Below are 112,972 nucleotides of genomic sequence, written 5' to 3'. Positions count from 1 at the left end.
CGAGCCGGTGCGCGATGTCGTGGGCGTCGATCAGCGGCATGTCGCCGTCGACCTCAAGATCGATGCTGACGATCAGCTTGTGGCCGAGATCGTGCACCGTGACGTGATGCACGGCGAGGCCGGAATTGCGTGCGATCACCATGATGCGTTCGCGCACGCTTTCATTGTCGCGCGCCACGGGAATCGCCGTGAAGGTGAGGTCGGCGTCGCCGAACTCCGCGGTGAGCGACTCCTGCGCCTTGCGATTGATCTCGTCGATGCGGTCGATCGGGTAGGTGCGTGGCACCTCGACCAGGGCGTCGATGAAATGCGTCGGGCCCACCATGCGGGCGCGCAGCCGCTCGATGCCGACGACGCCCGGCACGGCGGTGATGACGTCGCGCGCCTTCTGCGACACGCCGTCCGGCGCGCGGTCGAGCAGAGTCTGAATGGTGGAGCGGCCGAGCCGCAGTCCGAGGATCGAGACGATCACCGCAACGCCGATCGCCGCGGCGGCGTCGCCCCAGGCGAAGCCGAAGGCCGACAAGCTGAGGCCGGCGATCACCGCGAACGAGCTGAGTACGTCGGAGCCGAAATGCAGGGCGTCGGCGGCGAGCGCCTGGCTCTTGGTCGCCACCGCGGTCCGGTGCAGCGCCCAGGCGCGCCACAGATTGACGACGATGTCGACGCCGAGAATGGCGAAGGCGAGATACGAGAAGGTCGGCGGCGCCGAGCCTTCGCGCAGCCGGCTGTAGGCTTCGACCAGGATGCCTCCGGCCAGAACATAGAGCAGGGCGATCACGCCGAGTGCCGACAGACTCTCGATCTTGCCGTGGCCGTAGTGATGCGCGTCGTCCGCCGGGCGATCCGAAATCCGCACCACGAACCAAGTGATGATGGTGGCGACCAGATCGATCGAGCTGTGCAGGGCCTCGGAGATCAGCGCCAGCGAACCGATGGCGATGCCGATGGCGAATTTCGCCGCGGCCATGGTGGCACTCGCCACGACGGAGACCGCGGCCACGCGCGATTTGGTGCTGGCGACGTTGTTCATGGCGGGGGATTTAGCAGCCTCGTGCGACGCCGAAAAGGCGCGAGGTCCGTTACCCGGTGGGCAACGGTTAGCTCAAAGCAACTGCGAATTAGTCTCAGTCAAGAAGCGGCGCGAGCGGCCCAAAACCGCTCAGATCGTCACCACGATCTTGCCGAGGTGGCGGTTGGCTTCCATATGGGCGAACGCCGCCCCGATCTCGGCGAACGCAAACACCTTGTCGACCGGGAGCTTCAAGCTGCGCGCTTCGACCGCCGGCCAGATGTCGCCTCGGACCTGACGGAAGATCTCACGGATTTCCTCAATGCTGCGGCTGCGGAAAGTGACGCCGATATAGTCGATCCGCCGGGCCGCGTGCAGATCGAAATTGAACTCGGCGTGGGTGCCGCCGAGCCGGCCGACATTGACGATGCGGCCGAGCACGCGGGTGGCGGCGAGGTTCTGGTTGGCGACCTTGCCGGAGATCTGGTCGATGACGAGGTCGACGCCGGCCCCGCCGGTGGCGGCGAGCACCTGATCGACCCAGCCGTCGCCGGCGGAGTCGATTGCGAGATCAGCGCCGAACTCATGCAACGTGTCGCGCCTGCCCTTGTCGGTCGACGAGCCGATCACCTGGCGGGCGCCCTTGAGCTTGGCGATCTGCATCGCCATCAGCCCGACGCCGGAACTGGCGCCTTGCACCAGCACCGACTGGCCGGAGCGCAGCTTGCCGATCGCCATCACCGCATTGTGCATCGTGGTGAGGGCAACGGGGAGGGTGGCGGCCTCTTCGAAGCTCATGCCGTCCGGGATCGGCAGCAGCCGGCCGTGATCGGCGAGGGCGTATTCGGCGAACGCGCCGGCGGTGGAGCCCATCACCCGGTCGCCAACCTTGCAGCCATAGGCTTCGTCGCCGACCGCTTCGATCTCGCCGGCGAACTCCATGCCGAGCACCGCGCCGACGCCGCCTGCGGCGCCGTGCGCGTGGCCCTTGGTCATGCCGAGGTCGGCGCGGTTGAGCCCGCAGGCGCGGACCCGGATCAGGACTTGTGGACCTTTCGGTGCCGGCTTGTCGACTTCGGTGATGGCGGCGCCGGCGGCGCCGTAGACATAGGCTTTCATCACAAGCTCGTCCTGTTCTCGCGGCGCCGACCCCGGCGCGCGCGTCTTACTCCGCAGCCTGGCGAGCGCCGCCCGAGGCCATGGCTTCGAGCCGGCCGCGGATGATCGCTTCGGCTTCGCGCACGATCCGCGAAACCAGCTCGGCGCAGCTTGGAATATCATGGATCAGGCCCTGAACCATGCCCGCCGACCATACGCCTTCGTCGGTGTCGCCGTTGACATACACCATCTTGCCGCGCGCGCCGGCGACCAGATCCTTGACCTGCTCGAAGGTCGCGCCCTGCTTTTCCAGCTCGATCACCTGCTGGCTGATCGCATTCTTGGCGACCCGCGAGGTGTTGCGCAGGGTGCGGAAGATCAGGTCGGTGGCGCGCTCGTCGTTGGCGACGATCTTTTCCTTCACCGCCTGATGGATCGGGCTCTCCTTGGTGCACATGAAGCGGGTGCCCATGTTGATGCCGTCGGCGCCGAGCGCCAGCGCCGCGACGAGGCCGCGCGCATCGGCAAAGCCGCCCGAGCCGATCATCGGAATCTTGATCTTGTCGGCGGCGGCCGGGATCAGCACCAGGCCGGGGGTGTCGTCCTCACCCGGGTGGCCGGCGCATTCGAAGCCGTCGATCGAGATGCCGTCGACGCCCATCCGCTCCGCCGACAGCGCGTGGCGGACGCTGGTGCATTTGTGCAGCACCTTGACGCCGTTTTTCTTGAACTCGTCGACGTGTTCCTGCGGCTTGTTGCCGGCGGTTTCGACGATCTTGACGCCGCTTTCGATGATGACGCGGCGATACTCGGCATAAGGCGGCGGCTTGATCGCCGGCAGGATGGTGAGATTGACGCCGAACGGCTTGTCGGTCATCTCGCGGCAGCGCGCGATTTCCTTGGCGAGGTCTTCCGGCGTCGGCTGGGTAAGCGCGGTGATCATGCCGAGCGCGCCGGCATTGGCCACGGCGGCGACGAGTTCGGCGCGTCCGACCCATTGCATGCCGCCCTGCACGATCGGATGCTCGACGCCGAAGGCTTCGGTGAAACGGGTCTTGATCATCTGGGTCCCCCTTTGGACATTCCGGCGCCTGACGCGCCTGTTGCTGTTGCTGGCGGCCGGGAGATTGCCGAAGCAAGCGCGAAATGTCCAATGCGTGGGGAGCGGGGGCTCTCATCCAGTCATTCCGGGGCGCTCGCGCCAGCGAGCGAACCCGGAATCTCTGCGTTCAAACAATCTCCAGATTCCGGGTTCGCGCTGCGCGCGCCCCGGAATGACAGCGGGTGTGGCGCGAGAGGGTCAGGCTTTCGCCGCTTGGCGGAATTCGTTGTGCAATTCGCCGATGCCTTCGATCGCGATGGTGACGGCGTTGACCGGTTCCTTCATCACGCCGACGCCGACCGAGGTGCCGCAGCAGATCAGGTCGCCGGGCTGCAGCGTCATGTCGTGTGACAGCAGGCTGACGAGCCTGGCGGGTGCAAAGATCATGTCGGCGACCGGGTAGTTCTGCCGCTCGGCGCCGTTGAGGATGGTGCGGATCGACAGCGCGTCCGGATCGAGACCGGTGGCGATCGCCGGGCCGAACGGACCGAAGCCGTCGAAGCTCTTGGCTCGCGCCCATTGCGGGAAGCTCGGATCGCGATTGAGGATGTCGGCGGCGGTGATGTCGTTGACGCAGGTGTAGCCGAAGATGTGCGACGCGGCGTCGGCTTCGGAAATGTTGCTGGCGCGCTTGCCGATGACGATGCCGAGCTCGCCCTCGTACACCACCTTGCCGTCGTAGGATGCGGGACGATTCACCACGGCGCCGTGCGCCGCGACGCTGGTGGTGGCTTTGAGGAAGTACAGCGGCTCGGGCGGAATCGACTGATTGAGCTTGGCTGCGAGCGCGCGAAAATTGTTCCACAGCCCGATGATCTTGCCGGGCGCGCAGGGGCTGAGCAACTCGACATCGCCGAGCTGCAGCGTCTGCCCGGTCGGCTTGTTGTCACCGAACATCTCGCCGTCGTGCACGGTGATCTCGGACTGCGCGATGGTGCCGAACCCGACCGCGCCCTTGTCGCGAAAACGAACCCATTTGGTCATGGTGGAGTGTTCCTCAACTCGGGAGTCATTCCGGGGCGCGCATGAAATGCGCGAACCCGGAATCTCGATGGACTAGGCGTGCTAACAACCTCTGGATTCCGGGTTCGCTCGCTGGCGCGAGCGCCCCGGAATGACGGGGCGTGGGACGGTGAGCCGTCAGTACAGCCCGGCCACCTTGGCGCGCTGGATGACGAGGCCGAGCACGGCGTCGATCGCGGGCGTCGGGATGTTCGTCATCCGGCCCATCTCCTGCACAACCGTGACCAAGGGATCGATCTCCATCGGCCGGCCGCGTTCGAGATCCTGCAGCATCGAGGTCTTGTGCGCGCCGACCTTGCGGGCGCCTTCGATGCGGCGTTCGACGTCGACGCGGAACTTGACGCCGAAGGTTTCGGCGATCTGCTGCGCCTCCAGCATCATCGCCTTCGACAGCGCCCGGGTCGCCGGATCGGAGGCGATCACGTCGAGCGTGGCGTGGGTCAGCGCGCTGATCGGATTGAAGCAGACGTTGCCCCACAGCTTCAGCCAGATCTCGTCGCGGATGCGGTCGAGGATCGGCGCTTTGAGCCCGGCGGCTTCGAATACTTTCGACAGCTTCTCGACATCGGCGGTGGTCTCGCCCGAAGGCTCACCGATCGGGAATTTGTCGCCATAGACGTGGCGGATCACGCCGGGCGCCTCGAGCTCGGTCGCCGGATAGACGATGCAGCCGATGCCGCGTTCGGGGCCGAGCTCGTTCCACTGCCGCGCGCCGGGGTCGATGCTCTCCAGCGTGCGGCCTTCGAATTCGGGGCCGCCGTGCTTGTGGAAGTACCAATACGGCACGCCGTTGACGGCTGTGACGATGCGGGTGTGCGAGCCGAGCAGCGGCTTCATCGCATCGATCGCGCCGGTGATCGAATGCGCCTTCAGGCAGATCACGATGACGTCCTGCACGCCGAGTTCGGCCGGCTTGTCGGTGGCGTTGGGCTTGATCACCCGCTCTTCGCCTTCGATCAGTAGCTTGAGCCCGTTGTCCTTCATCGCCTGCAAATGCGCGCCGCGCGCCACCAGGCTGACGTCGGCGGCGCCGGACTGGGCGAGCTGAACGCCGAGATAACCGCCGATCGCGCCGGCGCCGTAAATACAGATCTTCATCGGATGTCCTGAACTCATCGCCGATAACAGCCGGCGATCATGGGTTTTGCAGCCGCGCGCGGCGCGGTGCGGTGAATGTTATCGATCAGATCGGGATCGCGTTCAAGCATGCTAATCTCACTCTGCCGCCGCACGGCTCGGACGTGCGCGGCGTGCGGCGAGAAGCCTGCTGAAGCCGTCGTTGATCGGCGACCAGAACAGCGCGATCAGCGCCAGCGCCATGATGCCGCCGACCAGGCCGTTGGAGAAGAAGATCCCGAGCGAGCCCTGAGAGCCGAGTAGCGACTGGCGAAACGCTTCCTCGGCTTTGTCGCCGAGGACGATCGCCAGCACCAGCGGTGCCATCGGGTAACTGCACTTCTTCATCAGATAGCCGATGACGCCGAAACCGAGCATCAGCATCACGTCGAAGGTGGAGTTGTGCACCGAGTAGGCGCCGATCGCGCATAGCACCAGGATCAGCGGCGCCACGATCGAGAACGGAATCCGCAAGATCGCGGCGAACAGCGGCACGCAGGTCAGCACGATCACGAGGCCGACGATGTTGCCGAGATACATCGACGCGATCAGGCCCCAGACGAACTCCTTCTGTTCGACGAACAGCATGGGCCCGGGTTGCAGGCCCCAGATCAGCAGGCCGCCGAGCAGCACCGCGGCGGTCGGCGACCCGGGAACGCCGAGCGACAGCATCGGCAGCAGTGCGGCGGTGCCGGCTGCGTGGGCCGCGGTCTCAGGCGCGATCACTCCCTCGATTTCGCCGTGGCCGAAATTCTTGCCGTTCTTCGACACCCGCTTGGCGATGCCGTAGCTCATGAACGAGGCGGGCGTCGCGCCGGCGGGGGTGATGCCCATCCAGCAACCGATCACGCAGGATCGCAGTGATGTCATCCAATAGCGCGGCAGCTCCAGCCAGGTGTGCAGCACCACGCGGAGATTGATCTTGGCCTTGCCGCCGCGGAAGCTCAGGCCATCCTCCATCGTCAGCAGAATTTCGCCGATACCGAACAGGCCGATCACCGCGATCAGGAAGTCGAAGCCGTTGAGCAGTTCGGTGTAGCCGAAGGTCAGGCGGAGCTGCCCGGTCATCGAGTCCAGTCCGACCGCGGCGAGGGCGAAACCGGCCATCATCGCCGCAACGGTCTTGAACGGCGGCTCCTTCGACAGGCCGACGAAGCTGCAGAAGGCGAGGAAATACACCGCGAATTTCTCCGCGGGACCGAACTGCAGCGCGAACCGCGCCACCAGCGGCGCCACCAGCGTGATCATCACGATCGCGAACAGCGCCCCGACGAACGACGAGGTGAAGGCCGCGGTGAGCGCTTCGCCGGCTTTGCCCTTCTGGGCCATCGGGTAGCCGTCGAAGGTGGTGGCGACCGACCACGGCTCGCCTGGAATGTTGAACAGGATCGAGGTGATCGCGCCGCCGAACAGCGCGCCCCAATAGATGCAGGACAACATGATGATCGCCGAGGTTGGCGGCATGCTGAAGGTGAGCGGCAGCAGGATCGCGACGCCGTTGGCGCCGCCGAGCCCCGGCAGCACCCCGATGACGACGCCGAGCACGATGCCGATCACCATCACCAGGATGTTGAACGGCATCAGCGCGACCGAAAAGCCGTGAAACAGATTGGCGAGCTCTTCCATCCCCGATCAGTCCCCGACCTAGAGCCCGAGCCAGTCTTCGAGCGGACCCTTGGGCAGCGGCACCAGGAACCAGCGCTCGAAGATCAGATAGGTGACGACCGGCGTGCCGATCGCGACCGCCAGCACGGTCAGCCAACGATATTTGCCGAGCCAGCGCATGAACCAGCCGATGAACACCGCACTGGACACGTACAGACCGACGAACGGCATTGCGGCGACGAAGATCGCGCTCGGGATCAGCACGCTCATCACATGGCCGAGCTGACTCCATTCGGCGAACAGATGGTTGTGCCGATCGCGGATCGCGTTGATCAGGTTGATCACGCTCGCCGCGACGATCGCCAGCCCGACATAGAACGGGAAGAAGCCGGCGCGCGGGCCGTCGGCGCCCCAGCCGACACCCGCCTTGATGCTGCCGACCACGACAATGACGCCGAACGCGGCGATCAGTCCGACGACCAGGACCTCGACGGATTTGTGCGAGGGGCCGAGATTCAGGTCAGGCGGGCTGGACATCGGGCCCTCCACCATCATTGCGCGGCACGACCGATGTCGTGCCGTCCTGTTCGGTCATCCCGTTGGCCATGTCAGTTGCCCTGCGCCAGGAAGCCGGCTTCCTTCATCAGGGTCTCGTGGCGTTTCTCCTCGTTCGACACCCATTTGGCGAATTCGTCGCCGGTCATGAAGCTGGTGTTGAAGGCGCCGCTCTTCATGAACTCTTTCCATTCGGGAGTGTCACGCACCTTCCGGAACAGATCGACATAGTAGGCGATCTGATCGGGCTTGGCCTTGGGGCCCATGAAGATGCCGCGCAGCATCACGTATTCGATATCGAGCCCCTGGGATTTACAGGTCGGGACGTCCTTCCACGCTTTGCCGTCGGCGACCGGCTCGGCGTAGTCCATCGGCTTATCGTCGAACACGCACAGCGGCCGCAGCTTGCCGCCGCGCCATTGCGCCACCGCCTCGATCGGATTGTTGACGGTGGAGTCGATGTGATTGCCGACGAGCTGCACCGCGACCTCGCCGCCGCCTTTGTAGGGAATGTAGGTGAGCTTGACGCCGGCAGCCTTCTCCAGCGCCACGGTGATGATCTGGTCTTCCTGCTTCGAGCCGGTGCCTCCCATCTTGATGGAGCCGGGCGGTGCCGCTTTCACCGCGTCGACGTAGTCCTTCGAGGTTTGATACGGCTTGTCGGCGTTGACCCAGAGGACGAATTCGTCGAGCGCGAGCATCGCAACCGGGGTGAGATCCTTCCAGTTGAACGGAATGCCGGTGGCGAGCGGCGTAGTGAACAGGTTCGACAGCGTGATGATGATCTTGTGTGGGTTGTTGCCGGCTGCCTTGACGTCGAGGAAGCCTTCGCCGCCGGCGCCGCCGGACTTGTTCACGACGACGAGCGGCTGTTTCATCAGATTGTACTTGGTCACGATGCCCTGGATGGTGCGCGCCATCTGATCTGCACCGCCGCCGGTCCCCGCAGGAACGATGAATTCGACCGGGCGGGTCGGCTCCCAGGCGGCATTCGCCGGAGCGGCCAGAAAGGCCGTTCCGACCGCCACGGCGCCAAACGCAAGACGAGCTAATCGACGTGTCATGCCGTTTCTCTCCTTGGAATGAACGCCGATCTTACGCGTCGGCTTAATGAACTAATCAGTTGCTATCGAAGCGATGTTCCTTCAACCTGGCGTTGCTTGCAAACAGAATCCGTCGCAAAGCGAGTTTTATATTCGAGACGTGTTGTCCTGGCGTCGCGCGTGCATCAGCGGACCGCAGTTTGCTTCGCGATCCGCTGGTGCGGGCATGCGGCACGAGTCGATTATTCCGCCGCCTGTTTGCGTGGCGGCGTGGTTGCGCCGGAGTCGTGAATCTCGGCGACGTGCGCGTCGCTGTAGCCGAGGACGTCGCGCAGGATTTCGTCGGTGTGCTCGCCGAGCAGCGGCGAGCGCTTCACTTCGGTGGGGGAGTCCGACAGCTTGATCGGATTGCCGACCGACAGATACTTGCCGCGGGCCGGGTGATCGATCTCGACGATGGTGCCGGTGGCGCGTAGCGACTGGTCTTCGGCGAGTTCCTTCATCGACAGGATCGGGCCGCAGGGAATGTCGTCGCCATTGAGGATCTCCATGGCCTCGAACTTGGTCTTGGTCATGGTCCATTGTTCGATCCGGGCGAAGATCTCGTTGAGCCGCGACAGCCGGGCCGGCGGTGTGGCGTAGTCCGGATGCGTCTTCCAGCCGGTCTCGCCGATCACGTCGCAGATCTTCTCCCACACCGGGGCCTGGGTGATGACGTAGATGTAGGCGTTCGGATCCTGCTCCCAGCCCTTGCATTTGAGGATGCGGCCGGGCTGGCCGCCGCCGGAATCGTTGCCGGCGCGCGGCACCGCCTCGCCGAATTCGATGCCTTCGCCGAACTGGCTGTATTCCTTCAGCGGGCCATGGGCGAGACGCTGCTGATCGCGCAGCTTGACGCGGCACAGATTGAGCACGCCGTCCTGCATCGCCGCGGTAACACGCTGGCCGCGGCCGGTGTGGTGGCGCTGATACAGCGCGGTGACGATGCCGAGCGCGAGATGCAGGCCGGTGCCGCTGTCGCCGATCTGCGCACCGGTGACCAGCGGCAGGCCGTCGCGGAAGCCGGTGGTCGAGGCGGCGCCGCCGGTGCACTGCGCGACGTTCTCGTAGACCTTGCAGTCTTCATACGGGCCCGGACCGAAGCCCTTGATCGAGGCGACGATCATCCGCGGGTTGATCTCCTGGATCTTGTCCCAGGTGAAGCCCATCCGGTCGAGCACGCCGGGGCCGAAATTCTCCACCAGCACGTCGCAGGTGCGGATCAGTGCAGTCAGCACCTCCTTGCCCTTCGGGTTCTTGGTGTCGAGCGTGATCGACCGCTTGTTGTGGTTCAGCATGGTGAAATACAGGCTGTCCACTTTCGGAATGTCCTGGAGCTGACCGCGGGTGATGTCGCCGCTGCCGGGGCGCTCCACCTTGATCACGTCGGCGCCGAACCAGGCCAAGAGCTGCGTGCAGGTCGGGCCGGACTGGACGTGGGTGAAGTCGAGAACGCGAACGCCGTCGAGCGCCTTGGTCATGGTCGTGCTCCTGTTGTCTCTTGCGCGCCGAAGCGGCATCTCTCCCGTCGGTGGAGCCGCCGCGGCGATCCGCGACGGACGTCCTTGTTAGTTTGCATCGGCCGGTCGTCGCCGCGTCAGGCGAACAGCTCCTGGCCGTGGGTCTCGACGTAAGCGGCCAGCCGCAGCGTGTGATCGCGCGCCAGCTTTTCGGCGAGTTCGGTGTCGCGTGCCTCCAGCGCTTCGATCATCGCCAGATGCTCGGGCAGGGAGGCGGCGATGCGCTCCTTGCGGCCGATGGTGAGCTGGCGATAGCCGCGGACGTGGATCAGGATGTCGCCCGTCATGTCGACCAGCACCGGCGACTCGCTGAGCGAGATCAGCGCCTGGTGAAACACGATGTTGGCGCGGGAATATTCGTCGATGTGATCCTGCGGCAGCCGATCGGGGCCGAATTCCTTGAACACGTCGCGGAGTGACGCGATATCGCGCTTGCGCGCCACGATGGTGATCAGCCGCGCCGCCATGCTCTCGAGCGCCGCCCAGGCGCGGATCATGTCGACGATCTCGGCCTTGGTCCGGCGCACCACGATGATGCCCCGCCGCGGCACCGCCTTCACCAGCCCTTCCTGTTCGAGCATCGCGATCGCTTCACGGATCGGCGTGCGGCTGACGCCGAGCTTGTCCGATAGCGCGCGCTCGTCGAGCATCACCGGCTCGGGCGTGGTGTAGATGTCCATCTTCAGGATCGCCTGCTTCAACGCCTCGTAGGCCTTGGTCTTGAAGCTGGTCTCCGGCGCGAGCCGCATGATGCCGAGCTCCGGCTCGGCAGGCATTTCGTTCGCAGTGGGGCGGGCGCGTGCGATCATCAGGCCTCTCGGACGGCATCTGAAAGGCCGTCATTGATCTTGCTGTGGCATACCAGATGCCAAACGGTCAAGGCGGCACTCGCGGGTGTTTCCCGTCCGCAACGTGTTCGTGAGACGTTCTGGCATGCCACGAGGGCGGTGACGGCAGAGCATTGCTGGCGGCGGCGACGCCCGCGAAACAGCGTCTTGGGGTCGTGCGCGATCAGGTCGCCGTACTGTGGGTCGGTCACCGCTTCACCGCGGTGTGATCGCTGCACTGCGCAACGCTGTTCGCTTGCGCGGGTTAGGAAGCAGACCTATCGTTGGCCCATTGCGGCATCAGACCAGCAAATCGGGAGGACCTCATGGCCTGGAAGAAACCGGAAATCGTCGAGATCGCGGTCGGCATGGAGATCAACATGTACGCCTGCGCGGCGCGCAAGTAATCGAATCGCAGCTTGTTGTAACGACGGCGAACGGCGCGGCCGGCAGTCTTTGTCGGTCGCCACTCTTTGCAATGTGCCGTCGTTGAAGGCTTTGGCGGAAGGCGGTCGATGCTGCGGGTGATCGTTCTCGGCGCCGCAGCCGGCGGCGGGGTGCCGCAATGGAATTGCGGCTGTCCCGTCTGTCGTGCGGCCTTCGCCGACGCCGGACTCCGCCGCACCCAGGCGTCGGTGGCGGTCAGCGCCGATGGCGCGCACTGGTTCCTGATCAACGCGTCACCCGACCTGCGCCAGCAGATTATTTCGACGCCGCAGCTGCATCCGCGCGCCGGCGCACTCCGCCACAGCCCGATCGCCGGGGTGATCCTGACCAACGGCGAAGTCGATGCTGTCGCCGGCCTGCTTTCGATGCGCGAGGGCTCGCCGTTCACGATCTATGCGCACGCCAAGGTGCTGGCGATCCTGAAGGCCAACAGCATCTTCAACGTGCTGAACGAAAAACTGGTGGCACGGCAGCCGATTGCGGTCGATCAGCCGTTCGCACTTCGGCTGCCTGACGGCGCGCCGTCAGGCCTTGAGGTGCAGGCCTTCGCGGTGCCGGGCAAGGGCGCCTGGTATCTCGAGGGACAAACTCATCCCGGCGGTGCGGACGGCGAGGGCGATACGCTCGGCCTGACCATTACCGAGACAGCGACAGGTAAGACGGTGCATGTGCTGACCGCGTGTGCGCGGGTCACCGACGATCTCAAGGCCCGGCTCGCCGGCGCGCCGCTGCTGCTGTTCGACGGCACGGTGTGGCGCGACGACGAACTGATCGCCGCCGGCCTCGGCACCAAGACCGGACAGGCGATGGGACATATCGCGATGGCGGGTGACGATGGCGCGATCGCCGGGCTGGCGGATCTCGGAGTCGGCCAAAAGCTGTTCGTCCATATCAACAATTCCAACCCGGCGCTGCTGACTCGCTCGGCCGAGCGCGGGCAGATCGAAGCGGCCGGCTGGCAGATCCCGGCGGACGGCACGGAGGTGACGCTGTGAATGCGATGACCGCGTTTTCGCTGAACGGCGCCGCGCCGCTCGCCAATGCCGACGAGCTGGAAGCGGCGCTGCGCCAGATCGGCGCCGCGCGCTATCACAATCTGCATCCGTTTCACCGCCTGCTGCATGGCGGCAAGCTCAACAAAGGCCAAGTGCAGGCCTGGGCGCTGAACCGCTACTACTATCAGAGCTCGATCCCGATCAAGGACGCGGTGGTGATCTCGCGGTTTCGCGACCGCGCCACCCGCGTCGAGTGGCGTCACCGGATCGAGGATCACGATGGCGATCTTGGTAGCGAAGGCGGCATCGAGCGCTGGCTGAAGCTGACCGAAGGGCTGGGTCTGGACAGCGCTTACGTCGAGTCAACGCAAGGCATCCTGCCGGCGACGCGGTTCGCGGTGGATGCCTACGTGCATTTCGTCCGCGACCGCACGCCGCTGGAAGCGATCGCCTCCTCGCTGACCGAATTGTTCGCGCCCAATCTGCACGAGGAGCGGATCTCCGGCATGCTGGCGCATTACGACTTCGTCAATCCCGAGATCATGAGCTACTTCAAGCGCCGGCTGGAGCAGGCGCCGCGCGACGCGAACTTTGCGCTCAGTTACGTCAAGCAGCACGCCACCACGCCGGCCGAGCGCGAAGCGGTGTGCAACGCGCTGATCTTCAAGACCAACGTGCTGTGGGCGCAGCTCGACGCGCTGCATCACGCTTATGTCGATGGCCACATCCCGCCCGGCGCGTTCGTGCCGGAAGGACTTTGACGCGATGGCGCCGCGCCGCATCAGCGTCAGCGAGACGAGCCGTCCGGTGCTGCCACGCCACGCCCGGCTGAAGTTCGACGACACAAGGCAGCGCTGGGTGATCCTGGCGCCGGAGCGGGTGCTGGCGCCGGACGAGATCGCAGTCGAAATCCTGCAGCTCTGCGACGGCGCCCGCGATGTGGCGGCGATCATCGATGCGCTGGCGGCGAAGTACGCCGCGGGCCGCGCCGAGATCGGCCACGACGTGATCGCGATGCTGCAGGATCTTGCCGACAAGGGCTTTCTCACCGAGGCGCGGGAGACCGCGCCTTGACCGAGATCGCCGCCAGCGCTGCGAGGACCGACGGCGTCGACGTGCTGGAGAAGTCCGTCGGCGTCGCCGAGACCTTCGGGATTCCGCTCGCGGTGCTGCTGGAGCTGACGCATCGCTGCCCGCTGCAATGTCCGTATTGCTCCAATCCGCTGGAGCTGGAGCGCGGCGGCGCGGAGCTGTCGACCGACGAGTGGAAGCGGGTGCTCAGCGAGCTTGCGCGCATCGGCGTGCTGCAGGTGCATTTCTCCGGCGGCGAGCCGACCGCGCGCAAGGATCTGGTCGAGCTGGTGCGCCATGCCACCGAGGTCGGGCTCTATAGCAATCTGATCACCTCGGCGGTGCTGCTCAGCCGCGAGCGACTGGCGGCGCTGGCGGATGCTGGGCTCGCGCATGTGCAGATCAGCTTTCAGGGCAGCGAGGCTTCACTGGCTGACCGCGTCGGCGGCTTTGCCGGGGGACACGCCAAGAAGCTCGAGGTCGCGCGCTGGACCCGCGAGCTCGATCTGCCGCTCACCGTCAATGCGGTGATGCACCGGCAGAACCTGCACCTGCTGCCTGACATCATCGAGATGGCGGCGCAGCTCGACGCCGACCGGCTCGAAGTCGCCAATGTGCAGTATTACGGCTGGGCGCTGAAGAACCGCGCCGCCCTGATGCCGACGATCGCGCAGATCGAGGATTGCACCGCGACGGTCGAGGCGGCGCGCGAGCGGCTGAAAGGCCAGCTCGCGATCGACTACGTCATCCCGGATTACTATGCGGCGCGGCCGAAGAAGTGCATGGGCGGCTGGGGCCGGCAATTCTTCAACATGTCGCCGAGCGGCAAAGTGCTGCCGTGCCATGCCGCCGAGACCATCACCGGGCTCGACTTTCCGTCGGTCCGAGGCGGTGCGTCGATCGCCGAGATCTGGCAGAACGCCGAGGCGTTCAATCGTTATCGCGGCACCTCGTGGATGCAGCAGCCATGCGCCAGCTGCGCGTTCAAGGAAATCGATTTCGGCGGCTGCCGCTGTCAGGCCTTCGCGCTCGCCGGCGACGCCGCTGCGACCGACCCCGCCTGCGCGCTGTCGCCGCTGCACGATCGAATCTTCAAGACCGCAGAGGCGGAGGCGGCGACGGGCAGCGATCTTTTCCTGTATCGCAATTTTGCGGGTGGCACGGCCGAGGGCGAGTAGTGCAGCCTATCTTCGTCATTCCGGGGCGCGCGTAGCGCGAGCCCGGAATCCATAGCCACCGGCTTTTGCTTCTTGGCAGAGCTTTGCCGCCTCAGTGCTTCACCGCGAGTCCAGGGGCTATGGATTCCGGACTTGCGCGTACCGCGCAATCCGGAATGACGGAAGACATAGCGCTCAGCTGCCGCGGCGCTCGATCACCACGGTGGCGGTGCGGCCGACCACGAGGCGGACGTCGGGCGGCACCTGGTCGAGCGCGATGCGCACCGGGATGCGCTGCGCCAGCCGCACCCAGTTGAAGGTCGGGTTGACGTTCGGCAGCAGCTTGGCGCCAGCGCTACGGTCGCGATCCTCGATGCCGCCGGCGATGCTCTGGACGTGGCCGTAGAGCGGGCTGCGCTCGCCCATCAGCCGCACCTCGGCACGGTCGCCGACCTTGATCGATGGCAGCTTGGTCTCCTCGAAGTAACCATCGACATGCAGGGTCGCCTGGTCGATCAGCGCCGCGACGCCGCTGCCTGCGTTGACGTAGGCGCCGGGGCGAAGATCGAAATTGGTGATCAGGCCGCCGACCTGGGCGCGGACTTCCGAGCGGTCGAGATTGAGCTTGGCGATATCGCGATCGGCCATCGCCTGGTGCAGCGCGGCTTCGGCCTCGGCCTGGGCCGCGGTGATCTGCTCGCGCTTCTGTTCGGTGACGGCGTCGCTGCTGAGATTGCGATAGCGCGCCAGATCCTTGTTGGCCGCGGCGAGCGCGGCGACGCGGCCTTCGACCGCGGCGTCGGCCTGGCGCAGCGCCAGGGTGAAGCGCTCGCGATCGATCCGGAACAGGATGTCGCCTTTCTTCACCACCTGGTTGTCGACGACCAGCACCTCGGAGACGAGTCCGGAGACGTCCGGCGCCACCGCGACCACGTCGGCGCGAACGCGGCCGTCGCGCGTCCACGGTTCGATCTCGTAGTGAACCCACAGCCGCCAGCCGATGATGGCGGCAACGACGACAGCGGCGGTGGTGATGCCGAGGCGGACGAACTGAAGTGCGGTCTTTCCCATGGCTGGCCCTTTCATTGCGGCCACCCCGAAACCAGACCGAGAGCGACGAACAGGATGACGACGAAGATGGTGAGATTGAACAAGGTGTGATGCCAGACGAGGTGATAGAAGTTGAGCGAGACCAGCAGGCGCGACACCAGGCTGGTGAGGACGAAGGCGGCGGCGGCGCAGATCAGGATGGTCGGCACGAACACGCCGAGGATGTTGAGTTCAGCAGTCATCAGGTGGCCTCCTGAGGGGCGAGGCGCGGCGGCTTCGCGGTCGGAAACAGGCAGCGGCGCAGGCCGACGAGGCCGAGCACGGCGCGCCGCGCGGTGGCGCTCGGTTCGTCACGCAGGGCGGCGAGGGCGCGGTCGAGCGTTCTGAGCAGTCCGGCGGGCGGCGCCGATGAAGCCGACGCGTAGTGCCGCTCCAGTCGGATCAGCAGCACCTCCAGCCGGCGGCGAGCGCCGCGGTGCAGCTCGCGCCTGGCCCGGTGCAGGTCGAGGATGTTGAAGCCGGCACGCAACTCGCGCAGCGCCTCCGGCATGGTGTGGCCGGCGGCGGCGGCGCGCGGCGCCAGCAGCATCATGCGGTCGATCATCAAGCCCGCGACGCTGGCCCGCTGGTTCTCGTTGCTGATATCAGCCGCCTGCGCCAGCGTGGCCCGGTTGGCGTTGATCAGGCGCAGCGCGCTCCATTCGGCGCCGACCGGCCGCAGCACGGCGGTGACCAGCGCGGCAAGGCCGGTGCCGGTGACCACCGCCACCGTCGAGTTCAGGAAGCTCGCGGTATCGAAGGTGTACATCTCCTGCAGCGCGATCAGACTGCCGGTGTTGACGGCGAGCCCGAGGCCGACCGGGTAGGTCGCGGGCGCGCCCATTAGCACGCCGTACAGAATGAATGCGGGCGCCAGCACCAGCGCCAGACTTTCGAAATTGTGTACCGCCGGCAGGATCAGCAGCAGATAGGCCGCCGCCGCAAAAGCGGCCACGATGGTCCATTTGGTCAGACCGACGATCGACGGATACGGATCGTCGCGTGCGGCGAACAGGCTTGTGCCGACCGTCGCCATCATCGCGGCCGTGCCGCCGGCCGGCCAGGCGCAGATGATCCAGAAGCTGCAGCACAGGATCACCGTGAACAGCGTGACGAACGCGGCGAGCAGCGCCATGCCGTGGTCCTGATGCCTGACGACCGCGACGTGCTGTTCGATCGGATAGTGCAACGGCGCATCGAGCGTGGTGGCGTTGCCAGTGGTCGCCGCCGCCAGCGCGATACAGTCGGATTGGATGTTGAGGAGATCGCGAAGCCGCATCAGCAGGCCCAGTTCGACGAGATCGCGCCAGGCGCCGCGATGCGGGCGCTGATCGATCTCGGCCTGAACGTCCGCCAGCAAGGCATCACGGACCGCCGCATCGCCAGGCTCGTCGCCTTCCATCCAGACGCGGGTGCGCTCCACCAGCGCTGCCACCGGCGCCGACGGGCCGCCCAGCGGTTGCAGCTCGTCGAGGCGATCGGCGACCGACGACATCACCGGGAGCAGCAGCAGCATCCGCGGCTGCAATTGCTTGATCCAACGCGTCGCGCTCAGGTCGAGATTGGTGTCGTAGCTGAGGAAGGTGACGAGGTTCTCGATATCGGCGGAGTCGGCGGCAAGCTGCAGACGATGGGTTTCGGCCGCCGGGCTCTTGTCGAGGCTGACGGCGTCACGGACGCTGGCATGGGCGTGTTTGAACCAGGCCTTGACCCGCTGCGCCGCCAGCGGGCCGACCGAGCGCGGAAACACCACGCTGGAGACCACGGCCGCGCAGGTGATGCCGAGCACGATCTCCTCGGTCCGCGCCAGCGCGATGTCGAAGATCTGGTTCGGGGTGTCGACAGTTGGAAAGCCGATCAGCGCGGTGGTGTAGCCCGCCAGCATCGCCACGTAGCTGCGCGGCGAGCGGTCGAGCACCGAGACGTAGATGCACAGCGCCGACCATAGCGCGATGGCGAGCACCAGCAGCGGCGGCGCACCGGCGAGATTGGGTACGATCGCCACCGCGACGCAGGCGCCGATCAGGGTGCCGAGGACGCGGAACACTGCCTTTGACCGCGTTGTGCCGGAGAGCGGATGCGAGGTGATGTAGACGGTTGCCACCGCCCAATACGGCCGCGGCAGATCGAGCCACAGCCCAATCGCCATCGCCAGCATCGCAGCGGCGAAGGTCTTGAACGCAAACAGCCATTGCTGCTCGTCGGGCAGCGACATCGGCGGAAATCCTAGATTCCGAAAGGAGGGCGCGCGGCGCCTTCTCGGGTGAAAAAGGCTGGTATCTGGCGCGACCTTCACATAAATGACCATGGGGTCATTTTATGTCAAGGTGACGACCCGCGAGAATCGTGCCGTGCTTCACCGCTGAGGACGCCGTCATGCCTAAGACGCCTGCAAAAATGCTGACCAGCAATGCGGCGGCCCGTTCCAAGCGGGTCGCGCGCGCGCGTGGGCCGAGCCCTGACAAGACCGCGCAAACCAAAGCGAGCATCGTGCGGGCGGCGCTCGCGGAGTTTCTCGATAAGGGCTTTGCCGATGCCACCATCGCGAGCGTGGCGCAGCGTGCCGGCGTCGCCAAGGGCACGCCGTATCGTTACTTCGCGACCAAGGAGGCGCTGTTCGCCGGCGTGGTGCAACAGGAGCTGGTCGGCGCGCTCGGCGATATCCTGGAGGAACGGCGCGAACGCGACGAAAGCGTGCAGGCGTTCCTGCGCCGGACGCTGCTGATCACGCTCGGCGAAATCGAGCGCAAGGGGCGAGCGGCGATCGCGCGGCTGGTGATCGTCGAGGGCGTGCGGTTTCCCGCATTGGTGGAGATCTATCGCCGCGAGATGTTCGACCCGGTGCTCGACCAGATCAAGCGCTTGGCACCGGTGGCGCGCCGGCGCGGCGAGCTGCCCGACGATCGGTTGATCCGCCACCCGCATTTGCTGATCGCGCCGGTGTGGATGGGCATTCTCAACAACCAGCTGATCGACCGCGACCACCCGATCGACATCGCGGCCCTGTTCGAGGCGCAACTGGAATTGATGTTTTCCGGCGAGGCGCGGCGGTGAGGGATGAATAGCCCTTTGGCCGCTTTCGTCCCGCGAAAGCCAGCCGTCGTGAGTTCGGGCTGGCGGCAGGACAATGGCTCCGTCATTGCGAGGAGCGAAGCGACGAAGCAATCCAGCTCAGTGCATGGAGCCTCTGGATTGCTTCGCGGAGCCTGTCATCGGGCCGGCCAGAGGCCGGACCCGTTGGCTCGCAATGACGTGGAAGCTCTTCTCCCGGATAACTAACTTTCGCTAGATGTCAGGGGTCGCTTCGATCGAGTGATGAACTGCTCTAGAACACCACCACCGAACGGATCGACTTGCCTTCGTGCATCAGATCAAAACCCTTGTTGATCTCGTCGAGCTTCAGCACGTGGGTGATCATCGGGTCGATCTCGATCTTGCCGTTCATGTACCAGTCGACGATCTTCGGCACGTCGGTGCGGCCGCGGGCGCCGCCGAAGGCGCTGCCTTTCCAGACCCGGCCGGTGACGAGCTGGAACGGGCGGGTCGAGATTTCCTTGCCGGCCTCGGCGACGCCGATCACAACCGACACGCCCCAGCCGCGATGGCAGGCTTCGAGCGCCTGCCGCATCACTTGGGTGTTGCCAGTGCAGTCGAAGGTGTAGTCGGCGCCGCCGTCGGTGAGGCCGACGAGATGCTGGACGATGTCGCCGTCGATCTTTTTCGGGTTGACGAAGTGGGTCATGCCGAAGCGGCGGCCCCATTCTTCCTTGTCGTCGTTGATGTCGACGCCGACGATCTTGTCGGCACCGACCATCTTGGCGCCCTGTATCACGTTGAGGCCGATGCCGCCGAGGCCGAACACCACGACGTTGGAGCCGGGCGTGACCTTGGCGGTGTTGACCACCGCGCCGACGCCGGTGGTGACGCCGCAGCCGATGTAGCAGCTCTTGTCGAACGGCGCGTCGTCACGGATCTTGGCGACGGCGATCTCCGGCAGCACGGTGAAGTTGGAGAACGTCGAGCAGCCCATGTAGTGATAGATGGTCTGGCCCTTGTAGCTGAACCGCGAAGTGCCGTCCGGCATCAGGCCCTTGCCCTGGGTGGCGCGGATCGCGGTGCACAGGTTGGTCTTCTGGCTCAGGCAGCTTTTGCACTGCCGGCATTCCGGCGTGTACAGCGGAATGACGTGATCGCCCGGCTTCACCGAGGTGACGCCGGGGCCGACTTCGCGGACGATGCCCGCGCCTTCATGGCCGAGGATCGACGGGAAGATGCCTTCGCTATCGAAACCGTCGAGCGTGTAGGCGTCGGTGTGGCAGATGCCGGTGGCCTTGATCTCGACCAGCACCTCGCCGGCCTTCGGCCCTTCGAGATCCAGCTCGACGATTTCGAGAGGCTTCTTGGCCTCGAACGCGACGGCGGCCCGTGTCTTCATGGCGATTCTCCTGGCATCGGCGACTTGCGATTGCCTCTCGTATCGCAAATCGGCGCGCCGACTTGAACCGTTTTCTAGCCGGTAGGGCGACGGGGCTCACACCGGGGCGGTGCGGCAATCGTCCTCGATCGGCAGGTCGTCGGGCGCGTTGGGATCGCCGGGGGCCGTGGCCCAGGCGAGTTCGACCAGCGTCACGGTCCGGCGGCCCGCGCCGTCGAACTGGCAGACGATCAGGCCCTGTTCTTCGATGTAGGTCAGCAGCCGCCGGGCGCGGCGCAGCGAGTGGGTGCCGTAGGCTCGTGCGATCGCGGCGTCGCCGGGACAGGGCCAGCCTTCCTTGGCGGCGCGCGCGATGATCATGAACACGCCCTGCATATCGTCGGGCAACGTGGAGGCGCGCAGTGTCACGTCCTGCCAGGCGTCGTCCGCGGCCATCTCGGTGGTGAGGCCGGCGCGGGCGTGTGTCAGCATCCGGCGAAATTCGGTCATGTCCGGGATCGCGGTGGCGAGGCCTTCGATCCGGCAGCGCACCACGAATTCCTGATACAGCACGCCGATGGCGCGGAAGCCGGCATCCGGTTCGGCCAGGATCGCGCGCAGGATGCGGTCGAGCCGGTCGCGGCGCTCGGCGATCTGTTCGTCGCTGAGCGGCGGCGCTTCGGGCTCGGGCGTGGTGTCGATCGCGACCGACTTCGCCGCCATCAACTGGCTGAGCAGATCCGGCGCCGGTGAGCGGCGCTGCGGCCGCGTTGCGGTGGTCTCCGGCGGCGGCGCGGCGAGGATCACGGCGCGCGCGTCTTCGAGGCCCGCTTCCGGCAGCGGCATCAGGCGCGGCGTGGAGTTGCGCGGATGCGTTTCGGTCGGGCCGATCCGCAAGCCCAGCGGCCGGCGCGACAGCGCCGGGCCGAGCGCCATGAACTGGCCGCGTTCGAGATCACGAAACGCTTCGGCCTGGCGCCGCTCCATGCCGAGCAGGTCGGCGGCGCGCGCCATGTCGATGTCGAGGAAGGTGCGGCCCATCAGGAAGTTCGAGGCTTCGGCCGCGACGTTCTTGGCGAGCTTGGCGAGGCGCTGCGTGGCGATCACGCCGGCGAGGCCGCGCTTGCGGCCGCGGCACATCAGATTGGTCATCGCGCCGAGCGACAGTTTGCGCGCTTCGTCCGAAACTTCGCCGGCGACGGCGGGCGCGAAAAGCTGGGCTTCGTCAACCACCACCAACATCGGGTACCAATGGTCGCGCGCGGTGTTGAACATGCCGTCGAGATACGCCGCGGCGCGGCGCATCTGGTTCTCGGCATCGAGCCCTTCAAGATTGAGCACCGCCGAGACGCGGTGGATGCGGGCGCGCTCGCCGGCGACCTGCAGGCCGCGCTCGGTGTGGTCTTCGGCATTGATGACGAGATGGCCGAATCGCTCGGCCAGCGTGACGAAGTCGCCTTCCGGATCGATGATCGCCTGCTGCACCCAGGGTGCGCTCTGCTCCAGCAGACGCCGCAGCAGATGCGACTTGCCCGAGCCGGAATTGCCCTGCACCAGCAGCCGCGTCGCCAGCAGTTCCTCGAGATCGAGAGCCGCGGTTGCGCCTGAATTGGTTTGCCCCATTTCGATCGCAACGGTCATGGCTCTGCCCGAGGTCTCCTTTCGCGAGCAGGGGGCTTAACAACCTGGGCGCGCCGCGTCGAGCACCCGCGACGGTTCCAATCGGTGTTATGCACGCAGATCAGCGATGCGGCCGAACCGGCGAATCAGCGCCAGCCGAGCGCCGGCGCGACATGGGTGAGGATGGCCTCGATCACATGGGCGTTGTAATCGACGCCGAGCTGATTGGGGATCGTCAGCAGCAGCGTGTCGGCTTCGGCGATCGCCTCGTCGGCCTTGAGCTGTGCGATCAGCGCGTCGGGCTCGGCCGCGTAAGAGCGACCGAAGATCGCGCGGGTCTGCTCGTCGAGATAGCCGATCTGGTCCTGCTGCCCGCTCTCGCGGCCGAAATAGGCGCGGTCGCGATCGTCGACCAGCGGGAAGATGCTGCGGCTGACCGAGACGCGCGGCGCGCGGGTGTGGCCGGCTTCTTTCCAAGCGTCGCGATAGGCGCGGATCTGCGCCGCCTGCTGGACGTGAAACGGCTCACCGGTCTCGTCGTTCTTCAGCGTCGAACTCTGCAGATTCATGCCGAGCTTGGCGGCCCACACTGCGGTGGCGTTGGAGCCGGCGCCCCACCAGATCCGGTCGCGCAGGCCTTCCGAATACGGCTCGAGCCGCAGCAGTCCCGGAGGATTGGGAAACATCGGCCGCGGGTTGGGCTGCGCAAAACCCTGGCCGCGCAAGAGGTCGAGCAGCACTTCGGCGTGGCGGCGGCCCATGTCGGCGTCGCTCTCGCCCTCGGCCGGCTGATAGCCGAAATAGCGCCAGCCATCGATCACTTGCTCGGGCGAACCGCGGCTGATGCCGAGCTGCAGCCGGCCGCCGGCGATCAGATCGGCGGCGCTGGCGTCCTCGGCCATGTACAGGGGATTCTCGTAGCGCATGTCGATCACGGCGGTGCCGATCTCGATGCGCTTGGTTCTGGCGCCGATCGCGGCGAGCAGCGGGAAGGGCGAGGCGAGTTGCTGGGCGAAATGATGCACGCGGACGTAGGCGCCATCGGCGCCGAGCTGTTCGGCGGCCTGCGCCAGATCGATGGTCTCCAGCAGCGCATCGGCGGCCGAACGCGTGCGGGATTGCGGCGACCAATGGCCGAACGAGAGAAAACCGATCTTCTTCATGGATGACAGCCCTGACGATGAGAAGGCTGTAGATAGTGCCTCCCGCGCCTGAGAAAAGCCTCGCGACGCGCCAGACTGCCGGCGATCAGCACGCGCGTTGCGCGTGATGCGTCAGGCTTTCGCCAGGCCGCGCAGCAACAGATCGACGCTGGCTTCGGTGAAGGCGGCGAAATCGACTTCCTTGCGGGTGCCGAACAGCAGCGACCACAGGCTGAGTAACACTGCCGGACTCATCACGATCTCGGTGAAGCCGGCGGCCGGCGCATCGCGGAATTCACCGGCGGCAACGCCCTGGTCGATGACTTCCCTGAACTGATCGATGATCGGAGCCACGAATTCGTCGTAATGCCGGTCGACCAGATCGGGAAAGCGGCCGCCTTCGGCGATCAGGAAGCGCAGGATTTCGCGCGACTCGCGATTTTCCGCGATGTGACCGTAAGTGAAGGCGATCAGTCCGCGCAGCCGTTCTGTGGCGGAGCCGGGGAGAGTGAGTGCGTAGTCCTTCAGTCCCGGCAGAAACGACTGCGATTTGTGCCGGACCATTTCCTCGAACACCCGCTCCTTGGTGTCGAAATAAAAATAGATCGTGCCCTTGGTCACGCCCGCGCGTGCCGCGACGTCCTCGAGACGGGTGGCCGAATAGCCGTGCACGACAAATTCCTCGAATGCGGCGTCGAGGATTTCCGATGGACGCTCGGCTTTGCGACGGGCGCGTTTGGTGACTGCAGGCGGCATCAGACGAACTCCTGCCGGTACGTTTACTATTGACTTTCGAGTCAGTCAATAATATTGCGGTGCAATGCGTTTGATTGAATGGGCGAATTTTGATGCTCTGGCTAAGACCCGCTGTGCTGCTGATGGTTGCCGCGACTCTGGCCGGATGCGGCGAGGAGGCGAAGCGGGAGCGGCCGCTGACTCTGGTCAAGACCGCGGTGGTTCATGCCCAGCCCCGCAGCACGGTGATCCGGCTGACCGGCGACGTTCAGGCGCGGGTTTCGACCGAATTGTCATTCCGGGTCAGCGGCCGGGTGGTCGAACGGCTGGTGGACGTTGGGGCGCACGTCAAGGCGGGCGATATCCTGGCGCGGCTTGATCCAACCGAACAGCGCGCCGATCTGGTGGGCGCGCAGGCGGCGCTGACGGCCGCCGAAGCCCAGCTTCGTCTCGCCACCGCGACGTACGAACGTCAGAAGACGCTGATGGCGTCGGGCTTCACCACCCGGGTCGCGTTCGATCAGGCGCAGGAAGGATTGCGTGCGGCCGAAGGCTCGGTCGACACGGCCAAGGCGCAGCTCGGCATTGCCAAGGATGCGCTCGGCTACACCGAACTGCGCGCCAGCGCTGCGGGGATCATCACGGCGCGAAACGTCGAAGTCGGCCAGGTCGCGCAGTCGGCGCAGGCGGCCTACACGCTCGCCGAAGACGGCGCGCGCGATGCGGTGTTCGACGTCTATGAAGCGATCTTCCTGGTGCCGGTCGGCAGCGGCACGATCAAGCTGTCGCTGGTTTCTAATCCCGCGGTAACGGCAGTGGCGCGGCCGCGCGAGATTTCTCCGACCGTCGACCCGAAGACCGGCTCGGTCCGGGTCAAGCTGTCGATCGAGAATCCGCCACCAGAGATGACGCTTGGAAGTGCGGTGGTGGGCGAGGGGCATAGCCGTGCCGTCGACAAGATCGTCGTGCCGTGGAGCGCGTTGACGGCCGATCAGAGCGGCGCTGCCGTCTGGCTGGTCGATCCGAAGACCCACGAGGTGTCGCTGAAAAATGTCGCGATCGAAAGCTACGAGACCCACTCGGTCGTGATCGGCGGCGGCCTTGCCGTCGGTGACCGCATCGTGGTCGATGGCGGCAAAATGCTGCGACCCGGCCAGATCGTCGGCGAAGCGGGAGACGCCGCATGAGCGCGCCACGCTTCCTCGCGGTGATCGCCGTCGCGCTGCTCGTCGCCGGCTGCGAAGACAAGTCGGACACCAAACCGGTGGTCCGGCCGGTGCTGTCGATGGTGGTCGCGCCGCTGCAGGCGACCAATCTGTCGGTGGTCGGCACCGTCGAGCCTCAGTTCAAGACCGACTACGGCTTTCGCATGCTCGGCCGGTTGATCGCCCGTCCGGTCAATATCGGCGATCTGGTGGAGAAGGGGCAGACCCTGGCTGCGGTCGATCCGTTCGCGGCAGAACTGGCGGTGCGCTCGGCGCAGGCCGATCTAGCGACCGCGCAGGCCCAATTGGTCAATGCCAGCGGCACCGCCAATCGGCAGCGCGCGCTGATCGAAACCGGCGCGACCACCAAGGCGACGCTGGATTCCGCCGAGCAGGGCGATGCGGCGGCGCAGGCGGCGGTGGTGCGGGCGCAGTCGGCGCTGACCAAGGCACAGGAACAGCTGAGCTACACGAAAATCGAAGCCCAATATGCCGGCGTCGTCACCGCGGTCGGCGCGCAGGTCGGTCAGGTCGTCAATCCCGGCCAGATGGTTGCGACCGTCGCGCGGCCCGACATCCGTGAGGCAGTGATCGACGTTGCCGAGGATCTTGTCGGCATGTTGAAGGCCGGCACGCCGCTGACTGTGGCGTTGCAGATTGATCCGCGGGTGCGGGTCCAAGGCAAGGTGCGCGAGATCGCGCCGCAGGCCGACCAGATGACTCGGGCGCGGCGGGTTCGCATCACGCTGGAGAATCCCCCGGACACGTTCCGGCTCGGTACCACGATCACCACGCTGATCCCGGGCAAGCCGAGCCGCGGCTTCCGCCTGCCGGCGACCGCGATCCTGCACCAGGGCGATCAGGCCAGCGTCTGGGTGGTCGACACCGCCAAGGGATCGGTCAGCAAGCGCGGCGTCCAGGTCGTGCCGAGCGACGACGGCACAGTTCAAGTCACCGATGGGCTCGAGGCCGGCATGAGGATCGTCACCGCGGGAGTCCATCAGCTGCAGGAAGGCCAAATGGTCCGGTTCGAGCGGGAAGTCACGCCGTGAAGTCGTTCAATCTCTCCGACTGGGCACTGCAGCATCGTTCGCTGGTCTGGTACTTCATGATCGCCTTCATGGCGGCCGGACTGTTCTCGTATCTCGACCTCGGGCGCGAGGAAGATCCCGCCTTCACCATCAAGACCATGGTGATCCAGGCGAAGTGGCCCGGCGCGTCGGCCGAAGAGACTACCCGGCAGGTCACCGACCGGATCGAGAAGAAGCTCGAGGAGCTGGAGTCGCTCGACTACACCAAGAGCATCACCACGGCCGGCGAGACGACGGTGTTCGTCAATCTGCGTGACACCACCAAGGCGCGCGACGTGCAGCCCACCTGGGTGCGCGTCCGCAACATGATCAACGACATCAAGGGTGACTTCCCGCAAGGCGTGGTCGGCCCCGCGTTCAACGATCGCTTCGGCGACGTGTTCGGCAACATCTACGCGTTCACCTCCGACGGCCTGACCCAACGCCAGTTGCGCGACAAAGTCGAGGAAGTCCGCGCCAAGGTGCTGCAGGTGCCGAATGTCGGTCGTGTCGACATCGTCGGCGCGCAGGACGAAGTGATCTATCTCGAATTCTCACCGCGCAAAGTCGCGGCGCTCGGCCTCGATCAGCGCAGCATCATGAGTTCGCTGCAGGCGCAGAACGCGATCACGCCATCGGGCGTGCTGCAGGCCGGCCCGGAGCGGATCGCCGTCCGGGTCAGCGGCCAGTTCACCTCGGAAGAGAGCCTCAAGGCGATCAATCTGCGCGTCAACGATCGGTTTTTTCCGCTGACCGACGTCGCCACCGTCCGCCGCGGCTATGTCGATCCACCGACCTCGCTGTTCCGCTTCAACGGCGAGCCGGCGATCGCGCTGACCATCGGCATGAAAGCCGGCGCCAATCTGCTGCAGTTCGGCGAGGCGTTGAAAGAACAAATGAAGCTGATCTCCGCCGATCTGCCGGTGGGCGCCGAAGTGCATCTGGTATCGGATCAGCCGCAGATCGTCGACGAAGCGGTGTCCGGTTTCACCCGGGCGCTGTTCGAGGCGGTGGCGATCGTGCTGGTGATCAGTTTCATCAGTCTCGGCATGCGCGCCGGCCTGGTGGTGGCGATCTCGATTCCGTTGGTGCTGGCGATCACCTTCATGGTGATGTCGTATTCGGGCATCTCGCTGCAGCGGATCTCGCTCGGCGCGCTGATCATCGCGCTCGGCCTGTTGGTCGACGATGCGATGATCGCGGTGGAGATGATGGTGGCGCGGCTGGAGGTCGGCGACTCGCTCTCCAAAGCGGCGACCCATGTTTACACCTCGACGGCGTTCCCGATGCTAACCGGCACGCTGGTGACGGTGGCGGGCTTCATCCCGATCGGCCTCAACAACAGCGCCGCCGGTGAATTCACCTTCACGCTGTTCGTGGTGATCGCGGTGTCGCTGCTGACCTCGTGGATCGTCGCGGTGCTGTTCACGCCGCTGCTCGGCGTCACCATTCTGCCCGACAAGATGAAGAACCATCACGAAACCAAGGGGCGCTTTGCGACGATGTTCAGCCGCATGCTCAGCTTCTGCATGCGGAACCGTTGGCTGACGATCGGGTTGACGCTGCTCGCGTTCGCGCTGTCGATCGTGGGCATGGGCTTCGTGCAGCAACAGTTCTTCCCGAATTCGGACCGCAAGGAGCTGATCGTCGACTGGAATCTGCCCCAGAACAGTTCGATCGCCGAGACCAATGCCCAGATGGCGAGGTTCGAGCGCGAGGCGCTGGCGGGTAGGCCGGGGATCGATCACTGGTCGACCTATGTCGGGCAGGGTGCTCCGCGCTTCGTGCTGTCGTTCGATGTCGAGCCTTCCACCGCGACCTTCGGTCAGATGGTGATCGTGACCAAGAGCCTGGCGGAGCGCGACCGGCTGCGGCCCGAGCTGCAGGCTTACCTCCGCAAGACGTTCCCCGGCACCGACGCGCTGGTGAAGCTGCTCGATATCGGACCGCCGGTGGGGCGGCCGGTTCAATACCGCGTCAGCGGGCCGGACATTGCCAAGGTGCGCGGCTTTGCGCAGCAGCTCGCCGGCGTGGTCGCGGCCAATCCGCATCTCGGCGAAGTGGTGTTCGACTGGATGGAGCCGGCGCGGGTGATCAAGGTCGACGTGCTGCAGGACAAGGCGCGTCAGCTCGGCGTCACGTCCGAAGACATCGCCTCGACGCTCAACGGCATCCTCGACGGGGCGACCATCACCCAGGTTCGCGACGACATTTACCTGATCAACGTGCTCGGTCGCGCCAACGACGCCGAGCGTGGCTCGATCGAGACGCTGCGCAACCTGCAACTGTCGGGCAGCAGCGGCCAGAGCGTGCCGCTCGCCGCGGTCGCGACATTCCACTACGAATTGGAGCAACCGACGATCTGGCGCCGATCGCGGCTGCCGACCGTCTCGGTCAAGGCCAGCGTCGCCGACGAGGTGCAGCCGGCCACGGTGGTCGAGCAGTTGAAACATTCGGTCGGTGAATTCACCGCGAAGTTGCCGGTGGGCTATTCGATCGCCGTTGGCGGTGCGGTCGAGGAGAGCGGCAAGTCACAGGCGCCGATCGTCGCAGTGGTGCCGATCATGCTGTTCGTGATGGCCACGGTGCTGATGATCCAGTTGCAGAGCTTCCAGCGGCTGTTCCTGGTGTTCGCCGTGGCGCCGCTGGCGCTGATCGGTGTGGTCGCGGCGCTGCTGCCGAGCCGCGCGCCGCTCGGCTTCGTTGCCATTCTCGGCGTGCTGGCGCTGATCGGCATTCTGATCCGAAACTCGGTGATCCTGATCGTGCAGATCGAGCAGCTCCGCAGCGAAGGACGGCCACCATGGGACGCGGTGGTCGAGGCGACCGAGCATCGAATGAGGCCGATCATGCTGACAGCGGCGGCGGCCAGCCTGGCGCTGATCCCGATCGCGCGCGAAGTGTTCTGGGGGCCGATGGCTTATGCGATGATGGGTGGCATCATCGTCGGCACGGTGCTCACCCTGTTGTTCCTGCCTGCGCTGTACATCGCATGGTTCCGCATCAAGGCGCCGACACAAGAGGCTTAGAATGGCGAGTTCGAGTCAAACCCCGCCCGACCAGCCGCTGGGCCGCGGCGACCGCGTCCGGATGAGCGCGCTCGGTCGGGAGCGGCATCCACGCTATGGTAACCGTGAAGGCGTAATCGTCGGGCAGGGCTCGCCGAGCAGCTGGCGGGTGAAGTTCGACGATCGCAAGACCGTTCAGGCGATCCATCAGGACTATCTCGAACGTGCCGGGGCGCCGGGACAACGTTTCGACACGGTCGATGTGCAGAGCGGTTCACCGGCCGGCGCGCTGTCGGCTCCTTGAGTTGAGTTCTCGATTTGGCGGGTGCCCTGATGCCTCGTGTGCTGCGTTCCATCCTCGTCCTGTGGGTGTTGGCATCGAGCGGCTTGCTTGCCGGATGTGCCAGCATGCCGCGGATCCCTTACACCGCCGCCGAAGCCGCCCAGGCCAAGGTGCTCGATCGCGATGACTTGCGCCACTACGCCGATGATCCGCCGGCTGCATTCCGCGAAGAGCGACTGGGCAGTGGGCCGCGGAACTATCTGGCGCTGTCGGGCGGCGGCGCAGACGGAGCCTACGGTGCCGGCGTGCTGAACGGCTGGAGCGCGGCCGGCAACCGTCCGTCGTTCTCGATCGTCTCGGGTGTCAGTACCGGCGCGCTGATCGCGCCGTTCGCGTTTCTCGGACCCAGCTACGACGAGACGCTGCGCGAACTCTACACCAGCGGGATCGCTTCGAGCCTGCTCGAAGACCCCAATCCGCTCAACGCAATCTTCGGTTCTGGCCTGTTCGGCAATCAGCGGCTGCGCGAATTGGTGGCGCGCTACATCGACGCGCGGTTCGTCTCGGATGTGGCGGACGAATACGCCAAGGGACGGCTGCTGTTCGTGGTCACCACCAATCTCGATTCGCAGCGCTCGGTGATCTGGAACATGGGCCGGATCGCGTCGTTGCGGACTCCCGCCAGCCTGGAGCTGTTCCGCAACGTCGTGGCTGCCTCGGCCAGCATCCCCGCTGTGTTCCCGCCGATGCTGGTAACCGCAGAGGCGGCCAATGGCGCCAACTTTCAGGAGATGCATGTCGATGGCGGCGTGATGTCGCCGGTGCTGACGTTGCCGGAGGCCTATCTGCTGCGCAGCACCTCCGGAGCCAAAGCGCTGAATCTGCAGCTCTACATTCTGATGAACAACAAGATCGAGCCTGAATTCCAGGTGGTGCGCGACAGAGCCCTGGACATTGCGGCGCGCGCGTCGTCGACGATGATCAAGGCGCAGACCCGATCAATCCTTTACAACACCTACACGGTCGCCAAGCGCAATAAATACGGCTTTCACCTGAGCTATATCGAGAGCGATCGGCCGCCGTCGCCGGCCGGGTTCGATACCGCCTACATGCGGGCGTTGTATCAATATGGTTACGACCGCGCCCGCAGCGGCCATGCCTGGTCGAGCGCGCCACCCTCCGACGATGCACCGCCGACACCGGTCGCGACCCAGACGTCGGTGCGGCGTGTTGCCGGCGCCCGCTGACGCCGCGCTGTCGATCGTAGAACCGGCGCGGGATGGGTGAGGCGACGATGCCTGCAAACCGGTTCGCAACCGCGATGACGGCGGCTGTGTTGTTGCTGTGCCCCGCCACGGCCGCTTGGGCCGATCGCAGCGGCGACACGGCGCCCCCGCCACCGGCCGCGGGCCCGGGCGACGAGCCGACCGGTTCGGTGACGATCGCACCCGGCAGTGGTGCGGATTTGATCCGGTTGGTGGAGAAAAGCCTGCCCGGCACGCGGGTCTATGACCTCAATCTCAGCGACGACGGGGCGGCTCCTTACTTCGAGGTCAAGGCCGAACGCGGCGGGAGCGTGTGGACCGTGATCATCGATGCCGCGACGCGCAAGATCCTGCGCGCGCAGGCCGAGATGCCGATCTCCGAACTCGGCCCCGAGGTCCAGCGCGAGCTCGCCGGTCTGCGGCGGGCCCGAATGCAGCTTTCGGAGGCCGTCGTGATCGCCGAAAAGCTCGGCCGCGGTCGCGCGATCAGCGCCGGGCTGCATCTGAACAACGGCAAGCTGATCTTCGTGGTGGTGGTGGTTTCGAACGGCGAGCTGAAGGAGCTCACCGTCTCGCCGGAGAAGTAGCAATGCGGCCCGGCGTCGTCAGCGGTTGTCGAGATCCTCGACCACCTGAGCGAGCGTCTGCTTCACCTCGGTGCGGTCCGCCGTTCCGGTATCGATGAACAGCCGCATGCCCGGCAGCTCCTTGCGGATCACATCGGTCGATCCTGCCGCCTTCAATCCACGCACCTCGTAGGCCCGCACCGGCTCGGTGAAGCCCTTCACGGTGAGGGCGGGGCGCTCTTCGGCGTCGATCACGTCGTTCACCAGCGACCAGGTGACGTGCGAGATCAGGATCGACCCCGGCTCGCAGTTCTGTTCCAGGCGCGAGGTGAGATTCACCGCGCCGCCGACGATGGTGTAGTCCATCCGGTCCGGGCTGCCGAAATTGCCGACGGTGCAGAAGCCGGTGTTGATGCCGATGCGGACCCGGAACGGGCGCTCGGCGCCGGCGTCGATCCACTCCATCTCCAGCTGCCGCAACTTCTCCTGCATTTCGATCGCCATCATCACGCAGGCGACCGCGTCCTCCTTGACGCCGCGGCTCTCCGGATCGCCGAAGAACGCGAGTACGGCGTCGCCGACATATTTGTCGATGGTGGCGCCGTGCTTGAGCGCGATCTGGGCCATCTCGGCGAGATAGCGGTTCAGCATCGCGGTGAGATCTTCCGACTCCAGCTTGTCGGTGGTCGCGGTGAAGTTGGCGATGTCGGACAGGAAGATCGTCAGCTTCTTGCGCTTGGAGGCGATCTCGGCGTCCTGATGGCCGCTGAAGATCGAGGAGTACACCTGCGGCGACAGATATTTCGACAGCGCCGCCGACAGCCCTTCGAGGCTGCGGTTGCGGGTCTCCAATTCCTCGGTGCGCTGCTTCACCATCGAGTCGAGATATTCCTCGCGCGCCGCCACCTGTCCGGCCATGCCGGTGAACACGCGTGCGAGCTGGCCGAGTTCGTCGCGACGTTCGGTCACCGGCTGCAGCAGCGCCGGATCGAATGTCTGCGACTCCAGCGCGGCCGCGGCGCGGGTGATCTGGCGCAGCGGCGCAGACTGATAGCGCGCTACGCCGATCGACAGCAGAATGCCGAGCGCGGCGATCGCCGACGCCGTCACCGCGGCGATCTCGGCTTGGCTCTGCACCGTGGCCCAGACGCGGTTCATCGGCAGGCGGACCAGCGCGGCACCGACGATCTCTTTCTGGTCGTTGCGCACCGGGGCGATCACGCTGAGGTTCTGGCGGCTCTCGACGTGCCGGGTCTGGCCGTCGGCGATCACCAGCCTCACCGGGCCGAGTTCCTTTGCGTTGGGACCGTCGTGGCTGTCGGCGCCGTAGACACCGGGGCCGACCAGCGCGTCGAGCTTGCGATCGAACACCCACACCGCGTCGATATCGCCGTCGGCCAGCAGGTTCTCGACCGTGCGCGGCAGGCCGATCTTCATCGTCAGCTGCTGCAGGAATTTGGCGCTGCGCCCGACCTGGATGATGCGCGGCTTGTCGATGCCGCCGACGCCAACATATTTGAAATGCTGATTGTCGATGTCGCGTTTGCGGGCGTCCTGATCGACCACCTTCTTCTTGCCGGTGAGCAGATCATGGAACACGTAGGCCTGCGGCTGCATCTGCGGCGAATTGCCGAAGGTGAAATCGACGTCCGGCAGGCTGTGCAGATAGGCGTGGCCTTTCTCGTCGGTGATCCAGATTTCGTCGAGCGTGGTCTGATCGGCAATCGACTTGAGCCGGCGATTGATTTCGTCTGGCGCCATGTTGGCGCGTTCGGCCGCTTCGACGAAATGTCCGAGGAGAACGCCTTCCGCGGTCATCTCTTCGGCGATGATGCCTTCGACCTCGGTCGGGATCGATGCGGCGAGACTGGCACTGCGTGCCAGCAGCCGCGCGACCTTTTCGCCCGAAGCCTCCGCCTCGGTGATGATCGCGCGCCGTGTGGTCCAGGTCAGCAGCGCAGCGGTCACGAGCGTGGCGCCGACCGTCAGCACCGTGACCAGCAGGACCAATCGTGTGGTGAATTTCATGGAAGAACCTGTGCTTGCCGCCGCCCGCGTGGGCGCTGCCGGCAGAGAGGCGCCGCGAAGACTGGGCAGTCGAGCCGAGCGCCGCGACGGGAAACTATCCACGCGGACGGACGGCACTGTCAAATCGCGCGATGGCGCTGCACCCGAGGCGCCGCACGTCATGCGGACGTCGTAGCAAAGCCTGCGGCGCGCGGGCATTGTGGCCCGTCAATCCGCCTGCCGCATTTGAATCGAAGGCGAACGACGCCGCGCGCCGGCCCCTTGACGCCGCCCGCCAATCCGCCGACATACTGAAATATGCAGCTTCATCAGCCACATCGCTTCTCCGTCGCGCCGATGATGGAATGGACCGACAGTCATTGTCGCGTGTTCCATAGGCTGCTGACGAGTCGCGCGTTGCTCTACACCGAGATGGTCACCACCGGAGCGGTGATCCACGGCGACCGGCAGCGGCTGCTTGGCTTCGATGCGAGCGAACATCCGGTGGCGCTGCAGCTCGGCGGCTCCAATCCGGCCGATCTCGCCACGGCGGCGAAGATCGGCGAGGACTTCGGCTACGACGAGATCAACATCAATGTCGGCTGCCCGTCGGATCGCGTGAAGGAGGGCCGGTTCGGCGCCTGCCTGATGGCGGAGCCGGATCTGGTTGCCGAAGGCGTCGCGGCGATGAAGCGCGCGGTCTCCGTCCCCGTGACGGTGAAGTGCCGGATCGGGATCGACGATCAGGATCCGGAAGTCGCGCTCGATGCGCTGGCGCGGGCGGTGGTCGCGGCCGGTGCCGATGCGCTGATCGTGCATGCCCGCAAGGCCTGGCTGAACGGGCTGTCGCCGAAGGAGAACCGCCATATCCCGCCGCTCGATTACGATCGGGTGTATCGGCTGAAGCAGGCGATGCCGCAGGTGCCGATCATCATCAACGGCGGCATCGCCAGCATCGCCGAGGCCAAGCGGCATCTCGACCACGTCGATGGTGTGATGCTCGGCCGCGCCGCCTATCAGGAGCCGTGGCGGCTGCTGGAGGTCGACCCCGAGCTGTACGGTGAGCCGGCGCCGTATCCCTCGATGAAGGACGCGCTCGAAGCGTTGATCCCCTATATCGAACGCCAGCTCGCGCAAGGCCTGCGGCTGCATGCGATCACCCGCCACGTCATCGGTGCGTATCAAGGCGTGCCCGGCGCGCGCGCGTTCCGGCGCTATCTGTCCGAATTCGGCGTCAAGCCGGACGCCGATCCCAGCGTGCTTCTCAAGGCGATGGTGGCGGTGACGGAGCGGACGACGGAAGCGGCTTGAGCTTTAAGTCCCTGACGTCCGCACTATGCGATCGCGCGAAGCCCCTTGGCCCTGACCAGATTGAGCAGCTTCAGCGATGGCCCATCGGGGCGCTTCTCGCCGCGCTCCCACTTGCTCACGGCGTCTTTGCGCACGTTGAGATAACGTGCGAACACCGGTTGCGACACCTGCTCGCGTTCGCGGAGCGCCTTGATTTCCTCAGGGGCCATTGGCTCGACCGGAGTCAGGCAGAGTTCGTCGAACTCGCGCATCGTCGCTTTATCGATGACGTTGGCGCGGGCGAGGCCGGTCGCGGTCTTGTGGACCGTCGCAAGGATGCTGCTCTCACGTTTGCGCGCCGGCTTGGTCATGATCGTCCTGTGACTTCCGATATCTCACCGACGGCCATTGCTGTCTCGAGTGCTCCGACATCAAGCGCGAGCAATACGGTGGCCAGCTTCTTCAGCGCTTCCAGTTCTTTGGGGGAGACATTGGCTTTTTGGTTCTTGGCAAAGCCGTGAACAAAGAAGCTGTGCGCTCCCATCTTGCACACGATGATGGTGCGAAAACCGCTGGACTTGCCGCCACCTTTGCGACCGATCCGCTGCTTGAACACGCCGCCGCCGAGACTGGCATCCCATCGCCCCTGGGCAACATCTACGGCTGCCGCAAGCAAGTCAGCACTATCCAATTTCGCCTTTCGCGCGAATTTGGCGAACTCCTTGGTCTGGTAGACGCTCATGCTGTGAGTGTCTCACTCAATATAGTCCTAAGAGCTACACTTCTCAAGCCGGTTATCTTGTCGGCACGCCGCTGCTGCACGATCGCGGGCGCTCGCTTCCCACGCATTGATGTCGCTCGGTCTGCGGATTGACGCTATTGAAGTGTCGCAGCGACAAAGGATGGCGATGGCTTGTTGGCGAAGGTCGCTACGGATAGCCGTGTAGCCGGAGCTGATCGGCGCGGACTTCCCAGCTTTCCATCCGGTCGAGGAAACTCATTCCGAGCAGATTGGTCTTCATCTGGCCGCGCGGCACCACGAGGGCCGGCACCGAGCGCTCGACCAGCTTGCCGATCGCCAGGCTGTCGAGCGACAGCCGTGCGGCCCGGGTGTGGCCGCCGGCGGTCTCCAGCTCGACATTGAAGGTCAAGAGTTCCAGCGGCAGGCCGGCGGCCTTGGCGGTCTCGTAGGTCAGCACCACCGAGGTCGCGCCGGTGTCGATCACCATCGGCGCCGACACGCCGTTGACCTTGGCTACGACGCGGAACTCGCCGCCGGTGCCGCGCGGGATTTCGACCGTGCGGGCTTTGGCGGCCTCCGCTGCCGCGGTGGCGGCTGCGACGCGCTTCTTCAGCATCGTCGACATCGCGTCACCGGCCGCAGAAATCCGTTTCGGATCGCCATAGGCGACCACCGCACCGGCGGTGCCGAGCAGGACCATGAGCACCAGCAGGATGCGGCTCATGACGCACCTGAAATGGAACGTGCTATGACGGCGTGTCCGTCGTAGAGGCGCGGCGCGGCCGCGGCACTTCCATGCCGGCGTCGGCCATGCGCTGGGGCAGGACGGCCATCACGGCGAGCCGTTCGGAACTGGTCATTCGCGGCCAGCGCGCGATCTCCGGCATGGTGCGGCCGCAGCCGTAGCAGAGGTTGGTCTGCGGATCGATCATGCAGACCGCGATGCAGGGCGTTTCGATGCTCATGTCGGATGGTGGCTGACATTGGTCGCCTCCCGCAAGTCCCGATCTCACAATCCGGTGCCGGCGTTCATGATCGGCTGCCGGCGCACGCGCGCCGCGGTGGCGGTCTCGGCCGTGTCCGGCTGCAGCGGCGGTGCCTCGTCGGCCAGCGGCGCCAGCGCCGACATCACCCGCTCGGGCGGGAAGGTGACGATCACTTCGGTGCCGATCCGCAGCTTCGACTTCAGCGTGAAGGTGCCGCCGTGCATGTCGATCAGGCTCTTGGCGATCGGCAGGCCGAGGCCGGCCCCCTGTTCGGCGGATTTGATCGAATTCGAACCCTGGCCGAACGACGCGAGCACGATCGGGATTTCCTCTTCCGGAATTCCCGAGCCCGTGTCCTTGACGCTGAGATACTGGCCGCCCGACGCGGTCCAGCCGGCCTTGAGCCAGATCTCGCCGCCCTGCGGCGTGAACTTGATGGCGTTCGACAGCAGATTGAGCACCACCTGGCGCACGGCGCGCTCGTCGCCCCAGATCCGCGGCATGCCCTGTTCGAACACTTCGTGGATGGTGATGCCGCGGCTGGTGGCCCGCAGCTTCAGCAGGTGATGGCAATCGCTGACCACATGCACCAGCGAAATCGCCTCTTCGTTCAGCTCGTAGCGGCCGGCCTCGATCCGCGACAGATCGAGGATCTCGTTGATCAGGTTCAGCAGGTGCACGCCGGAATTGTGGATGTCGGCGGAGTAGTCCTTGTAGGCCGGCACCGCGTGGGCGCCGAAGATCTCGCTCTTCATCACTTCCGAGAAGCCGAGAATGGCGTTGAGCGGCGTGCGCAGCTCATGGCTCATCTGCGCCAGAAAGCGCGACTTGGCGACGTTGGCGGCTTCGGCGCGATGCCGGGCCTCGTCGGAGATCGCCTTCGATTGCTCGAGTTCGGCGATCAGCACGTCCTTTTCGGCGCGCGCTTCCAGCGTCGCCAGGGTGGTCGAATGCAGCCGATGCGCGAGCAGCGCGAAGTAGATTTCGGATGCGATCGTCAGCGCTGCCAGCACATATTTTTCGAACGAGCCGCTCAATGCGAAGTTCACTGCGATCGTTGCGGTCACCGGCAGAGTCGCGGCCAGCGCCGCGACCGGCAGGCTCGCGGCCAGCATCGACGACACCGCTACCACCAGCAGCATCAGGAACATCAACAGCGTGCTCGACACCACGCTGAGCCCGGTCGGGTGAATCAGGATGGCGGTCCAGGCCACGCCGTACAGCAGATCGAGCAGAACGAACCGTCGGCGCCAAGTGCGCGTGCGCGGCGCCGAAGCAGCTTCCTTGAGGAAGCGGGTGCAGTTGCGGATGACGACGGCATGGATGCTGAGCATCCCGACGGTCCAGGCGCCCGCCGCCAGCGGATCCATCCACACCCCGAACAGCACGCCGGTGACCACCACCAGCAGCATCACCACATAGGAGGCGGACAGGCGGGTTTCGGCGTATTGGCGGACGAGCTCGTGGTCGAAGGCGGGGCGCGTGCCGCTGGTCGAGGTCAGGCGGTCGCGGGCCTCGCGGACCCGCTGAGCCGCCGCCCGCCGGTTGCGCGCCGGCGCGGCCACCGGTGGTTCAGCCGGAAGCTGGAAAACTTCGGGCTTTTCGGCGGACTCACTCATCAACCAACACAATTGCTGCGCGCGACCGCGCGCGGTTTCCCCAGCCTATATCTGGCCACAAATCCTTAAGAGCAGCCTTAGAGGGAAAATTATTCCGGTTAACAGGTGGCTAACGATCTTGGTGAAGGCTGCGTGAAAACCGCAATCGTCGGCAAATCAGCTCTTCAGCGCTCCAGCCGCGCCAGCAGGCTGGACGTGTCCCAGCGCCGACCGCCCATCTTCTCGACCTCGGCGTAGAAGGTGTCGACCAATGCGGTCACCGGCAGGCTGGCGCCGTTGCGGCGGGCCTCGGAGAGACAGATCGACAGGTCCTTGCGCATCCATTCGACCGCGAAGCCGAAATCGTATTTGCCGTCGTTCATGGTCTTGTGGCGGTTCTCCATCTGCCACGACTGCGCCGCGCCCTTGGAGATGGTGTCGATCACCGCATTGACATCGAGCCCGGCTTTCTTGGCGAAGTGGATGCCCTCCGACAGTCCTTCGACCAGGCCTGCGATGCAGATCTGGTTGACCATCTTGGTGAGCTGGCCGCTGCCGGCGGGGCCCAGCAGCTTGCACATCCGCGCATAGGCGGCGATCACCGGCTCGGCCTTGGCGAAGTCCTCCGGCCGTCCGCCGCACATCACCGTCAGCACGCCGTTCTCGGCACCGGCCTGTCCGCCGGACACCGGCGCGTCGATGAAGTGGAAGCCGGCCTTGCTCGCCGCCGCATCGAGCTCGCGCGCCACCTCGGCCGACGCGGTGGTGTGGTCGACGAAGATCGCACCCTTGCTCATCGCGCCGAACGCGCCGTCGGCACCGGTGGTCACGGCGCGCAGGTCGTCGTCGTTGCCGACGCAGGCCATCACGAAGTCCTGACCCGTCGCCGCCGCCGCCGGGGTCGGCGCGGTGCGGCCGCCGAACTTGTCGGCCCACGCCTGCGCTTTCGCGGCCGTGCGATTGTAGACCGTCACCTCATGGCCTCCTTTCGCCACGAGATGGCCGGCCATCGGAAACCCCATGACGCCGAGACCGAGGAAAGCGACTTTGGCCATGTCTGGACCCTTCAGATTTACGACGTGCGCCGAACTGCGCGTGATCGAGTTGCGGGGAGGGCGGCCCGGTTACAGCCGCGCGAAGGAAGCGCCAGCATACGGGCCGAACCTCGCGGAGCAAGGCCCTGCAGCGGCTCGGCCCGACCGGTCTTGCGGCGCAGCATGGTTCCGCGGATAGATCCGGACTGCGCCGCCGATGGTCATGGGTTCGCACGGCCCTGGAACGATTTCCCGGCTTGAACCGATCGATCGCATGTGATCGGTGGGCGCGAAGCGGCAGGAGATTTCCATTGAGCGTGACCCAGCAACAGATCCTCGACAGCCTCGCCAAGGTGACGACCCCGCGCGGTGTGCCGCTGACCAAGGCCGGTGTGCTGTCGGAGATCGCTGTGACCGACGGCAAGGTGTACTTCTCGATCAATGTCGATGCGGCCGAGGCGCGCGCCTGGGAGAGCGTGCGCAGCGAGGCTGAAGCGGCCGTACGCGGCACGCCGGGCGTTGCGAGCGCGTTGGTGGCGCTGACTGCGGAACGCAAACCCGGCAGCGCACCGGCGCAGCGGCCGGGCGTTGCGCCGGTCTCGGCGCATCGGCCTGCCGGTGCGCCTGGCGCGGGTCTCCCCAAGCAGGCCGAGATCCCGGGCGTGGGTGCGATCATTGCGGTCGCCTCGGGCAAAGGCGGTGTCGGCAAGTCGACCACCGCGCTCAATCTCGCGCTCGGCCTGCAGGCCCTCGGCCTCAAGGTCGGACTGCTCGATGCAGATATCTACGGCCCCTCGGTGCCGAGGCTGACCGGGATCAACGAGAAGCCGCAGCTCGACGACAGCCGGCGGATGATCCCGATTGCCCGGTTCGGCCTGTCGATCATGTCGATCGGCTTCCTGGTCGACGAAGAGGCGCCGATGATCTGGCGTGGCCCGATGGTGATGTCAGCGATCACCCAGATGCTGCGTGACGTCGACTGGGGCAAGCTCGACGTGCTGGTGGTCGACATGCCGCCGGGCACCGGCGATGCGCAACTGACGCTCGCCCAGACCGTGCCTCTGAAGGGGGCGGTGATCGTCTCGACGCCGCAGGATCTGGCACTGATCGATGCCCGTAGGGGGCTGGCGATGTTCACCAAGGTCAATGTCCCGGTGATCGGCATCATCGAGAACATGAGCTACTTCCTCTGTCCGCAATGCGGCACCCGGTCGGATATCTTCGGGCATGGCGGTGCGCGCCATGAGGCCGAGCGACTCGGTGTGCCGTTCCTCGGCGAAATTCCGCTGCACATGGAGATCCGCGCCACCTCGGACGCTGGTCGGCCGGTGGTCGTGAGTGAGCCGAACGGGCCGCACGCAACGATTTATCGCTCGATTGCGGCCAAGGTGCGCGACAGGCTGCAGGCGCTCTCGACGATTTGATGCACTGCGAAGCGACATGCTGACGCGGTGATCGGGCGTGGCCGCAATCCCGCCGAAGCAGTCCGGCAGCGCTGGAATTTCGATCTTCGACTTTGGTTGAATCTCAGTTATCTACTCGGTCGCGACGTTTTCCGCGGGTGACCATCCGTGTTAGAGACGCTTCGCCACCAACGGCTCCGCGGTTCGTCATTTTCGAGTCGGACGCGCATGGAATCCGGAAAAACGCCGGCAACAAGGAGATGCCTTATGAAACGTCGTGACTTTCTGAAAGTGTCAGCTACCGGCGCTGCTGCGACGGCAGCGGTGGCTTCACCGGCGATCGCGCAGTCGGCGCCCGAGGTGAAGTGGCGGTTGACCTCGAGCTTCCCGAAGTCGCTCGACACCATCTATGGCGGCGCGGAATATCTCGCCAAGCAAGTCGCCGAGATGACCGACAACAAATTCCAGATCCAGGTGTTCGCGGCGGGCGAAGTCGTCCCCGGCCTGCAGGCGCTGGACGCCACCTCCAACGGCACCGTCGAGATGTGCCACACCGTGTCGTACTACTATGTCGGCAAGGATCCGACCTTCGCGGTGTTCGCCTCGGTGCCGTTCGGCCTCAATGCCCGTCAGCAGAACTCCTGGCTGTATCAGGGCGGCGGCAACGAGCTCGCCAACGAATTCTACAAGAAGTACGGCGTGATCGGCTTCCCGAGCGGCAACACCGGCACCCAGATGGGCGGCTGGTTCCGTAAGGAGATCAAGACCGTCGCCGACATGAGCGGCCTGAAGATGCGGATCGGCGGCATCGCTGGTCAGGTGCTGCAGAAGGTCGGCGTGGTGCCGCAGCAGATCGCCGGCGGCGACATCTACCCGGCGCTGGAGAAGGGCACCATCGACGCCGCCGAGTGGGTCGGCCCCTACGACGACGAGAAGCTCGGCTTCCAGAAGGTCGCGAAGTACTACTACTATCCGGGCTTCTGGGAAGGTGGCCCGACCGTGCACGCCTTCACCAACCTCGAGAAGTACAACGCGCTGCCGAAGACCTATCAGGCGATCCTCGCCAACGCCGCGGTGAACACCAACACCTGGATGAACGCGCGCTACGACATGCTGAACCCGACCGCGCTGAAGCGTCTGGTGGCGAGCGGCACGCAGCTTCGTCCGTTCTCCAACGAAATCCTCGATGCCTGCCTCAAGGCGACCAACGAGCTGTGGGCCGAGCTTTCCGCGAAGAACCCCGACTTCAAGAAGGCGATCGACGCGATGCAGGCCTATCGCTCGGACGAATATCTGTGGTGGCAGGTCGCCGAGTACACCTACGACAGCTTCATGATCCGCTCGCGCACCCGCGGCTGATCCGGCAAGCATCGCAGCAAACAATCAGCCCGGCCTCCGCGAGGAGGCCGGGTTTTTTGTTGTCTGCTGCTTCGATCAAGACGTCATTGCGAGGAGGCGAAGCCGACGAATCAACCCAGGGGTTGGTGCATCGAGCGCTGGATTGCTTCGCCTTCGGCTCGCAATGACGGAGTGGGCCAGCTCAGAATTTCGGTGGGCCGAAGTCGAGCTGCGGCATCTCGATCTGCGGGATCTCGATCTTGACCTTGGAGGGGTCGACGGTCGAGGCGGCGCCTTTGTAGTGCATCACCATCGCCGGGAAGGTGATCACCAGGGCCACCATGATGAGCTGGATGATCACGAACGGAACCGAGCCCCAATAGATCTGCGCCGTGGTGACCGGTGCCATCTCCTTGCCGCTGATCCGGTCGAGATAGGGCAGCTTCGGCGCCACCGAGCGTAGATAGAACAGCGCGAATCCGAACGGCGGATGCATGAACGAGGTCTGCATGTTGACGCCGAGGATGACGCCGAACCAGATCAGGTCGATTCCGAGTTTCTCCGCCGGTGGGCCGAGCAGCGGGATGACGATGAAGGCGAGTTCGAAGAAGTCGAGGAAGAACGCCAGAACGAACACGAAGATGTTGACGAAGATCAGGAAGCCGAGCTGGCCGCCGGGCAGCGAGACCAGCATCTCCTCGACCCAGCGATGGCCGTCGACGCCGTAGAAGGTCAGCGAAAACACCCGAGCGCCGACCAGGATCATCACCACGAACGCCGTCAGCTTGGCGGTCGATTCAGTGGCTTGGCGGGTGATGTCGAAGGTGAGGCGGCGCTTGGCGAGGGCCAACAGAATAGCGCCGGTCGCGCCCATCGCGCCGCCTTCGGTCGGTGTCGCGACGCCGATGAAGATGGTGCCGAGCACCAGGAAGATCAGGCCGAGCGGCGGCACCATCACGAACACGACCTGCTCGGCGAGCTTGGACAAGAGCTTGAGCCGCAGCAGCCGGTTCAGTACCGCGATCACGAACGACAGCGCCACGGTGACCGACATCGTCAGCACGATGTAGTCGGCGCCCGATTTCACCTCGGTAAAGCCCATCACGAACACGCCGACCGCGGTCGAGGCGACGATCACCAGATACAGCGACATCGTCATCGTGCGGATGATGCCGATGAAGGGGCGAAACAGCACCGCCGTCAGGATCACGAACCAGAAACCCTGCATCACCAGCTTCGACAGGCCGATCTTGTCGAACGCCGGCATGCTCCAGTCGAACAGGCCCCAATGCACGGTCAGCAGATACGCCGTACCGCCGGCTGAAAGGGCGGCCAGCGGCATGATCAGCGGATGCTTGGCGGTCTCCGGCTCGCGCAGGGTCTGCGCTTCCAGCGGCAGACCGGGCGCGGCCTTCGGGGCGAACACCGTCACCAGGAAGATATAGCTGGCGTAAAGCAGCGACAGCACGATGCCGGGAATGAAGGCGCCTTCGTACATGTCGCCGACCGAGCGGCCGAGCTGGTCGGCCATCACGATCAGCACCAGCGACGGCGGGATGATCTGCGCCAACGTGCCGGAGGCGGCGATGATGCCGGTGGCGACGCGGCGGTCGTAGCCGTAGCGCAGCATGATCGGCAGCGAGATCAGGCCCATCGAGATCACCGAGGCGGCGACCACGCCGGTGGTAGCGGCGAGCAGGGCGCCGACGAACACCACCGCATAGGCGATGCCGCCGCGGATCGAGCCGAACAACTGGCCGATCGTCTCGAGCAGATCCTCGGCCATGCCGGATCTCTCCAGCACCAGCCCCATGAAGGTGAAGAACGGAATCGCCAGCAGCGTTTCGTTGTTCATCACGCCGTAGACGCGATCCGGCAGCGCCTGCAGAAAGTCCGGTCGGAATAAGCCGAGCTCGATGCCGAGAAAGGCGAACATCAGGCCGTTGGCGGCGAGCGAAAACGCCACCGGATAGCCCAGCAGCAAAAACACCACCAACGACGCGAACATGATCGGCGCCATGTAGTGGATCAACAGTGCGGTCATGCGGACCGGCCCCCCAATGCAATGACCACGAAGCGGCTTATTTGGTATCGCCGTTGATGTTGATGAGCAGTCGTTCGGCTTCCATCTCGGCCGAACTGTGCCCGCTTTGTGCAGATGCGTTGCTGTCCGGAATGGCCCCGACCATCATGGCGAAGCGCTTGATGATTTCCGAGACGCCCTGAATGATCAGCAGCACGCACATGATCATGATTAGCGACTTGGCCGGCCATTGCGGCAGTCCGCCGGCGCTGAACGACTGTTCGTTCTGCTGCCAGGAGACCAGGAAGAACGGGACCGACCACCACAGCAGAATGATCGCGAACGGCATCAGGAAGAATACGTGGCCGATCATGTCGATCCAGCCGCGGACCTTGAGCGGGAGGTTGTGATTGATGATGTCGATGCGGATGTGTTCGTTGCTGAGCAACGTCCAGGGCGAGCACAGCATGAACACCACGCTGAACAGCACCCACTGCAATTCCAGAAAGGAGTTGGACGACATGTCGAACAGCTTGCGGACGACGGCGTTGGTCGCCGAAATCAGAACCGCCGCCACGATCAACCACGACAACCAGCGGCCGACCACCGTATTGAAGGCGTCGATAATCCTGCTCAGTCCAAGCAATGCTCGCAACGCTCGGTCTCCTCCCGTTTCGCCCGGCCTGCGCGATGACGACACGAAGCGGCTTTTGCAGCCGAGGGCCCGCGAAGCGAGGGCACCAAATCAGCGCATCACCGTTCCGTCAATTGGAAAATAGCAATCAAGAGCGGCGTTCAGCGGAATGATTAGTCAGCGGGAGGGGAGGGCGCTCAGCCGCCGGTGACGCTCATGTGCCGGCTGACGCTCGGGCGGTTGTGACGGCGGTCGATGATGAAGTCGTGCCCCTTCGGCTTGGTGCCGATGGCCCGATCGATCGCAGCGCTGAGCAGGGCGTCGTCTGCGGAGGCGCGTAGTGGCCGCCGCAGGTCGGAGGCGTCCTCGTGGCCGAGGCAGGTATGGATGGTTCCGGTGCAGGTAATCCGCACCCGATTGCAGGATTCGCAGAAATTGTGCGTCAACGGAGTAATGAAGCCAAGCCGCCCGCCCGTCTCCTCGATCCGGACGTAGCGGGCAGGTCCGCCGGTGCTATCCGGCAGGTCGGTCAGCGTGTAGTTGGCGGCAAGTCTGGCTCGGATCAGTGACAGCGGCACGTACTGATCGATCCGGCCTTCGCCAATTTCGCCGAGCGGCATGACTTCGATCAGCGTCAGTCCCATACCAAGGCCATGCGCCCATCGCATCAGCGACGGGATCTCGTCCTCGTTGGTTCCCTTGAGCGCGACGGTATTGATTTTGATCGCAAGGCCTGCGGCGAGGGCGGCATCGATCCCCGCCAGGACCCGGTCGAGCTCGCCCCAGCGCGTGATCCGCCTGAACTCGGCCGGATCGAGCGTATCGAGCGAAACGTTGATGCGGCGGACGCCGCAATCGGCAAGCTCAGCGGCGAAGCGGGCGAGCTGCGAGCCGTTGGTGGTGAGGGTGAGTTCGTCGAGCGCGCCGCTCTTCAGATGCCGGGACAACGACCGCACCAGCGACATCATGTTGCGGCGCACCAGCGGCTCGCCGCCGGTGAGCCGCAGCTTGCGCACGCCCTTGGCGATGAATGCCGAGCACAGCCGGTCGAGTTCTTCGAGAGACAGCAGGTCGGCGCGCGGCAGGAAGGTCATGTCTTCCGCCATGCAATACACGCAGCGGAAGTCACACCGGTCGGTGATCGAGACGCGGAGATAGTCGATCGTCCGTCCGAACGGATCGGTCATCGGCCGGCGGAGCTCAGGCCGATCGAGATCGGTCGACGGAATGATCGCGGCGCTGGTCATACGGCGTGCCCTGTCGCGGTCGCCGCTGCGAGCGGCTCGCCACTATCTAGGCACGATCAGCGCCGCGCACAATCGCGCAGCGTGATGCGTTGCAATATCTCAGCGCGTGCCCGACGGAGCGGGGAACGGCGAGGCTGCTGCCGGGGCCTCGCTCGCAGGCGCTGCGGCGGCCGGCTTCGGCTTCCGCTTGCTGGCGTGACGCGCCCTGCGGGCCGGCTTGGCCGGCTGCAACTCTGCGGTCACCGGGTTCGGCGTCACCGTGGTGGTGCCTTCCGACATGAAGCTGCCGGGCGTGACCACGACCTGAACCGGAATCGTTACCGGCTGGAACTTGTCCATCGTGAAGGTGACGTTGAAGTCCGCCGGCGACACTTTCACCGAGCAGGGGGTCTTACAGCTCTGGCCGGTAGAGGCGACAGCATCCGCACCCGGCGGAACAGAGTCGAGCTGCACCGTAACGTCCGGCGGCGTTGATTTGAATGCGTCGGACATCGACGCGCAACCGCCCAGCGAGAGCCCAGCCAGGGCGATGACAACCAGATGTCGCATAATATCCCATCCGTTCATTGCGGCGAACCGCCACAGTCCCGGGCGGACCATAGGAGCCTGCCGCAAAGCTGGCAACCGCGCCCCCGACAAACTTAAGGGTTAGTTAACGCGACTTGGTAGCGAACCGAATTTCGCCACAATTTCAACGGTATCGCGTTCGGTTCAGCGCCGAGGCAGCAGCCGCCCGACCGCATTCGGCAGGTCGCGCATATGGCCGACCAAAAGGTCGGGCTTGAGCTCGGCAATCGGGACCTCGGTGTAGCCGAACTCCACCCCGATCACCGGCACGCCAGCGCGGCGGGCCACGCCGACATCCGGGCCCGCGTCGCCAACCATCACCGCCGCGGTCAGGTCTCCGCCGGCCTTGGCGACCGTTTCGCGCAGGATCGCGGGGTCGGGCTTGGCCACCCCGAATGTGTCGGCCCCGCAGATCGCGGCGAACCGCGGACTGAGGCCGAGCCGGTCGAGCAGCAGCTTCGACAGCCATTCCAGCTTGTTGGTGCAGACGGCAAACCGGTAGCCGCTCGCCGAAAGCTCGTCGAGGGTCGCTTCCAGCCCCTCGAACGGGCGGGATTCGTCGGCAATGTGGGCGGCGTAATAGTCGATGAAATCGACCGTCAGGCGGTTGACGTCCTCCTGAGCGATGGTGCGGCCGTCGAGTTCGAGGCCGCGTTCGAGGAGGCGTCGTGCGCCTTGTCCGATCATGTTGCGCGCGACGGCCATCGGGACGGCCGGCATGCCCTCGCGGATCAGGATGAAATTCAGGGCGTTGATCAGGTCGGGCGCGGTATCGACCAGTGTGCCGTCCAGATCGAAGACAACGATGGGAGATGTGGTCATGATTGATCGCTAGCGTTCTCCGCGTCTTTCTGCAACCGCTGACAAGGTCCAGGTCACCGGAATCCGTGCTGTTCGCGGCGCGCAAACGCCGCTAGATATGCCTGCGCCGCGCCGGGGATGATTTGCAGGCGGGAAACGGGTGGCCAGGTGATGGACAAGGAAGAGTTGAAGCGCCGCGCTGCGGCCCAGGCTCTGGAGCACGTGCGCGACGGCATGAAGCTCGGGCTCGGGACCGGCTCGACAGCAAAGCATTTCGTTGAATTGTTGGGCGAGCGCGTGCGCGCCGGCCTCAATGTGGTGGGAGTGCCGACATCCGAAGCGACGCGGGCTGATGCCGAGCGCTGCGGTATCAGGCTGACGACGCTCGACGAGATCGACCACCTCGATCTGACCGTCGACGGCGCTGATGAGGTCGATGGGCACCTCGATCTGATTAAAGGCGGTGGCGGCGCTCTGCTCCGGGAGAAGATCGTCGCGGCCGCCTCGGATCGCATGATCGTGATCGCCGACGAATCCAAGCTGGTCGGAGCCCTCGGCCGCTTTCCGCTGCCGATCGAGGTGATCCCGTTCGGCCTCGGCGCGACCCGCCGGGCGCTGCAGAATGCCTTCACCGCCGCCGGCTGTGACGGCGAATTAAAGCTCCGGCCCGGCAAAGACGGCCATGCTTTCGTCACCGATGGTGGCCACTGGATCCTCGACGCCCAGCTCGGGCGCATACCCGATGCTCCTCGTCTGGCCCAGCTGTTGTCCATGATTCCGGGCGTAGTCGAGCATGGGTTGTTTGTCGGGATGGCGAGCACCGTCGTGCTGGCAGGGGCCGACGGAATTCGAACCATCGAACGCGCGTGAGCGCCGATAAGCTGTATCTCAGGAGAATTGGAATGAAATATCTGTCGAAGGCATTGCTGGCCGCCGCTCTGGTGTTCGGCATGGCGATGGTCGGGCACCAGGCTCAGGCGCAGGGTAAGCAGCCGTCGCCGGCCGCGATCGGCTACGCCAAGGAGATCCTGCAGCTCAAGCGCGCCAGCGGCATCTATGCCCAGGCGGTGCCCAACATCATTCAGCGCACCATGGACTCGCTGATGCAGAGCAACCTGAACTATCAGCAGGATCTGAAGGACGTCGCGGTGGTCATCGCCAAGAAGATGGCGGGCCGCGAGAAAGAAATCGGCGACGGCATGGCCAAGATCTACGCCGCCGACTTCACCGAGCAGGAGCTGAAGGACCTCGTGACCTTCTACAAGTCGCCGCTCGGCCAGAAGCTTCTGACCCAGGAGCCGAAGTCGATCGCCGAAAGCATGCAGTTCATGAACCAGTGGGCGCAAAAATTCGCCGAGGAAGTGAACGGCGAATTCCGCGCCGAGATGCGCAAGCGCGGCAAGAACATCTGATCGACCAGAGAGGCGAAATGACCGACTTCGACGCGGACCTGTTTGTCATCGGCGGCGGCTCTGGCGGCGTGAGAGCCGCCCGGATCGCCGCCGGCTACGGCGCCCGCGTCGTCGTCGCCGAGGAGTACCGGTTCGGCGGCACCTGCGTGATCCGCGGCTGCGTGCCGAAGAAGCTGATGGTCTACGCCTCCCAGGTCCATGAGGAAATCCGCGACGCGGCCGGCTTCGGCTGGACGATTCCGACCGCCGAGTTCGACTGGTCGACGCTGATCGCCAACAAGGACAAGGAGATCGCGCGGCTCGAGCAGATCTATGCGAACAACGTCGAAAAGTCCGGCGCCCGCACCATCAAGGCGCGCGCCGAGTTCGAGGACCCGCACACGCTGCTGCTGTCGACGGGCGAAAAGGTCCGCGCCAAGACGATTCTGATCGCGACCGGTGGCGCGCCGAACCACGGCAAGCCGATCCCCGGCATCGAGCATGTGATCTCGTCCAACGAGGTGTTCCACCTCGAACAGCAGCCGAAGCGCATCCTGATCCAGGGTGGCGGCTACATCGCGCTGGAATTCGCCTGCATCTTTGCCGGCCTCGGCTCCGACGTCACGGTGGTGTATCGCGGCGACAACATCCTGCGCGGCTTCGACGAGGACGTGCGCAGCCATGTCCGCACCGAGATGGAGCGGGCGGGCATCAGCATCATCACCGGCTGCACCGTGACCGCGGTGGAGAAGCTCGGCGAGGAATACACCTCGCATCTGTCGAGCGGCTCCAGCATCGCGTCCGACCAGGTGATGTTTGCGATCGGCCGCCACCCGGCGGTCGCCAATCTCGGGCTCGAGAAGGCCGGCGTGGCGATCAATCCGAACAATGGCGGCATCGCCGTCGACGAGCACTGCCGCACCTCGGTGCCGCACATCTATGCGGTCGGCGACGTGACCCATCGCACCAATCTGACCCCGGTGGCGATCCGCGAGGGCCACGCCTTCGCCGACAACGTGTTCGGCGGCAAGCAGATCCAGGTCGACTATTCCTGCGTTCCGACCGCGGTGTTCTCGCAGCCGCAGGTCGGCACCGTCGGGCTGACCGAAGCCCAGGCGCGGTCCCAGTACAATGTGGTCGACGTCTACAAGACCGATTTCCGCCCGATGAAAGGCACGATGTCGGGCAGCCAGTCGCGCGTGCTGATGAAGCTGATCGTCGACGGCACCACCGACCGTCTGCTCGGCTGCCATATCGTCGGCCCGGATGCCGCCGAGCTGGTCCAGGTGGTGGCGGTCGCGATCAAGCTGAAGGCCACCAAGGCCGACTTCGACGGCACTATGGCGTTGCATCCCACCGCTGCCGAAGAACTGGTGACGATGCGCACCCGCTCGGCGCGCTACCAGCGCGAAGCCGCCGAATAGCCGGCAGCGGCGTCCCGGCGGCGCCGTCCACCACCGAAATCGACTTCTCCCGCAAGGGGTTGTAGTCTTGGGCGGATTTCCAACTAGCGGTTGGCAGGCCGGCTGTGTATAACCCGGCCGCCGCGACCCATTTTTAACTGGCGGCTTGTTTCTTCAGGAGTGGCCTATGTCCGAACGCTGGACACCCGATAGCTGGCGCGCCAAGCCGGTGCAGCAGATGCCGCAATATCCCGACGCGAAAGCGCTCGCGGATGTCGAGGCGCAGCTCACGAGCTTTCCGCCGCTGGTGTTTGCGGGCGAGGCACGCAACCTGAAGAAGGCGCTGGCGACCGTCGCGGCCGGCGATGCTTTCCTGCTCCAGGGCGGCGACTGCGCCGAGAGCTTCGCCGAGCACGGCGCCAACAACATCCGCGACCTGTTCCGCGTCTTCCTGCAGATGGCGATCGTGCTGACTTACGCCGGCGCGTCGCCGGTGGTGAAGGTCGGCCGCATCGCCGGCCAGTTCGCCAAGCCGCGCTCCGCTCCGGTCGAGAAGCGCGATGGCGTCGAGCTGCCGAGCTATCGCGGCGACATCATCAACGACGTGGCGTTCACCGAAGAAGCCCGCGTGCCCGATCCGCGCCGGCAGATCGAGGCGTATCGGCAGTCGGCGGCGACGCTGAACCTGCTGCGCGCCTTCGCCAAGGGCGGCTACGCCAGCGTCGAGAACGTGCACAGCTGGATGCTGCAGTCGGTCAGCGATAGTCCGCAGTCGAAGGCCTATGCGGATCTCGCCGACCGCGTCTCCGGCGCGCTCGATTTCATGCGCGCCTGCGGTCTGACCTTCGCGGTCGATTCTTCGCTCGGCACCACCGATTTCTACACCAGCCACGAGGCGCTGCTGCTTGGTTACGAGCAGGCGATGACCCGCGTCGACTCCACCACCGGCGACTGGTACGCGACCAGCGGCCACATGCTGTGGATCGGCGACCGCACCCGTCAGCTCGATCACGCTCATGTCGAGTACTTCCGCGGCATCAAGAATCCGATCGGCTTGAAGTGCGGTCCGTCGCTGAAGACCGACGAACTCTTGAAGCTGATCGACATCCTCAATCCCGACAACGAGCCGGGGCGGCTGACGCTGATCGGCCGGTTCGGCCATGAGAAGATCGGCGAGCACCTGCCAGCGATGGTCCGCGCGGTGAAGCGCGAGGGCCGCACCGTGGTGTGGTCGTGCGATCCGATGCACGGCAACACCATCACGTCGAACTCCGGCTACAAGACCCGGCCGTTCGACCGCATCCTGTCGGAAGTCCGTTCGTTCTTTGCGGTGCATGCTGCGGAGGGGACGCATGCCGGCGGCGTGCATCTGGAGATGACCGGCCAGAACGTCACCGAGTGCCTCGGCGGCGCCCGCGCCATCACCGACGAAGACCTCAACAACCGCTATCACACCGCCTGCGACCCGCGGCTCAATGCCGAACAGTCGATCGACATGGCGTTCCTGATCGCGGATCTGCTCAAGCAGGGACGCGCCGGCAAGGCCAGCCCGCTGCAGGCGGCGGCCGGGCTTTAAGGGCGGCATATCGTTCCCACTTCGTCATGGCCGGGCTCGTCCCGGCCATCCACGTTTCTGAGCATCTAAACTGTGATGCCCGCGACAAGCGCTGGCACGAGCAAACCGGGGCTGCGGATCAGGTGCTGAGGTTCTGGCGGGCGACGATCAATTCCTGGCGCGGGCTGAAATTCGCGATCCGCTCCGAGCAGGCGATCCGCGAGGAACTGGTTGCGCTGGTGCTCGCCGTCCCGGCTGCCTGGCTGATCGGAACCACGGCGGCGCGGCGCGTCGAACTGATCGCGGTGGTCGCGCTGGTGATCGTGGTCGAACTGCTCAATACCGCGATCGAAAAGCTCAGTGACCGGCTCACCACGGACCACGATCCGCAGATCGGCCGGGTCAAGGACATGGGCTCGGCTGCGGTCGGCGTCGCGCTGGGAATCGCCGGTCTGTTCTGGCTGTTCGCGCTGGCCGAGCGGCTCGGGCTGATCTGACGCGGCCCCGATTGCGGAGGCCGCGGGCTGCGGTTACATCTCGGCTATGACCGAAAATCCCGCCCGCCTGACGATCTCGCTCGCCCAGCTCAACCCGACGGTCGGCGACATTGCCGGCAATGCCGACAAGGCCCGCGCCGCCCGCCGGCAGGCCGCCGCCGACGGCGCCGATCTGGTCGTCTATCCGGAATTGTTCATCGCCGGCTATCCGCCGGAAGATCTGGTGCTGAAGCCGGCGTTCCAGTCGGCCTGCCGGGCGGCGATCGAGGAGCTGGCGCGCGAAACCGCCGACGGCGGCCCGGCGATGCTGATCGGCTCGCCCTGGGTCGATGGCGGCAAGCTGTACAATGCCTGCGCGCTGCTCGACGGCGGCCGCATCGCCGCGCTCCGCTACAAGGTCAATCTGCCGAATTACGGCGTGTTCGACGAGAAGCGGGTGTTTTCCCGCGGCCCTGTCGCTGGACCTGTCACGATCCGCGGCATTCGGGTCGGCGTGCCGATCTGCGAGGACACCTGGCTGGAAGAATCCGACGAGTACGAGAACGTCGTCGAGTGTCTGGCCGAGACCGGCGCCGAAATCCTGATCGTGCCGAACGGCTCGCCTTACGCAGGCGGCAAGACCGACCTGCGGATGTCGGTGTCGGTAGCGCGCGTCACCGAGAGCGATCTGCCGCTGGTCTATGTCAATCAGGTCGGCGGCCAGGACGAATTGGTGTTCGATGGCGCGTCATTCGTCCTCAACGCCGACCGCACCCTGGCGGCGCAGTTGCCCGGTTTCGTCGAGAGCATCACCACGCTGAGCTTCGTCAAAGGCGCGGCGGGTTGGCGCTGCGACGGACCGGTGGCACCGGTGCTCGAAGGCGACGAGGCCGACTACGCCGCCTGTGTGCTGGGCTTGCGCGACTATGTCCGCAAGAACGGCTTTCCCGGCGTGCTGCTCGGCATTTCCGGCGGCATCGACTCGGCGCTGTGCGCGGCGATTGCGGTCGATGCGCTTGGCGCCGACAAGGTCCGCGGCGTGATGCTGCCGTTCCGCTACACCGCGCAAGTCTCGCTCGACGACGCCGGCCGTCTCGCGAGCGCGCTCGGCTTCGGTTACGAGGTGCTGCCGATCGCGCAAGCCGTCGAAGGCTTCGAGGCGATCCTGGCGAAGCCGTTCGCCGGCCTCGCGCGCGACATCACCGAGGAGAACCTGCAGGCGCGCACCCGCGGCACGCTCTTGATGGCGATCTCCAACAAGACCGGCGCGATGGTGGTGACCACCGGCAACAAGTCGGAAATGAGCGTCGGCTACGCCACGCTGTATGGCGACATGAACGGCGGCTTCAACCCGATCAAGGACATCTACAAGACCCAGGTATTCCGGCTGTCGTCCTTGCGCAATCGCTGGAAGCCGGACGACGCGCTCGGCCCGGACGGCGAGGTGATCCCCGAAAGCATCATCGTCCGCCCGCCGACCGCGGAGCTGCGCGAAAACCAGACCGACCAGGATTCGCTGCCGCCTTACGACGTGCTCGACGGCATCCTGCAGCGTCTGGTCGAACGCGAGGAGCCGCTGGCCAGCATCGTCGCCGAAGGCTTCGACAAGAACACCGTCGTCCGCATTGACCGCCTCCTGAACATCGCCGAATACAAGCGCCGCCAGGCCGCTCCCGGCGTCAAGGTCACCCGCAAAAACTTCGGCCGAGACCGCCGCTACCCGATCACCAACCGCTTCCGCGACAAAGCCGAAGCGCTGCCCGCGCCCGACGAGTCATTGGTGACGAAGGCAGGGCAGGCGTCGAGCGAGGCGTTCGAGGGGTAGCGGCTCGTCGTTGTTGCGTCCAATTGCAACGGCATTCACGCTAACCAGATCAAACGCGCCTCATCGATCAGATGCAGTTCGGCGAGCGGGCTTGTTCTGCTGAGGACCTCACGAGTAACGGTCAGGTAAGTCCTGATTGCATCCTTTTGCTCAATTGTGAAGCCGCCTTCGAACGCTGTCCACCAAGCACCAGTGGTCTTGCGCTTCATGCCTATCGGTAACAAGCACTCCAGTGGCCAATCGATAAAATCGAGATCCTCCAATCCTCCGATTAGCAGAGACGGCAAGTAGTGCCGGAATGCATCAACAGTAAGGTAATTTCTCGTGATAGAAGCTTGAGCGCCGGTCATTCTCCAGTCAAGCATTTTCACCTTGGTCCAAGGCCGGTCCAAGATTCGGCTGGCGAGTTCTTGCGGAATATCACCTTGCAGAGCGATGCCATCGCGGCAATACTCTTGCGGGAACGGAGCGACAGGAAAAACAACGTGATTTAGCTCTGACAACTCGGTTTCTGTGCCGGTCTTGATCATGACAAAACTGGCCCGGATGTAGCGAAGTTCAATTAGCGACCAGCCCGTTGGGGCGAAGGGTAATCCGAAAATATCGGCTCATTATTCTAATCCGGAGATTCGCTTCGCTCCATCCGGGCCTCAAGTCGTCAAGTCACTTCTCTCCAATCCTCGATCCTCAGCGGATGAGGCACTCGGCCGAACGTCTTGTCCCGCGTCACTAGTGTCGCTTCTGTCGCGACCGCATGTGCGGCGATCATCATGTCGAGCGGGGCGAGGGTGACGCCGTTGGCTTCGCAGGTTGCGCGTAGGTCAGCGTAGGTCTTGGTGACATCGTGATCCCACGGCAGGACGTCGACGCGCAGCAGGAATTCCCGGACCCGATCGGAGAGAGCGGTGGGGTAGCCGCGCTTGGCGAGGCCGTAGAGGAGTTCGGCTTCGGTGATCGACGAGATCACGACGTCCGAGATGGGCAGCGCGACCAGTCGCTCCATGATCTCGCGCTTATCGCCTCTGATGATATGGCTGGCGACGTTGGTATCGAGCATCCAGCCGCTCATTCGGTCCAGCCTTCGAACGGATCGCGATCCTGCGGCGGCTGGCTGCGGTCGGATGGTCCCATGAAGTCGTCAGGGACATCCGCCGACTGGTGAAGCGCGAGCAAGCCGTCCCAGGAGTCCGGTTTCCGCGACAGAATGACGTCGCCGGTCTTCGGATCGCGGCGCACGAACACCTCGCTGCCCTCGAAGCGAAACTCGGCTGGCAGCCGCACGGCCTGACTGCGTCCGGTCGTGAAAATCTTGGCGGTCCGAGACGTCATGGGTGACCTCCATTCTGCGATATCTACCATGATATATACCGTCTCTCGAGTTTCTGAAAGGTTCGACCGCGAAGGTGTTCGAAACAGCGGGCGAAAGCGCGACCTCTATCCGGACGACTGAGAGTTGCACTTGTAGATTCCGATGCGGCCCGGTTTGATGAACTTTCGCGTATGCCGCGTGGTTGCCCCGATCGCCACGCCGTCCGATTCCAGCGAGCCACATATGCCGAACATCGATCCCGCCGCCGTCGCCTCCGATCTGTCGCGGCCAGCCACCCCGGCGGGGTTCGCGCAAGCCGCGATGCTGTCGCTGCGGCCGGTGTTCGGGGCGTCGCGGGCGGTGCTGGCTGATCGGCGGTGTGGGCGGCCGGGCGAGATGCACTTCGTCAACTGGCCGGCGTGGTGCCAGGCGCATTATTGCGCGGAGGTGCGGGCGCGCGATCCGATCCGGGGCTGGCTCGACGGGGAGGCGGCGGACAAGGGTGTCGCGCGGCTGTCGGAACTGCTGCCGGCGGCCCGCCGCGCGGCGCTCCCCGGCGAGCCGTTGCTGGCGGACAGCGGCGCAGGCTTCGTGCTGACCCTGGCGCTGCGCGCGCAGAACCGCATCGTCGGCGCGCTCAGTCTGGTGCGCGAGGCCGGGCGCGGCGATTTCGACGAGCGCGACCGCGGGCTGGCGCTGGCGCTGCTGCCGCTATTGGAGATGGCGTATCACGGCGTCATCGCGCGCGGCGCGGCGACGGTGCCGCTGTTTTCCGGCAACGATCCACTGCATGCGCTCACCCCGCGCGAGCGCGAGGTCGCGGCGCTGGCGGCGGCCGGCCATTCCAACAAATCGATCGCCCGGCTGCTCGTCACCAGCCCGTGGACGATCAAGAACCAGATGCGCGCGGTGTTGCACAAGGCCGGCGTACAAAACCGCACCGAGCTGAGCGCATTGTGGAACGCGCGGTCCGGTGAGCCGCGCTGATCGACGCACGCTACGCAGGTTCGCTCAGATCCGCGCCATCAGCTCCTGGGCGGCCGTCAATCCCGACCAATGCGCCTGGCCGACCGTGCTGTTGGTGAGATAGTCGCCGCAGAACGCCACTCGCGGCAGCGGGCCGAGATCGCGGAAGCGGCGCAGCTTGCCGATGTACCCCTTCGGGCGCTTGCAGATCGCGTCGGGCTGCTGGGAGATGAAGCTGTCGATCACCCGCGTGTCGGCGAGCTGCGGCAGCGCGTCGACGACGTCGGCCCAGGCGATCGTCAGCAGCTCGGCGGTGCCGGCGCCGGCGTGCTGGCGGCAGCCCCAATCCTTCCACTGCGAATGCGCAAACGTGGTGCCGTTGCCCATGTCGGTGAAGCGCAGATTGCCGGTGCGGCGGAAGCCGTCCGCGGCGGGCAGCACGTAGGTGTCGAGCAGATCGCCCTTCGGGCGGTCGAGTAGATAGTAGACGATGTGATGGCCCGCATAGTCGATCGCGTCGAAGAATGCGCGCCGCTCGGCGTCCAGCGCCGGCATCAGCGCCGCCACCTTGTTGCCCGGCACCGCCATCACCACCGCATCGCCGCGGAGCGTTTCGGCGCGGCCTTGGGCGACGACGTCGACCTCGACGCCGCTCGCGTGATGCCGGACCTCTGCGGCGCGGCAGCCGAGCCGGACCTCGACCCTGGGATCGGCGGCGAGGCTGCGGCCGAGCTCGAACGTGATCCGCCCGGCGCCGCGCTCCTTGAAGCTCCAGATCTGGTCGCCAGACCAGGACAGCCGTCCGGCGGTGCTCCACGCCGTCCAGGCGAGCGAGTAGTCGTCCGCGCCGTAGCCGCAGAACATCGCCACGCACGGCTCCAGGAAGTAATCGACGAAGGTCGGCGAGAACTTGCGGAAGTACTCGCAGGCGTTGACGTCGTCGAGCGCCACCGCGGTGGTGATGTCGCGTGGATCGCCGGCCACCGCCACCTGCGCCAGCTTCGGCAGCGTCGCCAGCAGCTTGGCTTTTTCGAGCAGTGGAATCGCCGGATGCTTCGCGGCGCTGATCAGGTCGAAGGCGCCGAACGCCACGGTTCGCTTGCGCTCGACCAGCACGTTCCATTGATGAGCGGCGGTGAGGTCGACCATGCCATCGGGCTGATCGATGCCGAGCTTGCGGGCAAGATCGATCAGATTGGTCTCGGCGCCGAGGAAGGCGAAGGCCCCGGTGACCGCCCAGACGCCGTGCCATTGCACCGAGCGGCAGCGTCCGCCGGCCTCGGCGTCCTGTTCGATGAGAATGATGTCGTGGCCGGCTTCGCGCAGCCGATCCGCCGCGCCCATGCCGGCGATGCCGCCGCCCACCACGATGATCCGCATCTGTCCTCCGAAGCCGCAACGCGATGCGAAAGGCTAGGGGAGGACGGTCGGAGCTGGCTATAGCTCCGATGGGCTATGAGGCGGCGCTGATCGCGGCCTACTGCGCACTCGGCGGGGTCTGGTAGAATTTCGGACCGACGGTGCGGATCTTGCTCGGATCGGTCGCGGGCGCGCCGGGGTCCGGCTGATTGGACGCGGTGGCAGGTGCGGCCTTGCCGCCGTTCTTCGCGGAGGTGCGCTGGGTCGGCGGCGCCGACAGCTTCTTGGCGCTCTCTTCGGTGACGATGATGTCGCCATGCTCGGCGGCGGAGCGATCGTCGACGCCCTTCATGGCGTCGGCCCAGGTCTGGTTCGCCGGCTTGCAGCTGCAGGACGGGTTGAACGACTGGCGATAGCGGAACGCGTTCGGCAGCGAGGTGTAGGGCTGGCCGTTGATCGAGACCGCCTGGTTCATGTCCTGTCCGGGATTGCGATAGGCGTACAGCGACGCCTCCGAGGCCGGGCACAGACTCTTGCAGGTGCGCTCGTCGTCGGCGAACCGGCTCGGCACGGTGGCGAACGAGATCGGGAAGTAATAGCCGTCGCAGCTGCGGACGCAGACAGTGCGGAAGGTGCCACCTTCGGCGTTGCCGTAGTCGCCGCCCGGCATGCCGAATCCCGGCGCCTGGCTGCTGTTGCCGCCGTTGAACAGATTATTCAACAGGCCGCCGCCCTGCTGCTGGGCAGCTGCAGCGTATTGCGGGCCACAATTGTTCTGCGCCAGCGATTGGATCACCGAGCGCCGCTGGTTTTCGCGATCGTTGCCGCCGGGGCCGCCGCTGCGCAGCCGCTCCAGCGACGAATTCATCTGGTCGAGATTGCCGCGCATCTGCTGGATCTGGTTGTTGATCGGGCCGCATTGCGCCGACTGGCCGCTGAACAGCGAGAAGAAGCCGGAGCTTTCGCAGCCCATCCGCTTGGCCTGCATGCTGACGCGGTCGAGCTCGGCCTGCTGGCGGTTGGCGGCGTCCTCGAAGCGGCGGATCTGGTCGGCGCGGCCCGGGTCCATGCCGCCGCGGTCGATCGTGGCGAGCTGCGCTTCCAGCCGCGGGCAGATCGGGTTGACCTGGCCGCCCGGCGCGCCCGCGGGCGGAGCCTGCTGATAGCCCGGGGAGTTGTAGCCCGGCGACGGCGGATAGCCCTGCTGGGCGAGCGCGGCGGAAGACAGCGTCGATGCGGCGAGTGCGACAGCGCCGGCGAACATGCGGAAACGAGTCGCGGAGTCGAACATGTCGGGCATTCAGCAATCCGAACGGGGGATGACGTCGGCGATCCGCCGAATCACCTCGACAAATTCGCACGATCGGGCCGCGGAAAGCTCCCGTTGAGCCCGCGGCGACGCCCGGTTCTTAGCCGCTTCTTTCGGCAGGGTCACGTCGTTTCCGGGGCGTCTCTGTGGCGAACCGCCACCCGGTGGCCGGCCGGTCGGGACGCGGTCAGCGCTGGCAGGTGATGGCGACGTATTCGCTGCAGCCGCCCTGGGCACAGGCCGGATTGCTCGATTTGGGCACCGCGCCGGTGATTTCGTCCGGATCCACCCGCCGGAAGCCCACGGCCTGGGCGAATTCGCGGGACTGGCAATAGGCCGCGGCCGCCGGGGCCCCGCATTTCTCGCTGCGGGCGAGGCACTGGTCGATGCCGTAGCCGTCCGGCTGGTTGGCGATGATGAAGATCCGGCTGTCGGCAAAGGCTGCCGACGCTGCAACCAGCGCCGCGCCGGCAAAGAGGGCAGGAATCAGTTTCATGGCGCACCAAGAACGAGGGGAGAACCCTCATTGGATACCCCTAAAACGGTTAAGAATCGTTAACCATGCGGCGGAACCTGACGCCGAACGGCCGGCCGGTCACGACCAAAATCGGTGTCGGCCGAGCGCTTCGGGCGATCGACGGGCTTGACGACGGGTAGGGCGCTCGCCATGGTGCGGCGATGAACGGTTTCCTCGCCATTTGCATTCGCTGCGAGATTATTAGCTAGCTGACACGCTGGCTGAGGCCGTCTTTTCTCCTATCGAGAGCTCTGGACGCCCGGCCGCAGGGGACGGGTATCCATGGAATTGCGCCTTTACGACACGCTGACGAAACAGAAGCGCACCTTCACGCCGATCGATCCGGCGAACGTGCGGATGTATGTCTGCGGCCCGACGGTCTACGACTTCGCCCATATCGGCAACGCCCGGCCGGTGATCGTGTTCGACGTGCTGTTTCGGCTGCTGCGCCATCTCTACGGCGAGGCGCATGTCAAATACGTCCGCAACATCACCGACGTCGACGACAAGATCAACGACCGCGCCGCGCGCGACTATCCCGGCCTGCCGCTGAACGAGGCGATCCGCAAGGTCACCGAGCAGACCGAGCGGCAATTCCACGACGACGTCGATGCGCTGGGCTGCCTGCGCCCCACCGTGGAGCCGCGCGCCACCGAACACATCGGCGAGATGTGCGCGATCGTCGACAAGCTGGTCGCCGGCGGCTTCGCCTATGTCGAGCAGGACCACGTGCTGTTCTCGCCCGGCGCGATGAACGCCGCCAACGGCGTGCTGCCGCGCTACGGCGCACTTGCTAATCGCTCATTGGATGAAATGATCGCCGGCGCGCGCGTCGATGTCGCGCCCTACAAGCGCGACGTCACCGACTTCGTGCTGTGGAAGCCGTCCAAGCCCGGCGAGCCGTCGTGGCCGTCGCCGGCCGGCATCGCCGCGCCGGGCCGCCCCGGCTGGCACATCGAGTGCTCGGCGATGTCGTGGAAGCACTTAGGTGAGACCTTCGACATCCATGGCGGCGGTATCGATCTCGTGTTCCCCCACCACGAGAATGAAGTCGCGCAAAGCTGCTGCGCCTTCCACACCGAACGGATGGCGCAAACCTGGATGCACAACGGCTTCCTGCAGGTCGAAGGCGAGAAGATGTCGAAGAGCCTCGGCAACTTCATCACCATCCGCGAGCTGCTGGCGACCGATAAGTTCGGCGGCAAATCGTGGGACGGCGCGACGCTGCGGCTGGCGATGCTGAAGACGCATTATCGGCAGCCGATCGACTGGACCGCCGACGCGCTGCACGAAGCGGAGAAGGCGATCTTCGATTGGTCCGACTTCACCAAGGATGCGACGCCCGCGCGGTGCGACGAAGTGATCGCGGCGCTGACCGACGACCTCAACACGCCGAAGATGATCGCCGAGCTGCACGCGCTGCGCCGGTCCGGCAAGGCGGACGAGCTCCGCGGCGCGATGCAGCTGCTGGGGATCAATCCGGTCGTGCGCGCCCCGGTCGATCTCGATGCGACCGCGAAGTCGCTGATCGACGCCCGCGCCGTCGCCCGTGCCAACAAGGACTGGAAAGAGTCCGACCGCATCCGCGACGAACTTGCCGCAATGGGCGTGGTGCTGAAGGACGGCAAGGACGCCGACGGCAAGCCGGTGACGACATGGGAGCTGGCGCGGTGAGTGGTCCGTTCCTCAGCGTCATTCCGGGGCGCCCGCATAGCGGGCGAACCCGGAATCTCGTCGCCACAATCTCGGGATTCCGGGTCTGCGCTGCTGGCGCAGCGCATCCCGGAATGACGAGCGTGACTGCAGTCGCAGCAAGACTATCAACGGAGATCGTGCGATGACCGAGCAGAAGCCGACCGGGCGGCCCGATACGCCGTTTCCGAAGCATTGGCTGTACTACATCGCGATCAAGATTGCGCTGCTGGCCGGCGCCACCGCGCTGGTGCTCAAGCTGTACGGGTTCTGGTGATGAGCACCGCGCAACCCGCTTTGCGGCCGTATCTGCCCGAGGATGCCGCGGTCGCTGCTGCGATCTTTGTGGCGGCGATCGAGCAGCTCACCGCTGACGATTACAGCGAGGAGCAGCAGGAAGCGTGGGCCTCGGCGGCCGACGACGACGCGAAATTCGCCGCGCGGCTATCCGGCCAGCTCACGCTGATCGCAACGCTGCAGGGCGTGCCGGTCGGCTTCGCCTCGCTCAAGGAGCCGGACCACATCGACATGCTGTACGTGCACCCCGACTACGTCGGTCGCGGCGCCGCGGCGACGCTGATCGACGCGCTGGAGAAGCTCGCCGGCGCGCGCGGCGCGCTGATCCTCACCGTCGACGCCAGCGACAACGCCGCCGAATTCTTCGCCAAGCGCGGCTACGTCGCCAAGCAGCGCAACACCGTTTCGATCAATGGCGAATGGCTCGCCAATACCACGATGACAAAGTCGCTGGCGGATGCCGCCGCGCCCGGAGCTTCCTCATGAGCCGCGAACGTCTCTATCTGTACGACACCACGTTGCGTGACGGCGCCCAGACCAACGGCGTCGACTTCACCCTGCATGACAAGAAGCTGATCGCTTCGCTGCTCGACGATCTCGGCATCGACTATGTCGAGGGCGGCTACCCCGGCGCCAATCCGCTCGATACCGAATTCTTCGGAACGGAGCAGAACCTCGAGCGCGCCACCTTCGCGGCGTTCGGCATGACCCGGCGGCCCGGCCGCTCGGCCTCGAACGATCCCGGCATCGCGATGCTGCTGGATGCCAAGGCGGATGCGATCTGCTTCGTCGCCAAGTCGTCGGAGTACCAGGTCCGGGTCGCGCTGGAGACCACCAACGAGGAGAATATCGCCTCGATCCGCGACAGCGTCTCGCTCGCCAAGGAGAAGGGCCGCGAGGTGCTGGTCGATTGCGAGCACTTCTTCGACGGCTACAAGGCCAATCCGGAGTTCGCGCTGCAATGCGCTAAGGCGGCGTATGAGTCCGGCGCGCGCTGGGTGGTGCTGTGCGACACCAATGGCGGCACCATGCCGGACGAAGTCGAGGCGATCGTCGGCGAAGTGGTCAAGCACATCCCCGGCGCGCATGTCGGCATCCATGCCCATAACGACACCGAGCAGGCGGTGGCGAACTCGTTCGCCGCTGTGCGGGCCGGCGCGCGGCAGATCCAGGGCACGCTGAACGGCCTCGGCGAGCGCTGCGGCAACGCCAATCTGTGCTCGATGATCCCGACGCTGAAGCTGAAGAAAGAGTTCGCCGACAAGTTCGAGATCGGCGTCTCCGACGACAAGCTGGCGAGCCTGGTGCAGGTGTCGCGCGCGCTCGATAACATCCTCGACCGCGCCCCCAATCCGCACGCGCCCTATGTCGGCGGCAGCGCCTTCGTCACCAAGACCGGCATCCATGCCTCCGCGGTGCTGAAGGATCCGCAGACCTATGAGCACGTGCCGCCGGAGTCGATCGGCAATCATCGCAAGGTGCTGGTGTCGGATCAGGCCGGCAAATCCAACGTGCTGGCCGAGCTGGCGCGTACCAACATCCAGTTCGACCGCGACGATCCGCGGCTGTCCCGTCTGGTCGAGAAGCTGAAGGAGCGGGAAGCGGCCGGCTACGCCTACGAGTCCGCCAACGCTTCGTTCGATCTGCTCGCGCGCGGCACGCTCGGCACCGTGCCGGAATTTTTCCGGGTCGATAAGTTCGACGTCAATGTCGAGCAGCGCTACAACTCGCATGGCCAGCGCGTGACGGTGGCGATGGCGGTGATCAAGGTCGAGGTCGATGGCGAGACCCTGATCTCGGCCGCGGAAGGCAACGGCCCGGTCAACGCGCTCGACGTCGCGCTGCGCAAGGATCTCGGCAAGTATCAGAAGTACATCGAGGGTCTGAAGCTGGTCGACTACCGTGTTCGTATCCTCAATGGCGGTACCGAGGCCGTGACTCGGGTGCTGATCGAGAGCGAGGACGAGGACGGCCGGCGCTGGACCACGATCGGCGTGTCGCCAAATATCATCGATGCATCGTTCCAGGCGCTGATGGATTCGGTCGTCTACAAGCTGGTGCAGTCAAACGCGCCGGTATAATCCTGCCGAGTCCTTTCCCCGTCATTGCGCGCCGAAGGCGAAGCAATCCAGCTCCGTGCACCGGGCTGGATTGCTTCCTCGCTTCGCTCCTCGCAATGACGAGAGAACAATGCCCTGAGCGCGGTTGTCATCGCCGCGCCGCGCTGACAACATATCCCCCAAACAGGTCGTAGCCCGGCGGATTCACGCCGGCCACAGGGGGAATGCTCGTGCACGGGATCAATGGGGCGCAGTCTGTCGTTCAGACGCTGGTGAATTGCGGCGTCGAGGTGTGTTTCGCCAATCCGGGCACCTCGGAAATGCACTTCGTCGCGGCGCTGGATTCGGTCAGCGGGATGCGGCCGGTGCTGTGCCTGTTCGAAGGCGTGGTCACTGGCGCGGCCGATGGCTACGGCCGGATCGCCGGCAAGCCGGCGGTGAACCTGCTGCATCTCGGGCCCGGTCTCGCCAACGGCCTTGCCAATCTGCACAACGCCCGCCGCGCTGCGACGCCGATCGTCAACATCGTCGGCGACCACGCTGCTTACCACCTGCAATACGACGCGCCGCTGACGTCCGACATCGCCGGCTTCGCCCGGCCGGTATCGACCTGGATCCACGAGTCCAAGAGCGCCGGCGCGGTGGCGAGCGATACGGCGCGCGCGGTGCAGGCGGCCTGTGCGGCGCCGGGCGGCATCGCCACGCTGATCATGCCGGCGGACGTTGCCTGGAATCCGGCCGCGCGCGCGGCGCACAAGCTGCCGGAGATCGGGCCGGCCAAGGTTGCGGCCGAGACCGTCGAGGCGATCGCCAAGCTGCTCTCGAACGGCAAGAAGTCTGCGCTGCTGCTGCGCGGATCGGCGCTGCTCGGCGATGCGCTGAAGGCGGCCGGACGGGTCGCAGCCAAAACCGGGGTCCGGCTGCTGTGCGACACCTTCGCGCCGCAGACCGAACTCGGCGCCGGCCGCGTCCCGCTGGAGCGCATCCCGTATTTCTCGGAACAGATCACCGCGTTCCTCAAAGACGTCGAGCAACTGATCCTGGTCGGCGCCAAGCCGCCGGTGTCGTTCTTTGCTTATCCCGGCAAGCCGAGCTGGGGCGCGCCGGACGGCTGCCTGATCGATTATCTGGCGCAGCCGCACGAAGACGGCGCCCAGGCGGTGACGGACCTCGCCACCGCGCTCGACGCGCCGGTCGAGCCCGCCGTCCGCACTCAGCTGGTGCTGCCCGAGCTGCCGAAGGGCAAGCTCAACTCGCTCGGCGTCGCGCAGGCGATCGCGCATCTGACGCCCGACCACGCGATCTACGCCGAGGAGGCCAACACATCCGGGCTGCCGTTCCAGATGATCCTGCCGAAGGCGCGGCCGCACACCCATCTGCCGCTGACCGGCGGCTCGATCGGGCAGGGGCTGCCGCTGGCCATCGGCGCCGCGATCGCGGCCCCGGATCGCAAGGTGGTGTGTCCGCACGGCGACGGCGGCGCCGCCTACACCATGCAGGCGCTGTGGACGATGGCGCGCGAGCAGCTCGACGTCACCGTGGTGATCTACGCCAATCGCTCCTACGCGATCCTCAACATCGAGCTGCAGCGGGTCGGCGCTGCCGGCGCCGGCGCCAATGCGCTGTCGATGCTCGATCTGCACAATCCGGAGATGAACTGGATGAAGATCGCCGAAGGTCTCGGCGTCGAAGCCAGCCGTGCCACCACCGCCGAGGAATTCTCCGCGCAATATGCCTCGGCGATGAGCCAGCGCGGCCCCCGGCTGATCGAAGCCTTGATCTGAGGGAGCGGCCGATGACCTTGGATATCGTCGGCTCACTCCGCTCCATCGTCGGCGACGGCGGCGTGCTCGAGGCGTCCGAACTGTCAAAGCGCTCCGCCGGCACCTACCGCTTCGATACGCTGAAAGCCGCGGCGCTGGTGCGCCCGACTTCGACCCAGCAGGTCTCCGAGATCCTGCGCTGGTGCCATGCGAATGGCATCCACGTCGTCACCCATGGCGGCCTGACCGGTCTCGTCCACGGTGCCGACGCCGAGCCCAGCGAAGTGATCCTGTCGCTGGAGCGGATGCGCGCGATCGAGGAAATCGATCCGAAGCAGCGTACTGCCGTGGTGCAGGCCGGCGTGCCGCTGCAGGCGCTGCAGGAGGAGGTCGACAAGCACGATCTGGCGTTTCCGCTCGACCTTGGCTCGCGCGGCAGCGCCACGCTCGGCGGCAACGCCGCCACCAACGCCGGCGGCAACCGCGTGATCCGCTACGGCATGACGCGCGACATGATCCTCGGCCTCGAAGTTGTGCTCGCCGACGGCACAGTGCTGTCGTCGCTCAATCATTTAATCAAGAACAACGCCGGCTACGACCTCAAGCAGCTGTTCATCGGTTCGGAAGGCACGCTCGGCGTCATCACGCGGCTGGTGCTGCGGCTGCGAGAAAAGCCGCTCGCCACCAACATGGCGTTCGTCGGGCTCGACGGCTTCGATGCGGTGGCGAAGTTTTTGAAGCACTGCGACCGCGCGCTCGGCGGCACGCTGTCGGCCTTTGAGGTGATGTGGCAGTCGTACTACCGGCTGATCACCACCCCGCCCGCCAAGGGGCGGCCGCCGATCGGACAGGACCACACGTACTACGTGCTAGTCGAAAGCCAGGGCTCGGACCTCGAACTCGACGGCCAGCGCTTCACCGCGGCGATGGAGACGGCGCTGGAATCCGGACTGATCGCGGATGCGGCGATCGCGCAGTCGGAAGAGGATTGTCGCGCGTTCTGGGCGCTGCGCGACGATGTCGGCCAGGTGCTGCAAGGCGGCTTGCCGATCGTGTTCGACGTCTCGCTGCCGATCGCCGCGATGGAAGGCTATGCCGAGACGTTGCGGGAGACGCTGGACAGCGAGATCGGCGAGCACCGGCTGTGGATCTTCGGCCATCTCGGCGACGGCAATCTGCACGTCGTCGTGCAGGTCAAGCCGATGGAGTATCTGGCGCTGCGGCCGAAGGTCGAAGCGCTGGTGTACCGGCCGCTCGCCGCCTGCAACGGCTCGGTCTCGGCCGAACACGGCGTCGGCCTGGAGAAGAAGCCGTATCTCTACGTCAGCCGCAGCGCCAACGAGATCGCGTTGATGCGCACCTTGAAGCTCGCGCTCGACCCCAAGGGCATTCTCAACCCCGGCAAGATCTTCGACCCCGGGCAGACGCTCGGGGCACGATGATGACGAAAGCTCTGTCGGGCCGCGACGCTCAGTAGCGCGCGTCCTTCGGCTTCGGATCCTTCGGCCAATCCTTCACCTTGCCGGGGAAGTCCGGCCGCTCCATGTGGCTGAAATAGGCGGCGACGTCGATCGCTTCCTGGTCGGTCAGCTCGCCCTGGCCGAGCGGGAATTTGTCGTGGCTGGCGATCGGCATGTTGCGCTTGACGAAGGCCGCTGCGGTGTAGGTGCGGGCCATGCCGGCGCCGATGTTGAACGAGCGCGGTCCCCACAGCGGCGGATACACCACGCGGCCGGCGGCATCCTTCAGCCCTTCACCGTCGTTGCCGTGACACACCGCGCAGCGCGCCGCGTAGATCTCCTTGCCGTTGTCGAGGTTCGGCTGCAGCGATCGATCGACCTTGCCGACGCCGCGGCCGGCGACCTTGTCCTCCGGCTTGGTCGAGCCCTGCATCCAGTCGAAATACGCCACCATCGCCTTCATGTCGGGGCCGTCGACCGGCAGCGGCTTGCCGTTCATCGAGCGCTGGAAACAGCCGTTGATGCGGTCTTCCAGCGAGATGACACGGCCGGCACGCGGCGCGTAGCTCGGGAAGAACGCCGCGACGCCGACATAGGGGCTGCCGTCGGCGACGGTGCCGGCATTGAGATGGCACGAGGCACAGTTCAGGTCGTTGCCGACGTTGTTCGGCAGCAGTGTGTGGGTCTCCGCATTCAGCCGCATGCCGCGGACCAGTTGCTCGGCGTTCGGCTGCAACAAAACATCGGCGATCCGCGGCGTCTCGAACCGCGAGGTGTCGATCTTCGGATCGAGCGCGGCGCGGGCTGACGCGATCTGCTCGGTGGTGACGGCGCCGGCGTTGCCGCCCCAATTGGCGCGGACGAAGCTCAGAATGTCGGCGATCTCGCGATCGTTCAGGCGGGCGAACGACGGCATCGTCCATACCCGCGGATGTGCGGTGGTCGCGGTCGTCTGCCAGCCGGTGAGGGTGATGTGCACCAGCGTCGCCGGATCTTGTGCGGCGATCGTCGGGTTGCCGGCGAGCGGCGGAAACACGCCCGGCACGCCGGCACCGTTGCCGCGGTGGCAGTCGGCGCAGAACTGGGTGTAGCCGAGGCCACCGGGGGTGGTGTAGGTCGACGCCGGCACCTCGGCCACCACTGTCGCTGGCGCCGGACGGTCGGTCGGCAGCGCTTTCAGATAGGTGGCGATCGCGATGAGATCCTGATCGGTCATGTGCTGGGTCGAATGCCGGATCACGTCGGTCATGCCGCCGGCCGCGGTGGCGAAGCGGTTCTGACCGGTCTTCAGCATTTCGACCGTGTCGGGCACCGTCCATAATCCGCGCAGGTTCAGCGCGTTCCAGTGTTCGACCTTGGCGCCGACGAGATACTCGGCTCCGTTCGGACCGGCATCGCTCATCGCCTTCTCCTGGAAGGCGATGCCGCGCGGAGTGTGGCAGGCGCCGCAATGGCCGAGGCCCTGCACCAGATAGGCGCCGCGATTCCACACCGCGTCCTGGTTCGGCTCCGGCTTGAACGGCGCCGCATCGAGGAAGGCGACGTTCCAGAACGCCAGTCCGATCCGCATGTTGAACGGGAAGCTCATCTCCGGCGCACGATTGGCCTGCGCTACCGGCGCGAGGCCCTTGGTCAGATACGTCCACAGCGCCGCCATGTCGTCGCCGCTGATCTTGGCGTAAGACGGATACGGCATCGCCGGATACAGATTGTGGCCATCCGCCGCGACGCCCTTGCGCATCGCACGGTCGAACTCGGCGAACGACCAGTTGCCGATGCCGGTCGCGCGATCCGGCGTGATGTTGGTCGACCACAGGCTGCCGAATGGTGTGTCGAGCTTCAGACCGCCGGCCATCGGCGTGCCGCCGGGGGCGGTGTGACAGGCGACGCAGTCACCGGCCTGCGCGATGTACTCGCCGCGCTTGATCAGATCGGGATCGAGTTTGGCATCGACAGCCTTGAGCTTGGCGTCGACGGCGGGCGGCTGGATGATCCACAACGCCGCGCCTCCGATCACGACCAGCGCCGACGCGGCGAGAACAGCGAGGGTTTTGGCGGCGCGGCCGCGGGATTCGGACATGGCAGGCTCGATTCGAGGTTTGTTGCGGTGCGACGCTAAGCGCGCCGCCACGTCGCCTCAACTCGGGCTCACCACTTAGGTCGTAATGGTTTGTCGGACGGGCCGAGGTGTCTCAGCACGAGCAGTCCGGCCTGAGCCGATAGGGTTAGCAGCAGCTCAACGGGGAGATAACGGCCGCGCGGTCACAGGCGCTTGGCAATCTCGGGAGGCATCGCGCGGTCGGGCGAGGGGTCGGCTGCGGCCTGCAGCTTCGGCAGAATCTCCGCCACCTCTTCGGCCTTCAGAATCTCGACGGCGAGCGCGGGGCGGATGAAGGCGGTGGCGCGCATGTGCGACAGCAATTCGAGCAGCGGCTGCCAGAAGCCGTCGATATCGGCGATCAGGATCGGCTTGGTGTGACGGCCGAGCTGCTGCCACGTCATCTGCTCGACGAGTTCTTCCAGTGTGCCGATGCCGCCCGGGAGCGCCACGAAGGCGTCGGAGCGCTCGAACATCAGCCGCTTGCGCTCGTGCATGTCCTCGGTGACGATCAGCTCGGAAACGCGTCCGAGGGCGATCTCCTTGGTGCTGAGAAAACCCGGAATGATCCCGGTCACCGCGCCGCCGTGGTCCAGCACCGCATTCGCGACCGCGCCCATCAGCCCGACCGCACCGCCGCCATACACCAGGCCGATGCCGTTATCGGCGAGTTCCTTGCCGAACGCGGTGGCGGCTTCGAGAAAACGGGGATTGCTGCCCGGTCCGGAGCCGCAATAGACGCAGACGGTCTTGATCTCGCTCATGGTGGCGGATGTGGCACCGCGGGATGACAGCGTCAAGACGGACGCCGCCATGCCCGTGCAACAGCCTGTTATGACGTAAAGAATCGTCGTCGCAGGGTGCACCTTAGAGGTGAAACACTATATGAAGGCGAACGCGGCAAGCGATTTCGATCGCGCGGCCGGATTCGGCCCACGGACTTCCTCAGGCACCTGTTGATGGCTCACCCTCACTCGCATTCGAGCAGCGGCTCTCCCGTCGCGATTCCGGAAGACGCGACCGCGCAGAAGGCCACGCTCGGCGGCACGCTCGTGCATCTGTGGCCGTATATCTGGCCCGGCGACCGGGCCGACCTGAAGATGCGGGTGGTGTGGTCGATCGTGCTGCTGATCGCCGCCAAGGCGGCGACGCTGGTGGTGCCGTTCACGTTCAAATGGGCGACCGACGCGCTGACCGGGGCCGATACCGCGCCGATCGCGCCGTCGAACTGGACGCTGTGGCTGATCGCGTCACCGTTGGCGCTGACTGCGAGCTACGGCCTGATCCGCGCGCTGATGGCTGTGCTGACGCAATGGCGCGACGGCGTGTTCGCCAAGGTGGCGATGCACGCGGTGCGCAAGCTGGCGTATCGCACCTTCGTGCACATGCACGATCTGTCGCTGCGATTTCATCTCGAGCGCAAGACCGGCGGTCTGACCCGGGTGCTGGAGCGCGGCCGGCTCGGCATCGAAGTGATCGTCAGGATGGTGATCCTGCAACTGGTGCCGACGATCATCGAGCTGTCGCTGGTGATGGCGGTGCTGCTGTGGCAGTTCGACTGGCGCTACGTCGCCGCGGTGATGGTCACCGTGGTGTTCTACATGCTGTACACCTACAAGGCGACCGAATGGCGGATCGGCATCCGCCGCCGCATGAACGATTCCGACAGCGACGCCAACCAGAAGGCGATCGACTCGCTGCTGAACTACGAGACGGTGAAGTACTTCGGCGCCGAGGAGCGCGAGGCGCGGCGCTACGACAAGTCGATGCAGCGCTACGAAGAAGCGAGCGTCTCGACCTATACGTCACTGGCGGTTCTCAATGCCGGGCAGGCGGTGATCTTCACCTTCGGCCTGACCGCGACGATGCTGATGTGCGCCTCCGGCGTGCGCAACGGCACCAACACGGTCGGCGATTTCGTGATGATCAATGCGATGATGATTCAGCTGTATCAGCCGCTGAACTTCATGGGCATGGTGTATCGCGAGATCAAGCAGGCGATCATCGACATCGAGAAGATGTTCGCGGTGCTGTCGCGCAAGCCGGAAGTCGAGGATCGTGCCGGCGCCAAGCCGCTGGCGGTGACGGCGGGCACCGTGCGGTTCGAGGACGTGCGGTTCGCCTACGACCCGTCGCGGCCGATCCTCAAGGGCCTCACCTTCGAAGTCCCCGCCGGCAAGACGGTGGCGATCGTCGGCCCGTCGGGCGCCGGAAAATCGACGATCTCGCGGCTGTTGTTCCGGCTGTACGACGTCTCGGGCGGCCGCATCCTGATCGACGGTCAGGACATCCGCACCGTCACCCAGACCTCGCTGCGCGCGGCGATCGGCATGGTGCCGCAGGATACCGTGCTGTTCAACGACACGATCCGCTACAACATCCGCTACGGTCGCTGGGATGCCACCGACACCGAGGTGGAGGAGGCGGCCAGGACCGCGCAGATCGACGCCTTCATCAAGTCTTCTCCGAAGGGCTACGACACCGAGGTCGGCGAGCGCGGCCTGAAGCTGTCCGGCGGCGAGAAGCAACGCGTCGCGATTGCGCGAACGGTTCTCAAAGCGCCGCCGATTCTGGTGCTGGACGAAGCGACCTCCGCGCTCGACAGCCACACCGAGCACGAGATTCAGGGCGCGCTGGAGCGTGTGGCACAGAATCGCACCTCGCTGGTGATCGCGCACCGGCTTTCGACCATCGTCGGGGCTGACGAGATCATCGTGCTCGCGCAGGGCCGGATCGCCGAACGCGGCACCCACGCGCAGTTGCTGGCGGCGGGCGGGCTTTACGCCAGCATGTGGAACAGGCAGCGCGAGGCCGAAGAGGTGCGCGAGCGGCTGGCGCTGATCGGCGAAGAGGAACCTCCGATTCGTCAACAGGAGGGGGCGGATCTTGCTCCGGATGCGTCCATCAGGCAGGCCAAGCCTGACGACGATCTGGCAACTTCGTCGGCGGCGGAGTAATCGTTGTTGCAGCGCCCTATTGTAATAGGCTTTCGAAGTTAGGGGACTCCCGATGTCCATCGTCAATTCCGTTCGCGCCCAGATCCCGCCGATCCATCGCGAGGGCTATCCGTTCGTCGGCGGCTTCGCCCTGGCGACATTGATCCTGTTCTGGATCTGGTCGCCGCTCGGCTGGATCGGCACTGTGCTGACGATCTGGTGTGCCTATTTCTTCCGTAACCCGCCGCGCACCACGCCGGTCCGGGACGGGCTGGTGGTATCACCGGCCGACGGTCGGGTCTCGATGGTGGTCGATATCATTCCGCCGCCGGAGCTGGGCCTCGGCACCAACCCGCTGCCGCGGGTGTCGATCTTCATGAGCGTGTTCAACTGCCATGTGAATCGCAGCCCGGTGGCCGGCAGGGTCGAGCGGATCGTGTATTCGCCGGGCAAGTTCGTGAATGCGGAGCTCGACAAGGCCAGCGAAGACAACGAACGCAATTCGATGGTGCTGTCGACCGAGCACGGCCAGATCGGCGTGATCCAGATCGCCGGCCTGATCGCCCGGCGGATCGTGTCGTTCGTCCGTGAGGGTCAGCCGCTGGTCGCCGGCGAACGGTTCGGCCTGATCCGGTTCGGCTCGCGGCTCGACGTCTATCTGCCCGAGGGCACCAAGCCGCTGGTCGCCGAAGGGCAGACCGCGATTGCCGGCGAGACGGTGCTGGCCGACCTCAAGGGCAACGACACTGGACGGATCTACCGGACCGACTAACATCGGAACCGGCCGGCCCGAAGGTTGCCATGATGGCCGCGTAGGATGGTGGTTCCGAGACGAGAGCGAGACCGATGCCTTTCGATCTGAATTCCCCTGAGACGCCGCGCCGCCGGTTCGGGCCGATCCCGGTGCGTTTGCTGGTGCCGAACGTCATCACGCTGCTGGCGATCTGCGCCGGTCTGACCGCGATCCGGCTGTCGACCGAGGGGCGGATGGAACTGGCGGTCGCGGCGATCGTGTTCGCCGCGGTGCTCGACGGCATCGACGGCCGCGTCGCCCGGATGATCAAGGGCCAGTCCAAATTCGGCGCCGAACTCGACAGTTTGGCCGATTTCGTCAATTTCGGCGTCGCGCCGGGCCTGATCCTGTATTTCTGGCAGCTCCACGATCTCAACAACGTCGGCTGGATCGCCGCGATGGTGTTTGCGATCAGCGGCGGCCTACGGCTGGCGCGGTTCAACGCCACCATGGACGACCCCAATAAACCGGCGTTCGCCGCCAATTTCTTCACCGGCGTGCCGGCCCCGGCCGGCGCGATCACGGTGCTGCTGCCGGTCTATATGAGCTTCCTCGGCGCGCCGACTCCGCCGGCGGTGCTCACCGCGGTCTACACGCTGCTGATCGCGTTTCTGATGGTGTCGCGGCTGCCGGTGTTCTCCGGCAAGACGGTGAAGATGCGGGTGGCGCCGGAAATGGTGCTGCCGCTGTTCGTCTCGGTGGTGTTGTTCATCGCGCTGCTGATCGGCTACCCGTGGCACATCCTGTCGGCCTGCTCGGTGCTGTATCTGCTCAGCCTGCCCGTCGGTTGGCGGTCGTATCGCGACCATCAGCGCAATGCCGCGGCGCAGAAGAGCGCCGGAAGTGCGCCCGGCCAAAAGCCGACGCTGGTCGTGACCGACCCGATTCAGCACGACGACGACCGGCCGGCACGGCTGAACTGAGGCGTTCGTGAGCCGTTCGGCTCGCCGCGGTTCTCATGGCCGCTACTCTCTGGCGGCTTTCGGGGCAGCTATTGGTGCCTCGGCCTCGGAGTTTCACGAGGATTTCCGTGAAAGTGTGAATAGTTTGTTGCCGTGCCGGATGGTTAGCGCGGCGGCAATCACGGCCGCTCCCGATTAACTTTACGCGTCTTTAATGGCGCGCCGCTTACGGTGAGCCCGCGCAGCGCAGAATGTGCCGCGCCGCCGCCAGCGCGGGCTGGCGCGCGAGTGGTTGCGTCGGAGTGAATAATGGACATCATGACGTCAGCCGGCCTGGTCGGCGGCATCGCAGTCATTGCCGTGATGATGCTGATGGGCGGTGACGTCCACATGTTCATCTCCGAACACGCGATGATCATCATCTTCGGCGGCTCGCTGACCGCGACGATGATCCGCTTTCCACTCAACGTGATGCTCCACGGCCTGCCGCTCGGCGCAAAATTCGCCTTCACGATGAGCCGGCTGTCGGCGCGCGATCTGGTCGACGAGCTCGCCAACATCGCCGAGATCGCCCGTAAGTCTGGTCCGGTCGGCCTCGAAAAGGTCGAAGCCGACGATCCGTTCCTCGCCAAGGGCATTCGCTACGTGGCGGACGGTTACGACCTCGAATTCATCCGCGACAATCTCGAGCGTGATCGCGACAACTTCCTGATGCACCTCGACGAAGGCAGCAAGATCTATCGCGCGATCGGCGACTGCGCTCCGGCGTTCGGCATGATCGGCACGCTGATCGGCATGGTGCAGATGTTCTCCAACATGTCGGACCCGTCCAAGCTCGGCCCGTTCATGGCGACGGCGCTGCTGGCGACGCTGTATGGCGCGCTGGTCGCGAACCTGTTCTGTCTGCCGATCGCCGACAAGCTGCACACCAAGAAGATCGACGAAGAGACCAACCGGACCCTGATCATCGACGGCATTCTGATGATCCGCGACTCCAAGAGCCCGACCTTGGTGCGCGAAATGCTGCTGGCCTATCTGCCCGAGAAGCATCGTTCGGAAGAAGACGAAACGGTCCCGGCTTAACCCGACCTCTGTCGATCGCGGGAAGGGACGGCGATGGCCAAGAAGAAGAAAGCCGAAGAGCACGCTGGTGGCCACGGCTGGTTCGTCACTTTCGCCGACCTGATGGGCCTCTTGATGAGCTTCTTCGTGATGCTCGTCGCATTCTCCACGCAGGACAAAGCCAAGCTGATGATCGTCGCCGGTTCGATGCGCGAGGCGTTCGGCGTGCAGAGCGATGCGCGCTATTCCGGCATCATCGAGAGCGACGGTCTGCCCACCCGCGGCAAGGTCAAGAACACCGAGCACGTCAATCCGGAGCTGTCGACCGCCAAGCCGTCGCCCGGCGATGTGACGCGAGACGAGGGCATCAACACCAAAGAGGATCGCGAGTTCGCGATGGCTTCGGCGTCGCTGCGGCAGGCGCTGCAGAACATGCCGGAAATCGCCGAGCTGTCGAAGAACATCATGTTCGAGGAGACCAAGCAGGGCCTCAACCTCGAGATCATGGATCAGGACGGCCGCCCGATGTTCGCTGACGGCTCTAAGGCGCCGTTCGAACGGACGCGCCTGCTGCTGCAGCGTCTCGCGGTGCCACTGCGCGCCACGCCGCTGCGGGTCAGCATCGTCGGCCATACCTCGTCCGGCCTGCTGCCGGAGCGCAGCGACTACAACGGCTGGGATCTGTCGTCGGATCGCGCCAATTCGGTGCGCCAGATCCTGGAACGGGAAGGGCTGCCGAGCTCGCATATTTTCGCGGTGACCGGCAAAGCCGATACCCAGCCGCTGTTTCCCGACGATCCGTCGATTTCCGCCAATCGCCGGGTGACGATCACGCTGATGCGTGAAAGCCCGGCGCTGCCGCCCGGCTTGAAGCCGTAACGGGCGAGCCGTCGCCGGCCGCGGCGCCGCTTGCTGGCGACATCTGCAAACGGCCCGATTTCATCCGCCCCGGCACGTTCGGAACCCATGGCCCGCGGTTGCGTTGGCGACGACATCGCCGCTAGTTTTATCGGTGCCTTGGCGGTCGGGGTGGCCTCTGCGAGCTGAACCTCCATAACAGCGGTCGCGGAGGTTGGATCAAAACCAGGATCGAGCTTTCACCGCAGCCATGGCAATCGCCACCGCGACCAGCGAAGCCCCCGACAAAACCGGTTTCTGGGCCCTCACGCTCGGGGGGATCGGCGTCGTATTCGGCGATATCGGGACTTCGCCGCTGTACGCGTTTCGCGAGGCGGTTGCCGGTGCAGCCGGCAGCGCACCGGCCAGCCGGGTTCTGGTGCTCGGCGTTCTGTCGCTGATCCTGTGGTCGCTGCTGATCGTCGTCACCGCGAAATACGTGCTGCTGCTGCTGCGCGCCGACAACAACGGCGAGGGCGGAACGCTGTCGTTGATGGCGCTCGGCCAGCAGGCGCTCGGCCGCCGCAGCGGGACGCTGCTGGTGCTCGGCGTGATCGGCGCCTCGATGTTCATCGGCGATTCAATGATCACGCCAGCGATCTCGGTGCTGTCGGCTGTCGAAGGTTTCAAGGTCGCGGCTCCCGCGCTCGAGCCCTACGTGGTGCCGCTGACAGTGGTGATCCTGCTGGCGCTGTTCGCAGTACAGAGTCACGGCACCGCAGTCGTCGCCCGCGCCTTCGGGCCGGTGATGCTGGTGTGGTTTTCCGCGCTGGCGGCCCTGGGGGCGATGCACATCATGGACGACCCCACTGTGCTCGCCGCCATCAACCCTTGGTACGCGGCGCAATTCCTCGCCAGCCACGGCACCATCGGGCTGGTGACGCTGGGTGCGGTGTTCCTCGCCGTCACCGGCGGCGAGGCGCTGTACGCCGATCTCGGCCATTTCGGGCGGGGGCCGATCCAGACCGGCTGGCTCGGCTTCGTCCTGCCGGCTCTGTTGCTCAACTATTTCGGCCAAGGCGCTCTGGTGCTGGCCCATCCGGCCGCTCTGGAGAATCCGTTTTACCGGATGGTGCCGGACGCCATGGTGCTGCCGCTGACCCTGCTGGCGACAGCGGCGACGGTGATCGCCAGCCAAGCAGTGATCACCGGGGCGTTCTCGCTGATCAGCCAGGCGGTGCAACTCGGCCTGCTGCCGCGTTTCGAAGTGCGCTACACATCGGAGACCAACGCCGGGCAGATCTATCTGCCGCGCGTCAATACCATGCTGCTGATCGGCGTGTTGGTGCTGGTGCTGGTGTTCCAGACCTCCAGCGGTCTGGCCTCGGCCTACGGCATCGCGGTGTCCACCACCATGGTGGTGGACGGCATCATGGGCTTCGTCGTCATCTGGAAACTGTGGCACTGGAGCCCCGTCGCCGCGGCGCTGTTGATCGTGCCGTTCGTACTGGTCGACGCGATGTTCTTCAGCGCCAATCTGCTGAAACTGCTCGACGGCGCCTGGTTGCCGCTGCTGTTCGGTCTGTCGTTGGCGATATTGATTTGGATCTGGCGGCGCGGCGTGGCCTTGCTCACTATCAAGGCGCGCCGCGCAGAGGTGCCGCTCGACGATCTGATCGCCAGCCTGGAGAAGCATCCGCCGCATATCGTCAAGGGGACGGCGGTGTTCCTGACCGCCGATGCCGAATTCGTGCCGCCGGCGCTGCTGCACAATCTGAAGCACAACAAGGTGCTGCACGAGCACAACGTCGTCCTGACGATCGAGACAGCCCATACGCCGCGCGTCAGCTCGGCGGATCGAATCCGGCTGGAGCCGGTCAGCGACAAGTTCAGCAAGGTCAGGCTGCGCTTCGGCTTCATGGAGAGCCCGAATGTTCCGAAGGCTTTGGTCTTGGCTCGTCAGTTCGGCTGGACGTTCGACATCATGTCGACGTCGTTCTTCGTGTCGCGCCGGTCCCTGAAACCGGCGATCAAGTCGGCGATGCCGAAATGGCAAACCAAACTCTTCATTGCGCTCTCGAAGTCCGCGAATGACGCCACCGACTACTTCCAGATCCCGACCGGGCGGGTGGTGGAGGTCGGCGCCCAGGTCACCATCTGACCGCGGGGAAACCTGAGGGCGGCTTCGACCAAAGCGGCGGTGATTTTCCGCCGCGGTTCGCTTATCCAGCAAAGATGGCCGCCAAGACGCTGCAGAGCTTGATTTTCCTTGCGCTAGGAGCAACCTTGGCGCCGCAATGGTCGAGCGTCGGTCTCGGTTTTGCGCTCATCGATCCGGGCAGTGCGATCGCGGGAGAACTGAGAGTGGTAGGCCAAGTTGAAGATTTGACACCGCAGGACGTCGCCAAGGGCATCGCCGAAGGGCGCTACCTGCTGGTCGACGTTCGTGAGCCGAACGAAGTCGCGGTGGAGGCCTATCCCGACGCCGTGGTGGTTCCGCTGTCGGCCTTCGACCCCAAGGCGATCCCCGATCCGGCCGGCAAGCAGGTCGTGTTCGCCTGCCGCTCCGGCAAGCGCTCGGTGACGGCGTCGCTGGCCGCGCAGGCCGCCGGGCTGGCCTACACCCGGCACCTCGCCGGCGGAATCCTGGGCTGGAAGGCGGCCGGTCTGCCGACCAACCCGGGTCGTTGATCCGAGCGATGACCGCCGTCCGATGAGCAACAAGGTCTTCGCCGATCTGCCCGTCACCGTGTTCGAGGCGATGTCGCAGCTCGCGCGCGACAACGACGCGATCAATCTCGGGCAGGGCTTTCCCGACGATCCGGGGCCGGAAGACATCCGCCGTGCCGCCTCGGATGCGGTGCTGAACGGCTACAACCAGTACCCGTCGATGATGGGGCTGCCCGAGCTGCGCCAGGCGATCTCGACCCACTACGCGCATTGGCATGGGGTCCAGCTCGATCCGATGACCGAAGTGATGGTGACCTCCGGCGCCACGGAAGCGCTGGCGAGCGCCATCCTGTCGGTGGTCGAACCCGGTGACGAAGTCATCGTGTTCCAGCCGGTGTACGATTCCTATCTGCCGATCATCCGGCAGGCCGGCGGCATTCCGCGCCTGGTCCGGCTCGAACCGCCGCATTGGCGGATCACCGAAGAGTCGCTGCGGCGGGTGTTCAGCGCCAAGACCAAGGCGATCGTCTTCAACAACCCGCTCAACCCGGCGGCGGTCGTCTATCCGCGCGAAGATCTCGAGCTGCTGGCGCGGTTCTGCCAGGAGTTCGACGCGGTGGCCATCTGCGACGAGGTGTGGGAGCACGTCACCTTCGACGGCCTCGACCACATCCCGCTGATCGCGATCCCCGGGATGCGCGATCGCACCATCAAGATCGGCTCCGCGGGCAAGATCTTCTCGCTGACCGGTTGGAAGGTCGGTTTCGTGTGCGCCGCGCCGAAGCTGCTGCGTGTCGCCGCCAAGGTGCACCAGTTCCTCGCCTTCACGACCGCGCCGAACCTGCAGGTCGCGGTCGCCTACGGGCTCGGCAAGAGCGATGATTACTTCCTGCAGATGCGCAAGGATCTTGCCCGCAGCCGCGACCGGCTGGCGGAGGGGCTGTCCAGCATCGGCTTTCCGGTGATCCGCTCGCAGGGCACGTATTTCCTCACCGTCGATCTGTCACCGCTCGGGCTCAACGAGACCGACGAGGCGTTCTGCAAGCGGATCGTCACCGACTACAAGGTCGCGGCGATTCCGGTGTCGGCGTTCTACGAGGAAGAGCCGGTCACTTCGGTGGTGCGGTTCTGTTTCGCCAAAAGGGATCAGACGCTCGACACCGCCCTCGAGCGCCTGTCGGATGCAGTTCACGGGCGCTAGGAATTCGATGATGCGTGACACGATGCGGCGGCGACTGCTGACCTTGGGCGCGGGGATCGCTCTGTCGGTGTCGCTCATCCTGCCTGGTTGGGCGCAGGACCGCACCGTCAATTTCTACAACTGGTCGAACTACGTCGCGCCGGGCGTGCTCGAGGATTTCACCCGCGAGACCAGCATCAAGGTGGTGTACGACACCTTTGACGCCAACGAGACGCTGGAGACCAAGCTGCTCGCCGGCAAGTCCGGCTACGATCTCGTGGTGCCGACGGCGTATTTCCTGCAGCGTCAGATCGCCGCCGGCGTATTCCAGAAGCTCGACAAGTCGAAGCTCCCGAATCTGAAGAACGCCTGGGACTTCGTCACCGAGAAGCTGGCGCTGTACGACCCCGGCAACCAGTTCGCCGTGAACTACATGTGGGGCACCACCGGGATCGGCTACAACGTCGCCGCGGTGAGGCGGATTCTCGGCGAAGGCGCCGTGATCGACAGTTGGGAGATGATCTTCAAGCCGGAGAATCTGGCGAAGTTCAAGGAATGCGGCGTCCACATGCTGGATTCCGCCGACGACATCCTGCCGGCGGCGCTGACCTATCTCGGCCGCGATCCGAATTCGACCAACAAGGACGACCTGGAAAAGGCCGCCGAGGTGGTCGGCAAGGTGCAGCCGTCGGTGCGCAAATTCCACTCGTCCGAGTATCTGAACGCGCTGGCGACCGGCGAGATTTGCCTGGTGGTGGCGTGGTCGGGCGACATCAAGCAGGCGCAGTCGCGCGCCGCCGAAGCCCATAACGGCGTCGAGATCGGCTATGTGATCCCGAAGGAAGGGGCGCAGATGTTCTTCGACAATCTGGCGATCCCGGCCGACGCCAAGAACGTCGCCGAAGCGCACGAACTGATCAACTTCCTGTATCGGCCGGACATTGCCGCACGCAATTCCGACTTCCTGTCCTATGCCAACGGCAACAAAGCCAGCCGGGAGTTCATCAACCCGCGGGTGCTGAACGACAAGGCGGTCTATCCGGACGATGCGACGCTGGCGCGATTGTTCGTGATCACCGCGCGCGATCCGGCGACACAGCGCATCATCAACCGGTTGTGGACGCGGGTGAAGACGGGGCGCTGAGGCGGCCCCGCCGGATCAGAGGTTTGCGACCTTGCGTACCGGTTCGGCGTCGCCGGCCAGTTCGAAATCCCTGAGGTCGATCGTTCCGGGGAGTGCGTGGTCCGACCGTTTGTCGCCGACGCCGCGCATCGGGATCGGGCTGACCGGGGCGCGGTCGTGCCGCTCGATATCGCCGCGCAGCAGTCGCCACGCCCAACCGGCGGTTCGCCGATAGGTCTGGGCGAGGCCGATCATGCCGTAGATCTGCGCGCCGGCATCGACGATATGGGCGCGGAATTTCAGCCAGGCCCGCCGCCGCATCCGCTTGGCGGGCGAGAAATGCGCGACCTCGTGGGCGGGGCGGGTTTCGGCGCTGGAGAACACGTCGGCGGACTTCGAGACCACCAGCGCGCTGAGAAAGCGAACCGGGTTGAAGAAGTAGGTGTAGGCGATCAGCAGATTGAGCTGCTTCAGCCAGGGCCGCGGGTGCTTCGATGCGACCACGTAGTTGCCGTCCATGATGTGCGGCTCGACGGTGACGTCGCCGGCGCGGCTGAACGCCATGCCGGACTGGAACACGTTCTCGTACCACTTCGAACCGGGGGCGGGCGTCAGCATCATCACCTGGGTGGTGATCGAGCCGGATTGCCGCAGCAGTCTGATCTGATTGATCAGGCCGTAGTTGGATTTCCACGTCACCAGCGGCTGGCTGTCGTGGTGCATCATCATCGGCATCGGCAGGATGTTGTTCTCGCGCAGCAGCCGGAAGGCGAGTTGGGTCTTGTCCTTGTCCTGCGCCTTCTTCACCAGCGTGGCGGTCATGTCCTCGACGCCCAGCCACACCGCTGCGAAGCCTGCGTCACGGATCAGCGGCAGGTGATCACGCATCCCGACGGTGTCGTGCACGGTGACTTCGGTGCCGATCCGCACCTTGCAGAACGGCCGCTCCGACCGCTTGCGGGCGAGCGTGCCGGCGATGTCGAGCGTGCGCTTGGTGTCGTTGAAGAAATTATCGTCGGCACCGAAGAAGTGATAGATGCCGAAGGTGCTGGCGATCTGCCCGATCTCTTCGGCGATACGCTCGCCGCTCTTGGCGCGAAACTGGGATTGGTTGTAGGCCGGGATCGGGCAATAGGAGCAGCGGAACTTGCAGCCCGCGGTCATCACGATGCTGGAGATCGGACTGTAGCGCTTCACTCGATTGACCGGCAGCGCCTGGCTCGCGAGCGTGGCGCTGTTGCTCGGCGGCTCCAGCAGCTTGTAGCCGTGCACCGGGTCGGGCAGCTCGTCGAGGTCGCCGAGCAGCCGCTGCACGCCGGTGTCGATCAGCTCCTCGATCCGGTCGCCGCGCGGCGAGGGACGGCCGTAAACAAGGCCGGCGACCTCGTCGAGCGCGCCGCCGTCGCGGGCGCGCTGGAACACCGAGCGCATCGATTCACCGGTCGCCCGCATCGACAGCAGCACGTCCAGCACTTCGAGGAAGACATATTCCTCGCCGCTAACCGCGACGTCCGCGGACGCGCCCGGGCCGACGTTGAACACGTGCCATGGCTCGTAGCGGATGCGCGGGCCGCCGACCATGATCAGCGGGCGCTTGTCCGGATCGATCTGGCAGGCCTCCCGGATCAGGCGATCGCATTCGGCAGAGTGCAGATGCATGCTGGAAATCAGGAACAGATCCGGAATCCGGCCGTCGAGGCGCATCTGCAGCGGGCTGAAATTCCGGTTCCACTGCTGCAGCACGATCCGGGTCTTGTCGAAGCCGACGTCCGCGAGCGCCGATCCGATCGCCCGAACTCCGCCCGGAGCCATCCGGGTGTCCGCAAGCACGAAGGGCAGAACGCGGGTGCGATGATCGAAAGCGCTGACGATGACGGTCGTCAGGTCATGCTGCCCGGAAAGCCGGCGGAGCCGCGCACGGAGCGCGGCCATCTTGCCGGGAACCAGGAGCTCATCACCACGGGCACGCCTTGGAAGTTCCATATATTTCCTCGATCCAGGTGGACGGCCGCAAAGTGATTTGCGCACGCCACTGTGAAGTTAATACCTGGATGGGTCAAGCTGACGACCGGCCGCAGCCGTCGCGGGTTCCACGTGCTCCGGAGCGCTTCAGCGCGTGAGCAGATCAGATCAGCGAACTGAAATTTGGTTCGTCGTGTACCGAGACAAGCCCGCGTAGGGGCGGACAATGAGTGAACTAAGCGGATTTCGGACTGTCAGGAAGCGGCAAAGGTACTAAGCGCTGACTATGCGTGTCGTTACCGCCAGCGGCGGTGCAGCCACAGCCACTGGTCCGGCGTTTCGCGGATCCAGCTTTCGATCACCGAGGTGCACGCCTGCATCGTGCCTTGGATGTCGATCCGGCCGTCGGCATCGCGGATCGGTGGGATCTCTTCGGTGAGTTCGGCGCGGAACCGGCCGTCGGGCAGGCGGATGACGCGGGCGCCGTGCAGCGGGCACTCGATCTGTCGCAGCAGCTTCGCCAGCAGCGGGTTGGCCTTGGCGGTGCGGCCGAAGAAGGTGACATCGACGCCCTTGGTGAAGTGCTGGTCGATCAGCATGCCGACGTGCTTGCCGTCCTGCAGCGCCTGCGCCAGCTTGAACGGCGCGCTCGATCCGGCTGCGACGAGCTGGCCCATCTTGACCGAGCGGATTTCCTCGACGATGCGGTCGGCCGCTTCGATGTTGGGCCGGCGATACAGCACCGCGGTGTCGAGACCGTGCGCGACCGCGGCGACCGCGGGCAACTCCCAATTGCCGAGATGGCTGGCAAAAATCAGTGCCGGCTTGCCGTCGTCGCGCAGCTGCTCGAACAGCTCGAGCGAGCGTCCCGTAATCTCGATGCGGCTGCGCTCCGGATGGTCGACATCGTAGTCCCACACCGAATCGAGATGCGCGAATTCGGCAGCGGCGCGGCCGAGATTGTCCCAGACGCCGTTGAGGATGGCCTCGATCTCTTCCGGCGACTTCTCCGGAAACGCCGCAGTCAGATTATCGCGGCCGATCCGCTGCTCCGGGAAGCGCGGCCCGAACTTGCGGGCGATCGCACCGAACAGCCTGGCGCTCTTGTCGGGATCGAACTTCCGCGCCAGATGCAGCGCGCCGATCGCCACCGGGCCGACGATCTTGCCGACGACGCCCTTGGCCGCGCGCTGGGCGCGCAGCTTGGCGCGATACAGGGCGACTTTCATCAGAACCGGACGATGATCTTGCCGAACACCTGCCGGCTTTCCATCCGCTTGAGCGCCGCGCCGACGTCGTCGAGCGGCACCTCGGTGTCGATCACCGGCAGCATGCCGGCCGCCATCTTGTCGAGGCTTTCGGCGATGTTCTTCATCGTCGCGCCGAACGAGCCGAAGATCTTGTACTGCTGCTGGAACAGCTGCATCAGGTTGATGGTGGTGGTCGGGCCCGAGGTCGAGCCGCAGGTCACCAGCCGGCCGCCGCGCTTCAGGCTGAGCAGCGAGCCGTTGAAGGTGTCGGCGCCGACGTGCTCGAACACCACGTCGACCCCCTTCTTCTTGGTGATCTTGCGGCACTCGTGCTCGAAGCGATCCTTGCGATAGTTGATCACATGATCGGCGCCGAGCTTCTTCACGCCCTCGATCTTGGAATCGTCGCCGACGGTGGTGATCACCGTGCAGCCGATCGCCTTCGCCATCATGATCGCGACAGTGCCGATGCCGGAGCCGCCGGCGTGCACCAGCACGGTTTCGCCGGGCTGCAGCTTGGCATTGTCGAACAGCATGTGCTGCACCGTCGAGAACGCGATCGGCGCGCAGGCGGCATCGCGCAGGTCGACGGCGTCCGGCACCGGAATGACCAGCCGGTCGGCGATGTTCATCAGCTCGCGCGCGAAGCCGTCGACATGGAAGCCGATCAGGCCGCCGACGTTTTCACAAAGGTTGTCGCGGCCTTCCTGGCAGGCCTTGCAATGCCCGCAGGTCAGTGCGCCGTACATCACGACCTTCTGCCCCGGCTTGAACCGCGTCACGCCGTCGCCGACCGCCTCGATCGTGCCGGAGGCTTCGGCGCCGACCACGATCGGGAGCTTGCGCTTGACGAAGGCCATGCCGCGATAGCCCCACACGTCGATGTGGTTGAGCGCCACCGCGGCGATGCGGACCTGCACTTCGCCGGCCGCCGGGGGCGGGGGAGACGGCAGGTCGGCGACCACGAGATTGCGGTCGGCAACGAGGGTGAGCGCGCGCATGGGTATCGTCCGAACGGTTGGAGGCTTGCGCCCTGCGTATCGCCGCTGGCGACCGCGGCGTCAACCGCGGCGGCCGGAACTGCGAATCACAGGCGATCAGGCCGGTTCGCGGGTCAGGATCAGCGAGGCGTTCTGGCCGCCGAACCCGAACGAGTTCGACATCACGGTCGTGACGCGGGCGTCGCGGGCCTGATTGGGCACCACATCGAGCGGGATTGCCGGGTCCGGCACGTCGTAGTTGATGGTCGGCGGGATCCGCTGGTGCTCCAGCGTCAGCAACGAGAAGATCGCTTCGACCGCGCCTGCGGCGGACAGGGTGTGGCCGACCATCGATTTGTTCGACGACACTGGGAGCGAGGAGGCGCGTTCGCCGAACACGCTGGAGATGCCGAGATACTCCATCTTGTCGTTTTCGGGCGTGCCGGTGCCGTGGGCGTTGATGTAGTCGATCTGGTCGACGCTCATGCCGGCGTCGGCCAGCGTCTTGTTGATGCAGCCGATGATCGGCTTGCCGTCCGGGCTCGATCGGGTGCGGTGGAAGTTGTCGGCGAGTTCGCCGCAGCCGGCGATCACGCCGAGGATCGTGGCGCCGCGCGCCACCGCCGACTCGTAGCTCTCCAGCACCAGCGCCCCGGCGCCTTCGGCCATCACGAAGCCGTCGCGGTTCTTGGCGAACGGCTTGGAGGAGGCCTGCGGAGGATCGTTCTGCGTCGACAGCGCCGATAGCAGTGAGAACCGGATCAGCGCTTCGGCGTTGACCGAGCCGTCGGTCGCGACGCACAGCGCGGCATCCGCTTCCCCGCGCCGGATCGCTTCGACACCGAGCTGAATCGCACTCGCGCCCGAGGCGCAGGCGGTCGACAGCGAGATCGGCGAGCCCTTGGTGCCGAACGTGTCGGCGAGATGGTCGGCGACCGAGCCGAACAGGAAGCGCCGGTGATACTGCGTGAAGCCGCCGCCACCGCTGACGCGGAGCAGGGCGTCGTAATCGATCGCGGTGTTGGCGCCGGTGGCGCGCGCCAGTTCCTGGCGCGGCAGCCATTCCAGTTCGACCGGCGCGACGGCGAGAAACAGCGGGCCGGGGAAGTCGCCCTTGCGGCCGATGCCGGACTGCGCGATCGCCTCTTCGGTGGCGAGGTCGGCGAGCTTTTCGCCGAGCACGACCGAGGAGAACGGCTCGACCGGGACGAAGTCGACGGTGCCAGCCATCGTGCTCTTCAGCCCGTCGATCGGAAAGCGGGTGATCGTGCGGATGCCGGACTCGCCGGCGGTGAGCTTGGCCCAATTGTCGGTCTTGCCAGCGCCGAGCGAGGTCACCACGCCCATGCCGGTGACGACCACGATCGGCCTGCCGAATTTGTCCCGCGTCACGGTCATTGCGTCCCCCTTACCGAACGGCTTCGACCAGCGCCATGCCTTCGCCGCGCCAGTGGCCCGCCCCGATCACGACTATCTGGTCGGGGGTGGTACCCATTTCAACTTCGAGCCCGGTCGGGTCGTTCGGCGGATACAGCGCGCCGCGCGACAGCGCCAGCGCCGCAAGCGCCAGACCAAGCGGGAATTGCGCTTCCATCACATGGCCGAATGCCGTCGCGGTGCCGCGCACCGGCGCGCCGGCGTGATTGCGCAGGAACGCGGTTTCTTCGCCGGTCACCGGTTCGGCACCGGTCGCGCCGGTGATGATCGCGGCCGAGCCGTCGCGCGGGCCGAGCTGCGACCACAGCTTCTCCAGCGAGGCGGTGACGTCGCCGGCGTTGCGGCGGCGCGACTGGTCGGCGACGACGTTCTTCAGCCGCGCATACGGCTTGGCGCCGCGCGCCTGCGCATGCGCCTTCGACTCGATCACCAGGAACGCCGCGCCCGAGCCGAGCGCGAACCCGCCCTTGGGGCTGCGCGCGAATACCGGCGCGTAGTTGTCCTTCAGATTGAAGTCGCCGAACTCGTACAGCATCAGCAGATCTTTGCGCTCGCCGTTCTGCGCGGCGCCGATCAGCGCGATGTCGCTCTGTCCCGCCGCGATGCGCGCCAGCGCGATCCGCGCGGCGTCGACGCCGGCTTCCTCTTCGCCCATGAAAGTGCGGGACGAGCCGGTGACGCCGTGCACGATCGCGATGTTGCCGGCGAGCAGGTTGGAGAGCTGCGCCAGAAACAGGGTGGGGCGCAGGTCGTTCATCAGCCGCTCGTTGAGCGCGCCGGGCGGCACGGTGCCGTAGCCCTCGGAATTGAGCACCGCGGAATCGACCGCGAGATCACGCTCGCCACCGCCGGCGGCGACGATCATGTCCGTCCGCGACAGGATCTCGGTGTTGCCCTTCAGCCCGGCGGAGTCGAGCGCGAGGCCGGCGGCGTAGGTGCCGATCCGCTGCCAGGCTTCCATCTGGCGCTGATCGCCCTTCTTCGGGATCTGCTTGTCGAAGCTGAGTGGCGCCAGCGGGTGCACCACGTAGGGTGCGAAGGCCGAGGTATCGACGTTCACCCGGCGCTCGGTCAGCGCGTCCCAATGCGCGTCGAGTCCTTCGGCCAGCGATGTGGCGAGCCCGATGCCGGTGATCCAGGCTTCGATCGGTTCGGCGTGGGACGTGGTGGTGTCAGCCATGGATCATCTGCTCCGGAAATCCGATTTGCTTCGCCATCGCTTCCATATGCCCGCGCAGATCGGGATGCGGAAACGGGACGTGGCGGAACGTCAGCGTCGCATTGCACGCCAGCTTGCCGCCGCTCTTGATCTTCGCCTCGGTCACGGTGAAGCCGGAGCCCTCGTGCACCACCGAGACGTCGATCGACAACATCTCGCCCGGCGTCACGAAAGTGCGCATCTTGGCTTCCTTGACCGCGGCCAGGAACGGCATGCGCTGAAACTGCATCAGCGCGATCAAGAGCCAGCCAGAGCTTTGGGCCATGGTCTCGATCAAGAGCACGCCCGGCATCAAGGGATAGCCGGGGAAGTGGCCTTCGAAGATCGTGCTGGTCTCGGGCACCCGTGCTTCGACCGTGATGCTGCGATCGGCGAGGCGAAGCTCGGCGATTCGGTCGATCAGGTGGAAATATTCAAGGTTCATGGCGTGGGCGGCTTTCGAACCGCGCCACTACGCGCCCTTGGCGGCAACCAGCTCGTCGATGCGGGCGGCGAGATTCTTGAGGACGAAGTACTGCTCGGTGGTCGCCTTGCCGTCGTTGACCTCCTGGGTCCACTTCTCCAGCGGCAGCTTGATACCGAACGCCTTGTCGATCGCGAACGCGATGTCGAGGAAATCGAGGCTGTCGATCCCCAGGTCATCGATCGCATGGCTCTCCGGGGTGATCGTCTCACGCGGAATGTCGCAGGTTTCCGCGATGATGGTGGCCACCCGATCGAATGTGGAAGTCATTTTAAGCCTTTGATCTTATGTCGGAAATGGCCGATTTACGGCGGCTTCAGCCGTCATCATGGTGACAGTCGATTGCCCGTATAACGGAGCGCTGCTCCGAGTTCAATGGCAGGCAAAATCGCGCGCCGCGCGGGTTTTGGGCTACGGGCGAGGGAGCTTTCGGCGAATCGTCTAGCGCGGCGCGGCGATTGCCGCACAGTCATGCCGGCCCATCAACACGCAGTCCTGAGTCCGGCGCATATCGGCGATGCTGGTGGCGAGCCAGATCCCGACCACCGTCAGCGCTACGGTCAGCGCCAGCGCAGCGATATTGGTGAGCATGCGGTGGCGGAAATCGTCCGGGGCTTGGTCGCGGCCGGGCTCTTCGGGGTCGTTCTCGAGCTGAGGCATCTCTCGACGGAACGGCAAAATGGTTGCGGAGGGACGACCGGCGTCCTCTGCGGACGGCAAAGGTACCGCATCCCGCGGCCGGAAGGGCAGCACGCGGTGGTCGTCATCGGGGAGGGGGATGCGCTGATTTTTCATCGTTGCCGGTCTCAGCCGTCGCCCGGAACGGGTTCGACACAATCATCCTAATGAGGATACGACGTCCGGAAAACTCCGCAATAGACCGGATGGAGGAGTGGTCAGCCCGGCGCGACCGCTTTTCGGTCCTGCTGCGTCGCGTTGCGAGCCTCCGGGGCCGTGCCATACTCGGAAGGAACCCGGCAGTTCAGGAGGCCGAGCCATGACCAATCCGCGCGAACCGGTGCTGCACACGATCCCGATCCTGTCGCTGCGACCGACTCAGATGACGGTCGGGATGCGCGAGGTGAAGGAGAAGCGGCTGCGGTGGCGGCAGCACAAATCGAAGAAGCAGGCCGAACTGCTCTGCCAGCACATGATTCCGGTGGTGCTCGGGCCGGGCAAAAAGCACTACGTGATCGACCATCATCATTTGGCGCGGGCGCTGCACGACGAGGGCGTCAAGGATGTGTTGGTGACGGTGATCGCTGATCTCACCATGGTCGATCGCGACGCGTTCTGGGTGGTGCTCGACAGCCGGCGCTGGGTCTATCCATACGATGCCAAAGGCGAGCGTCATCACTACCGCGAGATCCCGAAGACCGTTGCGGGCCTGAAGGACGATCCATTCCGCAGCCTCGCCGGCGAACTCCGCCGTGTCGGCGGCTATGCCAAGGACACTACGCCATTCAGCGAGTTCCTGTGGGCCGATTTCCTGCGCCGGCGCTTGTCGCGCAAGAGCATCACGGACGATTTCGAGAACGCTGCCGAGAAAGCGCTGGCACTCGCCAAGAGCAAAGACGCGATCTATCTGCCCGGCTGGTGCGGACCGGCTGCGGACGACTGATCGGCGTCTCAGTCCTCGGGGGCCGCGCTGTCGCCGCGCTCGTCCTGCGCACCGCCGAGCAGGCGATGCAGCAGTCTTTCGAGCGGATGGCCGCCGATCAGCACGGTGAAGGTGATCGCCAGCGCGACGCCGACGATCAGCCATTGGCCGGCACCGCAGACGATACCGATTCCGGCGGCGAGCCAGGTGCATGCTGCCGTGGTGAGGCCGTGGATTTCAAGGCGATTGCCGGTGCGGACGATCACGCCGGCTCCGAGAAAGCCGATGCCGGTGAGAATGCCCTGGATCACACGGCTGGTCGGATCGGAGAGCCGATCGCTCGTTGCGGAATGATCCGCATGGGCGACCAGCAGCGCTGAGGTCAGCGCAACCAGCGCCAGCGTCCGCATCCCGATCGGCTTGTTCTTCAGGTCGCGGTTCAGCCCGATCAGTCCGCCCGCGACCGTCGCGACGCCGAGACGTAATAGAATCTCCCACCAGGGCAGCAACGTGCGATCCTCCCTCGTGCCGAACCTTACACCATTCTGGTTCGGCATTGGTCCATCGATCGTTTCCGCTCAACGGAATTCGGCTGGATGCCAATGACAGACCAACGTTGTGTTTCGAAATCCGTTCGGCAACAGGATCAGCGTCGCCTGCAGCCCGGATGGGCCGGGCTGATCTCCGGCGTAGGCCGATCACATCTGAGGCTTAGTTCGATGGCGCCGTCAGTGCGCATTCATCGACAGGGTGGAGCTTCGGCGTCCTAACGATCAGCGCAGCGGCTTTTTCAGCAGCGAGAAACGGTCCGGATCGAGCCCGAGCGAAGGCTGCAGCATCGGAGCGTCCAGCGTGCGCGCCAGCGGACGCTCGGTGATGCCCGGATCGTTCGGCACGTCGCGATGCGAGGTTGCGCCGCGCCAGCGCTCCAGCACCGCGCTGACGAAGTGCATATCGTTTCCGGCCGCCGCCGACGGAACGGTCGAAATCGTGGCCTCGCTGCGCGGCAATTGATACGCCGGGACCTCCTTGAAGCGCAGCCGGGTCGGCAGCGCGACGCCTTCGCCGAACGCCAGCACTTCGCGGGTGCCGAGCGACGGCACGAACGACAGCAGGTTGGCGGCCGCGTCCGACACCGCCGAACGCAGCAGCGATTGGTCGCGATCGTTCGCAAGGCGCATCGCGAACAGGGTGTTGCACTGAGACAGGATCGTCGCGTCGAGTTCGGCCGGGCGCTGGGTGACGAGGCCGAGATAGACGCCGTACTTGCGGCCTTCCTTGGCGATGCGCGACACCGCCTTGCGGGTCGGCCCGAAGCCGATGGCGCGGTCCGCGGCGGCGTAGCGGTGGGCCTCTTCGCAGACGAACAGCAGCGGCGAAACGCCGTCGCTCCACAGACCGAAATCGAACGCCATCCGGCACAGCACCGACACCACCGAGTCGACGACTTCGGCCGGGAAGCCGGCGAGCTGCATGATGGTCATCGGCTTGCCATTGGCGGGCAGGCGGAACAGATGGCTGATCACCTCGGCCATGGTGTCGCCGCCGACATTGGCGTTGTCGAACATGAAGGCGTAGCGCGGATCGTTGCGCACGGTTTCGATACGCGAGATCAGCTTGTGGTAGATGATGCGCGAGGAGCGGTTTTCCAGCTTGCCCATGCGCTCGTCGATCTGCGAGATCAGGTCGACCAAGCGGTACGGAACCGGCGTGTCCGCGGTGTAACCGATCGTCTTTGGATCGACGCGCTTGAGTCCGAGCCGGTCGGTGTTGGTGTATTGCACATACAGGCCTTTGGCGATCGGGATCACCTCGGCGAGGATGTCGAGCTCTTCGGGTACGCCGGGGCGGCCGGCGAACAGCACGTCGACGATCTCTTCGAAATTGAACAGCCAGAACGGCAGCTTCAGGTTGCGCGGATTGAGCACCTGCGCCTTGTCGCCGAAGCACCGGCCGTATTCGTTGTGCACGTCAAGCAGGAAGATCCGCAGCGCAGGGCGCGACTTCAGGATCTCGTTGAGGAGCAGCGACACGCCGCTCGATTTGCCGACGCCGGTGGAACCGAGCACGGCGAAGTGTTTCGAGAGCATCTCTTCGATGTCTACATAGGCGACGACCGAGGTGTCCTGCTGCAGCGTGCCGACATTGATCTGGTCGGAACCGGTCGGCTCATAGACGATGCGCAGATCTTCGCTGGAGATCAGTTCGACCGCATCGCCGATGGTCGGATAGTTGGTGACGCCGCGTTGGAATTTGGGGCGCAGGGGGCCGGGCAGGATCTCACCGAGCAGATCGACCGATGCGACCGCGATGTGCGCATCAGAGTCCCGAAGATTCTCGCTCGAGACTTCGGTGATGATCGCGATGATGGTGGAGCTCGCAGTTCGGACGCTGATGAAGCGCCCCACTGTGGCGCGTATGGCAGACGGCACCAGCCGACTCGACGGCAACAGCCCGACGCGCGCACCGGAGCCGCGCACCGAGATCACCTTGCCGAACGATCCTTGAGCAAAAGCTTCTGCCATGTCTCGCAAACTCACCGATGAGGGATTTTCGAGCGTGACTATGGGCAGCGTTGCTGGACAAACTGTTAAGTGAGTAACGCCCGCGCCTTTCGACGATTGGTCGAGTTCCATGCATGGCGCGGCCATTTTGACATGGTTTTGAGGTAATCGCTGGCGACAATGTACGTCATTTGAATGACCCCCGCGCGATCCGGATTAACCCGCTGTTGACGATGACGCGATGCTCCGCGGGTCAGATATGTTCATCCCGGTGACGACGTGATGCCGCATTGGAGAATCGGGGGATGGCGGAATCGTCATGATGCGCAGATACCCCGGCGCGTGCCGCCGCTTCGCGCGTGGCATGAGCGTGAGATCCGGGCCGGGTTGTGAGCAGCGTCGACGAATTCCTGAAGGTGATGCGCGATCACGACACCGCGACGACTGCGCTGATCGCCTGGTGCCGGTGCCATTATCCTGACGAAGCCGAGGCGATCGCGATCACGCTGTTCGGCGACGAGCCTGTTCCGGCAGATCGATATCATGGTCCGCTGCGACTGCGAGCCGGCGAGACACTGCGCCGCCGTTGCGTCTGGCTGCGGTGGGGCGATCGCGTATTGTCGGAAGCCGAGAACTGGTACGTTCCGGAACGGCTGCCGTCAGCGATGCGGGACGCGGTTTGCGATGGACACCGACCTTATGGTGCCGTCATCGCGGCGCTGCGCCCCAAGCGGATCACCACGATGGCGTTGTGCGCCGACAACGTTGAGCCTGACCAAACTGAGGCCGCAGAGCTTCTGGCCGAGCTTGCGCGAACGGATGGCTTTTCGCCGCCGAGCGCCTTCGTGCTGCACATCCATGCGGTGATGACGGCCTCGGGAGTCGAACTCGCGGAAATTCACGAGCACTATCGCCGCGAGCTGTTACCTTAGCTGGTGGAGGTCGGCAGGAACCTTAGTCGCCGACGAATTCGCTGCGCTTGTAGCCCTGCGCATACAGCAGAGCGGTGAGGTCGCCGTGATCGATGCGGCCGTGCGCGGCGGCGGCGACCGCAGGCTTGGCGTGATAGGCGATGCCGAGGCCGGCCGCCTGGATCATGCCGAGGTCGTTGGCGCCGTCGCCGACAACCAGCGTATCGATCGCATCGAGATCGTCGGCCTCGCGCAGCTCCAGCAGCGTCGCCAGCTTGGCTTCGCGGCCGAGGATCGGGTCGGCGACAGTGCCGGTCAGTTTGCCGTCCTGGCTCATCAGTTGGTTGGCGCGATGTTCGGCGAAGCCGAGCCGTTCGGCGACTACCTGGGTGAACTGGGTGAAGCCGCCGGACACCAGGCAGGTGTAGGCGCCATTAGCGCGCATCGTTTGCACCACGGCCCGGCCGCCCGGAGTCAGCGTGATCCTGGTGTCGAGCACCTGGCCGATCACCTCGAGCGGCAGGCCCTTGAGCAGTGCCACGCGCTCTCGCAGCGCCGGTTCGAATTCGATCTCGCCGCGCATCGCTCGCTCGGTGATCGCGGCGACATGGTCCTTCAGCCCGACGAACCCGGCCAGTTCGTCGATGCACTCCTGGCCGATCATGGTCGAGTCCATATCGGCGAGAAAAAGCTTCTTGCGCCGGGTCGCGGCAGGCTGCACCACGACATCGACCGGCAGATCGCCGAGGGCCGCGCGCAGCCTGTCGGCGAGTGCCACGGGATCTTCGCTGCTGGCGAAGAAGATGTCGGCAGCGACCTCGTCGTGCAGCCAGACCGCTTCGTTGGGCTGGGGCAGCACGGCTCGCGCCCCCTCGATCACGGTCGAATCCAGCGCGGGATTGTTCGGATTGCAGATGAGCGTGGCGACGAGCGACATGACAGCGGAAGGTCCGGAACGGCACGGCCGGCGGCCGGCGGCCGTGCTTATCGCAGGGCCGACCGCCAGCGGCAAGTCGGCCTTGGCGCTGAAGTTGGCGCAGGCCAGCTGCGGCATCGTCATCAACACCGATTCGATGCAGGTGTATCGCGACCTGCGCATCATCACCGCCCGGCCGACGCCCGACGAAGAGAGCCAGGCGCCGCACCTTCTTTATGGCACGGTCGATGCCGCGGTGAATTTCTCCGCCGGCGCCTATGTCGAGGCGGCGGCTGCGGCGCTGGCGGAGGCGAGGGCGGCCGGGCGGTTGCCGATCCTGATCGGCGGCACGGGGCTGTATTTCAAGGCACTGACCCGCGGTCTGTCCACGGTGCCGCCGGTGCCGGCCGAGGTGCGCGACGCGGTGCGGCTGCGGCTCGACCGGGACGGTGTGCAGGCGCTGCACGCCGAGCTGGCGCACCACGATTCGGAGGCCGCGGCGCGGCTGGCGCCGGCCGACCGGACGCGAATCGCGCGGGCTCTGGAGGTGGTGCTGGCGACCGGCCGGCCATTGACCGACTGGCACAAGCAGGCCTCGCCGCCGCTGCTGCCGCCGGACGATGTGGTGGCGATCTTCCTGGCGCCTGAGCGGGAGGCGCTGTACGCGCGGATCGACTCACGTTTCGCGGTGATGCTGAAGGCCGGCGCGCTCGATGAAGTCGCTGCATTGGCCGAGCGCCGGCTCGACCCGTTGCTGCCGGCGATGAAGGCTCACGGCGTGCCGGCGCTGATCCGGCACCTGCGCGGCGAGATCACCCTCGACGAAGCCGCCGCGATCGGCGCCGCCGACACCCGGCACTACGCCAAGCGGCAGTTCACCTGGTTTCGGCATCAGTTGCCGGAATTCCGGTGGGTGAGGCCGGGAGAAGCGGGGGCCTTGCTGAACACTGTCATTCCGGGGAGCGCGTAGCGCGAACCCGGAAGCTCGCAGCTGTGGAAACGCCGACGTGCCCCGAACCGCGGGATTCCGCGTTCGCGAGCTGCGCACGCGCGCCGGAATGACGCGCTTGGGGGCAAGGCGGCCGGCGTGGAGGTTCAGGCACCACCACCTTCGCGGAAGGCAGCAGCCGGAGCGAACCGGACCCGCGCATCTCACTTCGCAGCATGCCGCCTGCCTGTTATTACCGCTCGCGACCGCCCCGAAATCCGGCTAAGGTTTGATCTGCTCGGGTCTTTCCCCGCCTTGACATTCAGGGTTTCAGGGGTATGGTCCGCGCGCAACCTTTGGGAAGCCGAGCCGGCCACATGCGACACAAAATTACCGACCTGCTTCTCGTCATCGTACCCAGGCGCACCGCCGGGGGTGGATAGACTCCACCCCGCGAACGGACGGTGCGCTGAGGGCCTTCGACGGGCCCTTTTTTATTGCCTGAACCATCACCGAACCACGAACGACAGCGCCCAAGGCGCATCCGGAGCCAACCATGAGCGACAGCAACAGCCACGATCCGAACCAGATGACCGGTGCGGCGATGATCGTCCGCGCGATGAAGGATCACGGTGTCGAGCACATCTTCGGCTATCCGGGCGGTGCGGTACTTCCGATCTACGATGAGATCTTCCAGCAGTCCGACGTCCAGCACATCCTGGTCCGGCACGAGCAGGGCGCCGGCCATGCGGCCGAGGGCTATGCGCGCTCGACCGGCAAGCCGGGCGTGGTGTTGGTGACCTCCGGCCCCGGCGCCACCAACATGGTGACGCCGCTCGCCGACGCGCTGATGGATTCGATCCCGCTGGTCTGCATCACCGGTCAGGTGCCGACTCATCTGATCGGCAATGACGCTTTCCAGGAATGCGATACCGTCGGCATCACCCGGCCGTGCACCAAGCACAACTGGTTGGTGCGCCGCATCGAGGATCTGCCGAAGGTGCTGCACGAGGCGTTCTACGTCGCGACCTCTGGCCGTCCGGGCCCGGTTGTGGTCGACGTGCCGAAGGACGTGCAGTTCGCCACCGGCACCTATCATCCGCCGCGCAAGGCCGATGTCCACGTCTCCTACGTGCCGAACAGGAAGGGCGACCCTGCTCAGATCCGCAAGGCGGTCGCGCTGCTGGCGAACGCCAAGCGGCCGGTGATCTATTCCGGCGGCGGCGTGGTCAATTCCGGCCCCGAAGCGTCACGGCTGTTGCGCGAACTGGTCGAGATCACCGACTTCCCGATCACCTCGACGCTGATGGGCCTCGGTGCCTATCCGGCCTCGGGCAAGAACTGGCTCGGCATGCTCGGCATGCACGGCACCTACGAAGCCAACATGACGATGCATGGTTGCGACGTCATGCTGTGCATCGGCGCGCGGTTCGACGACCGCATCACCGGCCGCACCGACGCGTTCGCGCCGAACGCCAAGAAGATCCACATCGACATCGATCCGTCGTCGATCAACAAGAACATCCGGGTCGATGTGCCGATCATCGGCGACGTCGCCACGGTGCTCGAGGATCTGCTCGGCGTGTTCAAGGCCGAGGCCAAGAAGCCCGACATCAAGCAGTGGTGGCAGCAGGTCGCGACCTGGCGCGCGCGCAATTCGCTTGCGTACAAGAAGAACAACGACGTCATCATGCCGCAATACGCGATCCAGCGGCTGTACGAGTCGACCCGCGGCCGTGACACCTACATCACGACCGAAGTCGGCCAGCATCAGATGTGGGCAGCGCAGTTCTACGGCTTCGAACAGCCGAAGCGCTGGATGACCTCGGGCGGCCTCGGCACCATGGGCTACGGCCTGCCGGCGGCGCTGGGCGTGCAGGTGGCGCATCCGGGCAGCCTCGTCGTCGATATCGCCGGCGACGCCTCGGTGCAGATGACGATCCAGGAGATGGCGACGGCGGTGCAGTACGAACTGCCGATCAAGATCTTCATCTTGAACAACCAGTACATGGGCATGGTGCGCCAGTGGCAGCAACTGCTGCACGGCAACCGGCTGTCGCACTCCTACACCGAGGCGATGCCGGACTTCGTCAAGCTCGCCGAGGCCTATGGCGCGGTCGGCATGCAGGTGATCAAACCGTCCGATCTCGACGGCGCGATCCAGGACATGATCAAGGTGAACAAGCCGGTGTTGTTCGACTGCCGCGTCGCCGCGCTGGAGAACTGCTTCCCGATGATCCCGTCGGGCAAGGCGCACAACGAAATGCTGCTGCCGGCCGAAGCCACCGACGAAGCCACCGCAGCCGCCTTCGCCGGCGGCAAGGCACTGGTGTGAAGATAACGGCCTGAGGTGATTGTTACGCAACGGCGGTGCCACTTGCTCCGCCGTCATCGCCCGGCTTGACCGGGCGACCCAGTATCGCAGAGCGCGTATTGTTCAGGCAAAGCTCTAGAATGCTGGATCCCCGCTTTCGCGGGGATGACGGCAGAGGGTGGGGCGGCGCCGCGTGCAACCGAAATTGTCCGATGCGATCGGACCCGAGTTTGACAGGGAATTGAGATGACCCAGCCCGCATCCGCTTACTTCATGGAAGAGCGCCACGATCCGAACGAGACTCACACGCTATCGGTGATCGTGCAGAACGAGCCCGGCGTTTTGGCCCGGGTCATCGGGCTGTTTTCGGGGCGCGGCTACAACATCGAAAGTCTCACGGTGTCGGAGACCGAGGCGCAGAAGCACCTGTCCCGCATCACCATCGTCACCACCGGCACCCCGATGGTGATCCAGCAGATCAAGAACCAGCTCGATCGCATGGTCCCGGTGTATCGCGTCGTCGACATGACGCTGAGCGGCCGCTCGATCGAGCGCGAGCTTGCGATGGTCAAGCTGCGCGGCACCGGCGACCACCGCGTCGAATCGCTGCGGCTCGCCGAAGCGTTCCGCGCCCGCGTGATTGACGCCTCGACCGAGAGCTTCGTGTTCGAGATCACCGGCAACTCGTCGAAGATCAATCAGTTCATCGAGCTGATGCGCCCGCTCGGGTTGGTCGAAGTGGTGCGCACCGGCGTCTGCGCGATCGGCCGCGGCGCCGAAGGGATGTAGGGGCTCTGGCGGTTTCGTCGGCTCGGATATACATTGGATATCCGAGCCGAAGGAGGCCGCCGTGAAGGTCAAGGTCGCGAAGTGGGGCAACAGTCTGGGAATCCGGTTGCCGAGCGCCGCCGCGCAGAGCGTGGGCGCTACGGCCGGCAGCGAACTCGTTCTCACGGTTGAGAACGGTGAGCTGCGGTTGAAGCCGAGCCGGAAAACTTCGGCCGAACTGCTTGCCGAGATGCTGGACGAGATCAAGCGGCTGGGGCCCAAGAACGAGCCCGAGACCGTGGATTGGGGACCAGATCGCGGCGCGGAGATCATCGACGATGATTATTCTCGCGGACTGATCGTGCCGGGCCCGGATGGCGCGCCTGTTCGGGTAGAACAGCCTCTTGATGCGAAACAGTCCAGCCGCAATGCCCGCCGTCGACGTCGGTGATATCGTCTGGGTCGAACTAGACGATATCCGGGGAACGGAGCAGTCCGGCCGCAGACCCGCACTCGTGCTGACATCGCAAGCGTTTCACGAGATGTCGCGTCGCGCCATCATTTGTCCGATCTCGTCCAAGATGCGGAGCTGGCCGACTGTCGTGGCTCTACCGCCCGGGTTGAAGACTCGAGGCGTTGTTCTGATCGATCAAGTACGATCGATTGATCGGGCGGCGCGCATGTTCCACACGATCGAGCGAGTCCCGCAAGACGTCGTTCAAGACGTCCGTGCCCGGCTCGGTGCCCTGCTCGGCACCGAGATCGGTTGACTGCCACACGCGTGACGTTCGAAGGATAGGTGGCTTCGCCTTCGGCAACCTACGCCGCGATCGCCTCGGCGATCTGATCGAGCGGGTGGTTGGTGAGGTCCTTCGCCAGCGAGCGGATCAGCGAGGCCTCAACCGTCTTGTGCAGGATCGGGCGGATCTGGCCGAGCGTCTGCGGGTCGGCGACCAGCACGAGCTGATCGAACTCGCCGTCCAGCTTCATCTTGTTCAGCGTGTTGGTGAGCTGCTTGGCGAAAGTGGCTTCGTCGGTCTGGCTGGCGGTCTGATCCTCGGGGCGCGAGCCCGACGGGCCGTCGTTTTCAAGGTTGACCGGCTCCAGCTTGCGCTCCTGCCGAAGCGTGATGTTCGCCGGCTTGCCGGTGTTGCGCAGCAGCAACGCGCCGCGGCCGTCGGCGACCACCACCAGCGTATTGTGCGGAATAAGCGCCATCGATTGATTTCCCCTTCAACTGTTGCGGCCGTTTGGGTGCGGCCGGTGCCAGTTGCCAACCGGGGAGGCGGGAGTTGGTTCCGCGGACTGGCCCGACTTGATTGCCGCAGGCTGGACCACACCCGTCAAAGCAGTCGCGCGATCCCAGTCCACAGACGTGATCGTACTCAGCGATCCGTCGGTTTCCAGCACTACCGCGTCGACATCCGCGACCGACGCGACGCCGCTGTTGCGCAGCGCCGCCGCAATCTCGTCCTTGGTGACGCGCTGAGACCGCAAAGCCGGTTCGATGAACGCTCCGCGATATAACAGAAGCGTCGGCTCGCTCTTGACCAGCCCTTCGACCCGGCTCGACCGCACAGACGCCCAGGTGATCAGATATTGCAGGCCAATCAGTAATGCGAGGGCCAACAATCCTTCCGCCAGCGATACCGAAGTGTTCAGCGCAATGGTGGCGAGCGTCGAACCCAACGCCACGGTGACGACCAGATCGAATGCATTCAGCTTGGTCAGCGTGCGCTTGCCCGAGATGCGCAAGAACGCGACCAAGGCAATATAGGCAATGGGCGTGACCACCAGCACATGGAGCAGGCCGTCCATCTGGCTTCCCTAAAATTACGGGAGTTGCGGCAAAGGCCAGGGGCGGCCTTTGCCTGCGCTCGCTCCTGATCGGTTACTTGTTGTTGCGGCTGGTCGACGAGCTGCCGCTCTGGCCGCTGCTCGAGGACGAAGAACCGGTGGTCTGGCTGTCGCTGCTGTTCATCGCCTGAATGATCGCCATCGAATGCGGGCCGATCATCATCATCACTGGATCGCCGTCGCGGTCCTTGGCCGAAACTGCGAAGGTTTGTGGAACCACCTTCACGTCGGAGAAGCCGGCGCTCTGCAACTTGGTGCGGATCTGCTGCGGCAGGTTCTGGGCCGACTGCGAACCCTTCACCGAGTCGGTGGAGGTCTGCATGTTCGAGTTGTTGGTCGAGCTGTGGGTGCCTGTACCGCCGGCGTTCTTGGTGCTGTCCATGGCGCCGGGACCGGCCGCGAAAGCCGCGGTGGTGAGTGCGGTCGAGAGAATTGCGCAGGTCACGATTTGCTTGATCATCGAAGGATCTCCTTGGGTTGGAAGAGGAGTCGCCCTTGCCGCGCCAACCGCTGTCACTTCGCATCGTTCCTGTGCGCCCGCGTACACCAGGAGGCTCTCCCCCATCCGTTCAGTTCTGCTGCTGGTTGCTGGGCAGCCCCGCGCTGCCGCCGCTTATCGCGCCGGTTCGGATCGGCTAGGAACGCCCGCAACGGCGCGACTCTGTCCGCGCACCAGAGGGCGGGAAACGATAATGAAGCCGGCCGACACAGCGCTTGCGCTCCTCGTCGCGTTGATCTGGGGGCTCGGCTTCGTGTTCACGCGCTACGCGCTGACCGAGATGTCGCCGACGGTGCTGAACTTGCTCCGTTTCGCCATTACCGCATTGCCCTGTCTGCTGCTGCCACGGCCGCAACTGGCCTGGACAGTGTGGGTGGGGATCAGCCTGCTGCTGGTGTGGCAATATCTCACCCAGAGCTGGGGGATTTCGCAGGGCGTGCCGGCGGGACTGACCGCGGTGATCGTGCAGAGCCAGGCCTTGTTCACGATTGCCTTTGCGGCGGTGCTGCTCGGCGAGCGACCGACCCGCGCGCAACTGACCGGGATCGGTGTCGCAGCCTGCGGGTTGCTGATGATCTGCTTCACCGTCGGCTATGATTTCACCCTGGTGGCTTTCGCCGTCACCATGACGGCGCCGATCGCCTTTGCCTTCTCCAATCTGCTGCTGCGACAGGCGCGGGACGTGCCGATGCTCGATCTGTTCGCCTGGATCAGCTTCGCATCGCTGCCGCCGCTGGCGCTCGCCGCCTGGGTAACGGACGGCGGGCCGGCGATCTGGCACGAACTGACTCATCTGTCGCCGGGGGTGATGGCGGCGATGCTGTCGCTGTCGGTCGGCTCGACCACCATCGGCTATTGGATCTGGGGACGGCTGCTGCACGCCTATAGCGCCGCCCAGGTTGTGCCTTTTGCATTGCTGGTGCCGTTCATCGGGGCGGGGGCGTCGAGCCTGGTGTTCGGGGAGACGTTCGGACCGCTGCGGCTCACCGGGATGCTGATCGTGGTCGCCGGCCTCGCCATCATGTTGCTGTTCGGCCGCGCCCGGCCGCCGCTGCCGGAGGTGGGCTGAGGCGCGCCAAAAGTCGTAAGCGGCGGGTTTTCCGCATCGCGGCAGCCATGCTGTCCTAACCGCCACAAATCGCCGCCGCGGGCTTGTGTCCGGGCACCCGGACCCCTAAAAACCAGCGGCAATTCAACGGTCGGCCGGCTTGGCCCGATCATACCAGCACGGGCGGGACGGGCCGCCGAGAAAGAGGAACGAGGATGCGAGTTTACTACGATCGCGACGCCGATCTGAACCTGATCAAGGGCAAGAAGGTCGCCGTCATCGGCTATGGCAGCCAGGGCCACGCCCACGCGCTGAACCTGAAGGATTCGGGCGTCAAGGACGTCGCGATCGCGCTGCGCAAGGGCTCGGCGTCCGCCAAGAAGGCCGAGAACGCCGGCTTCAAGGTGATGGACGTCGCCGAGGCTGCGAAGTGGGCCGACGTCATGATGATGCTGACGCCGGACGAATTGCAGGCCGACATCTACCGCGAGCATCTGCACGACAACATGAAGCAGGGCGCGGCGCTGCTGTTCGCCCACGGCCTCAACGTCCACTTCAACCTGATCGAGCCGCGCGCCGACCTCGACGTGCTGATGGTCGCGCCGAAGGGCCCCGGCCACACCGTGCGCTCCGAATATCAGCGCGGCGGCGGCGTGCCGTGCCTGATCGCGATCCACAAGGACGCCTCGGGCAACGCCCACGACCTCGGCCTCAGCTACGCCTCGGCGATCGGCGGCGGCCGCGCCGGCATCATCGAGACCTCGTTCCGCGAGGAATGCGAGACCGACCTGTTCGGCGAGCAGGTGGTGCTGTGCGGCGGTCTGGTCGAGCTGATCAAGGCCGGCTTCGAGACCCTGGTGGAAGCCGGCTACGCGCCGGAAATGGCCTATTTCGAGTGCCTGCACGAAGTGAAGCTGATCGTCGACCTGATCTATGAAGGCGGCATCGCCAACATGAACTACTCGATCTCCAACACCGCGGAATACGGCGAGTACGTCACCGGTCCGCGCATCGTCACCGCCGAGACCAAGGCGGAGATGAAGCGGGTGCTGGAAGACATCCAGAACGGCATCTTCACCCGCAACTGGATGCTCGAGAACAAGGTCAACCAGACCTCGTTCAAGGCCACCCGCGCCAAGCTGGCGCAGCACCCGATCGAGGAAGTCGGCGCGAAACTCCGCGACATGATGCCCTGGATCAAGAAGGGCGCTCTGGTCGACAAGTCGAAGAACTAAGCGAACAGGTTCATTGAACTTCGGTTGAATATCAATCGAATATGCTCGCATAGCGTGCGTTGATCTAGTAACGAATCCCTCGGCTCCTTAGAGTCGGGGGATTTTCTATGTCTGAGAACGGTATTCAGTTGTCACTGAAGGGGCAGACGTTCAAATTTGAATTGTTGCCAATTATTGGCGGCGTTGTAGAGGCAGCAGCGAAGACGCTTCTCGCCGTTAAGACCGGAGGAGCGTCTCTTGCCATCGCACCTAATATCATTACTGGGTTCTTCGGCGCCCTTAAGGGAGTGGCACGCGAAGAGACGCTTGAATTGCGTGCCTGGCAACTGGTTTCCGGCGGATTACTATATGCTATCGAAAAGTCAGTTGCTGAGTTGAAGCTGACAAAGTCCTGGACACCAGAAGATCTGAAGGTGTTGATGACGGACCTTGGTCGGCGAATCGAGACGCGCACCTATACGATCGAGCCTGACTTCTTTTCAAAGCCGAATGGTCTAGTCCTTTTGGACGATGTAGCCCACGAATTGGCGGCCTGGTGTTATCGTTTTGGCGGCGTAGATGAGCCGGCTCAAAGTAGAGCGAAAATCGAGCAGCATTTTCCTGGCGGTCTGCATCGAGCCTGGATGAAAAATCCTAGTCGCTTTGATGTGCTCGAAACGGCTCTCAATTCACCCTTCACTAGCTCCATGCAGGCCCAGCAGCAATTTGATGGATATCTTCAGTACTTGGAAGAGCAGTTTACCGAGCTTCGCCTGATTGGGCAGGATGAAGATGATCCTGCAGCAGTCACATTGGCTCGAGTTTTTGTTCCGTTGCGGGCATATGTTGAAATTAAACCTGCGACTTCAAATCAAGGTGTGATCGAGAAGCCGGCTGATTTGGTTGTCCAGCACGAGACAAAAAAGAAGGTGATGCCCTTCTTTGAAGCGCTTGAAACTTGGATGGCCGCGTTAGATCGGCGGGATACGCTGCGCATTGTAAGTGGCGGGCCAGGAATTGGAAAATCAAGCTCAATGCGAGCATTTGCGGCTCGAATTGCTCGTCTCGGTTCTGTTTATCCTATTCTAATTCCCCTTCAAAAACTTGAGAGGCCAGAGCGTCCTCTTCGTGAGCGAATCAAAGATTACTTAGTAGATACGAGGAGTATCCCACTTACCACGTCTCCACTTGAGAGGGATGTAGGAGTTGAAGGCAAGCCGCTGTTGTTGATCTTTGACGGTTTAGATGAATTAGTTCGGCCTGGAAAGGATGCTGACGATATCGCTCGTGAGTTTATGTCAGATCTAAGGGGATTGCTTGACCAAGAAAACGGACACCAAGGCGTGGTTCGTTGCATTGCGGTGGTCACGGGGAGAATCGCCGCCGCCAGCAGTGCGGGCAGAGCTTTGAAATGTTCTGGAGAGCAGATTCTTTTCTTAATGCGGTTCGCAGAGCCTCGAAATAGAGATGCGCATCCTTCACCCTATATCGACCCAAATAATCTTCTTGCTGAGGACCAAAGGGTGTCTTGGTGGAATCTTTGGAAGGAGACCTCGGTAAGTATCCCCCAAACCGTGCCTCCGATACTGCTGCATCCTGACTTTTTCGACATTACGGTTGAGCCCCTTCTTCTGTATTTTGTTGCCTTGATACGTCCCTGGGAGGCGAAATCAAAAAAGGAAGGTGTGGCTCGAAACTGGCTCTACAATCGGCTTCTGCATCATTTTTTTGATCGAGAATGCGACAAAGGAGACCGAAATTTCGCGACGGAGTTTCAGCAGTTTGCAGATTATGAAACAGTTCTTCAGGCGATGGCATTCTCAGCTTGGTATGATGGGTCTGCTCGAACTGGATCTATTGATGTGGTTGATAAGTTACTTCGCGACTGGGACTCGCAAGTCGCGCAATCATTCAAGAATATTGTTGGTTCCACGAAGCCCGCTATCGGAGCAGCCTTGGCATTCTATATGAAGCCGGGGGAAAGGCCGAACTCGTTTGAGTTCTTGCATAAGACGTTTGCGGAGTATCTTGTCGCTCGACGAATTGTGAAGGTTGTCTGGTCGAATGCCGAAGACTTTGCGCGTTCAAGGAAAGAAAAGAGCGGGAGGAGTAAAGATTTTGATGAAACGAAGGTGCTTCGAGATTGGATGAGGCTGATGGGGCCTCGGCCAATCGATTATGATTTGTTGCGTTTCTTGAGGGAGGAGCTATCTAATTTGTATGGGGAGGCGAAAGAAGATGTTGCGCTTTTGCGCGACTCGTTGGCCAAATGTATGCAGTTCGGCTTGCGTGAGGGATTGCCTGCTCATGCACTTTTCCAATTGCCTGATGATCAATTGGTGCGCCGTCCTCAGTCGTTTCGAGAGGCAGTGGAGCAGGCCAGAAATGCCGAAGAAGCTCTGTTGGCTTGTTTGAATGCAGCCATTCTTCCTGAGTTGAACGAGCTCACCTTTCGACCGATTGATTTCCGTCCTGACGGTCATGACTCGACGAGTATTGGAAGCCTTATAGTGAGGTTGCGAGGTCAGCGGGTCGGGGGATATATTCTAGCCCTTACATTGTTTTCGGGCATCGACTGTTCACGGGAGATCCTTCATCTGCAAGATCTATACAACTTATGTGCGATAAAGGCGGATTTTTCAAAATCCCAGCTCTTCATGGCCATCATGTGGGATGCTGATGTAACGGACGCCAATTTTGACGGGGCAGATTTATGGAGCGCTGTATTTAGGAGCCCGGAGCAACTTTCGAGCAATCGACTGACCGATGATCAGCTGGAACGCATCCAATTCGATCAGGAATTGGCTGGGGGACCGCGGAGCAAGCGTCGAAGGAAGAAGTAATAGCTGGTGTGTCTCGGATGTTGCTCTCTTTCTGAGGAGCGGTAGCAGGACTCCACCACTGTGGCTCAGCACCCGATCGAGGAATTCGGCGCGAAACTCCGCGACATGATGCCTTGGATCAAGAAGGGCGCGCTGGTCGACAAGTCGAAGAACTAAGCAGCCTCTGCTGCGTCATTGCGAGCCAACGGGTCCGGCCTCTGGCCGGCCCGATGATAGGCTCCGCGAAGCAATCCAGAGCTCTGAGCAGAGACTGGATTGCTTCGTCGCTTCGCTTCTCGCAATGACAGGTCATCAACGGGATCGCGGCAACGCGGTCCCGTTTTGCATTTCGGTCCGGTGCAATCCGCCGCAGCCCTGCTTGCTTGATCTGGTCCGACCAGATTGGTAGGGTCAGACATGGCGACCCCACTCAGTTCCGAGACCTCGCATACGGTCCGCAGGACACTGGAATTCGTGCAGCATCACCGGCTGGCGAAGGGCGACCGGCTGCCGTCGGAGCGGGAGCTGTCGGAGCGGTTCGGGGTGGCGCGCAGTTCGGTGCGCGAGGCGCTGGCGGTGCTGGACGCGATGCGCATCACTGAGCGCCGGCCGAAATCTGGCATCTATTTGCGCAATGCCGTCGAGGACGGCGGGCTCGATGCGTTGGTGCTGCAGGCCGATCTCGGGCTGACCTTCGATCCGCAAGTCACCCGCGACGTCACTGAGGCCCGTATCATCTGCGAGGAGCAGGCGCTGCGGCTCGCCTGCCAGCGCCGCACCGACGCGGATCTGACCAGGCTCCACCAGTCGCTACAAACCTACGCGGCGACGATCCAGGCCGGCGGCGATCTGGCCGAGGCCGACGTCGACTTCCATCTCGCGCTGGTGGCCGCCAGCCAGAACCGCATTCTGGTGCGCACCCTGACGCCGCTGATGCTGATGAGCCGGCGCTGGCGGGAGCGCTACTTTGAGTCCGATGCGATCCGCCGCCGCTCGCTCGCGGATCATCGCGCTTTCGTCGCTGCGATCGAAGCGCGTGACGAGGTGACCGCCGCCGCTCAGGTGCGGCGCCACGTCGAGACCGCTGCAGCCGACGTGCGGGCGCTTGCCGAGCAGGGCGGCCTGGCCGCGACTAACACGACCTGAAACACCCGCGTCTCCGACGCGCCACAAACAACCCCGGTTAACGGGAGAGCTTCGCGCGGCACCAGCCGCATCGAGGAAACGCAAGAAGAAGGATCAAGAATGCGTAAGACGACAACCTCCGTGGCCGCACTTGCGGCTGCGATCGCGATGCTGGCCACAGGCCCGGCGCTCGCTCAGAAGAAATACGGCCCCGGCGCCAGCGACACCGAGATCAAGCTCGGTAACACCGTGCCGTACAGCGGCCCGGCTTCGGCCTATGGCATTCTCGGCAAGACCTACGCGGCCTATTTCAAGAAGATCAACGAAGAAGGCGGCATCAACGGCCGCAAGATCAACGTGATCTCCTACGACGACGCGTATTCGCCGCCGAAGACGGTCGAACAGACCCGCAAGCTGGTCGAGAGCGACGAGGTGCTCGCGGTGTTCGGTAATGTCGGCACCGCGTCGAACGTCGCGATCCAGAAATATCTCAACGCGCGCAAGACGCCGCAACTGTTCCTCGCCACCGGCGCCACGCGCTGGAACGATCCGAAGCAGTTCCCATGGACGATGGGCTGGCTGCCGAGCTATCAGGCCGAAGCCACGGCCTATGCCAAGTATCTCCTGAAGGAAAAGCCGAATGCCAAGATCGGCGTGCTCTATCAGAACGACGATTTTGGCAAGGACTACATCCGTGGCCTGAAGGAAGGGCTGGGCGACAAGGCGGCGTCGATGCTCGTCGCCGAGGCCAGCTACGAAGTCGCCGAGCCGACCATCGACTCGCAGATCGTCAAGCTGAAGGCGTCCGGCGCCGACACGCTGTTCTCGTTCGCCACCGGCAAGTTCGCCGCGCAGTCGATCAAGAAGGTCGCCGAACTCGGCTGGAAGCCGCTGCACATCGTGCCGAACGCTTCGTCGTCGCTCGGCACCGTGCTGAAGCCGGCCGGCCTCGACAACGCGCAGGATCTGGTGTCCGCGACCTTCGCCAAGGATCCGACCGATCCGCAGTGGAACGACGATCCCGGCATGAAGAAATTCCATGCCTTCGTCGAAAAATACATCCCCGAAGGCAAGGCGATGGAAAGCACCGTGCTGTCCGGCTACAGCATCGCCCAGACGATGGAGCAAGCGCTTCGGATGTGCGGCGACGACCTGTCCCGCGCGAACCTGATGAAGCAGGCGGCCAACATGCAGGGCGTCCAGCTCGACGGTCTGCTGCCGGGCGTCACCGTCAACACATCGCCGACCGATTTTGCCCCGATCGATCAGTTCCAGATGATGAGCTTCAAGGGCGAACGCTGGCAGCGCTTCGGCGACGTCATCAAGGGCGAGGTAGCCGTCGCCGGCAACTGATCGCACGGCGGCAATCCCCTCTCCCCGAGCGCGGGGAGAGGGGAGGTCGGCTTTGTGGCGACACGAATGGCAGCGGGATCGCGGTGACGCGGTCCCGTTTTGCTGTGATAGGATGCCGGCGTTCGAACGGAGCGAGCCATGAAGTCTGTCGTCGTCACCGGCGTGTCCACCGGGATCGGTAATGCCATTGCACGGATGCTGCTGGACAAGGGATTCCGGGTGTTCGGCAGCGTGCGCAAGCACAGCGACGCCGAGCGCCTGATCGTCGAATTCGGTAGCGGCTTCAGGCCGCTGGTGTTCGACGTCACCGATGAAGCCGCGGTCCGGGCGGCGGCCGACGAGGTGCGGGCAGCGCTCGACGGCGAGACACTCGCCGGGCTCGTCAACAATGCCGGCATTGCGGTCGCGGGCCCGGTGCTCGATCTGCCGGCCGATGAATTCCGCCGCCAGTTCGACGTCAACGTGATCGGGCCGATCCTCGCGACCCAGGCGTTCGCGCCGCTGCTCGGCACCGACCGGTCGCTGCGCGGCACGCCGGGGCGGATCGTGATGATGTCGTCGATCGCCGCCAAATTCGGCAATCCGCTGATGGCTGCGTACTCTGCCTCCAAGCACGCGCTGAACGGGCTGTCGGACGGGCTGCGGCGCGAACTGATGCTATTCGGCATCGATGTGGTGGTGGTCATGCCGGGCGCCGTCAAAACGCCGATCTGGGCCAAGGCCGAGCGGGAGGACGTGTCGCGGTTTTCGAACTCGCCGTTCTATCCGGCGCTGCAGAAGCTGCGCGCGCTGCTGCCGCAGATGGACGAAAGCGGACTGCCGCCGGAGACGATCGCGCAGCACGTCTATGACGCGCTGACCGCGCTGTCGCCGAAGGCGCACGACGTCATCACGCCCGGGCCGCTGCAGTTCTGGTTGTCGACCAAGCTGCCGCCGCGCTGGATCGACAAGGTCGTCGCCAAACGGCTGGGACTGAAGCCCGCGAAGTCATGACTTGTTTGACGGCTCGCCGGGGAGATCCTCGATTCGATCAAGCTGGTTGGTCCCGTCCGGTCGGAACGACCTGACAGTTGGCGTCTGCAGGGACGGCGCGTGGACGCGCAGAAGACCCCGCGAAGAGCGCTTAACCGGTCGCGATCGGCATCCGCCGCGGCCGATCACGGTCAATATGACGAACGGTCGCCTGGCGGTCTCTTACGCCTCCCGCTGATCCGGCCTAAGGTAACAAATGAGGCGAGACTTGGTGATCAGCCTCCAGTACCTTTCGCGGAGCAGCCGAGTCTCAGAATTCCGCTCCGATTTTGTTAGCGTGGCCAACGTCCTTGCTGACGATCAAAGCCGACCTCGATTGACTCAAGGGAAACATCACCGCCGTCCCCTCGGAGCAGCCTATTTCACAACGCATCGAGACGATGCGAGTGCCGAGTTCTGACCTTGGGTCGCGGCGGGGTCATGACAATTTTAGAATTATTCCCAATTGTGGTTCAGCGCTCTAGTGGTTTGATCGTTTTGACTAGCCATCAGATTGTCGAGGATTAATATGCGTAGAGTGAATTACTTGATCATTGTGGCCTTCGTTGGCGGACCGGTGGTTGCCGGTGCTTGGTGGTTTTCTTCCTGCCAAGGTCGCATGCAGGCGTGCTACTCGTCGTTTCGAGGGGCAATCAGCGGCGTCGATCGCCTTGCGCAGGCTAGGCAGCTATCAATCCATGGGGGATTCACCGCGTCTCCCAGAATGGTCGCGTTCCAAGTACCTCTTGGCGATGGGGTCGATGGTATCGTTTTATTGGATCGCGTCAGCGAGGCCCAGCGGCTGATCGCGACCAACAACTATACGCATTGGTCACCGCGCCTTTCCATGGACGGAGAACGTCTGGTCTTTGTCAGGCAGATGGTGAGAAGCGAAGAACGGGAATTGCTGAGCTGTGAAGTAATCACATGGCATTGTTCAGTCTTGTTTCGTACCAAAGCGGCGCTGTCCTCACCAGTCGACGTCCAGAATGGGGACGTCATATTCTCTACAACGGTGCAAAAAGCGAACGGCAGCAGAGGGTTTGACGTTTTCGTCGTGCGTAAAGGGCAAATGCCAGTGCGCCTGACCAATTATGAAGCATTCACTCTGTCGCCAATCAGCGTGGGCGGCAACAAGATCGCCTTCGGTGCGGGTGGAAGCCGTAGTCTTGACTCGAGCCCCTGCGCGGATGGCAAGATTCTAGAATGCGACATGAGCGTGATTTACGTACTCGAGTTTGACCCTTCAACTGCAAAAATTCTAAACAAACCGACTACTGTAGCTCCGCGGTTCACGGTCGCAGGTTATTCGACTAGTCCGATTTTGTCTGGTGATGGGAAATGGGTGGCTTTTCTAAATACGAATAGAAAAGGAAATCCTTGGCGCTACCACATGGTGGTGGCCGATCTCCATGGTGTTGTTCACGATGAGGTATCCGTTGAAGGTCTTGGCTTCTCGTCGGGCGCATTCGTAGACAATTCGTTGTTGGTGAATGAGTTGTTTGAAGATCATTATCGAATTCTTAGCGTTGATCTTTTTTCGAGGCGGGTGACCAGCATGCGTCTGAATCATTCACCCGACTATCTCAAGGCCATCGAGCCAATTGTTCTTGCGATCGATGAATCGCCCGCTATGCGTTGAATGTGCGGCCGACGCCGCGGCGGATCGAAGTGCCGCGAGCAGTGCATTGAGATGAGCGTGCGTCCTGAGCTTTCTGAGTGAACGGGAGCGGGACAAGCAGCTTTGCAAGGGCAAGTCTGGGGCGGATGGTGTTCCGCTTATCCGCTCCACGTTACCGTAGCCTCACGCGGTCCCACAACGCGCGTGCCGCCACGTCCGGTGTGCTGCCTGATCCCGCCTGCAGGTTAGCGGCGCGCATCGCCTCGATGTCGATACGGCCTAGCAGGGGCTGCAGGGCGGTGCGGAGTTTGGTGTCGTTCGCGCGCTTCGGGGTCAGCAGCAGCACCGCGTCGTAGGGCGGGATCGCCTGTTTCGGATCGTCGAGCACGACGAGGTCGTATTTGGCGATCAGCCCGTCCGAGGTGTAGCCGGCGATCAGGTCGACTTCGCCCGAAGCGACCGCGGCGTACATGAAATCGGGCTGCATCTGCCGCTCTGTTTTGAACGCCAGCCCATAGGCGCTGCGCAGGCTGGCCCATTCCGGCCGCGAGAAGAACTCGTAGTCGCCGGCGATCGTCATCGACGGCGCGCGCGCGGCGAGATCGGCGATCGAGTGGATATTCAGCGCCTCGGCCTTGGCGCGCGGCATCACCAGCGCATAGGCGTTGGCGAAGCCGAGTTCGCCGAGCAGGGTGACGCCGTCCTTGGCGAGATCCTGTTTCAGGTCGGCAATCACCTGATCCCGTGGGGCGATGCCGGGATGCTCGAACTGGTTGGCCCACAGCGTGCCGGAGTAGTCGACATAGGCGTCGATGTTGCCGCTTTTGAGCGCATCATAGATCACGCTGGAGCCGAGGCCGGCGCGCGTGGTCGCGGTCAATCCTGCAGCGTCGAGGCGCTGCTCGAGCAGCGCTGCCAACACGTATTGCTCGGTGAAGGTTTTGGCGCCGATCACATAGGTGCTCCTCGCTGCCGCAGTCGGCAGCAGCGTCGCGATCACGATTGCGGCGATGCCCGCCGACCCCAATCCGATCCGCCAGCGGCTGCCGCGGCGCAGACCAATCTCCACCAACGCGAGCAGTTGATCGACCGCGAGCGCCAGCACCGCAGCGGCGGCGCAGCCGAACAGCACCAGAATCCAATTCTGGGTCTGCAGGCCGGCGAAGATGTAGTTACCGAGGCTGGTCTGGCCGATCGGCGTCGATAGCGTCGCGGTGCCGATCACCCACACTGCCGCGGTGCGGATGCCGGCCATGATCACCGGCAGCGCGAGCGGCAGCTCGACCATGGTCAGCACCTGACGGTCGGTCATGCCGACGCCCTCGGCTGCTTCGATCAGCGCCGGATCGATGCCGTCGAGCCCGGTGATGGTGTTGCGCAGCACCGGCAGCATCGAATACAGCGCCAGCGCCAGCACCGCGGGCAGGAAGCCGAACGCGGAGAAACTGACGCCGAATGCGCTTGCCGAGAGTGCCGCAAGCGCCAGTAGCAGCGGATAGAACAGCGCCAGCAGCGCAAGGCCAGGGACGGTCTGCACCACGCCGGCAAAGCCGAGCAGGGCGCCGCGGAGCAGCGGCCGATGCCGGGCGAAGATCGCCAGCGGCAGGCTGACGATCAGTCCGAGCGCGAGCGCAGCCAGGCTGACGCGCACATGGGCGCCGAGATAGTCGGGCAGATTGGCGAGCGCGTCGCGCCAGCGCGGATCGGCGAACAGGCTCATGCCGCGCCGTCCCGCGGCAGCAATGCGCCGAGCCGCTGCGCCTGCCGGCGTGGCGTCTGCAGCAGCTCGGCGACGTAGGCGTCGCGGCTGCCCGCAAGCTCACCCGGAGTGCCGAGTGCCAGCAGCCGTCCGTGATGCATCACCGCGACCCGGTCGGCCAGCAGCAGCGCTTCGGTGATGTCGTGGGTGATCAGTACGGTGGTGAGCTTCAGCCGGTCGTGCAGGGCGCGAAAGTCTTCGCCGAGCGCGTCGCGGGTGAGCGGATCGAGCGCCCCGAAAGGCTCGTCCATCAGCACGATCTCCGGCCTGGCGGCGAGTGCGCGGGCGACGCCGACGCGCTGGCGCTGGCCGCCGGAGAGTTGGTGCGGCAGCCGGTTCCGATGCTGCGCCGGATCGAGCCGCACCAGATCGAGCAGCTCATCGACCCGCGCGGCGATGTCGGTGTTCGGCCAGTTCAGCAGCTTCGGCGTGATCCCGATATTGCGTGCCACAGTGAGATGCGGGAACAGCCCGCCATTCTGGAACACCATGCCGATGCCGCGCCGAAGCGTGATCGGATCGGCGGAGCGGACATCGCGGCCGTCGATCGCAATCGCGCCCGCATCGGCGTCGATCAGGCGATTGGTCAGCCGCAGCAGCGTGGTTTTGCCGGAGCCCGAGCCTCCGACGATGGCGAGCAGTTCGCCGCGCTGCACCGCGAGTGAGATATCGTCGATCGCCTTGATCCGGCCGCCGCCGAAACTCTTGGTGACGCTGTCGTAGGCGATCATCGGCGAAGCTGGGCTCATCATGGGCGCAGCATGGCCGCCGGAGACCGCAGGGCGCAAGCCAGACTTGCATGTCGGCGCGCGGCGTTGAATGGTCGCCGCCGGCAAGCAAGCGGGGAGAGGGCGTGACGGAAACGGACAATGCGGCGGTGGCGCTGCAGGACGCCACGGTGGCGTTCCGGCTCGCCGATGCGCGGACCTATACGGCGGTGGAGCATGCGACGCTGACGGTGGCGGATGGTGAGTTCGTCGCCATCGTCGGCCCGACCGGCTGCGGCAAGTCGACCTTACTCAACGTCGCGGCCGGGCTGCTGCGCCCCGCCGCCGGCACGGTGCGGATTTTCGGCGCGCCGCTGGGCGGCCTCAATCCGCAGGCCGGCTATCTGTTTCAGGCCGATGCGCTGTTTCCGTGGAAGACGGCGATCGACAATGTCGCGATCGGGTTGGAAATTGCCGGCACGCCGCGCAGCGAAGCGCTGGCGCGCGCGCAGGGCTGGCTGGAGACGGTCGGGCTCGGCGCGTTCGCGCAGCGCTATCCGCACATGCTGTCGGGCGGCCAGCGCAAGCGCGTCGGCCTCGCCCAGGTGCTGATCCGCGACCCGAAAATCCTGCTGATGGACGAGCCGTTCGGCCCGCTCGATGCGCAGACAAGGCAGATCATGGGCAATCTGCTGCTGCAGCTGTGGAGCGCGCACAAGAAGGCGGTGCTGTTCGTCACTCACGATCTCGAAGAAGCGATCGCACTCGCCGATCGGGTGGTGATCATGTCGGCCGGTCCATCCTCGCGCATCGTCGGCGACTGGCGGATCGAACTGCCGCGCCCGCGCGACATCTTCGAGATCCGCCTGACCCACGATTTCCACACGCTGCATCGTGAGATCTGGGCCGTCCTGCGCGAGCAGGTGATGAAGGCGTATGGGCAGGTGGCATGATGCATTTAGCTTTTGCCGCGGACTTGCCCCGAGCACGGCGCGCTCCCTCTCCCGCTTGCGGGGGAGGGCTGGGGTGGGGGCGCCGCGAGGA

Annotated in this window: 105 protein-coding genes (1 of these 105 only partly in view); 52 read left to right on the top strand and 53 right to left on the bottom strand. The window is 64.9% G+C overall.

What is annotated here, in order from left to right:
• The 10 genes from DNX69_RS07275 to DNX69_RS07230 all read right to left on the bottom strand — a co-directional run.
• A protein-coding gene (locus DNX69_RS07275; protein ID WP_110785348.1) for a cation-efflux pump crosses the window boundary here: on the bottom strand, positions 1-1,033 show its 5' portion. 347 nt of this gene lie to the left of the window's left edge; the window shows 1,033 of its 1,380 coding nt (coding positions 1-1,033); the start codon lies at positions 1,031-1,033; the stop codon falls past the left edge of the window.
• Between the two features lie 129 nt (positions 1,034-1,162).
• Positions 1,163-2,131 carry a zinc-binding dehydrogenase gene (locus DNX69_RS07270; protein WP_110785347.1) on the bottom strand — a complete coding sequence of 323 codons (969 nt, stop codon included), beginning with the start codon at positions 2,129-2,131 and terminating at the stop codon, positions 1,163-1,165.
• Positions 2,132-2,177: 46 nt separating this feature from the next.
• Entirely contained in the window at positions 2,178-3,173 is a 996-nt protein-coding gene (locus DNX69_RS07265; RefSeq protein ID WP_110785346.1) for an NAD(P)H-dependent flavin oxidoreductase, read from the bottom strand.
• A gap of 237 nt (positions 3,174-3,410) precedes the next feature.
• Positions 3,411-4,196 carry a fumarylacetoacetate hydrolase family protein gene (locus tag DNX69_RS07260; protein ID WP_110785345.1) on the bottom strand — a complete coding sequence of 262 codons (786 nt, stop codon included), beginning with the start codon at positions 4,194-4,196 and terminating at the stop codon, positions 3,411-3,413.
• Positions 4,197-4,352: 156 nt separating this feature from the next.
• On the bottom strand, positions 4,353-5,333 hold the full coding sequence (locus tag DNX69_RS07255) for a 2-dehydropantoate 2-reductase (RefSeq protein WP_110785344.1): 981 nt from the start codon (positions 5,331-5,333) through the stop codon (positions 4,353-4,355).
• A gap of 117 nt (positions 5,334-5,450) precedes the next feature.
• Positions 5,451-6,977 (bottom strand): tripartite tricarboxylate transporter permease, encoded by a 1,527-nt coding sequence (locus DNX69_RS07250; RefSeq protein WP_110785343.1) that lies wholly within the window; start codon positions 6,975-6,977, stop codon positions 5,451-5,453.
• Between the two features lie 18 nt (positions 6,978-6,995).
• A complete protein-coding gene (locus DNX69_RS07245) occupies positions 6,996-7,493 on the bottom strand; it encodes a tripartite tricarboxylate transporter TctB family protein (protein ID WP_110785432.1) in 498 nt (165 codons plus the stop codon).
• Between the two features lie 71 nt (positions 7,494-7,564).
• Positions 7,565-8,575: a Bug family tripartite tricarboxylate transporter substrate binding protein gene (locus DNX69_RS07240; protein WP_110785342.1), complete on the bottom strand. Its 1,011-nt coding sequence runs from the start codon at positions 8,573-8,575 to the stop codon at positions 7,565-7,567.
• A gap of 221 nt (positions 8,576-8,796) precedes the next feature.
• A complete protein-coding gene (gene frc / locus DNX69_RS07235; RefSeq protein ID WP_110785341.1) occupies positions 8,797-10,074 on the bottom strand; it encodes a formyl-CoA transferase in 1,278 nt (425 codons plus the stop codon).
• Positions 10,075-10,190: 116 nt separating this feature from the next.
• Entirely contained in the window at positions 10,191-10,922 is a 732-nt protein-coding gene (locus DNX69_RS07230) for a GntR family transcriptional regulator (RefSeq protein WP_110785340.1), read from the bottom strand.
• Between the two features lie 344 nt (positions 10,923-11,266).
• Here DNX69_RS07230 and pqqA point away from each other — a divergent pair, with 344 nt between their 5' ends.
• From pqqA to pqqE, 5 genes are all read left to right on the top strand, one after another.
• The gene (pqqA, locus tag DNX69_RS07225; protein ID WP_013503240.1) at positions 11,267-11,347 is read left to right on the top strand and encodes a pyrroloquinoline quinone precursor peptide PqqA; all 81 of its coding nucleotides are present in this window, start codon (positions 11,267-11,269) and stop codon (positions 11,345-11,347) included.
• 108 nt (positions 11,348-11,455) lie between these two features.
• A complete protein-coding gene (gene pqqB, locus DNX69_RS07220) occupies positions 11,456-12,382 on the top strand; it encodes a pyrroloquinoline quinone biosynthesis protein PqqB (protein ID WP_110785339.1) in 927 nt (308 codons plus the stop codon).
• Entirely contained in the window at positions 12,379-13,143 is a 765-nt protein-coding gene (gene pqqC, locus DNX69_RS07215; RefSeq protein WP_207803122.1) for a pyrroloquinoline-quinone synthase PqqC, read from the top strand. The genes pqqB and pqqC overlap by 4 nt, the downstream gene beginning before the upstream one ends.
• A gap of 4 nt (positions 13,144-13,147) precedes the next feature.
• Positions 13,148-13,456, top strand: coding sequence for a pyrroloquinoline quinone biosynthesis peptide chaperone PqqD (gene pqqD, locus DNX69_RS07210; RefSeq protein ID WP_110785338.1), 309 nt, complete (start codon positions 13,148-13,150; stop codon positions 13,454-13,456).
• Positions 13,453-14,631, top strand: coding sequence for a pyrroloquinoline quinone biosynthesis protein PqqE (gene pqqE, locus DNX69_RS07205; RefSeq protein ID WP_110785337.1), 1,179 nt, complete (start codon positions 13,453-13,455; stop codon positions 14,629-14,631). The genes pqqD and pqqE overlap by 4 nt, the downstream gene beginning before the upstream one ends.
• Positions 14,632-14,805: 174 nt before the next feature.
• On the opposite strand, the gene DNX69_RS07200 is transcribed toward pqqE, so the two are convergent.
• The 3 genes from DNX69_RS07200 to DNX69_RS07190 are packed head-to-tail and all read right to left on the bottom strand — an operon-like array spanning position 14,806 to position 17,914.
• Positions 14,806-15,681 carry an efflux RND transporter periplasmic adaptor subunit gene (locus DNX69_RS07200; RefSeq protein ID WP_165825205.1) on the bottom strand — a complete coding sequence of 292 codons (876 nt, stop codon included), beginning with the start codon at positions 15,679-15,681 and terminating at the stop codon, positions 14,806-14,808.
• Between the two features lie 11 nt (positions 15,682-15,692).
• Positions 15,693-15,902: a DUF1656 domain-containing protein gene (locus DNX69_RS07195; protein ID WP_110785335.1), complete on the bottom strand. Its 210-nt coding sequence runs from the start codon at positions 15,900-15,902 to the stop codon at positions 15,693-15,695.
• The gene (locus DNX69_RS07190; protein ID WP_110785334.1) at positions 15,902-17,914 is read right to left on the bottom strand and encodes an FUSC family protein; all 2,013 of its coding nucleotides are present in this window, start codon (positions 17,912-17,914) and stop codon (positions 15,902-15,904) included. The genes DNX69_RS07195 and DNX69_RS07190 overlap by 1 nt, the downstream gene beginning before the upstream one ends.
• Positions 17,915-18,075: 161 nt before the next feature.
• Between DNX69_RS07190 and DNX69_RS07185 the strand changes: the two genes are divergently transcribed.
• On the top strand, positions 18,076-18,753 hold the full coding sequence (locus tag DNX69_RS07185) for a TetR/AcrR family transcriptional regulator (RefSeq protein ID WP_110785333.1): 678 nt from the start codon (positions 18,076-18,078) through the stop codon (positions 18,751-18,753).
• Between the two features lie 271 nt (positions 18,754-19,024).
• Here DNX69_RS07185 and DNX69_RS07180 read toward each other — a convergent pair whose 3' ends face one another.
• The 4 genes from DNX69_RS07180 to DNX69_RS07165 form a co-directional block, all read right to left on the bottom strand.
• Entirely contained in the window at positions 19,025-20,134 is a 1,110-nt protein-coding gene (locus DNX69_RS07180) for an S-(hydroxymethyl)glutathione dehydrogenase/class III alcohol dehydrogenase (RefSeq protein ID WP_110785332.1), read from the bottom strand.
• A gap of 96 nt (positions 20,135-20,230) precedes the next feature.
• A complete protein-coding gene (locus DNX69_RS07175; protein ID WP_110785331.1) occupies positions 20,231-21,754 on the bottom strand; it encodes an ATP-binding protein in 1,524 nt (507 codons plus the stop codon).
• A 125-nt stretch (positions 21,755-21,879) separates the two neighbouring features.
• Positions 21,880-22,896: an LLM class flavin-dependent oxidoreductase gene (locus DNX69_RS07170; RefSeq protein WP_110785330.1), complete on the bottom strand. Its 1,017-nt coding sequence runs from the start codon at positions 22,894-22,896 to the stop codon at positions 21,880-21,882.
• Positions 22,897-23,007: 111 nt separating this feature from the next.
• The gene (locus DNX69_RS07165; RefSeq protein ID WP_110785329.1) at positions 23,008-23,631 is read right to left on the bottom strand and encodes a TetR/AcrR family transcriptional regulator; all 624 of its coding nucleotides are present in this window, start codon (positions 23,629-23,631) and stop codon (positions 23,008-23,010) included.
• A 92-nt stretch (positions 23,632-23,723) separates the two neighbouring features.
• Between DNX69_RS07165 and DNX69_RS07160 the strand changes: the two genes are divergently transcribed.
• The 6 genes from DNX69_RS07160 to DNX69_RS07135 are packed head-to-tail and all read left to right on the top strand — an operon-like array spanning position 23,724 to position 31,028.
• Positions 23,724-24,797 (top strand): efflux RND transporter periplasmic adaptor subunit, encoded by a 1,074-nt coding sequence (locus DNX69_RS07160; RefSeq protein ID WP_110785328.1) that lies wholly within the window; start codon positions 23,724-23,726, stop codon positions 24,795-24,797.
• Positions 24,794-25,867 carry an efflux RND transporter periplasmic adaptor subunit gene (locus DNX69_RS07155; RefSeq protein WP_110785327.1) on the top strand — a complete coding sequence of 358 codons (1,074 nt, stop codon included), beginning with the start codon at positions 24,794-24,796 and terminating at the stop codon, positions 25,865-25,867. Before DNX69_RS07160 ends, DNX69_RS07155 begins: the two co-directional genes overlap by 4 nt.
• The gene (locus tag DNX69_RS07150) at positions 25,864-28,914 is read left to right on the top strand and encodes an efflux RND transporter permease subunit (RefSeq protein WP_110785326.1); all 3,051 of its coding nucleotides are present in this window, start codon (positions 25,864-25,866) and stop codon (positions 28,912-28,914) included. The genes DNX69_RS07155 and DNX69_RS07150 overlap by 4 nt, the downstream gene beginning before the upstream one ends.
• A gap of 1 nt (position 28,915) precedes the next feature.
• Positions 28,916-29,197 carry a hypothetical protein gene (locus tag DNX69_RS07145; RefSeq protein ID WP_234826887.1) on the top strand — a complete coding sequence of 94 codons (282 nt, stop codon included), beginning with the start codon at positions 28,916-28,918 and terminating at the stop codon, positions 29,195-29,197.
• A 29-nt stretch (positions 29,198-29,226) separates the two neighbouring features.
• Positions 29,227-30,423 carry a patatin-like phospholipase family protein gene (locus DNX69_RS07140; protein WP_110785325.1) on the top strand — a complete coding sequence of 399 codons (1,197 nt, stop codon included), beginning with the start codon at positions 29,227-29,229 and terminating at the stop codon, positions 30,421-30,423.
• A 47-nt stretch (positions 30,424-30,470) separates the two neighbouring features.
• The gene (locus DNX69_RS07135; protein ID WP_110785430.1) at positions 30,471-31,028 is read left to right on the top strand and encodes a PepSY domain-containing protein; all 558 of its coding nucleotides are present in this window, start codon (positions 30,471-30,473) and stop codon (positions 31,026-31,028) included.
• A gap of 18 nt (positions 31,029-31,046) precedes the next feature.
• Here the strand turns inward: DNX69_RS07135 and DNX69_RS07130 are convergent, their stop codons facing one another.
• Entirely contained in the window at positions 31,047-33,035 is a 1,989-nt protein-coding gene (locus DNX69_RS07130; RefSeq protein ID WP_110785324.1) for an adenylate/guanylate cyclase domain-containing protein, read from the bottom strand.
• A gap of 297 nt (positions 33,036-33,332) precedes the next feature.
• On the opposite strand from DNX69_RS07130, the gene dusA reads away from it, so the two are divergent.
• Positions 33,333-34,325 (top strand): tRNA dihydrouridine(20/20a) synthase DusA, encoded by a 993-nt coding sequence (gene dusA / locus DNX69_RS07125; RefSeq protein WP_110785323.1) that lies wholly within the window; start codon positions 33,333-33,335, stop codon positions 34,323-34,325.
• 23 nt (positions 34,326-34,348) lie between these two features.
• On the opposite strand, the gene DNX69_RS07120 is transcribed toward dusA, so the two are convergent.
• The 6 genes from DNX69_RS07120 to DNX69_RS07095 form a co-directional block, all read right to left on the bottom strand.
• Positions 34,349-34,675, bottom strand: a complete 327-nt coding sequence (locus DNX69_RS07120) for a helix-turn-helix domain-containing protein (RefSeq protein WP_110785322.1) — start codon at positions 34,673-34,675, stop codon at positions 34,349-34,351.
• Positions 34,672-35,046, bottom strand: a complete 375-nt coding sequence (locus DNX69_RS07115) for a type II toxin-antitoxin system RelE/ParE family toxin (RefSeq protein WP_110785321.1) — start codon at positions 35,044-35,046, stop codon at positions 34,672-34,674. The genes DNX69_RS07120 and DNX69_RS07115 overlap by 4 nt, the downstream gene beginning before the upstream one ends.
• Before the next feature lie 187 nt (positions 35,047-35,233).
• Positions 35,234-35,770, bottom strand: a complete 537-nt coding sequence (locus DNX69_RS07110) for a TIGR02281 family clan AA aspartic protease (RefSeq protein ID WP_110785320.1) — start codon at positions 35,768-35,770, stop codon at positions 35,234-35,236.
• 22 nt (positions 35,771-35,792) lie between these two features.
• Positions 35,793-36,011, bottom strand: a complete 219-nt coding sequence (locus tag DNX69_RS07105; RefSeq protein ID WP_110785319.1) for a DUF1289 domain-containing protein — start codon at positions 36,009-36,011, stop codon at positions 35,793-35,795.
• A 44-nt stretch (positions 36,012-36,055) separates the two neighbouring features.
• Positions 36,056-37,651: a sensor histidine kinase gene (locus DNX69_RS07100; protein WP_110785318.1), complete on the bottom strand. Its 1,596-nt coding sequence runs from the start codon at positions 37,649-37,651 to the stop codon at positions 36,056-36,058.
• 164 nt (positions 37,652-37,815) lie between these two features.
• Complete coding sequence (locus tag DNX69_RS07095) at positions 37,816-38,685, bottom strand: NAD(P)-dependent oxidoreductase (protein ID WP_110785317.1); 870 nt, start codon at positions 38,683-38,685, stop codon at positions 37,816-37,818.
• Between the two features lie 290 nt (positions 38,686-38,975).
• On the opposite strand from DNX69_RS07095, the gene DNX69_RS07090 reads away from it, so the two are divergent.
• Positions 38,976-40,088, top strand: a complete 1,113-nt coding sequence (locus tag DNX69_RS07090; protein WP_110785316.1) for an Mrp/NBP35 family ATP-binding protein — start codon at positions 38,976-38,978, stop codon at positions 40,086-40,088.
• A gap of 246 nt (positions 40,089-40,334) precedes the next feature.
• Positions 40,335-41,426 carry a TRAP transporter substrate-binding protein gene (locus DNX69_RS07085; protein WP_110785315.1) on the top strand — a complete coding sequence of 364 codons (1,092 nt, stop codon included), beginning with the start codon at positions 40,335-40,337 and terminating at the stop codon, positions 41,424-41,426.
• Between the two features lie 181 nt (positions 41,427-41,607).
• Here DNX69_RS07085 and DNX69_RS07080 read toward each other — a convergent pair whose 3' ends face one another.
• The 5 genes from DNX69_RS07080 to DNX69_RS07060 form a co-directional block, all read right to left on the bottom strand.
• Positions 41,608-43,449, bottom strand: a complete 1,842-nt coding sequence (locus DNX69_RS07080; protein WP_110785314.1) for a TRAP transporter large permease — start codon at positions 43,447-43,449, stop codon at positions 41,608-41,610.
• A 37-nt stretch (positions 43,450-43,486) separates the two neighbouring features.
• Positions 43,487-44,083: a TRAP transporter small permease subunit gene (locus DNX69_RS07075; protein ID WP_110785313.1), complete on the bottom strand. Its 597-nt coding sequence runs from the start codon at positions 44,081-44,083 to the stop codon at positions 43,487-43,489.
• Positions 44,084-44,259: 176 nt separating this feature from the next.
• Positions 44,260-45,309, bottom strand: a complete 1,050-nt coding sequence (gene moaA, locus DNX69_RS07070) for a GTP 3',8-cyclase MoaA (protein ID WP_110785312.1) — start codon at positions 45,307-45,309, stop codon at positions 44,260-44,262.
• A gap of 99 nt (positions 45,310-45,408) precedes the next feature.
• Positions 45,409-45,858 carry a hypothetical protein gene (locus DNX69_RS07065; RefSeq protein WP_110785311.1) on the bottom strand — a complete coding sequence of 150 codons (450 nt, stop codon included), beginning with the start codon at positions 45,856-45,858 and terminating at the stop codon, positions 45,409-45,411.
• 162 nt (positions 45,859-46,020) lie between these two features.
• Positions 46,021-46,698 (bottom strand): HAD-IA family hydrolase, encoded by a 678-nt coding sequence (locus tag DNX69_RS07060; protein WP_110785310.1) that lies wholly within the window; start codon positions 46,696-46,698, stop codon positions 46,021-46,023.
• A gap of 150 nt (positions 46,699-46,848) precedes the next feature.
• Between DNX69_RS07060 and rpiA the strand changes: the two genes are divergently transcribed.
• From rpiA to DNX69_RS07030, 6 genes are all read left to right on the top strand, one after another.
• Positions 46,849-47,547, top strand: coding sequence for a ribose-5-phosphate isomerase RpiA (gene rpiA / locus DNX69_RS07055; protein WP_110785309.1), 699 nt, complete (start codon positions 46,849-46,851; stop codon positions 47,545-47,547).
• Between the two features lie 32 nt (positions 47,548-47,579).
• On the top strand, positions 47,580-48,089 hold the full coding sequence (locus DNX69_RS07050) for a DUF2059 domain-containing protein (RefSeq protein ID WP_110785308.1): 510 nt from the start codon (positions 47,580-47,582) through the stop codon (positions 48,087-48,089).
• Between the two features lie 17 nt (positions 48,090-48,106).
• Entirely contained in the window at positions 48,107-49,492 is a 1,386-nt protein-coding gene (gene gor, locus DNX69_RS07045) for a glutathione-disulfide reductase (RefSeq protein WP_110785307.1), read from the top strand.
• Positions 49,493-49,658: 166 nt separating this feature from the next.
• The gene (locus DNX69_RS07040; protein WP_110785306.1) at positions 49,659-51,047 is read left to right on the top strand and encodes a class II 3-deoxy-7-phosphoheptulonate synthase; all 1,389 of its coding nucleotides are present in this window, start codon (positions 49,659-49,661) and stop codon (positions 51,045-51,047) included.
• Positions 51,048-51,169: 122 nt separating this feature from the next.
• Positions 51,170-51,523: a diacylglycerol kinase gene (locus DNX69_RS07035; RefSeq protein ID WP_110785429.1), complete on the top strand. Its 354-nt coding sequence runs from the start codon at positions 51,170-51,172 to the stop codon at positions 51,521-51,523.
• A 46-nt stretch (positions 51,524-51,569) separates the two neighbouring features.
• Entirely contained in the window at positions 51,570-53,327 is a 1,758-nt protein-coding gene (locus tag DNX69_RS07030) for an NAD+ synthase (RefSeq protein ID WP_110785305.1), read from the top strand.
• Between the two features lie 35 nt (positions 53,328-53,362).
• Here DNX69_RS07030 and DNX69_RS07025 read toward each other — a convergent pair whose 3' ends face one another.
• From DNX69_RS07025 to DNX69_RS07015, 3 genes are all read right to left on the bottom strand, one after another.
• Positions 53,363-53,857, bottom strand: coding sequence for a hypothetical protein (locus tag DNX69_RS07025; RefSeq protein WP_110785304.1), 495 nt, complete (start codon positions 53,855-53,857; stop codon positions 53,363-53,365).
• 128 nt (positions 53,858-53,985) lie between these two features.
• Complete coding sequence (locus DNX69_RS07020) at positions 53,986-54,396, bottom strand: type II toxin-antitoxin system VapC family toxin (protein WP_110785303.1); 411 nt, start codon at positions 54,394-54,396, stop codon at positions 53,986-53,988.
• Positions 54,393-54,656, bottom strand: coding sequence for an antitoxin (locus DNX69_RS07015; protein ID WP_110785302.1), 264 nt, complete (start codon positions 54,654-54,656; stop codon positions 54,393-54,395). Before DNX69_RS07015 ends, DNX69_RS07020 begins: the two co-directional genes overlap by 4 nt.
• Before the next feature lie 223 nt (positions 54,657-54,879).
• On the opposite strand from DNX69_RS07015, the gene DNX69_RS07010 reads away from it, so the two are divergent.
• On the top strand, positions 54,880-55,623 hold the full coding sequence (locus tag DNX69_RS07010; RefSeq protein ID WP_234826886.1) for a helix-turn-helix transcriptional regulator: 744 nt from the start codon (positions 54,880-54,882) through the stop codon (positions 55,621-55,623).
• Between the two features lie 24 nt (positions 55,624-55,647).
• On the opposite strand, the gene DNX69_RS07005 is transcribed toward DNX69_RS07010, so the two are convergent.
• The 3 genes from DNX69_RS07005 to DNX69_RS06995 form a co-directional block, all read right to left on the bottom strand.
• Positions 55,648-56,982: an FAD-dependent oxidoreductase gene (locus DNX69_RS07005; protein ID WP_110785301.1), complete on the bottom strand. Its 1,335-nt coding sequence runs from the start codon at positions 56,980-56,982 to the stop codon at positions 55,648-55,650.
• Between the two features lie 97 nt (positions 56,983-57,079).
• The gene (locus tag DNX69_RS07000) at positions 57,080-58,261 is read right to left on the bottom strand and encodes a DUF2865 domain-containing protein (protein ID WP_110785300.1); all 1,182 of its coding nucleotides are present in this window, start codon (positions 58,259-58,261) and stop codon (positions 57,080-57,082) included.
• Positions 58,262-58,457: 196 nt separating this feature from the next.
• Positions 58,458-58,766 (bottom strand): hypothetical protein, encoded by a 309-nt coding sequence (locus DNX69_RS06995; protein WP_110785299.1) that lies wholly within the window; start codon positions 58,764-58,766, stop codon positions 58,458-58,460.
• Between the two features lie 303 nt (positions 58,767-59,069).
• Here DNX69_RS06995 and cysS point away from each other — a divergent pair, with 303 nt between their 5' ends.
• The 6 genes from cysS (at position 59,070) to DNX69_RS06970 (ending at position 66,041) form a co-directional block, all read left to right on the top strand.
• Positions 59,070-60,461 carry a cysteine--tRNA ligase gene (gene cysS / locus DNX69_RS06990; RefSeq protein WP_110785298.1) on the top strand — a complete coding sequence of 464 codons (1,392 nt, stop codon included), beginning with the start codon at positions 59,070-59,072 and terminating at the stop codon, positions 60,459-60,461.
• A 163-nt stretch (positions 60,462-60,624) separates the two neighbouring features.
• Complete coding sequence (locus tag DNX69_RS26775) at positions 60,625-60,756, top strand: hypothetical protein (protein ID WP_011157553.1); 132 nt, start codon at positions 60,625-60,627, stop codon at positions 60,754-60,756.
• Complete coding sequence (locus DNX69_RS06985; protein WP_110785297.1) at positions 60,756-61,262, top strand: GNAT family N-acetyltransferase; 507 nt, start codon at positions 60,756-60,758, stop codon at positions 61,260-61,262. Before DNX69_RS26775 ends, DNX69_RS06985 begins: the two co-directional genes overlap by 1 nt.
• Entirely contained in the window at positions 61,259-62,857 is a 1,599-nt protein-coding gene (gene cimA, locus DNX69_RS06980; RefSeq protein WP_110785296.1) for a citramalate synthase, read from the top strand. Before DNX69_RS06985 ends, cimA begins: the two co-directional genes overlap by 4 nt.
• 203 nt (positions 62,858-63,060) lie before the next feature.
• Complete coding sequence (locus DNX69_RS06975; protein WP_110785295.1) at positions 63,061-64,620, top strand: acetolactate synthase large subunit; 1,560 nt, start codon at positions 63,061-63,063, stop codon at positions 64,618-64,620.
• Positions 64,621-64,631: 11 nt separating this feature from the next.
• Positions 64,632-66,041, top strand: a complete 1,410-nt coding sequence (locus tag DNX69_RS06970) for an FAD-binding oxidoreductase (RefSeq protein ID WP_110785294.1) — start codon at positions 64,632-64,634, stop codon at positions 66,039-66,041.
• A gap of 28 nt (positions 66,042-66,069) precedes the next feature.
• Here DNX69_RS06970 and DNX69_RS06965 read toward each other — a convergent pair whose 3' ends face one another.
• Both DNX69_RS06965 and DNX69_RS06960 read right to left on the bottom strand, forming a co-directional pair.
• Complete coding sequence (locus tag DNX69_RS06965) at positions 66,070-68,139, bottom strand: c-type cytochrome (RefSeq protein WP_110785293.1); 2,070 nt, start codon at positions 68,137-68,139, stop codon at positions 66,070-66,072.
• A gap of 182 nt (positions 68,140-68,321) precedes the next feature.
• Positions 68,322-68,921, bottom strand: a complete 600-nt coding sequence (locus tag DNX69_RS06960) for a TIGR00730 family Rossman fold protein (protein ID WP_110785292.1) — start codon at positions 68,919-68,921, stop codon at positions 68,322-68,324.
• Between the two features lie 195 nt (positions 68,922-69,116).
• Here DNX69_RS06960 and DNX69_RS06955 point away from each other — a divergent pair, with 195 nt between their 5' ends.
• From DNX69_RS06955 to DNX69_RS06915, 9 genes are all read left to right on the top strand, one after another.
• On the top strand, positions 69,117-71,114 hold the full coding sequence (locus tag DNX69_RS06955; RefSeq protein WP_165825204.1) for an ABCB family ABC transporter ATP-binding protein/permease: 1,998 nt from the start codon (positions 69,117-69,119) through the stop codon (positions 71,112-71,114).
• A gap of 52 nt (positions 71,115-71,166) precedes the next feature.
• Positions 71,167-71,865 (top strand): phosphatidylserine decarboxylase, encoded by a 699-nt coding sequence (locus DNX69_RS06950; RefSeq protein WP_110785291.1) that lies wholly within the window; start codon positions 71,167-71,169, stop codon positions 71,863-71,865.
• Between the two features lie 74 nt (positions 71,866-71,939).
• On the top strand, positions 71,940-72,809 hold the full coding sequence (gene pssA / locus DNX69_RS06945; protein WP_110785290.1) for a CDP-diacylglycerol--serine O-phosphatidyltransferase: 870 nt from the start codon (positions 71,940-71,942) through the stop codon (positions 72,807-72,809).
• A gap of 288 nt (positions 72,810-73,097) precedes the next feature.
• Positions 73,098-73,871 (top strand): motility protein A, encoded by a 774-nt coding sequence (locus DNX69_RS06940; RefSeq protein WP_110785289.1) that lies wholly within the window; start codon positions 73,098-73,100, stop codon positions 73,869-73,871.
• A 33-nt stretch (positions 73,872-73,904) separates the two neighbouring features.
• Positions 73,905-74,729 carry an OmpA/MotB family protein gene (locus DNX69_RS06935; protein ID WP_110785288.1) on the top strand — a complete coding sequence of 275 codons (825 nt, stop codon included), beginning with the start codon at positions 73,905-73,907 and terminating at the stop codon, positions 74,727-74,729.
• Between the two features lie 229 nt (positions 74,730-74,958).
• Positions 74,959-76,848 (top strand): potassium transporter Kup, encoded by a 1,890-nt coding sequence (locus DNX69_RS06930; protein WP_110785287.1) that lies wholly within the window; start codon positions 74,959-74,961, stop codon positions 76,846-76,848.
• Positions 76,849-77,051: 203 nt separating this feature from the next.
• Positions 77,052-77,378: a rhodanese-like domain-containing protein gene (locus tag DNX69_RS06925; protein ID WP_110785426.1), complete on the top strand. Its 327-nt coding sequence runs from the start codon at positions 77,052-77,054 to the stop codon at positions 77,376-77,378.
• Between the two features lie 22 nt (positions 77,379-77,400).
• Entirely contained in the window at positions 77,401-78,558 is a 1,158-nt protein-coding gene (locus DNX69_RS06920) for an aminotransferase (protein ID WP_110785286.1), read from the top strand.
• 7 nt (positions 78,559-78,565) lie between these two features.
• Positions 78,566-79,681: a polyamine ABC transporter substrate-binding protein gene (locus tag DNX69_RS06915; protein ID WP_110785285.1), complete on the top strand. Its 1,116-nt coding sequence runs from the start codon at positions 78,566-78,568 to the stop codon at positions 79,679-79,681.
• Between the two features lie 15 nt (positions 79,682-79,696).
• Here the strand turns inward: DNX69_RS06915 and DNX69_RS06910 are convergent, their stop codons facing one another.
• The 8 genes from DNX69_RS06910 to DNX69_RS06875 all read right to left on the bottom strand — a co-directional run bounded on the left by DNX69_RS06910 (position 79,697) and on the right by DNX69_RS06875 (position 87,766).
• On the bottom strand, positions 79,697-81,592 hold the full coding sequence (locus DNX69_RS06910) for a B12-binding domain-containing radical SAM protein (protein ID WP_234826885.1): 1,896 nt from the start codon (positions 81,590-81,592) through the stop codon (positions 79,697-79,699).
• A gap of 326 nt (positions 81,593-81,918) precedes the next feature.
• Positions 81,919-82,851, bottom strand: coding sequence for a lipid A biosynthesis lauroyl acyltransferase (locus DNX69_RS06905; protein WP_110785283.1), 933 nt, complete (start codon positions 82,849-82,851; stop codon positions 81,919-81,921).
• Positions 82,851-83,873, bottom strand: coding sequence for a zinc-binding dehydrogenase (locus DNX69_RS06900; RefSeq protein ID WP_110785282.1), 1,023 nt, complete (start codon positions 83,871-83,873; stop codon positions 82,851-82,853). The genes DNX69_RS06905 and DNX69_RS06900 overlap by 1 nt, the downstream gene beginning before the upstream one ends.
• 96 nt (positions 83,874-83,969) lie before the next feature.
• A complete protein-coding gene (locus tag DNX69_RS06895) occupies positions 83,970-85,250 on the bottom strand; it encodes a beta-ketoacyl-ACP synthase (RefSeq protein WP_110785281.1) in 1,281 nt (426 codons plus the stop codon).
• Between the two features lie 10 nt (positions 85,251-85,260).
• Positions 85,261-86,469: a beta-ketoacyl-ACP synthase gene (locus tag DNX69_RS06890; protein WP_110785280.1), complete on the bottom strand. Its 1,209-nt coding sequence runs from the start codon at positions 86,467-86,469 to the stop codon at positions 85,261-85,263.
• Positions 86,462-86,932, bottom strand: a complete 471-nt coding sequence (locus tag DNX69_RS06885; RefSeq protein ID WP_110785279.1) for a 3-hydroxyacyl-ACP dehydratase FabZ family protein — start codon at positions 86,930-86,932, stop codon at positions 86,462-86,464. Before DNX69_RS06885 ends, DNX69_RS06890 begins: the two co-directional genes overlap by 8 nt.
• 27 nt (positions 86,933-86,959) lie before the next feature.
• Positions 86,960-87,241: an acyl carrier protein gene (locus tag DNX69_RS06880; protein ID WP_011157577.1), complete on the bottom strand. Its 282-nt coding sequence runs from the start codon at positions 87,239-87,241 to the stop codon at positions 86,960-86,962.
• Positions 87,242-87,412: 171 nt separating this feature from the next.
• On the bottom strand, positions 87,413-87,766 hold the full coding sequence (locus DNX69_RS06875; protein ID WP_110785278.1) for a hypothetical protein: 354 nt from the start codon (positions 87,764-87,766) through the stop codon (positions 87,413-87,415).
• A gap of 202 nt (positions 87,767-87,968) precedes the next feature.
• On the opposite strand from DNX69_RS06875, the gene DNX69_RS06870 reads away from it, so the two are divergent.
• Positions 87,969-88,592: a ParB-like protein gene (locus DNX69_RS06870; RefSeq protein ID WP_110785277.1), complete on the top strand. Its 624-nt coding sequence runs from the start codon at positions 87,969-87,971 to the stop codon at positions 88,590-88,592.
• Between the two features lie 8 nt (positions 88,593-88,600).
• Here DNX69_RS06870 and DNX69_RS06865 read toward each other — a convergent pair whose 3' ends face one another.
• A complete protein-coding gene (locus DNX69_RS06865) occupies positions 88,601-89,080 on the bottom strand; it encodes an MgtC/SapB family protein (protein WP_110785276.1) in 480 nt (159 codons plus the stop codon).
• A 264-nt stretch (positions 89,081-89,344) separates the two neighbouring features.
• Entirely contained in the window at positions 89,345-91,096 is a 1,752-nt protein-coding gene (locus DNX69_RS06860; RefSeq protein WP_110785275.1) for an ATP-binding protein, read from the bottom strand.
• A 368-nt stretch (positions 91,097-91,464) separates the two neighbouring features.
• Between DNX69_RS06860 and DNX69_RS06855 the strand changes: the two genes are divergently transcribed.
• Entirely contained in the window at positions 91,465-92,007 is a 543-nt protein-coding gene (locus DNX69_RS06855) for a hypothetical protein (RefSeq protein ID WP_110785274.1), read from the top strand.
• Between the two features lie 22 nt (positions 92,008-92,029).
• On the opposite strand, the gene serB is transcribed toward DNX69_RS06855, so the two are convergent.
• Positions 92,030-92,923 (bottom strand): phosphoserine phosphatase SerB, encoded by an 894-nt coding sequence (serB, locus tag DNX69_RS06850; protein WP_110785273.1) that lies wholly within the window; start codon positions 92,921-92,923, stop codon positions 92,030-92,032.
• Between serB and miaA the strand changes: the two genes are divergently transcribed.
• The 5 genes from miaA (at position 92,922) to DNX69_RS06825 (ending at position 97,682) form a co-directional block, all read left to right on the top strand.
• A complete protein-coding gene (gene miaA / locus DNX69_RS06845; RefSeq protein WP_110785272.1) occupies positions 92,922-93,872 on the top strand; it encodes a tRNA (adenosine(37)-N6)-dimethylallyltransferase MiaA in 951 nt (316 codons plus the stop codon). The genes serB and miaA overlap by 2 nt on opposite strands.
• A 514-nt stretch (positions 93,873-94,386) precedes the next feature.
• Positions 94,387-96,165: an acetolactate synthase 3 large subunit gene (locus DNX69_RS06840; protein ID WP_110785271.1), complete on the top strand. Its 1,779-nt coding sequence runs from the start codon at positions 94,387-94,389 to the stop codon at positions 96,163-96,165.
• A gap of 225 nt (positions 96,166-96,390) precedes the next feature.
• A complete protein-coding gene (gene ilvN, locus DNX69_RS06835; RefSeq protein WP_110785270.1) occupies positions 96,391-96,933 on the top strand; it encodes an acetolactate synthase small subunit in 543 nt (180 codons plus the stop codon).
• Between the two features lie 61 nt (positions 96,934-96,994).
• Complete coding sequence (locus DNX69_RS06830; protein ID WP_110785269.1) at positions 96,995-97,363, top strand: AbrB/MazE/SpoVT family DNA-binding domain-containing protein; 369 nt, start codon at positions 96,995-96,997, stop codon at positions 97,361-97,363.
• On the top strand, positions 97,320-97,682 hold the full coding sequence (locus DNX69_RS06825; RefSeq protein ID WP_349626959.1) for a type II toxin-antitoxin system PemK/MazF family toxin: 363 nt from the start codon (positions 97,320-97,322) through the stop codon (positions 97,680-97,682). The genes DNX69_RS06830 and DNX69_RS06825 overlap by 44 nt, the downstream gene beginning before the upstream one ends.
• A gap of 49 nt (positions 97,683-97,731) precedes the next feature.
• Here DNX69_RS06825 and DNX69_RS06820 read toward each other — a convergent pair whose 3' ends face one another.
• From DNX69_RS06820 to DNX69_RS06810, 3 genes are all read right to left on the bottom strand, one after another.
• On the bottom strand, positions 97,732-98,130 hold the full coding sequence (locus tag DNX69_RS06820; RefSeq protein ID WP_110785267.1) for a host attachment family protein: 399 nt from the start codon (positions 98,128-98,130) through the stop codon (positions 97,732-97,734).
• 15 nt (positions 98,131-98,145) lie between these two features.
• On the bottom strand, positions 98,146-98,730 hold the full coding sequence (locus DNX69_RS06815) for a DUF421 domain-containing protein (RefSeq protein WP_110785266.1): 585 nt from the start codon (positions 98,728-98,730) through the stop codon (positions 98,146-98,148).
• Between the two features lie 73 nt (positions 98,731-98,803).
• Positions 98,804-99,229 (bottom strand): hypothetical protein, encoded by a 426-nt coding sequence (locus DNX69_RS06810; protein WP_110785265.1) that lies wholly within the window; start codon positions 99,227-99,229, stop codon positions 98,804-98,806.
• Between the two features lie 232 nt (positions 99,230-99,461).
• Here DNX69_RS06810 and DNX69_RS06805 point away from each other — a divergent pair, with 232 nt between their 5' ends.
• The 7 genes from DNX69_RS06805 to DNX69_RS26055 all read left to right on the top strand — a co-directional run bounded on the left by DNX69_RS06805 (position 99,462) and on the right by DNX69_RS26055 (position 109,483).
• The gene (locus DNX69_RS06805; RefSeq protein WP_110785264.1) at positions 99,462-100,337 is read left to right on the top strand and encodes an EamA family transporter; all 876 of its coding nucleotides are present in this window, start codon (positions 99,462-99,464) and stop codon (positions 100,335-100,337) included.
• 194 nt (positions 100,338-100,531) lie between these two features.
• On the top strand, positions 100,532-101,551 hold the full coding sequence (ilvC, locus tag DNX69_RS06800; protein WP_110785263.1) for a ketol-acid reductoisomerase: 1,020 nt from the start codon (positions 100,532-100,534) through the stop codon (positions 101,549-101,551).
• 107 nt (positions 101,552-101,658) lie between these two features.
• Positions 101,659-104,373: an NACHT domain-containing protein gene (locus tag DNX69_RS26060; protein ID WP_133255981.1), complete on the top strand. Its 2,715-nt coding sequence runs from the start codon at positions 101,659-101,661 to the stop codon at positions 104,371-104,373.
• 396 nt (positions 104,374-104,769) lie between these two features.
• Positions 104,770-105,498, top strand: coding sequence for a FadR/GntR family transcriptional regulator (locus tag DNX69_RS06790; protein WP_110785261.1), 729 nt, complete (start codon positions 104,770-104,772; stop codon positions 105,496-105,498).
• A gap of 99 nt (positions 105,499-105,597) precedes the next feature.
• Entirely contained in the window at positions 105,598-106,830 is a 1,233-nt protein-coding gene (locus DNX69_RS06785) for an ABC transporter substrate-binding protein (RefSeq protein WP_110785260.1), read from the top strand.
• 138 nt (positions 106,831-106,968) lie between these two features.
• Positions 106,969-107,823, top strand: coding sequence for an SDR family oxidoreductase (locus DNX69_RS06780; protein WP_110785259.1), 855 nt, complete (start codon positions 106,969-106,971; stop codon positions 107,821-107,823).
• 556 nt (positions 107,824-108,379) lie between these two features.
• Positions 108,380-109,483, top strand: a complete 1,104-nt coding sequence (locus DNX69_RS26055; RefSeq protein WP_133255980.1) for a hypothetical protein — start codon at positions 108,380-108,382, stop codon at positions 109,481-109,483.
• A 151-nt stretch (positions 109,484-109,634) separates the two neighbouring features.
• Here the strand turns inward: DNX69_RS26055 and DNX69_RS06775 are convergent, their stop codons facing one another.
• Entirely contained in the window at positions 109,635-111,182 is a 1,548-nt protein-coding gene (locus tag DNX69_RS06775; RefSeq protein ID WP_110785258.1) for an ABC transporter permease/substrate-binding protein, read from the bottom strand.
• The gene (locus tag DNX69_RS06770; protein ID WP_165825202.1) at positions 111,179-111,970 is read right to left on the bottom strand and encodes an ATP-binding cassette domain-containing protein; all 792 of its coding nucleotides are present in this window, start codon (positions 111,968-111,970) and stop codon (positions 111,179-111,181) included. Before DNX69_RS06770 ends, DNX69_RS06775 begins: the two co-directional genes overlap by 4 nt.
• A 50-nt stretch (positions 111,971-112,020) precedes the next feature.
• Between DNX69_RS06770 and DNX69_RS06765 the strand changes: the two genes are divergently transcribed.
• A complete protein-coding gene (locus tag DNX69_RS06765) occupies positions 112,021-112,881 on the top strand; it encodes an ABC transporter ATP-binding protein (protein WP_234826884.1) in 861 nt (286 codons plus the stop codon).
• Positions 112,882-112,972 lie beyond the last annotated feature (91 nt).

Source organism: Rhodopseudomonas palustris (assembly GCF_003226555.1).
Taxonomy (GTDB): Bacteria; Pseudomonadota; Alphaproteobacteria; order Rhizobiales; family Xanthobacteraceae; genus Rhodopseudomonas; species Rhodopseudomonas palustris_I.
The sequence above is the reverse complement of the archived record's forward strand: the minus strand, read 5'-3'. Positions and strand labels throughout refer to the sequence as shown.

Excerpts from the sequence above, each read along its gene's own strand:
- DNX69_RS07270 (WP_110785347.1), bottom strand. The coding sequence starts at position 2,131 with ATGAAAGCCTATGTCTACGGCGCCGCCGGCGCCGCCATCACCGAAGTC.
- DNX69_RS07265 (WP_110785346.1), bottom strand. The coding sequence starts at position 3,173 with ATGATCAAGACCCGTTTCACCGAAGCCTTCGGCGTCGAGCATCCGATC.
- DNX69_RS07260 (WP_110785345.1), bottom strand. The coding sequence starts at position 4,196 with ATGACCAAATGGGTTCGTTTTCGCGACAAGGGCGCGGTCGGGTTCGGC.
- DNX69_RS07255 (WP_110785344.1), bottom strand. The coding sequence starts at position 5,333 with ATGAAGATCTGTATTTACGGCGCCGGCGCGATCGGCGGTTATCTCGGC.
- DNX69_RS07250 (WP_110785343.1), bottom strand. The coding sequence starts at position 6,977 with ATGGAAGAGCTCGCCAATCTGTTTCACGGCTTTTCGGTCGCGCTGATG.
- DNX69_RS07245 (WP_110785432.1), bottom strand. The coding sequence starts at position 7,493 with ATGTCCAGCCCGCCTGACCTGAATCTCGGCCCCTCGCACAAATCCGTC.
- DNX69_RS07240 (WP_110785342.1), bottom strand. The coding sequence starts at position 8,575 with ATGACACGTCGATTAGCTCGTCTTGCGTTTGGCGCCGTGGCGGTCGGA.
- frc (WP_110785341.1), bottom strand. The coding sequence starts at position 10,074 with ATGACCAAGGCGCTCGACGGCGTTCGCGTTCTCGACTTCACCCACGTC.
- DNX69_RS07230 (WP_110785340.1), bottom strand. The coding sequence starts at position 10,922 with ATGATCGCACGCGCCCGCCCCACTGCGAACGAAATGCCTGCCGAGCCG.
- pqqA (WP_013503240.1), top strand. The coding sequence starts at position 11,267 with ATGGCCTGGAAGAAACCGGAAATCGTCGAGATCGCGGTCGGCATGGAG.
- pqqB (WP_110785339.1), top strand. The coding sequence starts at position 11,456 with ATGCTGCGGGTGATCGTTCTCGGCGCCGCAGCCGGCGGCGGGGTGCCG.
- pqqD (WP_110785338.1), top strand. The coding sequence starts at position 13,148 with ATGGCGCCGCGCCGCATCAGCGTCAGCGAGACGAGCCGTCCGGTGCTG.
- DNX69_RS07200 (WP_165825205.1), bottom strand. The coding sequence starts at position 15,681 with ATGGGAAAGACCGCACTTCAGTTCGTCCGCCTCGGCATCACCACCGCC.
- DNX69_RS07195 (WP_110785335.1), bottom strand. The coding sequence starts at position 15,902 with ATGACTGCTGAACTCAACATCCTCGGCGTGTTCGTGCCGACCATCCTG.
- DNX69_RS07190 (WP_110785334.1), bottom strand. The coding sequence starts at position 17,914 with ATGTCGCTGCCCGACGAGCAGCAATGGCTGTTTGCGTTCAAGACCTTC.
- DNX69_RS07185 (WP_110785333.1), top strand. The coding sequence starts at position 18,076 with ATGCCTAAGACGCCTGCAAAAATGCTGACCAGCAATGCGGCGGCCCGT.
- DNX69_RS07180 (WP_110785332.1), bottom strand. The coding sequence starts at position 20,134 with ATGAAGACACGGGCCGCCGTCGCGTTCGAGGCCAAGAAGCCTCTCGAA.
- DNX69_RS07175 (WP_110785331.1), bottom strand. The coding sequence starts at position 21,754 with ATGACCGTTGCGATCGAAATGGGGCAAACCAATTCAGGCGCAACCGCG.
- DNX69_RS07170 (WP_110785330.1), bottom strand. The coding sequence starts at position 22,896 with ATGAAGAAGATCGGTTTTCTCTCGTTCGGCCATTGGTCGCCGCAATCC.
- DNX69_RS07165 (WP_110785329.1), bottom strand. The coding sequence starts at position 23,631 with ATGCCGCCTGCAGTCACCAAACGCGCCCGTCGCAAAGCCGAGCGTCCA.
- DNX69_RS07160 (WP_110785328.1), top strand. The coding sequence starts at position 23,724 with ATGCTCTGGCTAAGACCCGCTGTGCTGCTGATGGTTGCCGCGACTCTG.
- DNX69_RS07155 (WP_110785327.1), top strand. The coding sequence starts at position 24,794 with ATGAGCGCGCCACGCTTCCTCGCGGTGATCGCCGTCGCGCTGCTCGTC.
- DNX69_RS07145 (WP_234826887.1), top strand. The coding sequence starts at position 28,916 with ATGGCGAGTTCGAGTCAAACCCCGCCCGACCAGCCGCTGGGCCGCGGC.
- DNX69_RS07140 (WP_110785325.1), top strand. The coding sequence starts at position 29,227 with ATGCCTCGTGTGCTGCGTTCCATCCTCGTCCTGTGGGTGTTGGCATCG.
- DNX69_RS07135 (WP_110785430.1), top strand. The coding sequence starts at position 30,471 with ATGCCTGCAAACCGGTTCGCAACCGCGATGACGGCGGCTGTGTTGTTG.
- DNX69_RS07130 (WP_110785324.1), bottom strand. The coding sequence starts at position 33,035 with ATGAAATTCACCACACGATTGGTCCTGCTGGTCACGGTGCTGACGGTC.
- dusA (WP_110785323.1), top strand. The coding sequence starts at position 33,333 with ATGCAGCTTCATCAGCCACATCGCTTCTCCGTCGCGCCGATGATGGAA.
- DNX69_RS07120 (WP_110785322.1), bottom strand. The coding sequence starts at position 34,675 with ATGACCAAGCCGGCGCGCAAACGTGAGAGCAGCATCCTTGCGACGGTC.
- DNX69_RS07115 (WP_110785321.1), bottom strand. The coding sequence starts at position 35,046 with ATGAGCGTCTACCAGACCAAGGAGTTCGCCAAATTCGCGCGAAAGGCG.
- DNX69_RS07110 (WP_110785320.1), bottom strand. The coding sequence starts at position 35,770 with ATGAGCCGCATCCTGCTGGTGCTCATGGTCCTGCTCGGCACCGCCGGT.
- DNX69_RS07105 (WP_110785319.1), bottom strand. The coding sequence starts at position 36,011 with ATGAGCATCGAAACGCCCTGCATCGCGGTCTGCATGATCGATCCGCAG.
- DNX69_RS07100 (WP_110785318.1), bottom strand. The coding sequence starts at position 37,651 with ATGAGTGAGTCCGCCGAAAAGCCCGAAGTTTTCCAGCTTCCGGCTGAA.
- DNX69_RS07095 (WP_110785317.1), bottom strand. The coding sequence starts at position 38,685 with ATGGCCAAAGTCGCTTTCCTCGGTCTCGGCGTCATGGGGTTTCCGATG.
- DNX69_RS07085 (WP_110785315.1), top strand. The coding sequence starts at position 40,335 with ATGAAACGTCGTGACTTTCTGAAAGTGTCAGCTACCGGCGCTGCTGCG.
- DNX69_RS07080 (WP_110785314.1), bottom strand. The coding sequence starts at position 43,449 with ATGACCGCACTGTTGATCCACTACATGGCGCCGATCATGTTCGCGTCG.
- moaA (WP_110785312.1), bottom strand. The coding sequence starts at position 45,309 with ATGACCAGCGCCGCGATCATTCCGTCGACCGATCTCGATCGGCCTGAG.
- DNX69_RS07065 (WP_110785311.1), bottom strand. The coding sequence starts at position 45,858 with ATGCGACATCTGGTTGTCATCGCCCTGGCTGGGCTCTCGCTGGGCGGT.
- DNX69_RS07060 (WP_110785310.1), bottom strand. The coding sequence starts at position 46,698 with ATGACCACATCTCCCATCGTTGTCTTCGATCTGGACGGCACACTGGTC.
- rpiA (WP_110785309.1), top strand. The coding sequence starts at position 46,849 with ATGGACAAGGAAGAGTTGAAGCGCCGCGCTGCGGCCCAGGCTCTGGAG.
- DNX69_RS07050 (WP_110785308.1), top strand. The coding sequence starts at position 47,580 with ATGAAATATCTGTCGAAGGCATTGCTGGCCGCCGCTCTGGTGTTCGGC.
- gor (WP_110785307.1), top strand. The coding sequence starts at position 48,107 with ATGACCGACTTCGACGCGGACCTGTTTGTCATCGGCGGCGGCTCTGGC.
- DNX69_RS07040 (WP_110785306.1), top strand. The coding sequence starts at position 49,659 with ATGTCCGAACGCTGGACACCCGATAGCTGGCGCGCCAAGCCGGTGCAG.
- DNX69_RS07030 (WP_110785305.1), top strand. The coding sequence starts at position 51,570 with ATGACCGAAAATCCCGCCCGCCTGACGATCTCGCTCGCCCAGCTCAAC.
- DNX69_RS07025 (WP_110785304.1), bottom strand. The coding sequence starts at position 53,857 with ATGATCAAGACCGGCACAGAAACCGAGTTGTCAGAGCTAAATCACGTT.
- DNX69_RS07020 (WP_110785303.1), bottom strand. The coding sequence starts at position 54,396 with ATGAGCGGCTGGATGCTCGATACCAACGTCGCCAGCCATATCATCAGA.
- DNX69_RS07015 (WP_110785302.1), bottom strand. The coding sequence starts at position 54,656 with ATGACGTCTCGGACCGCCAAGATTTTCACGACCGGACGCAGTCAGGCC.
- DNX69_RS07010 (WP_234826886.1), top strand. The coding sequence starts at position 54,880 with ATGCCGAACATCGATCCCGCCGCCGTCGCCTCCGATCTGTCGCGGCCA.
- DNX69_RS07005 (WP_110785301.1), bottom strand. The coding sequence starts at position 56,982 with ATGCGGATCATCGTGGTGGGCGGCGGCATCGCCGGCATGGGCGCGGCG.
- DNX69_RS07000 (WP_110785300.1), bottom strand. The coding sequence starts at position 58,261 with ATGCCCGACATGTTCGACTCCGCGACTCGTTTCCGCATGTTCGCCGGC.
- DNX69_RS06995 (WP_110785299.1), bottom strand. The coding sequence starts at position 58,766 with ATGAAACTGATTCCTGCCCTCTTTGCCGGCGCGGCGCTGGTTGCAGCG.
- cysS (WP_110785298.1), top strand. The coding sequence starts at position 59,070 with ATGGAATTGCGCCTTTACGACACGCTGACGAAACAGAAGCGCACCTTC.
- DNX69_RS26775 (WP_011157553.1), top strand. The coding sequence starts at position 60,625 with ATGACCGAGCAGAAGCCGACCGGGCGGCCCGATACGCCGTTTCCGAAG.
- DNX69_RS06985 (WP_110785297.1), top strand. The coding sequence starts at position 60,756 with ATGAGCACCGCGCAACCCGCTTTGCGGCCGTATCTGCCCGAGGATGCC.
- cimA (WP_110785296.1), top strand. The coding sequence starts at position 61,259 with ATGAGCCGCGAACGTCTCTATCTGTACGACACCACGTTGCGTGACGGC.
- DNX69_RS06975 (WP_110785295.1), top strand. The coding sequence starts at position 63,061 with ATGCTCGTGCACGGGATCAATGGGGCGCAGTCTGTCGTTCAGACGCTG.
- DNX69_RS06970 (WP_110785294.1), top strand. The coding sequence starts at position 64,632 with ATGACCTTGGATATCGTCGGCTCACTCCGCTCCATCGTCGGCGACGGC.
- DNX69_RS06965 (WP_110785293.1), bottom strand. The coding sequence starts at position 68,139 with ATGTCCGAATCCCGCGGCCGCGCCGCCAAAACCCTCGCTGTTCTCGCC.
- DNX69_RS06960 (WP_110785292.1), bottom strand. The coding sequence starts at position 68,921 with ATGAGCGAGATCAAGACCGTCTGCGTCTATTGCGGCTCCGGACCGGGC.
- DNX69_RS06955 (WP_165825204.1), top strand. The coding sequence starts at position 69,117 with ATGGCTCACCCTCACTCGCATTCGAGCAGCGGCTCTCCCGTCGCGATT.
- DNX69_RS06950 (WP_110785291.1), top strand. The coding sequence starts at position 71,167 with ATGTCCATCGTCAATTCCGTTCGCGCCCAGATCCCGCCGATCCATCGC.
- pssA (WP_110785290.1), top strand. The coding sequence starts at position 71,940 with ATGCCTTTCGATCTGAATTCCCCTGAGACGCCGCGCCGCCGGTTCGGG.
- DNX69_RS06940 (WP_110785289.1), top strand. The coding sequence starts at position 73,098 with ATGGACATCATGACGTCAGCCGGCCTGGTCGGCGGCATCGCAGTCATT.
- DNX69_RS06935 (WP_110785288.1), top strand. The coding sequence starts at position 73,905 with ATGGCCAAGAAGAAGAAAGCCGAAGAGCACGCTGGTGGCCACGGCTGG.
- DNX69_RS06930 (WP_110785287.1), top strand. The coding sequence starts at position 74,959 with ATGGCAATCGCCACCGCGACCAGCGAAGCCCCCGACAAAACCGGTTTC.
- DNX69_RS06920 (WP_110785286.1), top strand. The coding sequence starts at position 77,401 with ATGAGCAACAAGGTCTTCGCCGATCTGCCCGTCACCGTGTTCGAGGCG.
- DNX69_RS06915 (WP_110785285.1), top strand. The coding sequence starts at position 78,566 with ATGATGCGTGACACGATGCGGCGGCGACTGCTGACCTTGGGCGCGGGG.
- DNX69_RS06910 (WP_234826885.1), bottom strand. The coding sequence starts at position 81,592 with ATGGCCGCGCTCCGTGCGCGGCTCCGCCGGCTTTCCGGGCAGCATGAC.
- DNX69_RS06905 (WP_110785283.1), bottom strand. The coding sequence starts at position 82,851 with ATGAAAGTCGCCCTGTATCGCGCCAAGCTGCGCGCCCAGCGCGCGGCC.
- DNX69_RS06900 (WP_110785282.1), bottom strand. The coding sequence starts at position 83,873 with ATGCGCGCGCTCACCCTCGTTGCCGACCGCAATCTCGTGGTCGCCGAC.
- DNX69_RS06895 (WP_110785281.1), bottom strand. The coding sequence starts at position 85,250 with ATGACCGTGACGCGGGACAAATTCGGCAGGCCGATCGTGGTCGTCACC.
- DNX69_RS06890 (WP_110785280.1), bottom strand. The coding sequence starts at position 86,469 with ATGGCTGACACCACCACGTCCCACGCCGAACCGATCGAAGCCTGGATC.
- DNX69_RS06885 (WP_110785279.1), bottom strand. The coding sequence starts at position 86,932 with ATGAACCTTGAATATTTCCACCTGATCGACCGAATCGCCGAGCTTCGC.
- DNX69_RS06880 (WP_011157577.1), bottom strand. The coding sequence starts at position 87,241 with ATGACTTCCACATTCGATCGGGTGGCCACCATCATCGCGGAAACCTGC.
- DNX69_RS06875 (WP_110785278.1), bottom strand. The coding sequence starts at position 87,766 with ATGAAAAATCAGCGCATCCCCCTCCCCGATGACGACCACCGCGTGCTG.
- DNX69_RS06870 (WP_110785277.1), top strand. The coding sequence starts at position 87,969 with ATGACCAATCCGCGCGAACCGGTGCTGCACACGATCCCGATCCTGTCG.
- DNX69_RS06860 (WP_110785275.1), bottom strand. The coding sequence starts at position 91,096 with ATGGCAGAAGCTTTTGCTCAAGGATCGTTCGGCAAGGTGATCTCGGTG.
- miaA (WP_110785272.1), top strand. The coding sequence starts at position 92,922 with ATGACAGCGGAAGGTCCGGAACGGCACGGCCGGCGGCCGGCGGCCGTG.
- serB (WP_110785273.1), bottom strand. The coding sequence starts at position 92,923 with ATGTCGCTCGTCGCCACGCTCATCTGCAATCCGAACAATCCCGCGCTG.
- DNX69_RS06840 (WP_110785271.1), top strand. The coding sequence starts at position 94,387 with ATGAGCGACAGCAACAGCCACGATCCGAACCAGATGACCGGTGCGGCG.
- ilvN (WP_110785270.1), top strand. The coding sequence starts at position 96,391 with ATGACCCAGCCCGCATCCGCTTACTTCATGGAAGAGCGCCACGATCCG.
- DNX69_RS06825 (WP_349626959.1), top strand. The coding sequence starts at position 97,320 with ATGCGAAACAGTCCAGCCGCAATGCCCGCCGTCGACGTCGGTGATATC.
- DNX69_RS06820 (WP_110785267.1), bottom strand. The coding sequence starts at position 98,130 with ATGGCGCTTATTCCGCACAATACGCTGGTGGTGGTCGCCGACGGCCGC.
- DNX69_RS06815 (WP_110785266.1), bottom strand. The coding sequence starts at position 98,730 with ATGGACGGCCTGCTCCATGTGCTGGTGGTCACGCCCATTGCCTATATT.
- DNX69_RS06810 (WP_110785265.1), bottom strand. The coding sequence starts at position 99,229 with ATGATCAAGCAAATCGTGACCTGCGCAATTCTCTCGACCGCACTCACC.
- DNX69_RS06805 (WP_110785264.1), top strand. The coding sequence starts at position 99,462 with ATGAAGCCGGCCGACACAGCGCTTGCGCTCCTCGTCGCGTTGATCTGG.
- ilvC (WP_110785263.1), top strand. The coding sequence starts at position 100,532 with ATGCGAGTTTACTACGATCGCGACGCCGATCTGAACCTGATCAAGGGC.
- DNX69_RS26060 (WP_133255981.1), top strand. The coding sequence starts at position 101,659 with ATGTCTGAGAACGGTATTCAGTTGTCACTGAAGGGGCAGACGTTCAAA.
- DNX69_RS06790 (WP_110785261.1), top strand. The coding sequence starts at position 104,770 with ATGGCGACCCCACTCAGTTCCGAGACCTCGCATACGGTCCGCAGGACA.
- DNX69_RS06785 (WP_110785260.1), top strand. The coding sequence starts at position 105,598 with ATGCGTAAGACGACAACCTCCGTGGCCGCACTTGCGGCTGCGATCGCG.
- DNX69_RS06780 (WP_110785259.1), top strand. The coding sequence starts at position 106,969 with ATGAAGTCTGTCGTCGTCACCGGCGTGTCCACCGGGATCGGTAATGCC.
- DNX69_RS06775 (WP_110785258.1), bottom strand. The coding sequence starts at position 111,182 with ATGAGCCTGTTCGCCGATCCGCGCTGGCGCGACGCGCTCGCCAATCTG.
- DNX69_RS06770 (WP_165825202.1), bottom strand. The coding sequence starts at position 111,970 with ATGAGCCCAGCTTCGCCGATGATCGCCTACGACAGCGTCACCAAGAGT.
- DNX69_RS06765 (WP_234826884.1), top strand. The coding sequence starts at position 112,021 with ATGTCGGCGCGCGGCGTTGAATGGTCGCCGCCGGCAAGCAAGCGGGGA.